General features: G+C 65.7%; 91 protein-coding genes and 1 other RNA gene (1 of these 92 cut by a window edge). 52 read left to right on the forward strand and 40 right to left on the reverse strand.

Features of this window, described 5'->3' with window-relative positions:
* Nucleotides 1–84: the 5' end (the start) of a CAF17-like 4Fe-4S cluster assembly/insertion protein YgfZ gene (gene ygfZ / locus AC5P99_RS07910; protein ID WP_495213018.1), read on the reverse strand. The gene continues 792 nt to the left of window position 1, outside the view; the window shows 84 of its 876 coding nt (coding positions 1–84); it begins with the start codon at nt 82–84; its stop codon lies off the left edge, out of view.
* A 39-nt stretch (nt 85–123) separates the two neighbouring features.
* Between ygfZ and AC5P99_RS07915 the strand changes: the two genes are divergently transcribed.
* The 10 genes from AC5P99_RS07915 to AC5P99_RS07960 all read left to right on the forward strand — a co-directional run bounded on the left by AC5P99_RS07915 (nt 124) and on the right by AC5P99_RS07960 (nt 7,189).
* Nucleotides 124–294, forward strand: coding sequence for a DUF1674 domain-containing protein (locus AC5P99_RS07915; protein ID WP_005409075.1), 171 nt, complete (start codon nt 124–126; stop codon nt 292–294).
* A 56-nt stretch (nt 295–350) separates the two neighbouring features.
* The gene (sdhC, locus tag AC5P99_RS07920; RefSeq protein ID WP_005409076.1) at nt 351–743 is read left to right on the forward strand and encodes a succinate dehydrogenase, cytochrome b556 subunit; all 393 of its coding nucleotides are present in this window, start codon (nt 351–353) and stop codon (nt 741–743) included.
* A complete protein-coding gene (gene sdhD / locus AC5P99_RS07925; protein ID WP_005409077.1) occupies nt 740–1,126 on the forward strand; it encodes a succinate dehydrogenase, hydrophobic membrane anchor protein in 387 nt (128 codons plus the stop codon). Before sdhC ends, sdhD begins: the two co-directional genes overlap by 4 nt.
* A gap of 31 nt (nt 1,127–1,157) precedes the next feature.
* Nucleotides 1,158–2,948: a succinate dehydrogenase flavoprotein subunit gene (gene sdhA, locus AC5P99_RS07930; RefSeq protein ID WP_005409078.1), complete on the forward strand. Its 1,791-nt coding sequence runs from the start codon at nt 1,158–1,160 to the stop codon at nt 2,946–2,948.
* A gap of 66 nt (nt 2,949–3,014) precedes the next feature.
* Entirely contained in the window at nt 3,015–3,800 is a 786-nt protein-coding gene (locus AC5P99_RS07935; RefSeq protein WP_005409079.1) for a succinate dehydrogenase iron-sulfur subunit, read from the forward strand.
* A 98-nt stretch (nt 3,801–3,898) separates the two neighbouring features.
* Entirely contained in the window at nt 3,899–4,147 is a 249-nt protein-coding gene (locus AC5P99_RS07940) for an FAD assembly factor SdhE (RefSeq protein WP_019661201.1), read from the forward strand.
* A complete protein-coding gene (locus tag AC5P99_RS07945) occupies nt 4,098–4,547 on the forward strand; it encodes a hypothetical protein (RefSeq protein ID WP_329753819.1) in 450 nt (149 codons plus the stop codon). Before AC5P99_RS07940 ends, AC5P99_RS07945 begins: the two co-directional genes overlap by 50 nt.
* Before the next feature lie 23 nt (nt 4,548–4,570).
* On the forward strand, nt 4,571–5,812 hold the full coding sequence (locus AC5P99_RS07950; protein ID WP_495213019.1) for a lipoprotein-releasing ABC transporter permease subunit: 1,242 nt from the start codon (nt 4,571–4,573) through the stop codon (nt 5,810–5,812).
* Complete coding sequence (gene lolD / locus AC5P99_RS07955) at nt 5,805–6,518, forward strand: lipoprotein-releasing ABC transporter ATP-binding protein LolD (RefSeq protein WP_005409083.1); 714 nt, start codon at nt 5,805–5,807, stop codon at nt 6,516–6,518. Before AC5P99_RS07950 ends, lolD begins: the two co-directional genes overlap by 8 nt.
* A 221-nt stretch (nt 6,519–6,739) precedes the next feature.
* A complete protein-coding gene (locus tag AC5P99_RS07960; RefSeq protein WP_005409084.1) occupies nt 6,740–7,189 on the forward strand; it encodes a DUF6491 family protein in 450 nt (149 codons plus the stop codon).
* A gap of 74 nt (nt 7,190–7,263) precedes the next feature.
* Here AC5P99_RS07960 and AC5P99_RS07965 read toward each other — a convergent pair whose 3' ends face one another.
* The 3 genes from AC5P99_RS07965 to ftsY form a co-directional block, all read right to left on the reverse strand.
* A complete protein-coding gene (locus tag AC5P99_RS07965) occupies nt 7,264–7,533 on the reverse strand; it encodes an oxidative damage protection protein (protein ID WP_005409085.1) in 270 nt (89 codons plus the stop codon).
* A gap of 5 nt (nt 7,534–7,538) precedes the next feature.
* Entirely contained in the window at nt 7,539–8,663 is a 1,125-nt protein-coding gene (gene mutY / locus AC5P99_RS07970) for an A/G-specific adenine glycosylase (protein WP_088437112.1), read from the reverse strand.
* 84 nt (nt 8,664–8,747) lie between these two features.
* A complete protein-coding gene (ftsY, locus tag AC5P99_RS07975; protein WP_012479774.1) occupies nt 8,748–10,064 on the reverse strand; it encodes a signal recognition particle-docking protein FtsY in 1,317 nt (438 codons plus the stop codon).
* Between the two features lie 129 nt (nt 10,065–10,193).
* On the opposite strand from ftsY, the gene AC5P99_RS07980 reads away from it, so the two are divergent.
* Complete coding sequence (locus tag AC5P99_RS07980; protein ID WP_088437111.1) at nt 10,194–10,493, forward strand: hypothetical protein; 300 nt, start codon at nt 10,194–10,196, stop codon at nt 10,491–10,493.
* Nucleotides 10,494–10,689: 196 nt separating this feature from the next.
* On the opposite strand, the gene htpG is transcribed toward AC5P99_RS07980, so the two are convergent.
* Nucleotides 10,690–12,582, reverse strand: a complete 1,893-nt coding sequence (htpG, locus tag AC5P99_RS07985; protein ID WP_088437110.1) for a molecular chaperone HtpG — start codon at nt 12,580–12,582, stop codon at nt 10,690–10,692.
* A 658-nt stretch (nt 12,583–13,240) separates the two neighbouring features.
* Between htpG and rsmD the strand changes: the two genes are divergently transcribed.
* From rsmD to AC5P99_RS08015, 6 genes are all read left to right on the forward strand, one after another.
* Nucleotides 13,241–13,819, forward strand: coding sequence for a 16S rRNA (guanine(966)-N(2))-methyltransferase RsmD (rsmD, locus tag AC5P99_RS07990; RefSeq protein ID WP_005412982.1), 579 nt, complete (start codon nt 13,241–13,243; stop codon nt 13,817–13,819).
* Nucleotides 13,820–13,845: 26 nt separating this feature from the next.
* Nucleotides 13,846–14,355, forward strand: a complete 510-nt coding sequence (gene coaD / locus AC5P99_RS07995; RefSeq protein ID WP_005409091.1) for a pantetheine-phosphate adenylyltransferase — start codon at nt 13,846–13,848, stop codon at nt 14,353–14,355.
* 60 nt (nt 14,356–14,415) lie between these two features.
* Entirely contained in the window at nt 14,416–14,907 is a 492-nt protein-coding gene (locus AC5P99_RS08000; RefSeq protein WP_005409092.1) for a hypothetical protein, read from the forward strand.
* Between the two features lie 132 nt (nt 14,908–15,039).
* On the forward strand, nt 15,040–15,321 hold the full coding sequence (locus tag AC5P99_RS08005; protein ID WP_049404607.1) for a YfhL family 4Fe-4S dicluster ferredoxin: 282 nt from the start codon (nt 15,040–15,042) through the stop codon (nt 15,319–15,321).
* Nucleotides 15,318–17,048 carry a gamma-glutamyltransferase gene (gene ggt / locus AC5P99_RS08010; protein ID WP_024958359.1) on the forward strand — a complete coding sequence of 577 codons (1,731 nt, stop codon included), beginning with the start codon at nt 15,318–15,320 and terminating at the stop codon, nt 17,046–17,048. Before AC5P99_RS08005 ends, ggt begins: the two co-directional genes overlap by 4 nt.
* 120 nt (nt 17,049–17,168) lie before the next feature.
* Entirely contained in the window at nt 17,169–18,056 is an 888-nt protein-coding gene (locus AC5P99_RS08015; RefSeq protein WP_005412984.1) for an MBL fold metallo-hydrolase, read from the forward strand.
* Nucleotides 18,057–18,364: 308 nt separating this feature from the next.
* Here the strand turns inward: AC5P99_RS08015 and AC5P99_RS08020 are convergent, their stop codons facing one another.
* On the reverse strand, nt 18,365–18,658 hold the full coding sequence (locus tag AC5P99_RS08020; protein ID WP_005412985.1) for a PsiF family protein: 294 nt from the start codon (nt 18,656–18,658) through the stop codon (nt 18,365–18,367).
* A gap of 60 nt (nt 18,659–18,718) precedes the next feature.
* On the opposite strand from AC5P99_RS08020, the gene AC5P99_RS08025 reads away from it, so the two are divergent.
* Nucleotides 18,719–19,144 (forward strand): ArsR/SmtB family transcription factor, encoded by a 426-nt coding sequence (locus AC5P99_RS08025; RefSeq protein WP_254919412.1) that lies wholly within the window; start codon nt 18,719–18,721, stop codon nt 19,142–19,144.
* Nucleotides 19,125–19,604 (forward strand): SRPBCC family protein, encoded by a 480-nt coding sequence (locus tag AC5P99_RS08030; RefSeq protein WP_024956419.1) that lies wholly within the window; start codon nt 19,125–19,127, stop codon nt 19,602–19,604. Before AC5P99_RS08025 ends, AC5P99_RS08030 begins: the two co-directional genes overlap by 20 nt.
* Nucleotides 19,605–19,667: 63 nt before the next feature.
* Here the strand turns inward: AC5P99_RS08030 and upp are convergent, their stop codons facing one another.
* On the reverse strand, nt 19,668–20,300 hold the full coding sequence (upp, locus tag AC5P99_RS08035) for a uracil phosphoribosyltransferase (RefSeq protein WP_005416149.1): 633 nt from the start codon (nt 20,298–20,300) through the stop codon (nt 19,668–19,670).
* 216 nt (nt 20,301–20,516) lie between these two features.
* Between upp and AC5P99_RS08040 the strand changes: the two genes are divergently transcribed.
* From AC5P99_RS08040 to AC5P99_RS08055, 4 genes are read left to right on the forward strand one after another with little or no spacing between them, the layout of a single operon-like run.
* Nucleotides 20,517–23,051, forward strand: a complete 2,535-nt coding sequence (locus AC5P99_RS08040) for a TonB-dependent receptor (protein WP_407073042.1) — start codon at nt 20,517–20,519, stop codon at nt 23,049–23,051.
* Between the two features lie 29 nt (nt 23,052–23,080).
* Complete coding sequence (locus tag AC5P99_RS08045) at nt 23,081–24,166, forward strand: phytase (RefSeq protein WP_088435621.1); 1,086 nt, start codon at nt 23,081–23,083, stop codon at nt 24,164–24,166.
* 14 nt (nt 24,167–24,180) lie between these two features.
* Nucleotides 24,181–25,530, forward strand: coding sequence for a purple acid phosphatase family protein (locus tag AC5P99_RS08050; RefSeq protein WP_217482223.1), 1,350 nt, complete (start codon nt 24,181–24,183; stop codon nt 25,528–25,530).
* A 13-nt stretch (nt 25,531–25,543) separates the two neighbouring features.
* A complete protein-coding gene (locus AC5P99_RS08055; protein WP_012479786.1) occupies nt 25,544–26,158 on the forward strand; it encodes an inorganic diphosphatase in 615 nt (204 codons plus the stop codon).
* A gap of 19 nt (nt 26,159–26,177) precedes the next feature.
* On the opposite strand, the gene AC5P99_RS08060 is transcribed toward AC5P99_RS08055, so the two are convergent.
* Nucleotides 26,178–26,762, reverse strand: a complete 585-nt coding sequence (locus AC5P99_RS08060) for a hypothetical protein (RefSeq protein WP_088435618.1) — start codon at nt 26,760–26,762, stop codon at nt 26,178–26,180.
* A gap of 109 nt (nt 26,763–26,871) precedes the next feature.
* Between AC5P99_RS08060 and AC5P99_RS08065 the strand changes: the two genes are divergently transcribed.
* The gene (locus AC5P99_RS08065) at nt 26,872–28,287 is read left to right on the forward strand and encodes a cryptochrome/photolyase family protein (RefSeq protein WP_495213020.1); all 1,416 of its coding nucleotides are present in this window, start codon (nt 26,872–26,874) and stop codon (nt 28,285–28,287) included.
* A 139-nt stretch (nt 28,288–28,426) separates the two neighbouring features.
* Nucleotides 28,427–29,122, forward strand: a complete 696-nt coding sequence (locus tag AC5P99_RS08070) for a YiaD family glycine zipper/OmpA-like lipoprotein (protein ID WP_005409106.1) — start codon at nt 28,427–28,429, stop codon at nt 29,120–29,122.
* A 179-nt stretch (nt 29,123–29,301) separates the two neighbouring features.
* On the opposite strand, the gene AC5P99_RS08075 is transcribed toward AC5P99_RS08070, so the two are convergent.
* On the reverse strand, nt 29,302–30,333 hold the full coding sequence (locus tag AC5P99_RS08075) for a LysR family transcriptional regulator (RefSeq protein ID WP_005409107.1): 1,032 nt from the start codon (nt 30,331–30,333) through the stop codon (nt 29,302–29,304).
* A 147-nt stretch (nt 30,334–30,480) separates the two neighbouring features.
* Here AC5P99_RS08075 and AC5P99_RS08080 point away from each other — a divergent pair, with 147 nt between their 5' ends.
* The 6 genes from AC5P99_RS08080 (at nt 30,481) to AC5P99_RS08105 (ending at nt 38,290) form a co-directional block, all read left to right on the forward strand.
* Nucleotides 30,481–30,708 carry a hypothetical protein gene (locus tag AC5P99_RS08080; RefSeq protein ID WP_088435616.1) on the forward strand — a complete coding sequence of 76 codons (228 nt, stop codon included), beginning with the start codon at nt 30,481–30,483 and terminating at the stop codon, nt 30,706–30,708.
* On the forward strand, nt 30,705–31,475 hold the full coding sequence (locus tag AC5P99_RS08085; protein WP_005409109.1) for an SDR family NAD(P)-dependent oxidoreductase: 771 nt from the start codon (nt 30,705–30,707) through the stop codon (nt 31,473–31,475). Before AC5P99_RS08080 ends, AC5P99_RS08085 begins: the two co-directional genes overlap by 4 nt.
* 91 nt (nt 31,476–31,566) lie before the next feature.
* The gene (locus AC5P99_RS08090; protein ID WP_495213021.1) at nt 31,567–32,790 is read left to right on the forward strand and encodes an efflux RND transporter periplasmic adaptor subunit; all 1,224 of its coding nucleotides are present in this window, start codon (nt 31,567–31,569) and stop codon (nt 32,788–32,790) included.
* Nucleotides 32,791–32,902: 112 nt separating this feature from the next.
* Nucleotides 32,903–36,073 carry an efflux RND transporter permease subunit gene (locus tag AC5P99_RS08095; RefSeq protein WP_495213022.1) on the forward strand — a complete coding sequence of 1,057 codons (3,171 nt, stop codon included), beginning with the start codon at nt 32,903–32,905 and terminating at the stop codon, nt 36,071–36,073.
* Nucleotides 36,074–36,137: 64 nt separating this feature from the next.
* Nucleotides 36,138–36,875 (forward strand): SDR family oxidoreductase, encoded by a 738-nt coding sequence (locus tag AC5P99_RS08100; RefSeq protein ID WP_005409112.1) that lies wholly within the window; start codon nt 36,138–36,140, stop codon nt 36,873–36,875.
* A complete protein-coding gene (locus tag AC5P99_RS08105) occupies nt 36,869–38,290 on the forward strand; it encodes an efflux transporter outer membrane subunit (RefSeq protein WP_088435614.1) in 1,422 nt (473 codons plus the stop codon). The genes AC5P99_RS08100 and AC5P99_RS08105 overlap by 7 nt, the downstream gene beginning before the upstream one ends.
* Before the next feature lie 41 nt (nt 38,291–38,331).
* Here the strand turns inward: AC5P99_RS08105 and AC5P99_RS08110 are convergent, their stop codons facing one another.
* Nucleotides 38,332–38,709 (reverse strand): VOC family protein, encoded by a 378-nt coding sequence (locus AC5P99_RS08110; RefSeq protein WP_005409114.1) that lies wholly within the window; start codon nt 38,707–38,709, stop codon nt 38,332–38,334.
* A gap of 139 nt (nt 38,710–38,848) precedes the next feature.
* Here AC5P99_RS08110 and AC5P99_RS08115 point away from each other — a divergent pair, with 139 nt between their 5' ends.
* The gene (locus tag AC5P99_RS08115; protein ID WP_049395953.1) at nt 38,849–39,112 is read left to right on the forward strand and encodes a hypothetical protein; all 264 of its coding nucleotides are present in this window, start codon (nt 38,849–38,851) and stop codon (nt 39,110–39,112) included.
* Nucleotides 39,113–39,162: 50 nt separating this feature from the next.
* Here the strand turns inward: AC5P99_RS08115 and AC5P99_RS08120 are convergent, their stop codons facing one another.
* The 7 genes from AC5P99_RS08120 to AC5P99_RS08150 form a co-directional block, all read right to left on the reverse strand.
* On the reverse strand, nt 39,163–40,119 hold the full coding sequence (locus AC5P99_RS08120; RefSeq protein ID WP_088435613.1) for a toll/interleukin-1 receptor domain-containing protein: 957 nt from the start codon (nt 40,117–40,119) through the stop codon (nt 39,163–39,165).
* Nucleotides 40,120–40,154: 35 nt separating this feature from the next.
* On the reverse strand, nt 40,155–41,006 hold the full coding sequence (locus AC5P99_RS08125; RefSeq protein ID WP_088435612.1) for an endonuclease/exonuclease/phosphatase family protein: 852 nt from the start codon (nt 41,004–41,006) through the stop codon (nt 40,155–40,157).
* A 155-nt stretch (nt 41,007–41,161) separates the two neighbouring features.
* Entirely contained in the window at nt 41,162–41,404 is a 243-nt protein-coding gene (locus tag AC5P99_RS08130) for a hypothetical protein (RefSeq protein ID WP_005409117.1), read from the reverse strand.
* A 133-nt stretch (nt 41,405–41,537) separates the two neighbouring features.
* Nucleotides 41,538–41,771 carry a hypothetical protein gene (locus AC5P99_RS08135; RefSeq protein ID WP_006433851.1) on the reverse strand — a complete coding sequence of 78 codons (234 nt, stop codon included), beginning with the start codon at nt 41,769–41,771 and terminating at the stop codon, nt 41,538–41,540.
* Nucleotides 41,772–41,858: 87 nt separating this feature from the next.
* Nucleotides 41,859–42,563 carry a PA1136 family autoinducer-binding transcriptional regulator gene (locus tag AC5P99_RS08140; RefSeq protein ID WP_049449221.1) on the reverse strand — a complete coding sequence of 235 codons (705 nt, stop codon included), beginning with the start codon at nt 42,561–42,563 and terminating at the stop codon, nt 41,859–41,861.
* 5 nt (nt 42,564–42,568) lie between these two features.
* Nucleotides 42,569–43,441 carry a glyoxalase III HchA gene (gene hchA / locus AC5P99_RS08145; protein WP_049449252.1) on the reverse strand — a complete coding sequence of 291 codons (873 nt, stop codon included), beginning with the start codon at nt 43,439–43,441 and terminating at the stop codon, nt 42,569–42,571.
* 84 nt (nt 43,442–43,525) lie between these two features.
* Nucleotides 43,526–45,547 carry an esterase/lipase family protein gene (locus AC5P99_RS08150; protein WP_088435611.1) on the reverse strand — a complete coding sequence of 674 codons (2,022 nt, stop codon included), beginning with the start codon at nt 45,545–45,547 and terminating at the stop codon, nt 43,526–43,528.
* Between the two features lie 153 nt (nt 45,548–45,700).
* Here AC5P99_RS08150 and AC5P99_RS08155 point away from each other — a divergent pair, with 153 nt between their 5' ends.
* Nucleotides 45,701–46,162, forward strand: coding sequence for a methyltransferase family protein (locus tag AC5P99_RS08155; RefSeq protein ID WP_043035469.1), 462 nt, complete (start codon nt 45,701–45,703; stop codon nt 46,160–46,162).
* 13 nt (nt 46,163–46,175) lie between these two features.
* On the opposite strand, the gene AC5P99_RS08160 is transcribed toward AC5P99_RS08155, so the two are convergent.
* From AC5P99_RS08160 to ssrA, 11 genes are all read right to left on the reverse strand, one after another.
* On the reverse strand, nt 46,176–46,658 hold the full coding sequence (locus AC5P99_RS08160) for a hypothetical protein (protein ID WP_043035468.1): 483 nt from the start codon (nt 46,656–46,658) through the stop codon (nt 46,176–46,178).
* An 81-nt stretch (nt 46,659–46,739) separates the two neighbouring features.
* A complete protein-coding gene (locus tag AC5P99_RS08165) occupies nt 46,740–48,230 on the reverse strand; it encodes a hypothetical protein (protein WP_133050682.1) in 1,491 nt (496 codons plus the stop codon).
* Between the two features lie 172 nt (nt 48,231–48,402).
* A complete protein-coding gene (locus AC5P99_RS08170) occupies nt 48,403–48,978 on the reverse strand; it encodes an HGGxSTG domain-containing protein (protein ID WP_495213023.1) in 576 nt (191 codons plus the stop codon).
* Nucleotides 48,968–49,522, reverse strand: a complete 555-nt coding sequence (locus tag AC5P99_RS08175; RefSeq protein ID WP_495213024.1) for a hypothetical protein — start codon at nt 49,520–49,522, stop codon at nt 48,968–48,970. Before AC5P99_RS08175 ends, AC5P99_RS08170 begins: the two co-directional genes overlap by 11 nt.
* Entirely contained in the window at nt 49,519–51,447 is a 1,929-nt protein-coding gene (locus AC5P99_RS08180) for a YfjI family protein (protein WP_495213025.1), read from the reverse strand. The genes AC5P99_RS08175 and AC5P99_RS08180 overlap by 4 nt, the downstream gene beginning before the upstream one ends.
* A gap of 173 nt (nt 51,448–51,620) precedes the next feature.
* A complete protein-coding gene (locus tag AC5P99_RS08185) occupies nt 51,621–51,998 on the reverse strand; it encodes a CHC2 zinc finger domain-containing protein (protein WP_350463220.1) in 378 nt (125 codons plus the stop codon).
* Nucleotides 51,995–52,216: a helix-turn-helix transcriptional regulator gene (locus AC5P99_RS08190; protein WP_350463219.1), complete on the reverse strand. Its 222-nt coding sequence runs from the start codon at nt 52,214–52,216 to the stop codon at nt 51,995–51,997. The genes AC5P99_RS08185 and AC5P99_RS08190 overlap by 4 nt, the downstream gene beginning before the upstream one ends.
* Nucleotides 52,217–52,305: 89 nt before the next feature.
* Nucleotides 52,306–52,719 (reverse strand): hypothetical protein, encoded by a 414-nt coding sequence (locus AC5P99_RS08195; protein ID WP_350474635.1) that lies wholly within the window; start codon nt 52,717–52,719, stop codon nt 52,306–52,308.
* A gap of 109 nt (nt 52,720–52,828) precedes the next feature.
* Nucleotides 52,829–57,754 carry a DEAD/DEAH box helicase gene (locus AC5P99_RS08200; protein ID WP_495213026.1) on the reverse strand — a complete coding sequence of 1,642 codons (4,926 nt, stop codon included), beginning with the start codon at nt 57,752–57,754 and terminating at the stop codon, nt 52,829–52,831.
* Nucleotides 57,755–57,790: 36 nt separating this feature from the next.
* Complete coding sequence (locus AC5P99_RS08205; RefSeq protein WP_495213027.1) at nt 57,791–59,026, reverse strand: tyrosine-type recombinase/integrase; 1,236 nt, start codon at nt 59,024–59,026, stop codon at nt 57,791–57,793.
* A gap of 162 nt (nt 59,027–59,188) precedes the next feature.
* Nucleotides 59,189–59,542: a transfer-messenger RNA gene (ssrA, locus tag AC5P99_RS08210) on the reverse strand.
* Between the two features lie 219 nt (nt 59,543–59,761).
* On the opposite strand from ssrA, the gene AC5P99_RS08215 reads away from it, so the two are divergent.
* Complete coding sequence (locus AC5P99_RS08215; RefSeq protein ID WP_005409230.1) at nt 59,762–60,334, forward strand: hypothetical protein; 573 nt, start codon at nt 59,762–59,764, stop codon at nt 60,332–60,334.
* Between the two features lie 125 nt (nt 60,335–60,459).
* Here AC5P99_RS08215 and smpB read toward each other — a convergent pair whose 3' ends face one another.
* Nucleotides 60,460–60,963 (reverse strand): SsrA-binding protein SmpB, encoded by a 504-nt coding sequence (smpB, locus tag AC5P99_RS08220; RefSeq protein ID WP_005409231.1) that lies wholly within the window; start codon nt 60,961–60,963, stop codon nt 60,460–60,462.
* 57 nt (nt 60,964–61,020) lie between these two features.
* Between smpB and AC5P99_RS08225 the strand changes: the two genes are divergently transcribed.
* Together AC5P99_RS08225 and AC5P99_RS08230 are read left to right on the forward strand one after the other, a co-directional pair.
* On the forward strand, nt 61,021–61,446 hold the full coding sequence (locus tag AC5P99_RS08225; protein ID WP_005409232.1) for a type II toxin-antitoxin system RatA family toxin: 426 nt from the start codon (nt 61,021–61,023) through the stop codon (nt 61,444–61,446).
* A 3-nt stretch (nt 61,447–61,449) separates the two neighbouring features.
* Nucleotides 61,450–61,707: an RnfH family protein gene (locus tag AC5P99_RS08230; RefSeq protein ID WP_005409233.1), complete on the forward strand. Its 258-nt coding sequence runs from the start codon at nt 61,450–61,452 to the stop codon at nt 61,705–61,707.
* Between the two features lie 36 nt (nt 61,708–61,743).
* Here AC5P99_RS08230 and AC5P99_RS08235 read toward each other — a convergent pair whose 3' ends face one another.
* Nucleotides 61,744–62,136 (reverse strand): outer membrane protein assembly factor BamE, encoded by a 393-nt coding sequence (locus tag AC5P99_RS08235; protein ID WP_005409234.1) that lies wholly within the window; start codon nt 62,134–62,136, stop codon nt 61,744–61,746.
* 103 nt (nt 62,137–62,239) lie between these two features.
* On the opposite strand from AC5P99_RS08235, the gene fur reads away from it, so the two are divergent.
* Entirely contained in the window at nt 62,240–62,647 is a 408-nt protein-coding gene (fur, locus tag AC5P99_RS08240) for a ferric iron uptake transcriptional regulator (RefSeq protein ID WP_005409235.1), read from the forward strand.
* Nucleotides 62,648–62,710: 63 nt separating this feature from the next.
* Here fur and AC5P99_RS08245 read toward each other — a convergent pair whose 3' ends face one another.
* Nucleotides 62,711–64,027 (reverse strand): SGNH/GDSL hydrolase family protein, encoded by a 1,317-nt coding sequence (locus tag AC5P99_RS08245; RefSeq protein WP_149500933.1) that lies wholly within the window; start codon nt 64,025–64,027, stop codon nt 62,711–62,713.
* Nucleotides 64,028–64,124: 97 nt separating this feature from the next.
* On the opposite strand from AC5P99_RS08245, the gene AC5P99_RS08250 reads away from it, so the two are divergent.
* Entirely contained in the window at nt 64,125–65,042 is a 918-nt protein-coding gene (locus AC5P99_RS08250) for a LysR family transcriptional regulator (protein WP_005409237.1), read from the forward strand.
* A 109-nt stretch (nt 65,043–65,151) separates the two neighbouring features.
* On the opposite strand, the gene recN is transcribed toward AC5P99_RS08250, so the two are convergent.
* Nucleotides 65,152–66,813 carry a DNA repair protein RecN gene (gene recN, locus AC5P99_RS08255; protein WP_169448730.1) on the reverse strand — a complete coding sequence of 554 codons (1,662 nt, stop codon included), beginning with the start codon at nt 66,811–66,813 and terminating at the stop codon, nt 65,152–65,154.
* Between the two features lie 115 nt (nt 66,814–66,928).
* Between recN and hrcA the strand changes: the two genes are divergently transcribed.
* The 4 genes from hrcA (at nt 66,929) to dnaJ (ending at nt 71,956) form a co-directional block, all read left to right on the forward strand.
* Nucleotides 66,929–67,993, forward strand: coding sequence for a heat-inducible transcriptional repressor HrcA (hrcA, locus tag AC5P99_RS08260; protein WP_495213028.1), 1,065 nt, complete (start codon nt 66,929–66,931; stop codon nt 67,991–67,993).
* Nucleotides 67,994–68,056: 63 nt separating this feature from the next.
* Nucleotides 68,057–68,572, forward strand: a complete 516-nt coding sequence (gene grpE / locus AC5P99_RS08265) for a nucleotide exchange factor GrpE (RefSeq protein WP_005409240.1) — start codon at nt 68,057–68,059, stop codon at nt 68,570–68,572.
* 182 nt (nt 68,573–68,754) lie between these two features.
* The gene (gene dnaK / locus AC5P99_RS08270; protein ID WP_005409241.1) at nt 68,755–70,677 is read left to right on the forward strand and encodes a molecular chaperone DnaK; all 1,923 of its coding nucleotides are present in this window, start codon (nt 68,755–68,757) and stop codon (nt 70,675–70,677) included.
* Nucleotides 70,678–70,831: 154 nt separating this feature from the next.
* On the forward strand, nt 70,832–71,956 hold the full coding sequence (gene dnaJ / locus AC5P99_RS08275; protein ID WP_005409242.1) for a molecular chaperone DnaJ: 1,125 nt from the start codon (nt 70,832–70,834) through the stop codon (nt 71,954–71,956).
* A gap of 60 nt (nt 71,957–72,016) precedes the next feature.
* Here dnaJ and AC5P99_RS08280 read toward each other — a convergent pair whose 3' ends face one another.
* A complete protein-coding gene (locus AC5P99_RS08280) occupies nt 72,017–72,814 on the reverse strand; it encodes an AraC family transcriptional regulator (RefSeq protein ID WP_049449244.1) in 798 nt (265 codons plus the stop codon).
* Nucleotides 72,815–72,886: 72 nt separating this feature from the next.
* Here AC5P99_RS08280 and AC5P99_RS08285 point away from each other — a divergent pair, with 72 nt between their 5' ends.
* From AC5P99_RS08285 to AC5P99_RS08295, 3 genes are all read left to right on the forward strand, one after another.
* Nucleotides 72,887–74,086 (forward strand): MFS transporter, encoded by a 1,200-nt coding sequence (locus AC5P99_RS08285; RefSeq protein ID WP_032966631.1) that lies wholly within the window; start codon nt 72,887–72,889, stop codon nt 74,084–74,086.
* A 571-nt stretch (nt 74,087–74,657) separates the two neighbouring features.
* Complete coding sequence (gene pdxY, locus AC5P99_RS08290; protein ID WP_149500935.1) at nt 74,658–75,566, forward strand: pyridoxal kinase; 909 nt, start codon at nt 74,658–74,660, stop codon at nt 75,564–75,566.
* Nucleotides 75,563–76,687 carry a prephenate dehydrogenase gene (locus AC5P99_RS08295; protein ID WP_149500936.1) on the forward strand — a complete coding sequence of 375 codons (1,125 nt, stop codon included), beginning with the start codon at nt 75,563–75,565 and terminating at the stop codon, nt 76,685–76,687. Before pdxY ends, AC5P99_RS08295 begins: the two co-directional genes overlap by 4 nt.
* Before the next feature lie 268 nt (nt 76,688–76,955).
* Here AC5P99_RS08295 and AC5P99_RS08300 read toward each other — a convergent pair whose 3' ends face one another.
* The 5 genes from AC5P99_RS08300 to AC5P99_RS08320 form a co-directional block, all read right to left on the reverse strand.
* Complete coding sequence (locus tag AC5P99_RS08300) at nt 76,956–77,150, reverse strand: hypothetical protein (RefSeq protein ID WP_005409247.1); 195 nt, start codon at nt 77,148–77,150, stop codon at nt 76,956–76,958.
* A gap of 70 nt (nt 77,151–77,220) precedes the next feature.
* The gene (locus AC5P99_RS08305) at nt 77,221–78,993 is read right to left on the reverse strand and encodes an ABC transporter transmembrane domain-containing protein (protein ID WP_005413014.1); all 1,773 of its coding nucleotides are present in this window, start codon (nt 78,991–78,993) and stop codon (nt 77,221–77,223) included.
* On the reverse strand, nt 78,986–79,582 hold the full coding sequence (locus AC5P99_RS08310; RefSeq protein WP_005409249.1) for an IMPACT family protein: 597 nt from the start codon (nt 79,580–79,582) through the stop codon (nt 78,986–78,988). Before AC5P99_RS08310 ends, AC5P99_RS08305 begins: the two co-directional genes overlap by 8 nt.
* 40 nt (nt 79,583–79,622) lie before the next feature.
* Nucleotides 79,623–80,636 carry a hypothetical protein gene (locus tag AC5P99_RS08315; RefSeq protein ID WP_088436993.1) on the reverse strand — a complete coding sequence of 338 codons (1,014 nt, stop codon included), beginning with the start codon at nt 80,634–80,636 and terminating at the stop codon, nt 79,623–79,625.
* The gene (locus AC5P99_RS08320; RefSeq protein WP_495213031.1) at nt 80,633–81,151 is read right to left on the reverse strand and encodes an RNA polymerase sigma factor; all 519 of its coding nucleotides are present in this window, start codon (nt 81,149–81,151) and stop codon (nt 80,633–80,635) included. The genes AC5P99_RS08315 and AC5P99_RS08320 overlap by 4 nt, the downstream gene beginning before the upstream one ends.
* A gap of 292 nt (nt 81,152–81,443) precedes the next feature.
* Here AC5P99_RS08320 and AC5P99_RS08325 point away from each other — a divergent pair, with 292 nt between their 5' ends.
* Nucleotides 81,444–84,242, forward strand: a complete 2,799-nt coding sequence (locus tag AC5P99_RS08325) for a bifunctional diguanylate cyclase/phosphodiesterase (RefSeq protein ID WP_237398856.1) — start codon at nt 81,444–81,446, stop codon at nt 84,240–84,242.
* A gap of 19 nt (nt 84,243–84,261) precedes the next feature.
* Here the strand turns inward: AC5P99_RS08325 and AC5P99_RS08330 are convergent, their stop codons facing one another.
* Both AC5P99_RS08330 and AC5P99_RS08335 read right to left on the reverse strand, forming a co-directional pair.
* On the reverse strand, nt 84,262–84,855 hold the full coding sequence (locus AC5P99_RS08330; protein ID WP_005409253.1) for an LOG family protein: 594 nt from the start codon (nt 84,853–84,855) through the stop codon (nt 84,262–84,264).
* Nucleotides 84,856–85,038: 183 nt separating this feature from the next.
* Nucleotides 85,039–86,535, reverse strand: coding sequence for an aminotransferase class III-fold pyridoxal phosphate-dependent enzyme (locus AC5P99_RS08335; RefSeq protein ID WP_495213029.1), 1,497 nt, complete (start codon nt 86,533–86,535; stop codon nt 85,039–85,041).
* Between the two features lie 211 nt (nt 86,536–86,746).
* On the opposite strand from AC5P99_RS08335, the gene queA reads away from it, so the two are divergent.
* From queA to secF, 6 genes are all read left to right on the forward strand, one after another.
* Nucleotides 86,747–87,814: a tRNA preQ1(34) S-adenosylmethionine ribosyltransferase-isomerase QueA gene (gene queA / locus AC5P99_RS08340; protein WP_012479927.1), complete on the forward strand. Its 1,068-nt coding sequence runs from the start codon at nt 86,747–86,749 to the stop codon at nt 87,812–87,814.
* A 358-nt stretch (nt 87,815–88,172) separates the two neighbouring features.
* Nucleotides 88,173–89,270 carry an alpha/beta hydrolase gene (locus tag AC5P99_RS08345; RefSeq protein ID WP_123958480.1) on the forward strand — a complete coding sequence of 366 codons (1,098 nt, stop codon included), beginning with the start codon at nt 88,173–88,175 and terminating at the stop codon, nt 89,268–89,270.
* Between the two features lie 80 nt (nt 89,271–89,350).
* Nucleotides 89,351–90,481, forward strand: coding sequence for a tRNA guanosine(34) transglycosylase Tgt (gene tgt / locus AC5P99_RS08350; RefSeq protein WP_005409256.1), 1,131 nt, complete (start codon nt 89,351–89,353; stop codon nt 90,479–90,481).
* 133 nt (nt 90,482–90,614) lie between these two features.
* The gene (yajC, locus tag AC5P99_RS08355) at nt 90,615–90,959 is read left to right on the forward strand and encodes a preprotein translocase subunit YajC (RefSeq protein ID WP_005409257.1); all 345 of its coding nucleotides are present in this window, start codon (nt 90,615–90,617) and stop codon (nt 90,957–90,959) included.
* Between the two features lie 61 nt (nt 90,960–91,020).
* Nucleotides 91,021–92,877 (forward strand): protein translocase subunit SecD, encoded by a 1,857-nt coding sequence (gene secD, locus AC5P99_RS08360; RefSeq protein WP_043035689.1) that lies wholly within the window; start codon nt 91,021–91,023, stop codon nt 92,875–92,877.
* Between the two features lie 16 nt (nt 92,878–92,893).
* The gene (secF, locus tag AC5P99_RS08365; RefSeq protein ID WP_005409259.1) at nt 92,894–93,874 is read left to right on the forward strand and encodes a protein translocase subunit SecF; all 981 of its coding nucleotides are present in this window, start codon (nt 92,894–92,896) and stop codon (nt 93,872–93,874) included.
* Nucleotides 93,875–94,422: the final 548 nt, after the last annotated feature.

Genomic DNA, 94,422 nt, shown 5'->3' on the forward strand with positions numbered 1-94,422 from the left:
CGCATCCGGGCCCTGCAGGCTCAGCAGCTGGTGGCCGGGCAGGCGCGGATATCCGACGAAAGCAGGGGGCAGGTTGTCAGGCACGTGAACGAGGTCTAAAATTTGTGCGTTGCGAGACCGAACATGATAGGCCAAACAACCCCCACTCCCGACGACGAATCTGAAGCCCCGCTGGTCCCCGCGGCACCCGTGCCCGTGGAACAGGAAAAAGCAGAAGAATTCGGCGGCCGCGGCGGACTTGATCCGGTGCGGTATGGCGATTGGGAGAAAAACGGACGCTGCATCGATTTCTGATCAGCATTGAGCCAACGCGGCCGCGTGCCGCCCAGCCGAGACAACGAGCCCAGCGAATGGCGACCAGACAACGCCCACTTTCCCCGCACCTTCAGGTGTATCGCTGGCAGATTCAGATGGCCACCTCGATCCTGCATCGAGCCACTGGCGTCTTTCTGTCTGTTGGTGCCCTCATCATCGCTGCCGGCCTGCTGGCCCTGATGATGGGGCCCGAGTCCTGGAACTGCTTCACCGGCCATGCCGGGGCCTGGTATGGCCGCGTGTTCCTGTTCGCGTGGACATGGTCGTTCGCCTATCACCTGTGCAATGGCATCCGCCATGTGGTGCAGGACTTCGCCATCGGCTTCAGCATCCCCGCCTTCATCCGCAGCAGCTGGCTGTCGGTCACCGGCAGCCTGGTGATCACCCTGCTGGTGTGGGCCTATGTGATGTTCGGAGGTGCCGCGTGAGCAAGTTCCGTACCCCGTTGAAGAACGTGCGTGGCCTTGGCTCGGCCAAGACCGGCACCGAGCACTTCGTGCATCAGCGCCTGACCGCCGCCGCGCTGGTGGTGCTGGGTATCTGGTTCCTGGTCTTCGTGCTGGGCCTGCTGGGCTCGGACTACGCGACCGCCGCCGCCGCCGTGGCCAAGCCGTGGAACGCAGTGCCGCTGATCGGCCTGCTGATCGCCATGTTCTGGCACGCGCAGCTCGGCATGCAGGTCGTGCTGGAAGACTACATCCACGAATCGCTGCTGGCCCTGGTGCTGCAGACCGCGGTGAAGTTCGTCGCCGTGCTCGGCATGATCGTCAGTGTGTTTGCGGTGGGCCGCATCGCCCTCGGCGTTGCCTGAGCCCAGGCACCAACACAGGAATCCAGATTAGATGTCCGCTTACAAGATCACCGAACACAAGTACGACATGGTCGTGGTCGGCGCCGGCGGCGCCGGCCTGCGCGCCACGTTCGGCCTGGCCGCCAAGGGCCTGCAGACCGTGTGCCTGACCAAGGTCTTCCCGACCCGTTCGCACACCGTTGCCGCCCAGGGCGGTATCTCGGCCGCACTCGCCAACATGGGCGAAGACGACTGGCGCTACCACTTCTTCGACACCATCAAGGGGTCGGACTGGCTGGGCGACCAGGACGCCATCGAGTACATGTGCCGTGAGGCCATCCCGGCCATCATCGAGCTCGAACACTACGGCGTGCCGTTCTCGCGCACCGCCGAAGGCAAGATCTACCAGCGTCCGTTCGGTGGCATGACCACCAAGTACGGCGAAGGCCCGGCGGCGCAGCGTACCTGCGCGGCGGCCGACCGTACCGGCCACGCGATGCTGCACACCCTGTACCAGCAGTCGCTGAAGCACGATGCGCGCTTCATGATCGAGTACTTCGCGCTCGACCTGATCTTCGACGACGAAGGCGCCTGCCGCGGCGTGCTGGCCCTGGACATGTCCGACGGCACCCTGCACCTGTTCCGCGCCCAGGGCGTGGTACTGGCCACCGGCGGCTACGGCCGTGCCTACTTCAGCGCCACCTCGGCGCACACCTGCACCGGCGACGGTGGCGGCCTGGCCATGCGTGCCGGCATCGCCATGCAGGACATGGAGTTCGTGCAGTTCCACCCGACCGGCATCTACGGCGCCGGCTGCCTGATCACCGAGGGTGTCCGCGGTGAAGGTGGCATCCTGCGCAACAGCAGCGGCGAGCGCTTCATGGAGCGCTACGCGCCGCACTACAAGGACCTGGCCTCGCGCGACGTGGTCAGCCGTTCGATGACCATCGAGATCCGCGAAGGCCGCGGCGTCGGCGAGCACAAGGACCACATCCTGCTCGACCTGACCCACCTCGGCCCGGGCGTGATCGACGACAAGCTGCCGGGCATCGCCGAAAGCGCCCGCATCTTCGCTGGCGTCGACGTGCACAAGCAGCCGATCCCGGTCATCCCGACCGTGCACTACAACATGGGCGGCATCCCGACCAACTACCACGGCGAAGTGGTGCAGAAGGTCGGCGACAACGACAATGCCGTGGTGCCGGGCCTGTACGCCATCGGTGAAGCGGCCTGCGTGTCCGTGCACGGCGCCAACCGACTGGGCTCGAACTCGCTGCTGGACCTGGTGGTGTTCGGTCGTGCGGTGGCCAACCGCTGCGCCGAGACCATCAAGCCGGGCGCATCGCACAAGCCGCTGCCGGCCGATGCCTGCGACAAGGCGCTGGGCCTGCTGGACAAACTGCGCCACGCCAACGGCGATACCCCGACCTCGGTCATCCGCGATCGCATGCAGCGCACCATGCAGGCCGACGCGGCCGTCTTCCGCACCAGCCAGACGCTGAAGGAAGGCTGCGAGAAGATGGACAAGATCTTCGACTCGTTCCAGGACGTGAAGGTCTCCGACCGTTCGCTGGTGTGGAACTCGGACCTGATCGAGACCTACGAGCTGAACAACCTGCTGCTCAACGCGGTGGCGACGATCAACTCGGCCGAACAGCGCAAGGAAAGCCGTGGTGCGCATGCGCACGAGGACTATCCGGACCGCGACGACGTCAACTGGCAGAAGCACACCCTGGTCAGCGTCGACGAGAAGGGCAAGTGCAGCTTCGACTACCGTCCGGTGCACATGTACACGTTGACCGACGACGTGTCCGTGGTGCCGCCGAAGCCGCGCGTGTACTGATTCGACCCCGCCTACCATGCAATCCGCGCCCACGGGCGCGGGCCGCCTGAGCCAACGAGAGCAGCCATGGCCGAGTTTTCACTCCCCAAGAATTCCAAGATCACGAAGGGCAAGCACTTCCCCGTCAAGAACGGCGGCAAGAATGTGCGCACCTTCAAGATCTACCGCTGGAGTCCGGACGACGACAGCAACCCGCGCACCGATACCTATGAGGTCGATCTGGATGCCTGTGGCCCGATGGTCCTGGACGCCCTGATCAAGATCAAGAACGAGATCGACCCGACCCTGACCTTCCGCCGCTCGTGCCGCGAAGGCATCTGTGGTTCGTGCGCGATGAACATCGACGGCACCAACACCCTGGCCTGCACCCGAGCCATCTCGGACTGCGGCAAGAAGGAAGTGCCGATCTACCCGTTGCCGCACATGAACGTGGTCAAGGATCTGGTTCCGGACCTGACCCACTTCTACGCGCAGTACGCCTCGATCAAGCCGTGGATCCGCACCCAGACCCCGGCACCGCCGGACCGCGAGCGCCTGCAGTCGCCGGAAGACCGCAAGAAGCTGGACGGCCTGTACGAGTGCATCCTGTGCGCCTGCTGCTCGACCAGCTGCCCGAGCTACTGGTGGAACGGCGAACGTTACCTGGGCCCGGCAATCCTGCTGCAGGCCTACCGCTGGATCATCGACTCGCGCGATGAGGACACCGGTGCGCGCCTGGACGATCTGGAAGATCCGTTCAAGCTGTACCGCTGCCACACCATCATGAACTGCGCCCGCACCTGCCCGAAGGGCCTGAACCCGGCGCTGGCCATCGCCGAGATCAAGAAGCTGATGATGGAACGCCGCGCCTGATCAGGCCTGGCTGTACCCGGTAGAGCCACGCCATGCGTGGCTGCACCACCTCAGTAGAGCCACGCCATGCGTGGCTTTGCTGTATCTGGAGAAGCACGATGGAAGAAGACGTTCTGCTGAAGAAGCTGCGCTGGCGCTGCCGCCGCGGCATGCGTGAGCTGGATCAGCTGTTCGAGCGCTATCTCGACCACGAATGGCGCACTGCGCCGACCGAAGAGCGCGAGGTTTTCCTGTTCCTGCTCGACTGCGAGGACGATAAGTTGTGGCGCTGGTTCATGGGCTACGAGGCCTGTCCGCATGCGCACGCGATCCCCCTCATGCAGAAGATCCTCACCCTCAAGCCTTGAGTGGCGCCCTTCGAGGCTGCAGGCCGCCGCTCAGTTGGCGGTGCTGCTGGCCGCACCCTGGCTGTTGCGTGCATCGGATCTGCCGCCCAGGCTGCTGACGCCGGCGGTGTTGCTGGCCTGTGGCATCGGGTTGGCCGAACTGGCCTGGCGCCAGCGCAGGCCGCGCGTGCAGGTGCTTCTGCCGGTACCGCCCGAGCCGCTGCAGGTGGCCGGGCAGGACGTCGATGCACCACAACTGATCGTGCGTGGGCCGTGGCTGTTGTTGCTCTGGCGTGAGGATCGGTGCCGCCGGCGCCTGCTGTTCTGGCCCGATGTGCTCGATTCCAGGCAGCGACGTGAACTGCGACTGGCCGTGGCCGCACGCGGCGTTTCCCGTAGGCCCCGGTCGATGGCACCATAAGCTGAATTGACCGGCGTGCCTGCATGTTCAAACCCATTCCCGTGGCCATTGGCCTGCGCTACCTGCGTGCCAAGCGCCGCAACGGCTTCATCTCCTTCATCTCGATGGCATCGATCCTGGGCATCGCGCTCGGCGTTACGGTGCTGATCACCACCTTGGCCGTCATGAGCGGTTTCCAGAAGGAAATCCGCAGCCGTCTGCTGCAGATGACCGCGCACACCACCATCAGCCGCGACGGCGAACCGATGCCGGACTGGATGCGGGTGGTCGACGTGGCCAGGAAGGACCCGCGTGTGGCCGGCGCCGCACCGTACATCGAGATCCAGTCGATGATCAGCGGCCCGCGCGTGCAGGGCGCGATCATCCAGGGCATCGATCCGGCGCTGGAGCCGAACGTCTCGGTGATCGACAAGAAGATCACCAAGGGCAGCTATGACAGCCTCAAGCCGGGCAGCTTCAACGTGCTGCTGGGCAAAGAGCTGGCGGTCTGGCTGGGCGTGGACGTTGGCGACCAGGTGCTGGTGACCTTTGCAGAAGTGCAGGGCACGCCTGCTGGCGCAGTGCCGCGGATGAAACGCTTCACCGTCAGCGGCATCTTCGAGGCCGGCTACAACGACGTCGACCGCGGCGTCGGCTTCGCCAACATGCAGGACCTGGAGCGCGTGCTGCGTTCCGATGGCGCTACCGGCGTGCGGCTGAAACTGCACGACATGGACCGCTCGCTGGAAGTGGGCGTGGACCTGGCGCAGAGCCTCGGCGGCGCGTACCGGGTCAGTGACTGGACCCAGCAGAACGCCAACCTCTACCACTCGCTGCGCATGGAGAAGGTAGTGATGGGCATCCTGCTGTCGCTGATCATCGCCATGGGCGCTTTCAACCTGGTGTCGTCGCAGGTGATGCTGGTCACCGACAAGCAGGCCGACATCGCCATCCTGCGCACCCTTGGCCTGACTCCGGGCGGGGTGATGCAGGTGTTCATGGTGCAGGGTTCGCTGATCGGCATCTTCGGCACGCTGGCCGGCCTGATCGGCGGCATCACCCTGACCCTCAATCTGGAACGCATCCTCGGCGCCATCGAGAGCGTGTTCAACGTCAAGCTGCTGCCGGAGGATGTGTACTACATCACCGGCCTGCCGACCGACATGCAGACCGGCGACGTGGTGGCGATCACCGTGGTCGCGCTGCTGATGAGCTTCCTGGCCACCCTGTATCCCGCCTGGCGGGCAGCACGCACCCAGCCGGCGGAGGCCCTGCGCTATGAATAAGGTCTTCAACCGCGGCGACGAAGTGATCCGCGCCGAAGCACTGGGCAAGACCTACGCTGAAGGGCGCATGCAGACCCCGGTGTTCGATGGCCTGGACCTGACCGTGACCGCCGGCGAGACGGTGGCGATCATCGGTGCCTCCGGCGCCGGCAAGAGCACGCTGCTGCACCTGCTGGGCGGCCTGGACATTCCAACCGCCGGCGAGGTCTACGTGACCGGGCAGCGCATGTCGGCGCTGTCGGATACCGCGCGCGGTCTGCTGCGCAACCAGGCGCTGGGCTTCGTCTACCAGTTCCATCACCTGCTGCCGGAGTTCACCGCGCTGGAAAACGTGATGATGCCGGTACTGCTGGCTGGCACTGCGGTAGCAGAAGCGAGCAGCCGGGCCACCACGCTGCTGGAAGCGGTCGGCCTCGGCCACCGCCTGGATCACAAGCCGGGCGAGCTGTCTGGTGGTGAGCGGCAGCGTGCTGCGGTGGCGCGGGCACTGGTCAATCACCCGGCCTGCGTGCTGGGTGACGAGCCGACCGGCAACCTGGATGACCGCACGGCCGCCACGGTGTTCGAGCTGATGCTGGAACTGAATCGTGCGCGTCACACCAGCCTGGTGCTGGTCACCCACGACCGCAGCCTGGCGCGCCGCCTCGACCGGGTGCTGGAGCTGCGCGAAGGGCGCTTGCACGCACTGGCCCACGCCGACGTCTGAGGCGCCGGGGCCGCTTTGGTGGAAGCCGACCCTGGTCGGCTGCTCCTGCAGGGCAGGCGCCAACCAAGGTTGGTGACTTCCGGAATCCGGGGCCTTGGGTCTGCTTGGGTAGAGGTCGGCCTTGGTCCACCGCCGACCAGCGCCTGAATGGGGCTGTCGGTCGTCGCGCCGCCGTTGCCGGCCCGGGCGCATGATGGCGACAGTTCCCCGAGGAGATCGCCATGAAGACCCCGTTCCTGGTGGCCGGACTCTGCCTGGCGCTGGCCGCGTGTGCGACCACTGGCCGGCTCAGCAGCGCCGAGAAGCTTGACCTGTACCGTGCCCACGCCGGCGCGCCGCAGAACGACATGCAGTTCTTCGGCACCCTCAATGGCTGGACTGAGCTGGGTGACAGCGCGCTTGCGGTATGGACGCGTCCCAGCGAGGCCTACCTGCTGGAGTTGAGGGGGCCCTGCCAGGACCTGCCATATGCCACCGCCATCGGCCTGACCAGCCAGATGAATCGTGTTTCGGCGCGTTTCGACAAGGTGCTGGTGCGCGACCCTACCGGCGGCCCGCGCCTGCCGTGTTTCATCGACAGCATCCGCAAGCTGGATGTGAAGGCACTACGCGCTTCCGAGCAGGAGCTGCGCCAGGCGCAGGTGCAGGAGCGCGAGGAAAACACGAAATAGCGCGGTAGTGCCGGCCGCTGGCCGGCATCGCGCAGATGCCAGGTTGCCGGCCAGCGCCCGGCACTACCTGTGCGTCAGGCTTCCGGAGTGAAGCCGGCCGGCTTTTGCGCGTCCTTCTCGAACAGGAACTTGACCAGTTCGCCTTCAAGGAACGCGCGATGTTCCGGCGTACGCGGCGACAGGCGGTTCTCGTTGATCAGCATGGTCTGGTGCGCCAGCCACGCAGCCCAGGCCTGCTTGCCGATGTTGTTGAAGATGCGCTGGCCCAGCTCGCCGGGATAGGGCACGAAGTCCAGGCCCTCGGCATCGCGTTGTTCGTACTGGCAGAAAACGGTTCGGGGCATGGCACTCACTCGTGGTTGCGGGGTTTCTTGGAAGTTCGTTCTGGCGTCTTGATCGTCGCGCCGTCGAGCAGTTTGCGGATCGGCGCGGGCAGGCCCAGCGCGCGCAGTTCATCGTAGGCGACCCAGCGCAACGTGGGTTCTTTCACGCGCAGGCCGTTCACTTGGCGCGACAGTACCTGCAGGTGCAGCCTGTAGTGACTGAAGGTGTGCTGCAGCACTGGCAGCTCCTCGGCGTCTTCCAGCGAACCTTCAACATGCGCATCGAACCAGTCCTGCAGGTCGCTGCCGGCCTCGGCCTGCGGCAGCGTCCACAGCTGCGCCCAGATGCCGGTGTCCGGCCGCTTCTGCAGCAGCACGCGCTGCTGGGGGTCGCGCAGCAGCAGGGCCACTGCTTCGCGCTCGGGCAGGGTCTTGCTGGGCTTGGGCGTGGGTAGTTCAGCGGTGCGGCCTTCGCGGCGCGCCACGCACGCGTCCTGCAGCGGGCAGATCACGCAGGCGGGTCTGGCGCGGCTGCACACGGTCGCGCCCAGGTCCATCTGCGCCTGGGTGTAATCGGCCACGCGTCCGGCCGGCACCTGCGCCACGTGCGCCTCGGCGATCGCCCACAACTGCTTCTCGATGGCCGGAAGGCCCGGGAAGCCGTCGATGCCGTGGTAGCGGCTGAGCACCCGCTTGACGTTGCCATCGAGGATCGCGAACGGGTCGTTCCAGGCCTGGCTGAGGATCGCACCGGCGGTGCTGCGGCCGATGCCGGGCAGGGCATGCAGCGCGTCGAAGTCACGTGGCAGGTCGCCGTCGTGCAGTTCCACGCAGCGCTTGGCTGCCGCGTGCAGGTTGCGTGCGCGGGCGTAGTAGCCGAGCCCGGCCCACTGCGCCATCACCGCGTCATTGCTGGCGGCGGCGAGGTCGGGCAGGGTCGGGAAGTGCTGCAGGAACCGCTGGAAGTACGGGATGACCGTACTCACCTGGGTCTGCTGCAGCATGATTTCCGACAACCAGACCCGATAGGGGCTGCGCGGATGCTGCCAGGGCAGGTCGTGGCGACCGTGGTCGTCGAACCAATGCAGCAGGTGGGTGACGAAGTCGTCGGTCTGCGTGGTTCCGGCGCTGGCGTGCGGCTGGCGGGGCATCGGTATTCCGGAGGTGGGCAGCCACCCATGGGGTGGCTCTACCGGGCTGCAGTAGAGCCACGCCAAGCGTGGCTGCACGGTCTATCAGGCACCCAGCGCTTCGGGCAGCAGGGCGTCAACGAAGGCTTCCGGATCGAATACGCGCAGGTCTTCCGGGCGCTCGCCGATGCCGGCGAAACGGATCGGAATGCCGAACTCGCGGGCCAGCGCGAACACCACGCCGCCCTTGGCAGTGCCGTCCAGCTTGGTCACCACCAGGCCGGTCACGTTCACCGCTGCATTGAACTGGCGCAGCTGCGACAGCGCGTTCTGGCCGGTGGTGCCGTCGATCACCATCAGTACTTCGTGCGGTGCAGTGGCGTCGATCTTGCCGAGCACGCGGCGGATCTTGCCCAGCTCGTTCATCAGGCCGGACTGGGTGTGCAGGCGGCCGGCGGTATCGGCGATCAGCACCGAGGTGCCGCGGGCCTTGCCGGCCTGCAGCGCATCGAATGCCACCGAAGCGGCATCGGCGTTCTGCCCTTGGGCGACCACGGCCACGCCGTTGCGCTCGCCCCAGGCCTGGAGCTGTGCGACGGCGGCGGCGCGGAAGGTGTCGCCGGCGGCCAGCATCAGGCTGTGGCCTTCATCCTTGAAACGCTTGGCCAGCTTGCCGATGGTGGTGGTCTTGCCAACGCCGTTGACGCCGACGGTAAGCACCACGAAGGGCTTGGCATTGCGGTCGATCACCAGCGGCTTGGCCACCGGCTGCAGGATCGCGATCAGCTCGGCGCGCAGCGCGGCCAGCAGCGCATTTGCATCTGCGAACTCACGCGACTTCATGCGCTTGCGCAGGCCCTCGACCAGGTCGGTGGTGGCACCCACGCCGACGTCGGCGGTGATCAGGGCGGTTTCCAGCTCGTCCAGCAGGTCGTCGTCGAGTTTTGGGTTGCGCGAGAACAGGCCACCGAAGCTGCGCGCGATGACGCTGTTGCGCAGGCGTTCGCGCCAGCCGGGCTTGCCGGCAGGTGCCGGAGCAGCGTCGACCGAGGCGGCAGCAGGCAGGTCGTCGGTGACCGGTGCCGGGGTGGGCTCGGGCAGCGGTGCGGGTGCCGGTTCGATGGCCGGGGTCGCGATGGGGGCGACGTCGATCTGCGCCGTCGGCGCAGGAGCTGCCGGAACCGCTGCGGCTGGGGCCGGAATCGCCGGGGTGGGCTCGACAGCGACCGGAACGGCGGTTGCCGGGGGCGGCTCGACCGGTGCAGGCTCGGCCGGTACGGCTACCGGTGCCGGCTCCTTGTCCTCGACCGGCGCGGCCGACGGAAACGCCGCCGCCAGCTCTTCAGCCGAGTAGTGCTGGGTCTTGGGTGCCTCCGTTGCGGGGGCATCCTGGGGCTTCTTGCGGCGGAAAAAACTGAGCATTGGCAAAAGGCGCTGAAATCAGAGGGATATGCTACCACTCAGGCCTGTCGGGCCGATGTGGACTCAAGGTCGCGGCCGGCCGGCCGTTAACCGGTGCGGAGGGCTGCGCAGGGCGGTCCGGAGACCGCCATGAACAACGTGATGGGAATCGCCCTCGGCGGGATGCGTGCGGCCCAGCAGGGCGTGCAGGTGGCCGCGCACAACGTGGCCAACCTGGCGACTCCTGATGCCCAACCCCTGCAGCTGCAACGCAGTACGGTGGAGCAGGGCGGGGTGCAGGCCGCGGTGACCCCTACCGGCACCGATGGCAATGCACCACTGGGTGATCTGCTGGCAGCGAAAGCCGAGGTGGTGGCTTTCGCTTCCAACGCCGCGGTGATCCGACGCCAGGACCAGATGCTCGGCTCGCTGCTGGATCGCGAGGCCTGAGCCTCCCGGCTTTCGCGGGTGTCAACCTTGGTTGACAGGCTCGACCCGCCTGGTAGATGCCAATCCTGGTTGGCACTCACCACCCGCCCCGGTAGGTGCCAACCTTGTTGGCACGCTTTTTGGGCGCCAACCGAGGTTGGCCTCTACCAGAGCATCGCCGGGTAAGCCGGGCCATGCCCGGCGACCACCTTGTCGATCAGGCTGACAGCTCCAGCAGCAGCTTGTTCAGGCGCGCCACATAGGCGCCCGGATCCTTCAGGCTGTCGCCGGCGGCCAATGCAGCCTGGTCGAACAGCACCCGGCCCAGATCGTCGAAACGCGCGCCATCGGCTTCAGCATCCAGCTTGGCGATCAGCGGATGGCCCGGGTTGATCTCCAGCACCGGCTTGCTGTCCGGCACCTTCTGCCCGCTGGCCTCCAGGATCTGGCGCATCTGCAGGCCCAGGTCCTGTTCGCCGATGGCCAGCACCGCCGGCGAATCGGTCAGGCGGTGCGAGACGCGCACGTCGGCCACGTCATCGCCCAGCACCGTCTTCAGGCGCTCGACCAGGCCCTGCTTGTCCTTGGCCGCTGCTTCCTGTTCCTGCTTGTCCGCTTCGGTTTCCAGCGCGCCCAGGTCGAGGTCGCCGCGGGCGATGTCGACGAAGCCCTTGCCGTCGAAATCGGTCAGGTAGCCCATCAGCCACTCGTCGATGCGGTCGGTCAGCAGCAGCACTTCCACGCCCTTCTTGCGGAACACTTCCAGGTGCGGGCTGTTGCGCACCTGGCTGTAGCTCTCGCCGGTCAGGTAGTAGATCTTGTCCTGGCCTTCGGCCATGCGGCCGAGGTAGTCAGCCAGCGACACGTTCTGCGCATCGCCGTCGCCACGGGTGGAGGCGAAGCGCAGCAGGCCGGCCACCTTCTCGCGGTTGTTGTAGTCCTCGGCCGGGCCTTCCTTCAGCACCTGGCCGAATTCCTTCCAGAACGTGGCGTACTGCTCCGGCTTGTCTGTGGCCAGCTTTTCCAGCATGTCCAGCGAGCGCTTGGTCAGCGCGGCCTTCATCGAATCGATGACCGGACCGGACTGCAGGATCTCGCGCGAGACGTTCAGCGACAGGTCGTTGGAATCGACCACGCCCTTGATGAAGCGCAGGTACAGCGGCAGGAACTGCTCGGCCTGGTCCATCACGAACACGCGCTGCACGTACAGCTTCAGGCCCTTGGGCGCATCGCGGTGATACAGGTCGAACGGCGCGCGGCCGGGCACGTACAGCAGCGAGGTGTACTCCAGCTTGCCTTCGACCTTGTTGTGGCTCCACGCCAGCGGATCGCTGTGGTCGTGTGCCACGTGCTTGTAGAACTCGGTGTACTCGGCGTCGCTGATCTCGGTGCGCGGGCGGGTCCACAGCGCGCTGGCGCGATTGACGGTTTCCCATTCGACCGCGCCGCCTTCTTCGCCACCTTCCTTCGGCATCTGGATCGGCAGGCCGATATGGTCCGAATACTTCTTGAGGATGCCGCGCAGGCGCCAGCCATCGGCGAAATCGTGCTCGCCGTCCTTCAGGTGCAGCACGATGCGGGTGCCGCGCTCGGCCTTGTCGATGGTGGCCACTTCGAAATCGCCTTCGCCGCGCGAGGTCCAGCGCACGCCTTCGCCTGCACCCAGGCCGGCGCGGCGCGAGGTCACTTCCACTTGGTCTGCAACGATGAAGGCACTGTAGAAGCCGACGCCGAACTGGCCGATCAGCTGCGAATCCTTTTTCTGGTCGCCGGACAGCTGGCGGAGGAAATCGCCGGTGCCGGACTTGGCGATCGTGCCGAGATGGGCAATTGCCTCGGCGCGGCTCATGCCGATGCCGTTGTCTTCGATGGTGATGGTGTGGGCGGCGGGGTCGAAGCTGACGCGCACGCGCAGCTCGCTGTCACCTTCAAGCAGGGCCGGCTGGGTCAGGGCTTCGAAGCGCAGCTTGTCGGCAGCGTCAGCGGCGTTGGAGACCAGCTCGCGCAGGAAGATCTCCTTGTTGGAGTACAGCGAGTGGATCATCAGCTGCAGCAGCTGCTTGACTTCGGTCTGGAAGCCAAGGGTTTCGGTCTGGGTGGTCTCGGTCATCGATAGGGCTCCATGTGCAATGCCGCGCCAGCGCGTGCGGCCTCGCCAAGGGGTAGGGGTGATTGTCCCGAAATCAAGGGGTTGTTCGGCAGGGCTTGCAGCCCTGCACCTGCAGAGGCCGATGCAACAGCAACAGCAACATCAACAGCAGCAGCGGGCTATCCGTGGGATGGCGGGGCGGTGTGGGTTGGCAGGACACGCCGTGAACCCATCCATGGGGGCTCGATGGCGCCATCCATGGCGCCAACGGTCCTGCCAACCCACACCGCCCCGCCTCTGACAGGTTCACGCGGCTGTTGGCAGGTGTCGACCTTGGTCGACACCTCTGTCAGATATCGAAATAAAACTGGGGTCAGATCCGTTTTCCGCAGGAAAACGGATCTGACCCCAAGAGACCTTCCGGCAGATCGCAGGAAACTGTCGAAGGCGGGGTGGGTCCGGTTGAGGGGGCGTGAGCCGCATGGATGCGGCGACCGAGCTTACATGGACGTACTTGCAGCGTCCCCCTCGACCGGACCCACCCCGCCAACCCACGGATATCCGGCTTTTGCCGTTGCTTCGGCCGTTGCCGTGGCTTCGACGGGTGCCGGGCAAAGCCCGGCCGAACTACAATCCCGCTCATGCTGAAATTCTCGAATGAACCCCGCCGGGGGCGCCTGTGAGCGGCCGTGGGGGCAACGACGGCCAGGTCCGCATCATCGGCGGTCGCTGGCGCAATACCCGCCTGCCGGTGCCGACCCTGCCGGGGCTGCGGCCCAGCAGTGACCGCGTGCGCGAGACCCTTTTCAACTGGTTGATGCCCAGACTGGGCGGCGCGCGGGTGCTGGACCTGTTCGCCGGCAGTGGCGCGCTGGGCCTGGAGGCGGTTTCGCGCGGTGCTGCCCACGCCACCCTGGTCGAGCGCGACGCGCAGCTGGGACGCAATCTGAGCGCGGCCGTGGCGAAGCTCCAGGCCGCCGATCAGATCACCGTGGTGCAGGCCGATGCCCTGCGCTGGCTGCAGGGCGCGCCCGCGCAGCAGGCCGATCTGGTCTTCATCGACCCGCCGTTCGCCGATGGCCTGTGGCAGGACGTGCTGGCGCAGCTGCCTCGGCACCTGGCCGCCGATGCCTGGCTGTACCTGGAATCGCCGGCCGGCCACGTGCCGGTGCTGCCGCCGGACTGGCTGCTGCACCGCGAGGGCGGCACCCGCGAGGTGCGCTTTGCCCTGTACCGCCGCGCCACTGCTACACTTTGACCTCATCTGAACATCTGCATCCGCCCATGACCGTGGCCAACCGCCGCATTGCCGTCTATCCCGGCACGTTCGACCCGATCACCAACGGTCATATCGACCTGGTCAGCCGGGCCGCGCCGCTGTTTGAAAAGGTCGTGGTGGGCGTGGCGCAGAGCCCGTCCAAGGGCCCGGCGCTACCGCTGGAGCAGCGCGTGCAGCTGGCGCGTGGCGCACTGGGGCACCATGGCAACGTCGAGGTCATCGGCTTCGACACCCTGCTGGCCCATTTCGTCCGTTCGGTCCAGGGCGGGGTGCTGCTGCGTGGCCTGCGCGCGGTGTCCGATTTCGAGTACGAGTTCCAGATGGCCAGCATGAACCGTCACCTGATCCCCGAGGTCGAGACCCTGTTCCTGACCCCGGCCGAGCAGCACAGCTTCATTTCGTCCTCGCTGGTCCGCGAGATCGCGCGCCTGGGCGGCGACGTGTCCGGTTTCGTGCCGGCCGCGGTGCTCGAAGCCCTGCGCAAGGTCCGCGAAGCGAAGGCGGCACAGTCGTAAGTCCTGCTGTACCCGCACCCCATTACGCACAACACCACGCACCATTCCGGGAGGAAACCCATGAACACCACCATGCGCGCGATGCTGATCGCTTCGTTGGCCCTGGCCTTCACCGCCTGCAAGAAGGAAGAGGCCGCTCCGGTCGACGAGGCCAAGCAGGCCCTGGTCGCCCCGGCCAAGGACGACGATGCGGGCTGGAAGAAGTACCTGCAGGAAGTGGCCATCCAGAACATGGGCAACATCACCAACAGCCCGTTCCTGTACTACCTCTCCCCGGAATCGGACCCGGACTTCCAGGCCAAGTACGAGCGCCAGACCGAGAGCGCGACCCAGGCTGTGGCCCGTGGCGTGCAGCCGGGCAACATGCTGGCCTTCGGTTCGTCGGCCTCGGGCAAAATGGCTGACATGATCCAAGCCGTGTTCAAGGACGTGTCGCCGGATTCGATGAAGGGCGTGCGCGTCGTCTTCATCGGCCAGTCGGCCGACAACGCCCGCGTTCAGGCTGCGATCCAGCCGACCGGTGCCGAGTACATTTTCGTCGAAGCTAAGTAAGACCGAGCCATGGCGGCCATGCTCCGGCATGGCCCGGGCGGCGTCCTGCAAGGGCGCCGCTGATGACCTGACCGGCCCGCGCGCCCGCGCTGGCCGGTCCTTTGTCCCAAGGCGCGGGCGAGGAGTATCGCCGTGTCGCTGAAAATCAACGAGCTCTGCGTCAACTGCGACGTATGCGAGCCGGCCTGCCCGAACCAGGCCATTGCGATGGGTGAAACCATCTACGTGATCGACCCTGCGCGCTGCACCGAATGCGTGGGTCATTTCGACGAGCCACAGTGCGTGGTCGTCTGCCCGGTCGAGTGCATCGATCCGGACCCGGAGATCGTGGAAACGGAAGACCAGCTGCTGGCCAAGCTGCGCCAGCTGCAGCACGATCACCCCGAACTCTACGCGGAGTCCCCATCCGAATGAAGACGCTGATCGTCCGCCCTCTATTGCTGCTCGGCCTGCTGCTGAGCCCGATTGCCTGGGCCGACAGCCCGGCCCGTGCCGAGCGCCCCGACGGCGCGGCCATTGCCAGCGGCCACGCGCTGGCCACCCAGGCCGGCATCGACATCCTGGCGCAGGGCGGCAACGCCTTCGACGCCGCGGTGGCGGTATCGTCCACGCTGGCGGTGGTCGAGCCGATCAGTTCCGGGTTGGGTGGCGGTGGCTTCTTCCTGCTGCACGACGCGGCCACCGGCAAGGACGTGATGCTGGACGCGCGCGAGACCGCGCCGGCCGCGGCAACGCCGCAGGCCTTCCTCGACAAGCAGGGCAACCTCGACCGTGACCGCTCGGTCAACGGTGCGTGGTCGGCCGGTATTCCGGGCCTGCCTGCGGCGCTGGTCGAGCTGTCGGCCAAGCACGGCAAGCTGCCGCTGTCTGCATCGCTGCAGCCGGCGATCCGCATCGCGCGCGAAGGCTTCCCGGTCTACGACCGCATGGCCAAGGGCTATGCCTCTCGCCGTGAGGTGATGGAGCGCTATCCCGGCACCCGTGAGGTCTACCTGCGCAACGGCAAGCCGATCGCCAGCGGTGACCTGTTCAAGCAGCCGGAGCTGGCACAGACGCTGGAGCGCTTGGCCGCAGGTGGCTTCGATGGCTTCTACAAGGGCCAGACCGGAAAGCTGTTGCTGGCCGGCGTGAAGCAGGCCGGCGGCAAGTGGACCGCTGAAGAGCTGGCCGGCTATCGCGTGAAGCAGCGCGAACCGATCGTGTTCAACTACAACGGCTGGAAGATCACCACCGCGCCGCCGCCGTCGTCCGGTGGCATCGCGCTGGCCAGCATGCTGCAGATCCTGGAAGGCTGGGACATCAACAAGATGGACCCGGCGCACCGCACCCACCTGGTGGTGGAGTCGATGCGCCGTGCCTACCGCGACCGCACCTTCTTCCTCGGCGATCCGGACTTCGTGCAGATCCCGCAGAAGGTGCTGACCAGCAAGGACTACGCACAGGGCCTGCGGGCGACCATCCATCCGGAAAAGGCCACGCCCAGCGACCTGCTGTCGGGCAACCCGACGCCGCTGGAAGACGACGAGACCACGCACTTCTCGATCATCGATCGCGACGGCAACCGCGTCGGCGCGACCCAGACCGTCAACCTGCTGTACGGCTCGGGGCTGATTCCGAAGGGCACCGGCGTGCTGCTGAACAACGAGATGGACGACTTCGCGCTGAAGCCGGGCACGCCCAACGCGTTCGGCGTGATGGGCTACGAGGCCAATGCGCCGAAGGCGGGCAAGCGCATGCTCAGCTCGATGACCCCGACCTTCATGGAGAACGCCGACAAGGTGGTGGTGCTGGGCACCCCGGGTGGCAGCCGCATCATCACCATGGTGCTGCTGGGCATCCTCGGCTACGACGCCGGCCTGGACGCGCAGCAGGTTGCCGCGCTGCCGCGCTACCACCACCAGTGGCTGCCGGACCTGATCGAAGCAGAGGACGATGCATTCGACGCGGCCACGGTGAAGCAGCTGCAGGCGATGGGTCACAAGATCGACCTGCCGGGCAATGTGGCCGCCGGGGGCCGCGGGTCCAGCCACGTGTGGGGCAACCTGCAGACCGTGGAATGGGACCGGAAGGCCAACAAGCTGTTTGGCGGCAGCGACCCGCGCAACCCGGTGGGCAGCGCCCTGGTCGTGCCGGCACGCTGATCCAGTCGTGCCGGCCGCTGGCCGCCAATCTGGCTGTTTACCGAAACCCCGCCCTTGACGGCGGGGTTTTCTGTTTCCTTTCTAGCGATTATTTAACGAGCCGGCGCCGATAATCGACACATGAAACTCTGGTCTATTCGTGGAAACTCGCAGCGCCTCGACGGCGGCGCGATGTTCGGCAACGCGCCGCGCGCGTTGTGGGAAAAATGGGCGGCACCGGACGAGCTCAATCGCATCGAGCTGGCCTGCCGTGCGCTGCTTGCCAGCCCGCTGGAAGGCAAGACCGTGCTGTTTGAAACCGGTATCGGGGCGTTCTTCGATCCGCGCATGCGTGAGCGCTATGGCGTGCAGGAAAGCCAGCACGTACTGATCGATTCGCTGCGCGAAGCAGGTTTCGAGCACGAGGACATTGATGTCGTCGTGCTCAGCCACCTGCATTTCGATCATGCCGGTGGCCTGCTGGCGGCATGGAGCGAAGGGCGTGAGCCGGAACTGCTGTTCCCCAATGCGACTTATGTGGTCGGTGCGCAGCATTGGCAGCGCGCCATGCAGCCGCATCCGCGCGACCGTGCCAGCTTCATTCCGGAGCTGCCTGGCCTGCTGCAGGCCAGCGGTCGCCTGGAAGTAGTGGACGGCGAGTATTCGAAGGTTCTGGGTCGCAGCGTTCGCTTCAGCTACAGCGATGGCCACACGCCGGGGTTGATGCTGGCCGAGATTGTCGGCCACGCGCACGCCGGCGAAGATGCGCACGGCGGGGTGGTGTTCTGTGCCGACCTGATTCCGGGGCGCTCATGGGTACACGTGCCGATCACCATGGGCTACGACCGCAATGCCGAGCTCCTGATCGACGAGAAGCGGCAGTTCCTTGAGGACAAGCTGGCGCGCAACGTGCATCTGTTTTTCACCCACGACCCGCAGGTGGCGCTGGCGCAGCTGGGTCGCGATGACAAGGGGCGTTTCGTGACCCTGCACGAGCAGGGTGAACTGAAGGCGCGCGCGCTGGGGTGACGGGTGTTCGGCAGGGCTGCTCCCTGCACCTGGACAAGCCGAAGCAAGATCAAGAACGGCATTCCGTGGGATGGCGGGGCGGTGCGGGTGGTCAGGACACGCCGTAAACCCATCCATGGGGGCTCGATGGCGCCATCCACGGCGCCTGCCCACCCACACCGCCCCCACCTCTGACAGGTGGCCGGTGGCTATTGGTGGGTGCCGACCGTTGGTCGGCACATCTGTCAGATATCGATATTCAAATGGGGTCGAATGCCATTGCTGTGCAACGGGCTCTGCCCCCATTCGATTGAACTGGACGAGCGATGCTACGACGCCTTCAGGCAGCTGCTCATGAAGGTCTTGCGCGCGTCACCGGCCAGCTTCTTGGCACCCGCGTCAGCATTGCACTTGCGCATGCGTTCCTGTTGCGCGTTGGCCGGCTTGGCTTCGGCAGCGTGGCCACTGAGGCAGGAACTCTGCGCGGTCTTGTAGGCGTCACCCTTCAAGCCCTTGTTCTTGGCCGAGCAGTCGGCCATGCGCTGCTGCTGCGGCGTGGTGGCATTGGCAGCCAGGGGCAGGCCGACCAGCAGGACAGCGGCCAGCAGGAAAGAAGCTTTCATCGAGAGCACTCCAAGCGGTGGCGGGTGCGCGGAGCATTGGCCTGCAGGCAGCAAGGCCACGTGAAGAATCGTGCCTCGGCAGCGAGCGCTTGCAGGGGCATTCAGATCGGCGTATTACTTAGCCATATGGGTAAGTATGATCCCGCCATTCAAGACGTGTTCCAGGCACTGGCCGACCCCACCCGATGCGCGATCGTGGCGGCGCTGGGGCAGGGGCCGCGCACGGTGTCGACCTTGGCCGAGCCTTTTGAGATGGCCTTGCCCTCGCTGATGAAGCATCTGGCCGTGCTGGAGCGCAGTGGCGTGGTGCGCAGCCGCAAGCAGGGGCGTGTACGCACCTGCGAACTGGTGCCGGAACGGTTGGGCCAGGCCGAGCAATGGCTGGCCGCGCAGCGCGTCGTGTGGGAGGCGCGCGCCGACCGCATGGTCGAGTTTGTCGAAACCCTTCACCGACAGGAGCAGGCCCATGGCCGTAGACGCAGGTAACAACCCCGAGACCGATCTGGTCATCAGTCGCGTACTGAACGCACCGCGCGCCGCCCTGTGGCGGGCGTGGACCGACCCGGAGCTGCTGCGCCAGTGGTGGTGCCCGAAGCCGTGGTCCACCGAAGTGCGTGCCTTCGACCTGCGCCCGGGCGGCGCCTTCCACACCTTCATGCAGGGCCCCGACGGCGGCAGCAGTGACAACCCGGGCAGCTTCCTGGAGATCGTGCCGCAGCAGCGTCTGGTGTTCACCTCGATGCTGGGCCCGGGCTGGCGGCCGCAGTCACCGTGGCTGGGCTTCACCGCCATCATCTCGATGGAGGATGAGGGCCAGGGCTGTCGTTACACCGCGCAGGTGATGCACCCGGACAAGGCCCTGCGCGACCAGCATGAGCAGATGGGCTTCTTCGACGGCTGGAACACCGTCATCGGTCAGCTGGAAGCGTTCGCGGCCGGCCTGTAGGCCGGCATCCGGGGTGGGGTCAGAGCCCTTTCTGCGAAAGGGATCCGACCCCGGTTCACCGGATCAACCGACGCGGGTACCGAAGATGCGGTCACCGGCATCGCCCAGGCCGGGCAGGATGTAGCCCTTGTCGTTGAGCTGGGCATCGATGGCCGCGGTGTAGATTTCCACGTCCGGATGCACGGCCTTGACTGCTTCGATGCCTTCCGGCGCGGCCACCAGGAAGATGCCCTTGATGCGGCGGGCGCCGGCACGCTTGAGCATGTCGATGGTGGCGATCAGGGTGCCGCCGGTGGCCAGCATCGGGTCCAGGATCAGCGCGTCGCGCTCTTCCAGGCGGCCGGTCAGGCGCTCGAAGTAGGGCACCGGCTGCAGGGTTTCCTCATCGCGCTGCAGGCCGACCACGCTGACGCGTGCCGCCGGGATCAGCGACAGCACGCCGCTGAGCATGCCCAGGCCGGCGCGCAGGATCGGCACCACGGTGATCTTGGCGCCGGCGATGCGCTGCACGGTGACCGGGCCGGCCCAGCCGGCCAGGGTGTGCGGCTCGGTGTCCAGGTCGGCGGTGGCCTCGTAGGCCAGCAGCGTGCCGAGCTCGTTGGCCAGTTCGCGGAAATCCTTGGTGCTGAGCGCAGCGTTGCGCATCAGGCCGATCTTGTGCTGCACCAGCGGGTGGCGCACTTCGACGATCTTCATGGTCGGGAAGGGGGATAAGGAGAGAGGACGCCATTTTGCCGGATTGGGCGCCCAACCCCAAACCGGGGCCGGAGACGGCCTGCATGAAATGTGCAGATGCATGTCATTGCCATGCAACCTTGCGGACATACCGTGCAGACCCATTCTTAACAGGAATGGGGATTCCCAGTGCATATCAAGACTCCGTTGGCCGTTGCCATCACCCTGACCCTGGCGATGGGGGCTGCTGCACCACTGCAGGCCGCCGGGCAGCAGGCGGTCGCCGCCACCGGTGCAGTGGCCGCCGATGCGGTCGACCTGGACCGCATTGAAGTGCGCGCCCAGCTTGAATCGCAGATCCGCGCGGTGGACCTCAAGCGCAGCAGCAACGCCATCGAGGATGCGGTGTCGTCCGACGCGCTGGGCCAGTACCCGGACAAGAACGTGGCCGAGTCGCTGCAACGCCTGCCGGGCATCAGCGTGACGCGCGACCAGGGCGAGGGCCGCTACGTGGTCGTGCGCGGACTGGATGCCAACCTCAACAGCGTCAGCGTCGACGGCATCGCCATCGGCACACCGGACAACTCCAGCCGCGCCGCACCGATGGACGTGATCCCGTCCGATTCGACCGAGCGCCTGCGCGTGATCAAATCACCGACCCCGGACATGCCGGGCGACGCCATTGGCGGCGCGATCCTGGTCGAGACCGCCTCGGCGTTCGACCGCGAGGGCCGCAGCCTGCGTGGCAAGATCGAAGGCAGCCACCAGCAGCTTTCGGGCGAGACCAGCCCGAAGGCCGCGTTCAACTACAGCGAAGTGTTCAACGACACCTTCGGCATTGCCGCCGGCGTGAACTACCAGAAGCGGACGTTCGAATCGGACAACAGCGAAGTGGAGTACGGTGATGTCAGCGGGAACAAGGATCCGACCACCACCCGCCCGGGCGAAATCACCGCGCTGAACCTGCAGAACCGCAAGTACGAGATCGAGCGCAAGCGCATCGGCGCCAACCTCAATTTCGACTGGCGCCCGAACGAGGACAGCCGTTACTACCTGCGCACGCTGTACAGCCAGTTCGACGATGCCGAAACCCGCCAGCGCGTGATCTTCAACTTCAACAGCGCCGACATGATCGCCACCGGCACCGACCAGTATCGACTTGCCGGCATGCCGAAGGATTCGATCGACAAGCGCATGCGCTACCGGACCAAGGAAGAGAACACCTTCGCCGCCAGCCTGGGTGGCGAGAACAAGCTGACCGACGCGGTACTGGACTACAAGATCGGCTATACCCGTACCGAAGAACGCGTGGACGACGAGATCGAGTCGCGCTTCAAGCTCAACGGCAAGGCCTTCAATGGCACGTTGGACCAGCGTAGCCGCCTGCCCACCTACACCTTCGACAACGATCAGTGGCTGGACAACGCCAACTACAAGTTCGACCGTGTGGTGGCCAAGCCGAAGAAGGTGGACGACGAGGAGCGCAGCGCGCAGGTCAACATCCGCTTCGACGGCGACAACAGCAGCTACAAGTTCGGCCTGCTCGGGCGCTGGCGCGACCGTGACGTGAATGTCGATGAGGCGTCGCTGCGCGTGGGTCCGGCGATCAAGCTCAGTGACTGGACCACCGGCTCGCCGGAACATCGCCACGGCCCGATGGGGCAGGGCATGGACTCGTCGGCGATGCGCAGCTACTGGTCGCAGCACGGTGGCGAATACAGCGCGCGTCCGCAGGATGTCGGTGGCAACGCCGCGACGTCTCTGGAAGGCGACTACACCGCGCGCGAAGACGTGTTCGCCAGCTATGCGATGGGCACCTGGGACATCGGTGCGCTGCGCGTGATCGGCGGCGTGCGTGTGGAGAACACCCGCTTCAGCGCCACCGGCAATCGCGTGGACGTGGCCAAGGACGGGCGCTCCTACACCGCGACCCGGGTCACCGCCAGCAAGAGCTACAACAACGTACTGCCGGGCCTGCACCTGCGTTACGACGCCAGCGACGACTGGGTATTCCGCTTCGCCGCCAACAAGACGGTGGCGCGCCCGGGCTTCGGCGATGCCTCGCCGCGCATCGGCCTGGCCCGCAACGACAATGAAGTGCGCCTGGGCAATCCGGAGCTGGATCCGTACGAGTCGACCAACATCGACCTGTCGGTGGAGAAGTACATCGGCGACAGCGGCATCCTCTCGCTGGGCGTGTTCCACAAGTCGATCGACGGCTACATCGTGCAGGTCCGCCAGGCCGGCGCCGACGGCATCTACGACGGCCTGCCGGTGGTGACCTCGGTCAATGGCGACAAGGCCAAGGTGCGTGGCGCCGAGTTCAACTGGCAGCAGCAGCTGTCGTTCCTCCCGGCTGGCTGGGATGGCCTGCTGGTGGGTGCCAGCGGCACCTGGCTGGACACTGATTTCGACCCGGGCCTGGCCAAGCGCGCCGGTGAGGACTTCACCCTGCCGCGCGCCTCGAAGAACGTGTACAGCGCGCACATCGGTTACGAGAAGTACGGCCTGAGCACCCGCGTGGCAGCCGTGCACCGCAGCGAGTACCTGGATACCCTTGGTGCCGGCCGTGCCTTCGACATCTACGTAGCGCCGAACACCCAGCTCGACTTCTCGCTTGACTACAGGTTCACTCCGCGCGTGAGCATGTATTTCGAGGCACAGAACCTGCTGGACAAGCCGCTGGAGCTGTACCAGGGCACGCGCTCGCGCACCCTGCAGATGGAAGAATATGGCCGCACCTACGCACTGGGCCTGAAGGTGGCACTGTGAGCGGGCCTCGCATCACCCTGCTGGCCACCATGCTGGCCGTGACGTTGGTGGCCGGCTGTACGCCGGCCAACGGCAATGATCCAGCCGTGGCCAAGCCCGGAGCGAAGACCACGAACGAGCGTGCGGTGACCACCATCGCCGAGGCATTCCTTTCACCGATGACGCCGGCTGACAACATCGATTCGCCTGCCGCCTGGCGTGCACCTGACGGAAAGCTGTGGCTGATCGCCACTGCCAAGGCCACCGACAAGCTGGTGGTCTACGACGGCAGCAGCGGCCAGCACCTGCGCGACGTAGGCAGCAGCGGCACCGCGCCAGGGCAGTTCGATCGCCCAAACGGCATCGCGGTGACCGACGATCTGCTGTGGATCGTGGAGCGCGACAATCACCGCGTGCAGGTACTGAGCCTGCCGGACTTCACTCCACTGGCGACCTTCGCTGCGGACGACCTGCGCAAGCCGTACGGACTGTGGGTCGACCGCCGTGCCGATGGCTACAGCGTCTACGTGACCGACTCCTGGGACAACGGCGAGGATGCACAGGGCCGTGACATCCTGCCGCCGCTGACCGAGCTGGACAAGCGCGTGCGCCAGTACCAGGTGACCCGCGATGGCGCGAAGGTCGAAGCGAAGCTTGTGGCCAGCATCGGTGATACCACTGAGGCGGGTGCCCTGCGCGTGGTCGAGTCGATCTGGGGCGACCCCGAGAACGATCGCCTGCTGATCGCCGAAGAGGACGAGGGCTACGCCAGCGAGTTCAAGGTCTACACGCTGGCCGGGCGTTTCACCGGCACCACCTTCGGCCGCGACGTGTTCAAGGCGCAGGCCGAAGGCGTAACCCTGCGCACCTGCGGCAAGGATGGTTGGTGGATCACCACCGAACAGGGCAAGCAGCGCAGCGTGTTCCACCTGTTCGACCGCCACACCCTGAAGCCGGTCGGCGCGTTCCAGGGCAATACCGTGGCCAACACCGATGGCATCTGGATGATGCCGCAGCCCAGCGCGCGCTTCCCGCACGGCGCGTTGTATGCGGTGCATGACGACCAGGGCGTGGTGGCGTTCGACTGGGAGAGCATTGCCAAGCAGTTGGCATTGCCGCTGGAGTGTGGTTCGTGAGCGGTCGTTGCCTGATGCGTACGTTGGCGCTGGGCCTGCTGCTGGCGGTGCCGTCGTTGTGCTTCGCGGCGGCTGAAGCGAACACCCAGGTGCCGGCGGGCAGCCGCCACTACGCAGCGACGACGGTGCCGGACCGCATTGTCGCTTCGCCGGCAGTCGATCCCGGCCATGGGTTCGCCGTGGCCTGGCGCACCGACGGCAGCGTGCAGGCGCCGCTGCTGGAGATTGCCCTTGCCGGTGATTCACCGGCCATCGAGGGCATCCGCCAGGTGCGCGCCACGACCCGCGCGCTGCAGACCGAGAACGGGCTGTCGCACCACCACCGCGCTGATGTCAGCGGCCTGCGGCCCGATACCCTGTACGTCTACCGCGTGCAGGGCAACGGCAGCTGGAGCGCCTGGAACCAGCTGCGCACGCTGGCTGCGCCCGACCAGCCGCTGACCCTGCTGTACTTTGGAGATACCCAGAACAAGAACGTGAGCCATGTCAGCCGCGTGGTGCGCGCCGCGCAGAAGGCCGCACCCGAGGCGCGCCTGAGCCTGTTCGCTGGCGATCTGGTCAGTGGGGGCGATGGTGCCGATGACAGCGAGTGGGGCGAATGGTTTGCCGCCACCGGTTGGCTGGCGCAGGAAACCCTGGTCGCGCCGGCGATCGGCAACCACGAGTATGTCGAGGAGTTCGAGGACACTCCGCAGGAACGCCGCGTGCTGGGCAGGCACTGGCCGGTGACGTTCGCGCTGCCGGGCAATGGGGCATCCGCCGCACAGCAGACCAGCTACTGGTTCGATGCGCAGGGCGTGCGCGTCGCCGTGGTCGATGGCACGTCGGCACTCGACCTTGGCACGGCCAAGGCGCAGGCGCAGTGGCTGGACAAGGTACTGACCGGCAATCCGCAGCCGTGGACGCTCGTGCTGCTGCACCAGCCGTTCTATTCGCCGCGCGAAGGGCGCGAGAACGCCGCATTGCGTGACGTGCTGCTGCCGGTGGTTCGTCGCCACAACGTCGATCTGGTGCTGCAGGGCCACGATCACACCTATGGCCGCCGTGGTGAAGGACAGGCCGCGACGCCGCAGTATGTGGTGACCGTGGCGGGGCCGAAGCAGTACCGTCTCTCCGACGAGGCACGTAGGACGATGGATCCGGTGGCCGAGGACACCCAGCTGTTCCAGGTGTTGCACATCGATCCGCAGCACTTGCGCTATGAAGCCCGCACGGTGACCGGGCGACTCTACGATGCCTTCGAGCTGCGTCGCGACGCCAAGGGCGGCAAGCAGCGCACGGAGCTGACCGAAGGCCGCATCACGCCGCGTGACTGCCCGCGCGCGCAGACTGCCAAGGGCCGCGCCGATCGCTGCTGGGAATGAGGAGGAGATCCAGATGAAAACCGTGCACCGTCTTGTCCCCATGGCTGCCATCGGCGGGGCCCTGCTCCTGCTCGCGACCGCGGTGGCCGCCGCCGATGGCGTGCTGCACCCGTTCCTGGTGGCGCAGCCGAAGCAGGCGCCGCAGGAAGTGAACCTGGCGGTGGAGATTCCGGCCGGCAGCTTCACCAAGTACGAGATCAAGGAGGACGGCCTGGTGCACGTGGATCGCTTCCAGTCGATGCCGGTCGCCTATCCGGCCAACTACGGTTCGATGCCGCGCACGTTGGCTGGCGACAACGATCCGCTGGACGCGCTGGTGCTGACCCGTGAACCCCTGCATCCGGGCGTGATCGTGCGCTTCCGGCCGATCGGCTACCTGAAGATGGTCGACGGCGGCGAGCACGACGAGAAGATCATCGGCGTGCCGACCGACAAGGTTGACCCGACCTACGCCAACATCCGCGACCTGGCCGATCTGCCGGAGATCGAACGACAGCGCATCGAAGCGTTCTTCCGGGTCTACAAGGACCTGCCGGCCGGGCGCAACCCGGTGCAGCTCAACGGTTGGGGCAACGCTGCCGAGGCGCGGACGCTGATCAGCGAAGCGATGAAGCGCTTCGAAAAATAGATCCACGCCATGGCTGGATTCAGTCCAGCAACGTCTCGATGAACGACTCGGCCCGCAGGCGGTCGCCCAGTACCCGGGCCACCGCCTGTACGGCTGCGTCCTGGTGTTCAGGACGGATGCCGCCATCGTCATCGTCGTTGTAGAGGTCATCGCCGGCATCGAGGTACACCGTGCCTGCAGCAGCCAGAGCCGCCATCAAGGTTGGCACATCGGCAGTGATCTCGCCGGCATCCAGCAGGCCGGCACCGTGGTGGCTGAACAGCACACGGCCGTCGTCCAGGTCGAGGATGAACGGATCAGCGCCGCGATCGGCAATCACCAGCCAGTTCGATGGCCAGTCGTTGATCCGTTCGCCGCTGACGCCATGCCATCGATAGCCGGCCTGCTGGCTCCACAGGCGCTGCAGTGGCGGTATCCAGACATCAAGGCCGGGAACGGTGATGCCGGCGCGGCCAACCCTGGCATTGATCTCTTCGCCCAGCGGCCCGACCTGCGCGTAGAACGACGCCAGTGCCGTGGGCAGCGGGAACGGGCCCTGCCAGTCACGCTCGTGCTGCGCATGCAGCGGCCCGAAGCGGGCGAATGAGGCGTGCAGATCATCCATGTCAGAGTCCAACGGGTAGCGGCCGTGCAGCCTAGCAGACGGCGTCTGCGCGCATCTCCTTCACCACCGCTGGCTATCATGTGCGCCTTCCACAACGAAGGCAGTGCCTGTGTCGGTAGCGTTGGTATGGTTCCGCCGTGATCTGCGGCTGCAGGACAATCCGGCCCTGCAGGCCGCGCTGGATGCCGGTCACGACGTGGTGCCGGTCTACATCCATGCGCCGCACGAAGAAGGTGAGTGGGCGCCGGGTGCTGCCTCCGATGCGTGGCGCCACCCTTCACTGGCCGCGCTGGATGCGGACCTGCGCACGCGCGGTTCCTCGCTGGTGCTGCGCAGTGGTGACAGCCTGCCGGCCCTGCAGTTGCTGATCGCGCAGACCGGCGCCGAGGCGGTGTACTGGAACCGCAAGTACGAACCGGCCACCCAGCCACGCGACGCCACCATCAAGCGCATGCTGCGCGAGCAGGGCATCGACGCGCAGAGCTGCAATGGCAGCCTGTTGTTCGAGCCTTGGGACATCGCCACCCAGCAGGGCCAGCCGTACAAGGTATTTACGCCGTACTGGCGCAATGTACTCAGTCATTGGCGCCTGCCGGCACTGCAGGCCGCACCGGAAGCACTGGCGCCGCACGCGGCCGACAGCCTGGCATTGGATGATCTCCAGCTGGCGCCGACGCTGGACTGGGATACCGGCTTCTGGGAGCACTGGCAGCCGGGTGAAGCCGGTGCGCTGGAAGCACTGTCCGTCTTTGAAGACGGTGCCCTGCGCGGATATCGCGAGCAGCGTGACCTGCCGGACCGTGTCGGGACCTCGCGGCTGTCGCCGCACCTGCATTTCGGCGAAATCGCACCCTGGCGGATTGCCCATGCGCTGGAAGGGCTGCGTAGCGCCGGCACCGACGCCGACATCGACGGCTACCTGCGCCAGCTGGGCTGGCGTGACTTCGCCTACCACCTGCTGCATCACTTCCCGAAGACGCCCACCGACAACCTCAACCCGCGTTTCGATCGCTTCCCATGGGCAACGCCCAGTGAGGCGCAGCTGTACGACTGGCAGCGCGGCAACACCGGCGTGCCGATCGTCGATGCCGGCCTTCGCGAGCTGTGGCACACCGGCTACATGCACAACCGGGTGCGGATGATCGTGGCCAGTCACCTGTGCAAGCACCTGCGCGCGCACTGGCTGCATGGCGCACGCTGGTTCTGGGACACCCTGGTCGATGCCGACCTGGCCAACAACACCATGGGTTGGCAGTGGGTGGCCGGGACCGGTGCCGACGCGGCACCGTACTTCCGTGTGTTCAACCCCGTGACCCAGGCCGAGAAGTTCGATCCGCAGGCACGGTACATCAGCCGCTGGGTGCCCGAACTCGCCGCGCTGCCGGTGAAGGCCCGGTTTGCGCCCTGGCAGCATCCGCTGCTGCTGGCGGCACATGCCCCGGGGTATCCGCCTACGCCGCTGGTGGACCTGGCCGCGGGCCGCGACGCCGCATTGGCGGCTTACCGGCAGTCGGGGGCGGGGTAAAGGGCGACCTGAGCGATCTGGTCAGTTAGCTGAACGCGGCCCTGTCGGTGTGCCCGATCATCATTCCGGCATCGCATCGGGCTGTTTATTCTCTTTGCGCCCGCAGGCCGCCGGCCGACCGGAAACCAAGGAGAACCTCATGATCCGCAACACCACCCGCAACGTCGCACTGGCCCTGATGAGCGCGGCCGTCCTGTCGGCCTGCGCCACCGGCGGCTCCTACGTACAGAGTGACCAGTACGGCAACCCCACCGAGCAGCAGAACCGCACCGGGCGCAACGCCCTGATCGGTACCGCCATCGGCGTGGCAGCCGGCCTGCTGACCGGCGACAGCGCCACCGAGCGCCGCCAGCATGCCCTGATCGGCGCCGGTATCGGTGCGCTCAGCGGCGCCGCCGTCGGCCAGTACCAGGATCGCCAGGAACGCGCACTGCGCGAGCGCACTGCCAACACCGGCATCGATGTGCAGCGCCAGGGCGACAACATCATGCTGAACCTGCCGGACGGCATCACTTTCGACTTCGGCAAGTCGACCCTGAAGCCGCAGTTCTACGGCGCGCTCAATGGCGTGGCAGGCACCCTGCGTGACTACAACCAGACCATGATCGAAGTGGTCGGCCACACCGACAGCATCGGCAGCGATGCGGTCAACAACCGCCTGTCGAAGGAACGTGCCGACTCGGTCGCGCAGTACCTGATCGGCCAGGGCGTGCAGAGCGTGCGCATCGAAACGCTGGGCGCCGGCAAGTCGTACCCGATTGCCGACAACAGCACCGACGCCGGCCGCGCCAAGAACCGCCGCGTCGAGATCCGGGTGATTCCGCTCAAGCAATAACGCGTAGCGTTACTGCTTGAGCCGGTCCGGCCATCGGCCGGAACGAAAATGCCGCCCTTGCAGGCGGCATTTTTGTGGGTGCCGAGCGTTGCTCGGCACGCCGATAGCGCATCCCTCTGTAAGCCATGCCGACCAAGGTCGGCAACTACCAGGAGATGGGTAGGCGCTCTTGTTGCAGGCTACGCCGCAGAAGCGGCCACCTTCTCCAGGATCCGCTTGCCGCTGCTTTCCAGAGCGGCGTCTTCCTTTTCCTTCTGCTGCTGCGCCAGCTTAGCGCCCGGGCACTGCGCCAGCATGTAATTGGCGTCAAAGTTGAGCTTTTCGACCAGGAAGTCGACGAACGCACGCACCTTCGGCGAGACCAGGCGGCCGCCGGCGAACACGGCGTTGAAGTCCACTTCCGGGCCGGTCCAGCCGGCCAGCACGCGGCGCACCATGCCCGATTCAACGAACGGCTTGGCCATCACGTCGCCGGTCAGCAGCAGGCCTTCGCCACAGACCAATGCACCATTCAACGCAGACATGTCGTTGGCGGTCATCAGCGGGGTGACCGGGAAGTCACGCAGCTCGCCGCCGTTCTCGCCCAGCTGCCAGGTGAAGCGCGGCGAATTTCCGGTGTGGTACGGCTTGCGCATCGCCAGGATGCGATGGAACTGCAGCTCCTCCGGATGCAGCGGCTCGCCGTAGCGCTCGATGTAGGCCGGGCTGGCGAATACCTGCGTGCGCAGGCTGCCCAGCTTGCGCGCGACCAGGTTCGAATCGGGCAGGGCACCCACGCGCAGCGCAAGGTCCGCTTCGCCGGCAATCAGGTCCAGCTTTTCGTTGCCCATGTGCATGTCCAGGCGGATCTCCGGATACTGCGCATGGAACTGGCCCAGCAGCGGGGCGATCCAGGTGATGCCGATCGAATAGGGCACGGTGAAGCGCAGCCAGCCGCGCGGGCCGGACTGCAGCTGGCTTACCGCGCTCTCGGCCTCTTCCAGTTCGCGCGCGATGCGCTGGCAATGTTCGTGGTAGATCGAACCGGCTTCGGTCAGGCCGAGGCGGCGCGTGGTCCGGTGCAGCAGGCGCGCGCCCAGGCGCGTTTCCAGCTCCTGCACTTTGCGGCTGACCGTGGTCTTGGGCAGGCCGAGCGATTTGGCAGCGGCAATGAAGCTGCCTTGCTCGACCACTTTGACGAAGATCAGCGTCTCGTTGAGATCGTGGGACATGGTCGGGGATCCTGGACGTCGGGGATGGGACAATCGTGACAGAACGATTGGACCGGGAGCGGGATGATTATTCCCCTTAATCAGGACTAATCAAGTAAAGGTTTGAGGTCTATCGTGGCGCCATTCGTTAATTGGAGCCCGTCCGCCATGAGCCTGCGCAACATTCTTGCCCGACTCCGGAATGCCGGCCAGAACACCCTGGACCTGGCGATGACCGTCGAAGCCCGTCCGAGTTCCTTGGTACACAAGGACTTTCGTGAGTTTACCGCGCCCATGCGTCAGCAGCGTGGCGGTGCCATCCGCCTGGCCGCTCACAAGGGTGACCGCCTGCGCCGAATCGGGACTATCCCGGATTTGGGAGGAAATGTCCCGTGAATGGGATGCTGACGCCTGAAGTCCTGGTCCTGGGCGGCACCGGTGCCGTCGGCCAGGGTGTGGTTGGCGCGCTGCTGGAGGCCGGCAGCCCGGTGCTGGTTGTCGGCCGCGATCCGGGCCGGCTGGCGGCGCTGCACGAGCAGTTCGCTGACGAGCCGGGCCTGGAGACGCTGCTGGGGTCGCTCAGCGACGACGGATCGGCGCGCGCGCTGGCCGAACGCATCGCGCAGCGCCCGCGCCCGTTGGCGGCGGTGATCGCCGCAATGGGTGGACCGTACCGCCGCGGTCGCGTGGTCGACCGCAACGGTGACGAACTGATGGGCGCGATGCAGGCCGATCTGATGCCGCACGTGCACGCGGTGCGTCACCTGCTGCCGCTGCTGCAGGACAACGTGCATGCGCGCCGCTACGTGATGATCGGCAGCCCGGCCAACGCCAAGCCATGGGCGGGCTACGGCGAGACCTCGATCACCACCGCCGCGCTGCGCATGTACGCGCAGGTCGTGCACCAGGAAGCGCAGGCGCTGGGCGTGCGCGCGCAGATGCTGGAAGTCTGCAGCCCGGTGTGCACCCCGGCCAATGCGGCCAATGCCTGCATCGAGTGGCCCAGCTCGCTGCTGGTGGGTCGCCGCGTTGTGTCGCTGCTGGATGGTTGCCGCGACAACCGTGCCATCGTCCGCTGTGACAGCAGCGATGCCGAACTGCCGCGCGGCCTGCTGCACCTGGAAGTTCCCCCTTTGTGGCGCGATACCGCAGGCGTCGCTTGACCTCGACCATGGTTGAGGTCGCAGGATACGCCGCCGATTTTTGCAACACGTTCTCATATAGCTGTACCACCCCTCCGTACGGATGCATGCCATGACTTCCCCCAATACCACCCCACATCGTTTCGGCCATCGCATTGCGATGGTCGGCGTGTCGATCCTCGCCGCAGCCGTGCTTGCGGCCTGCAGCGGCGGCCACGCCGAAGAAGCCGGTGCACCGCCGCCGCCGCAGGTCAGCGCCGCGCCGGTACTGGTCAAGCAGGTCAGCCAGTGGGACGAGTTCAGCGGCCGCGTCGAAGCGGTGCAGAGCGTTGAACTGCGCCCGCGCGTGTCCGGCTACATCGACAAGGTCAACTACGTCGAAGGCCAGGAAGTGAAGAAGGGCGAAGTGCTCTTCACCATCGACGCGCGCAGCTACCAGGCCGAGTACGATCGAGCGGCTGCCGAGCTGGCCCGCGCCCGCACCCAGGCCACGCTGGCCCGCAGCGAGTCCGAGCGCGCCAAGCGACTGTCCGAGCAGCAGGCGATCTCCACCGAGACCGCCGAACAGCGTCGCGCGGCCGCCGACCAGTCCGGTGCCGCCGTGCAGGCCGCGCAGGCTGCGCTGGACGCGGCCCGGCTCAACCTGGAGTTCACCAAGGTGCGTGCACCGATCGACGGCCGTGCCGGTCGCGCGATGGTCACCGCCGGCAACCTGGTCACCGCCGGCGACAGTGCCAGCGTACTGACCACGCTGGTCTCGCTGGATACCGTCTTTGTCTACTTCGATGCCGACGAAAGCACCTTCCTGCGCTACGCCCAGATGGCACGCAAGGGCGAGCGCCCGAGCGAGCGTGACAGCGAACTGCCGGTGAAGGTTGGCCTGTCCGGCGAAGAGGGCTACCCGCACTCGGGCAAGGTCGACTTCCTCGACAACCAGGTCGCCCGCAGCACCGGCACCATCCGCGTCCGCGCACTGCTGGACAACGCCGACCGCCAGTTCACGCCGGGCCTGTTCGCCCGCGTGCAGCTGCTCGGCAGCGGCCAGTTCCAGGCGCTGCTGATCGATGACAGGGCCGTGCTGACCGACCAGGACCGCAAGTACGTCTACGTGGTCGACAAGGATGGCAAGGCCCAGCGCCGCGACATCCAGCTCGGTCGCACCGCTGATGGCCTGCGCATTGTCGAACACGGCCTGGCCGCGGGCGACAAGGTGATCATCGACGGCGTGCAGAAGGTCTTCATGCCGGGCATGCCGGTGCAGGCCAAGGCGGTGGCGATGCAGGCACAGCCGGCGCCGGCACCGGGCCGCGATGCCACCGCCGCCCTGAAGCACTGATCCGCGTCCCCGCTTAGCTGCCGGCGCCAGCGGCAGCCTTCCCTGCCTTCGTCATTTCGGCGAGGGGCAGGGTGGCTGTTGCCCGCCGAATGCCTTTCCCAGGAATTCCTCCATGGACTTTTCCCGTTTCTTCATCGACAGGCCGATCTTCGCGGCGGTGCTGTCGATCGTGATCTTCGCCGCAGGCCTGATCACGATTCCAATCCTGCCGATCAGCGAGTACCCGGAAGTGGTGCCGCCGTCGGTGGTCGTGCGCACGGTCTATCCGGGCGCCAACCCCAAGGTCATTGCCGAGACCGTCGCCACGCCGCTTGAAGAAGCCATCAACGGCGTCGAAGGCATGATGTACCTGAAGTCGGTCGCCGGTTCCGACGGCGTGCTGCAGATGACCGTCACCTTCCGCCCGGGCACCGACCCGGACGCAGCGGCGGTGAAGGTGCAGAACCGCGTGGCGCAGGCGCAGGCGCGCCTGCCCGAGGACGTGCGCCGGCAGGGCGTGACCACGCAGAAGCAGTCGCCGACCTTCCTGATGGTGGTGCACCTGACCTCCCCGCAAGGCAAGTACGACACCCTGTACCTGCGCAACTACGCCCGCCTGCACGTCAAGGATGCGCTGGCGCGCATTCCGGGCGTCGGTGATGCGCAGATCTTCGGTGGTGGCGACTACGCCATGCGCGCCTGGCTGGATCCGGACAAGGTGGCTTCGCGCGGCCTGACCGCCAGCGACGTGGTGCGCGCCATGCGCGAGCAGAACGTGCAGGTGTCGGCCGGCCAGCTCGGCGCCGAACCGCTGCCGGACAGCAAGTTCCTGACCCTGATCAATGCCCAGGGCCGGCTGAAGACCGAAAAGGAATTCGGCGACATCGTGCTCAAGAGCGGCACCGATGGCGAGATCGTGCGCCTGTCCGACGTGGCCCGCCTGGAACTGGGTGCGGGCGACTACACCCTGCGCTCGCAGCTGGACGGCAAGAACGCGGTCGGTATCGGCATCTTCCAGTCGCCGGGTGCGAACGCGCTGGAAATCCGTGACCAGGTCATCTCGACGATGGACGAGATGCAGAAGACCATGCCGGCCGACGTGAAGTACGAAGCGGTGTATGACACCACCATCTTCGTGCGCGACTCGATCAAGGCCGTGGTCTCCACGCTGCTGGAAGCGATCGCGCTGGTGGTGCTGGTGGTGATCCTGTTCCTGCAGACCTGGCGTGCCTCGATCATCCCGTTGATCGCGGTGCCGGTGTCGGTGGTGGGTACCTTCGCCGCGCTGTACCTGCTGGGCTTCTCGATCAATACGCTGAGCCTGTTCGGCCTGGTGCTGGCGATCGGCATCGTGGTCGACGACGCGATCGTGGTGGTGGAGAACGTCGAGCGCAACATCGAGGAAGGTCTGTCGCCCACCGCCGCGGCCCACCAGGCCATGCGCGAAGTGTCCGGCCCGATCGTGGCGATCGCGCTGGTGCTGTGTGCCGTGTTCGTGCCGATGGCGTTCCTGTCCGGTGTCACCGGCCAGTTCTACAAGCAGTTCGCGGTCACCATCGCCATCTCCACGGTGATCTCGGCGATCAACTCGCTGACCCTGTCGCCGGCCCTGGCCGCGCGCCTGCTGAAGGCCCACGGCGCACCGAAGGATGGCCCGAGCCGCCTGATCGACCGCGTGTTCGGCTGGGTGTTCCGCCCGTTCAACCGCTTCTTCAAGTCCAGCTCGGAGAAGTACGAGCGTGGCGTGGCCCGCATCCTCGGCCGACGTGGCGCGGTGTTCGTGGTCTACGCGATCCTGCTGGTCGGTACCGGCGTGATCTTCAAGCTGGTGCCGCCGGGCTTCATCCCGACCCAGGACAAGCTGTACCTGATCGCCGGCGTGAAGCTGCCGGAAGGTTCGTCGATCGCGCGTACCGATGAAATGCTGCGCAAGGTGGCCAAGATCGCCCAGGAAACCGATGGCGTGGCCCACACCATCTCGTTCCCGGGTTTGAACGCGCTGCAGTTCACCAATACGCCCAATACCGGTGTGGCGTTCATTCCGCTCAAGCCCTTCGCCGAGCGTCATGGCCGTACCGCTGCGCAGATCAATGCCGAGATCAACCAGAAGATCGCCGGCCTGCAGGAAGGCTTCGCCTTCGCGATGATGCCGCCGCCGATCCTCGGCCTGGGCAACGGCAACGGCTACCAGATGTTCATCGAGGACCGCGGCAACCTGGGCTACGGCGCGCTGCAGAATGCGGTGCAGGCGATGCAGGGCACCGTGGCGCAGACGCCGGGCATGGCCTTCCCGATTTCCAGCTACCAGGCCAACGTGCCGCAGCTGGATGCCGAGGTCGACCGCGTCAAGGCCAAGGCACAGGGCGTGCAGCTCACCGAACTGTTCGACACCCTGCAGACCTACCTGGGTTCGGCCTACGTCAACGACTTCAACCAGTTCGGCCGTACCTGGCAGGTGATCGCCCAGGCAGACGGTCCGTTCCGCGAGACGGTCGAGGACATCGGCAAGCTGCGTACCCGCAACGACCGCGGCGAGATGGTGCCGATCGGTTCGATGGTCACCATCAAGCAGACCTTCGGCCCGGACCCGGTGCTGCGCTTCAATGGTTACCCGGCAGCGGACCTGGCCGGTGAAGCCGACCCGCGTTTGCTGTCCTCGGCCGAGGCGATGACCAAGCTGACCGAGATCGCCGGCAAGGTGCTGCCGGTGGGCATGACCACCGAATGGACCGACCTGAGCTACCAGCAGGCGACCCAGGGCAAAGCCGCCTTCATCGTGTTCCCGGTGGCGATCATGCTGGCCTTCCTGGTGCTGGCCGCGCTGTACGAGAGCTGGTCGCTGCCGCTGGCGGTGATCCTGATCGTGCCGATGACCCTGCTGTCCGCGCTGTTCGGCGTCTGGCTGACCGGCGGTGACAACAACGTGTTCGTGCAGGTCGGCCTGGTGGTGCTGATGGGCCTGGCGTGCAAGAACGCGATCCTGATCGTCGAGTTCGCCAGAGAACTGGAGATGGGCGGCAAGGGAATCGTTGAAGCTGCGCTGGAAGCCTGCCGCCTGCGCCTGCGCCCGATCGTGATGACCTCCATCGCATTCATCGCCGGCACCGTGCCGCTGGTGCTGTCGCACGGTGCAGGTGCCGAGGTGCGCTCGGTGACCGGTATCACCGTGTTCGCCGGCATGCTGGGCGTGACCCTGTTCGGCCTGTTCCTCACCCCGGTGTTCTACGTGGCCCTGCGCAAGTTCGTCACCCGCAACGGTGGTGGCCAGCTGGTGCAGCACGGCGAGCCGACCATCCACCACTGACATGGAACCCCGTCGCCGCCGGTCAATGGCCGGCGGCGGCTTCCCCCTCACAAGGCATGCATCCATGAATACCCATCAGAACAAGATCGCGCTGGTCACCGGCGCCACCCGTGGCATCGGCCTGGAAACCGTGCGCCAGCTGGCCCAGGCGGGCGTGCACACGCTGCTGGCCGGTCGCAAGCGTGAGACCGCCGTTGAGCTGGCGCTGAAGCTGCAGGCTGAAGGCCTGCCGGTCGAAGCCCTGCAACTGGACGTGACCGACGCGGCCAGCATCGCCGAAGCGGTCGAGCAGGTACGCCAGCGCCATGGCCGCCTCGACATCCTGGTCAACAATGCCGGCATCATGATCGAGAATCCCGCGCAGGCGCCGTCGGAGCAATCGCTCGAGACCTGGAAGCGCACCTTCGACACCAACGTGTATGCGCTGGTGGCGGTCACCCAGGCATTCCTGCCGCTGGTCAAGCAGGCCAAGTCCGGCCGCATCGTCAATGTGTCCAGCATGCTCGGATCGCAGACCCTGCACGCGGATCCCTCCTCGGGCATCTATGACTTCAAGATTCCGGCGTACAACGCCTCCAAGGCCGCGGTGAACAGCTGGACCCTGAGCCTGGCCTACGAACTGCGCAACACGCCGATCAAGGTCAATACCGTGCATCCGGGCTACGTCAAGACCGACATGAACGGTGGCAACGGCGAGATCGAAATCAGCGAAGGTGCACGCTCCAGCGTGGAAATGGCACTCATCGGTGAATCCGGTGCCAGCGGCAGCTTCACCTACCTGGGTGAGGTGCTGCCATGGTGATCCGCACGTTGGCGATGGCCGTCTCCAGCCTGGTGCTGGCGGGCTGTGTCAGCGTCGGCCCGAACTACAAGGCGCCGGTGCAGGAACCGGTGGTGCTGCAGGGGGCGCAGCAGCCGGTGTTCAGCACTACCTCGCCGGTGGCCAGCTGGTGGGCGCAGTTCGATGATCCGGTGCTGGAAGAACTGGTGCACGGCGCACTGTCGGACAACCTGGACCTGCGCGTGGCCGTGGCCCGCGTCAGCCAGGCCCGCGCGGTGTTCGTCGAAAGCCGCTTCGACCAGGCCCCGCACATCACCGCGGGCGGCGGCTACGACCGCCGCAAGCAACCCGATCCGCAGCTGGGTGGGCAGCGGGTGTTCAGTGAAAGCTACCAGCTCGGCTTCGATGCCGGCTGGGAGCTGGATCTGTTCGGCCGCAAGCGCCGTGCAGCAGAAGCCGCGCGCGCCGACCTGGACGCCGAGCAGGCCAACCTGGCCGATGCGCAGGTACTGGTCGCCGCCGAAGTGGCACGCAACTACTTCGAGCTGCGCGGTACGCAGAAGCGCATCGCGGTGGCCCAGCACACCCTGGTCAACCTGCGCGATACGCAGAAGCTGACCGAGGCGCGCTGGGAGCTGGGCGCCGGCAGCGAGCTGGACGTGCAGAGCAGTCGCGCCCGGCTGAAGGCGATCGAGGCCGATATTCCGCTGCTGGAAGTGGCCGAAACGCAGTCGCGCAATCGCCTGGCGGTTCTGCTGGGCCAGCGTCCGGAAACGCTGACCGCCATGCTTGCGCCGCACGACGTGCCGGCATTTGCCAAGGCGCTGCCGCTGGGCGATACCCGCGAGCTGCTGCGCCAACGCGCCGACGTGCGCGTGGCCGAGCGTCGCCTGGCCGCTGCCACCGCGCGGGTGGGCGTGGCCACTGCGGACCTGTTCCCGCGGCTGTCACTGTCCGGTTTCGTCGGCTTCCTTGGCGGCGACGCCAGTGGCCTGGTCAATGGCAACAACAAGGCCTGGTCGCTGACGCCGTCGCTGAGCTGGGCCGCGTTCGACTTCGGCACCGTGCGTGCACGCCTGCGTGCCAGCAAGGCTGAAGCCGAGGGCGTGGCGGCGCAGTATGAGCAGGCCGTGCTGCTGGCGCTGGAAGACACCGAGAACGCGCTGACCCGCTATTCCAAGCAGCAGGCGCGGCTGGCGATCGTGGTCGAGCAGGCGCAGGCGGCACGCCGGGCTGAGTCGCTGGCGCAGATCCGCTACCGCGAGGGCTCGGAAGACTTCCTGACCCTGCTGGATGCGCAGCGCACGCAGCTGGCGGCCGACGATGCGTTGGCGGCGGCTGAGTCCGAGGTCAATGTCAGCGTGGTGGGCGTGTACAAGGCGCTGGGTGGCTGGGGGCAATCACCGCAGCCGCCGAGCGTGGCGAAGGTGCAGTAACCGCAGGGGACGGAAGCAGTGGCTTCCGTCCCTTTCTTCTGTCAGGGCCAGTGATTGGCCGGTGTGTCGCGCTCGCGCATGCGCACGATGCAGAAGCGATGGCCGGTGGGTGCTTCCATCACCCACCAGCGTTTGACGAAGCCGATCCGGCGCGCGCCGAGTTTTTCCAGTCGATCTGCCTCGGCATCGATGTCGTCGCTCTCGATGTCCAGGTGCACCCGTGAGGGGTGAGCGACACGTTGCACTTCCACGTTCAGGCCCGCGGGTGCGCCCTGCAGGTCGGCGTACTCGGCGCCATCTTCGCCATACGATGGCTGCGCCTGCAGGCCGAGGGCGGCCGCCCAGAAGCGTGCGCCTTCGTCAGCGGGCGTGTCCTGGCAGTCGATGATGAATCCGGCCAGACGGCTCTGGTGCGCCATGACGTCCTCCGCAGATCGGGAATGGAGGGAGGGTAGCGCGTCGCTTGCTGTGGACGTTGTCACAGTCATGACGTTTCTGACTCTGCCAGAACCGGGGCCTGCGGTGTAACTAGTGGGGCAGATTCCGGGAGGGATGGCGATGAGCGACGACAAACGTGATACCCAGCGCATGCTGTTTGGTGATCCGGGACCGCCTGGCGCAGGGCTGTCGGTAGCGGTCGTAGTGCTGATGGTGTTGGCTACCATGGCGGCTGCGATCGGCTTCATGCGCCTGCCGGACCAGATGCTGGGGCTGGGCCTGATCGGCATCTCCGTGTTTCTGGCGGTCGGTGCCCGCATCTGCCAGGCACGCAACCAGCATCAGGCGCTGTACCGGCTGATGTCGCGACAGCCGCGGCATTGAGATTGCACCGCATTGAGATCCTGAACGAAGCAATGGCCACACTTCCAGAATTACACTTGGCCTGCAGGTGGGAATAGACGCGACATCACGCGGTAGCCATCGGAACTATTCAGTAACGTTCTAATGATCTCTTCTCCATCAACATGAAATGATTCATGGGACTTGATGTAGCAGAAAAATTCTTCAGCAAGAACGGAGCCGGCTGAATTGAATGCTCCATGCAGCTCCGGCCTTGAACGGTCAAGGAACAGCACCGAAGCAACAGCAGTTCCCAGGGCCCGCATCGCGAGAGAAGGACCGCTATGGTCCCAGAGCCAGCGACCCTTTGCCGGACAGAAGTCCTCGTTGTCATCGTGAATCATGTAGTTCCAGTCGGGGCTCTCGTACATCCAGTCTGGTGGCGTAAGGAGCCTGCCGTTGTAGAGAACTTCATGGGTTCTCGCTGAGCCGGTAAATCTCACTCCGTGGTGCTGAAGCCAGCAAAGTGCACGTTTGCTCAGTGCGTGATACTCGAGACGCTGCTGTACCCCCTGTGTAATCTGGGCTTGCGTGGATCCATCGGTTGCCGCGAGCAGAAATTCACCCAATGGAATGCTTTCCGAATGCAGTTCGGTGAGATCCAGGTATGCTCGTCCTTGTAGAACAGGAGGGAGTGCTGTGCGGGCTTCAGCATCGAGGATGACTGGGACGATTCGCACGTCGGACTGATCCACGTGCTTCTCCAGCATAGCCAGTTCGCGATTCAATCCTGAGCCGGGTCTCGACATGGCCGAGAGAAAGTCGCTGTCACAAAGGCAGAAAACGATCAGTGGGCGTTCCGCAAACGCGCGTTCAATCAGCTTGTCGATGTTTTGACCAAAACCGACGCTGTCCCTGTCCCAAAAGACTCGATACTTCCAATCCAAGTTGCGGACAATGTCGCTACGGATCCATTCCTTTGCATGAAATTGCCCGCCCCAAGCGTAAGAAATGAAGACAGATGCATCTTCGCGCCAAGGTGTGTCCATTCAGTCAGTATGATTGTTTTGGATTCGACCGGATTCTACTCAGGCCAGTCCAGCTCGACCACCAGCGGGAAATGATCCGACGGCAGCACGCCGTCGATGCGACGGTCATCGGTCAGGAAGCTGCGTGCATGGAAGCCACGCACCAGCACCCAGTCCAGCTGCACGGTGGCCTTGCCGGTGAAATCGTGGAAGGTCAGGCGTGGCCCCTGCGGAACCTTCACCTGAGTACGGGTGTCCTGCAGCAGGCGGGTGAATGCCTTGTAGGTGTCACCACCGGGCTCGCTGTTGAAGTCACCCGTCAGGACCACCGGCAGATCGGCCGGCAGGGCTTGCACGCGCTTGCCGATCAGCTCGGCACCCTTCACCCGGCGCGGTTCATCCTCGTCGCGGTAGGGCAGGTGGGTATTCATGAAATAGAAACGACGGCCATCGTCCAGGCGGCGGAACAGGGCCCAGGTGACCATGCGCGGGTACAGGTTGCCCCAGGTGATGCTGCCGGGTACGTCGGGCGTATCGGACAACCAGAAGTTGCCGGACTCCTCGATGGCCAGCACCTTGCTGTCGTAGAACACGCCCATGTGTTCGTCACCGCTGCCACCACGGCGGCCTTCGCCGAACCAGCGGTAGCCGGGCAGGTGTCCGGACAGGTAGTCGGCCTGCTCCTTCACCAGTTCCTGGGTGCCAATCACAGCCGGGTGCGCATCGAGGATGACCTTGACCATGGCATCGCGGCGGTCGGGCCAGCGCTTGCCCGGTTCGGTATCGGCCGGGGTGCGTACGTTGAACGACATCACTTTGAGTGGCGCCGGTGCAGCAGCCCAGGCGACGGCAGGCAGCGCAAGCGCCAGCAGCGCACACAGCGCGGGGCGACGGAAACGCGACAACATCGTGGAATCCCTCCATTCCATGAAAACGGTTTCATGGAGCATGCCATGGAAGGTGGGGGCAGCGGTATGCCGGGATGGGCGGATGCAGGTGCCGGGCGGGCGGTGAAAGCGCCGCCCGGCGGATCGCGCGGGCGCGATCAGGAGGTCATGGGTGCTCAGTCGGCAGGCAGGTACCACTGGCCATTCTGGTCAATCCAGTACACCCGGATGTAGGGAGTGCCGTCCTCGTCGAAGTACGTCACTTCGCAACGTTGATGGTAATAGGGCCCCATCTTGACCCGGACGCAGTTCGTGTTCTCCGGACCACCGCCACCACCGCCGGCGGTGGCCTGGGACGGCGTGGAGAGAGCTCCCACGGCAAACATCAGTGCGGCCATCGAGGCCAGGTGCAGTTTCATGGGCATCATCCTTGTGTCTGCAATCGCGCATCTGCGCGGTGTCGTGCAACTACCCCCGATAGCGCATGCGATCAAGCGGCAGCTGCTGCATGCGCGCCGGCCTGGCGGGCGGTCCGGCGCAGTCCCCCCTGGCTCAGTCGCGCAGGTAAGGGTTGCCGTACTCGTCAATCCAGTATTCGGCGGTGTAGACGTTGCCGAATTCATCGGTGTAGGTTTCCGTGCAGTGGTGGTGGACGCGGTTGCGGTCCACATTCACTGGCACACAGGAAACATTCTCTCTCGGGACCCCTGTGTTGGCGTCCGCCACCGGAGCCAGGGTTGCAGTTGCCACCACCAACGCGGCCATCGCGGCCAGTTGCAGTTTCATAAGCATCATCCTTGCTTTCTGCAATCGCGCACATGCGCATGGCGTGTGTAACACGCGAGCCAAACCGCCGGAAGTGCCTCGCCGCGATCAGTCCTCGATCTCGCCGCGTCGATTGGCAGCACGTACCGCCTGCGCGGTGGTTGCCACCCCCAGGCGTTGGCGCGCGTGGCGCAGATGGTTCTCCACCGTGCGCGTGGAAAGCCCAAGCGTGGCCGCGATCTCAGCCTGACGGCGCCCGGCGGCAACCCAGCGCAGCACTTCGCGCTCGCGCGTGCTCAACGCGCTTCCTGAAAGCTCGGCAGGCGATTCGACCAGATGGCGTGCGGCTCGGAATGCTGCGGTTGCAGCAGCCGCCAGCTGCAGGCGCGCGCTGGCCGACGCGTCGATCGACGTACCGGCAACGCTGATCGCGCCCTCCAGGCCGGTGGTGCCGAACACCGGCACCTGCAGACCATGCAGGCCTTCGCCGCGTGGCTGCTTCACTATCTGGTAGCGTTCGCCGCGAACGCCCTGGCGCTTGCTCCAGAAGAACGGCGCGTCGCTGTCCAGCACGTGGCGATTGACCGGGCAGGCGTGGAGGTAGCCCGCAAGGTCGGTATCGCTGCCATCGCCGAACCAGTCGCCCTCGATCCAGTACACGCGTTGTGTACCGCGCTCCAGCCCGGTGCCGGTGGCGAACACCAGCACGCGGTCGTAGCCGAGTGGTGCCGCGATGCCTCGCAGGACCGCACCCACCGCGCTCAGCGAACGGGCGCGTTCCATTTCCAGCAATGCCTGCACCAGCGCGGTCATCCGGTTCAGCGCCCGGCCAGGGCGTCGAGCAGCGTGCGCGCGGCCAGCTTGCCCAGCGCATTACCGGCCAGCGGGCTGTCGCCGGTCAGCAGCAGGCGGTCCTGCAGCACGCTGCCATCGATGCCGTCATTGACGATCTGCACGCCCTGCTGCGCCAGGCGCTCACCGAAGAACCACGGCAGCTGCCCGGGCATGTAGCCGATCTCCGGCGTCTGCCGGTCCATCGCATCGGGGAAGGCACAGATGCGGTAGCCGCGGAACAGCGAACCACCATCGGCCTCGTCCACGCCTGCGGCCAGCAATGCGGCCGGGCCGTGGCAAAGGGTGATGATGTGACGTTGCTCGGCCATCGCCCAGTGCAGGGCTGCCTTTACCGCGCGACTCTGCGGCAGTCCGATCAGGGCGCCATGGCCGCCGGGGATGAACACTGCGGCATAGTCCGAATCCGCAGCAAGCCCGGCGACCACCTCATCCAACGGCAGTGGCTGGCGGAAACGCGACGCGTAACGTTCGTACAGTTCGCCGATCTCCGTGTCCTCACGCGGGAACGCCCACCACTCGAACTTGGCGGCGTTGCCGGACAGCGTGGCCACATCGATGTCGAAGCCGGCCTTGTCCAGGTGGTACATCGGCAGCAGGGTTTCCACCGGATGGTTGCCGGTGGAGAACAGGTGGCCGTTGGCAGTGGGCAGATAGCGTTCGTCCGCAGCGATCATCAGCACCTTCCAGCGGCCATCGCGGCGTGCGTCCGGATAGTCGGCACCTGACAGGTTGCTCTTGGGCGATGTGAACTGCGACAGCGAGTAGGGCGACGGGAAGAAGGCATCGCGCTCGGCCGGGTCGGGGCTGGGCTGGCGGCTGGGCTCTTGCGTGTTCATGCGGACCTCCAGTGGGGTGGTGGGATCCAGCATAGAAGGGCTGATGCGTACGTGCGATGAGGGTTTTCCCTCAGCCGCGCGCAGCTACTTCACCGTGGCCGAATGCTGCTGCATGTCTTCATGCAGGATCCGCCGCAGTTCGACGATGGCCGGCGTGGCTTCCTGCACGCTGTGCCCGGATACGATTACCTTCTCCGAATCCGCGTGCGGCAGGTGCGAGCTCCAGTAGGGCACCAGCCCGTCGTCGGTTTTTTCCAGCGGCCCATCGGCCTTGGCGCGCGCGATGATCGAGTGGTAGTGCACCTTCGGCGACATCGGCAGGTCGGCCACCGCGCGGACGAAGGGATCGTCCTTGTCCAGATTCTGGATGCTGTTCATCTGGTAACCGTGCTTGCCGTCATTGCGGTCGATCTGACCATCGTTGGCAATGGTGGCCACGTCTTCCAGCACGGTCAGCGGCAATCGCACCAGGCGACCGATCCAGCGGCCCAGGCGGGTGCCCGCCACGTCGGTGCCGCGGTGTGGCGTGGCGATGAATACCACGCGCGATACTTCCGGTTCCGGCAGGAAAGACAGCACCGGTGCGCCCTTGGTACGCAGCAGTTCACGCTGTGCCGGCGTCATCTGCGCAGTCTCCAGCAGGGTGTCGACCAGATGATCGCCGGAAGAGGAGATCATCAGCCGCGCGATCACGCCACCCATGCTGTGCCCGACCAGCACCATGTCATGCGAAGCCTGCGCCTTGCCGCTGGGGTCGAAATGCTTGAGCACTTCGGACAGTGTATGACGCATCGCATCGTGGCTCATCGCGATGGGCATGTTGGTCGGGTAGTAGAACTGCCAGACCTGGAAGTCCTGGCGGATCTCGTCGTCGCGCATCAGTTCGTTGGCGACGTTCACCCATGCTTCCGGGCTGCTGGCCAGGCCATGGATCATCAGCAGCACGCGACGGTTCGGATCGTAGGGCTGCATCATGTACAGGTGCGGCGTGTCGATGCCGCCCTTGCCACCGAACAGCGAGCGCAGCGACTGGTGGCTGAAGTTGGAACGGGCCAGCCACAACGCATAGCCGGCGGTGAAGTTCGCGGCCAGCGGAACCTGTTGGCCATGCAGGGTGACTTCCGTGACCTGGTAGGGATCGTGGATCTCCAGCTCCGGCTCGTCGTCGTGCAGCACTTCCCACAGGTTCTTTCCCGAGAAGCGCAGCAGCACCGTCATTGAAGGGGAGGGCATCTCGCTCCAGCTCTGCGCGGCCGAGGTGCTTGCCTGCGCGGCGGGCGTCGCTGCCGAAGGCGGGGTGGCCGTGCTGCCAGCCGGATCGTTCATCACCGCCACCAGCTCGGCACCGAAGCCATCGCGGCGATGCACGCTGCGCAGCGTGCCAGTGAACGACAGCGAGGCCGCCGGTACCAGTTCGGTAGGGGTACGCGTATCCAGCGGTGATGCTTCGCCTGAAGGGGCCAGCACGAAGGTCCAGCGGCCCAGCTGGAAGTGGCTGGCCTGGCCGTGCACGCGGCCCGTGGCATAGGCGTCGTACAGCTGTACCGAGGCTTCCTGCACGGCCAGGTTGTAGTAGTCGCGCACCTGGGTCTGGCGATCTTCGAAGCCGCGCTGGTTGGCGGTGCGCTCGGTGAAGAAAAGATAGGCATAGGCCTGGCGCGCGACCTGCATCCACGCATCCAGGCGCGGTTGGAAATCGGCATCCAGTTCGGTGATCGCGCTCTTGGCGCGGCCGGATGCCGAGTACTCACGCTTCGGCGCCGGCAGGGTCATCGCATACTGCAGCCACAACTCGGCCAGGCTGGAGCGCTTGTCCTCCTCGCGCACCACGATGCTGCCTTCCATGGCCTCGATGCAGGGCAGGCCCGGTTTGGCGCAGACGCCTTCGTCGAGGCCGGCCACCCGCAAGGTCTCCGTGGTCGCCGCGCTGAGCTTGCCGGAAGTGAGGATGTCACCGCGCTTGAGCGCGATGTACTGGCCGGGCGTGACCGAGGCCACCTGCACCGACGGCCCGAACTGGCGCAACGTGGCGCAGCCGCCCAGGGTGAGCAGCACAGTGATGATGAGGGTCGTGCGGCCGATGAAGCCCAAGCCCGTGGTTGCCATACGATCCTCCTGCGCGGTGGCGCCACTCTAGCGGTCGGCATGTCAAAGCGGAAGATACCGGGCGGTCGGTTTGGGGGGCTAAGGCGCTGCCATCCAAGCGATTCAGCCGGTTCCGTGTGACACTGGGGTGAATGGAGCGATGCAGGGACTGCGATGACGTGGCTTGAGACCCGGATCCCGCCGCCGCTGGTGATGCTGCTGTGCGCGGGGATCGGCTGGCTGGGGAGCCGACTGTGGCCGGAGGCGGTGTTGCCCCTGCCGATGCGGGCGCTGATGTCAGGCGGGGTGATGGCGATCGGTGTGGCGCTGAACCTGCTGCCGAAGCTTGCGTTCCAGCGGGCGCGCACCACGGTCAATCCGCTGCGCCCTTCGGCATCAAGCGCGCTGGTCACGCGCGGCATGTACCGTTACACGCGCAATCCGATGTATCTGGGCCAGGCAACGATCCTCACTGGCGCAATGTTGTACCTGCAGAACACGATCGCGTTGCTGGCTGTGCCGTTGTTCGTGCTCTACATCACCTGGTTGCAGATCATGCCGGAAGAGCGGGCGTTGCTGGCCCGCTTCCCCGACGTGTATCCGATGTTCCGCCAACGAGTGCGGCGTTGGCTGTAGCGGGCATCACCCATTATCGAGAGATCTGGCACTTCACGGCAGCGGAATAGCCTTCGTAGTCATCGCCTGCGATCACGTGCAGGGTGTGGCGCTTGTCAGTGGTCTTCACGTATGAAGGTTCCTGCGTGTTGGCGTGTTCGTTGACCGTGTTCACTGACCACGCTTTGGCCAGATGCGTGGCGTCAACGCCGTTCAAGTAGACGAAGAGGCTCTTCTCGCCCTCGGCCACGTTCACATCGGCACTGGTGACGGTGCCGCCGAACAGGGCGACCGGCTTGTCTTCCGGCTCGAAGGTGCCACCCGGTTTCCTGGCCAGGCCAGCGGCCTGCAGTGCATCGATGGCGTCGGCCTCGCTGAAGTCCGAGCCGGCCTTGCAGGCCAGCAGGGCTTCCAGCGTGGCGGTGCCGGGGGGCGCGATGGCCGGTGCCGCGGCGTGCGTGGCTGGGGTTGCGGCGAGGGTGACGAGGAACAGGGTGAGAGCGACGGGAGCTTTCATGGCAGATCCTTTAATGTGTCGCGGGATAGCCGGTGGCGGGGCGAACAGATCCCGGCCACCGGCCACATTCGGCGTGATGGGTCAGTCGAACCAGACCAGCGGCATGTCGGCATTGAGCGACATGTGGCGGAAATCTCCTAGCACCTGGGCCACGGCCTGCACGGTGTGGCAGCCCGTTCCCAGCGCGGACGATCCCGCGCTCAGGTAGCTGGCGGAGATGGTACGGGTGCTGACCGAGTCCGGTCTGGAGCCCAACTGCTGGGTGCCGAGGCTGCCCACCTGCTGGCCATCGATCTTCAGGAACAGGAACACGCTTCCGCCACCGTCGTTCGGGTCACCCTGCACGCGGGACTTTGTCGAGAAAAGCACCACGCCGTTGTGCCCCTGCGGAATGCAGACCTGGCCCTCGCCAATGACCACCTGCGAGCCCGCTGACGGACAGCCCGGCGCGAAGCCATTGGTCCCGACGCAGACATAGGCGAAGCGGCGGTAGGGGCCTGCGGCGGCGTAGTTGAATCCAGGATTCAACCCCTTTCCGACCACGCCAAAGCCGTTGGACAGCGTCACCAGTCGGGAGTTGGCGCCGAACTTGTACTTTACGTTGTTGGTGTTGGCGTCCTGCGGCTGGTAGTACGGCGATTCGGACGCGACGAAGCTGACAGTGCTGTAAGCCGGCGGATTGACGAACAGGCCTTGCGAATAGAAGGGAGCCTGCGTTTCTGCGCCACTGAAGATGTCATTGATCGACCAGGTCATCGATTCGATGCCGGGCTCCTGCTCGTTCAGGAAAATTCCCATCATGCCATCGCCGTAGTTGCCCCATGCGAACGCGCGGCCGGAAGCCATGGCCACGATGGGGCCACCGGGATTGCCGGCCTGGGCAGTCATCAGCAGCTTGCGGTCCTTGGCCTGCAACGCCATTCCTTCAGGACTGCCGACGGTATTGAAGTCCAGCTGCGCGGTGTCACTCGGAAGGCTGCTGTTGGTTACCGAGCCTGCAGATGTGATGAGCACGGAAAGGTTGCTGGCGGAGCCGAAATTGACGGCCGAACCGATGGCCTGTCCGGCCAGGTTGACCGTATGGTGTCCGGCGGGCAGGTACTTGGCACCGATGACATTGAAGGAGTGCTGTTGGGCCGATGTCGACTGCCGCCAGTCGATGTAGCTGTCGTTGGAGACCACCTCACCGTTGATGGTGATGTAGGCGTTGGCGGCAGAGCGGCCGCCAGGGAAGTACCGTCCATCCGACTGCACGTATACCCATCCAGGGGCGTTCAGATCGATGGTGCTCGAAAGCAGGGTTGCCGTGCCGGGTTGTACGCGCTGGTCAGCGGCCAGCTGCAGATAGCGGGAGCCTGGCGTGGCAGCGGAAGCCTGCCCCAGTGCCAACGCCACGGCCAAGCCCACAAACAGTGTGATGCGCTTCATCTGATGTCCTTTCAGGTTTCGGGTCACGTCGTGTGACGCAGGGACTCTACTGGATCCGGATCTCAGCTTCTGTGACTGGCTCCCGATGCGGGTGGCATCGGGGAATGTCGGGACAGCAGAGGAAGCGCCATCCTCGGAAAACAAAAAAGCCGGAACTCCATTGACGGGAGATCCGGCTTCTTGCGGCCTCGACAGGCCATACAGATGGTGGTGGGCTCTATCAAACTAAGCTCTGAAACGTAGTTTTTGCGCGGGGTTGTTTGACCTGTGCTTAATTTGTACCGCCAAAAATACCGCCATATGGTGTCTGCTTGAGCTAGTCGGTCCGGTGATTCTGCCGCAAGTTCGCCAACGCCTTGGCCTTGCCCGCCTCGGTCCTAGGGCCTGTGGATCGTCCCCCGTGAAAGCGACAACGTCGTTTGCCAGGCTCTGGCTTACCTTGGCATGGTTGGCCATCACGGTGGCGAGTCGCCCCGCACCTGTTGGCGCGCTGGTCCGTCCTTGCGGTGATCTTGCGGTCCGCTACATGTCCGGAATCATACGCGCGCACGTACGCGCGCGATGGGGGCAATAATTCCGGCAACGGCCCCGAAGTCATACGCGCCCGCGCGTCGGTGGCACGAAACTCCGGTTTTGGTGCCGAAGTCTTGGGCTGTTCTAATTGGCCATACTTTATTCCGGTCAGCTCGGCCCACTCGACCAGGATCGCATCCAGCACCGCACTGTTGGTCGCCTCTGTGCTACCTTGCCGCTCCCGCGCCTGCCGCGCCTTAAAAACTGCCAGCGCCTCCTGGCCGGGCATGTAGTCGATGCGGTGCAGGCTTTTCCGTCTCGCGCGCTGCAGGGCAGCCAAATGCCCGTTGTCACGACTCAGGTAGCCGTCACCGCTCATGGCTTACACCCCTAGAGGGGTAGCATGGCGTCCCGCTCGTAGTCTCGGCATCCTCCCGCACCCAGCGTGCGGCCAGTGGCTGCCTTGGCCGGGCAATGGGCTTGCCGGCCTTGCGACGGAAGCACCACGGGCAGGCTGTCACCGTTCGCGCGCACTCGGGCCACAGCAAGACCGGGCCACAGCCTTCGCAGGTCACCGCCACAGGTTCGCCCCAAACAGGCGGCGCGAGGCCGCGATCCAAAAAAGTCCCGGCTTCCAGCGCGCCGAGGTAAGCACGCAGGGCGATGTCGTCATGCTCACCACATCCGGCCACCTCCTCGTCAGGCAGGGCGTGGACCAAACCGGTGTCCACGCCTTCATCCTGGGCCAGGGCCAGCAGGTGGGCGCGCATGCTTTCCACCCCTGCAGTTTTTCTGGAAGGCCCGTCCTGCTCACCGCCAAAACTGACAAAAGGGGCTTTTGGCAGTTCTGTCAGTTGGAAGGATGACGCCTTCAGGATTTTTTTGCCCGTAAGCTCAGACAGTCGTTCGCGCCACGTGGTCATTCCGCCCACCGGTAGGACATGGACGGGCGCCCTCCTGTCATCTCGGGCACCTCGATCACTTGGCGGTGGTCAGTCAGCAGAGCCAGCGCCTCGGCCACGGTGTCCGGATCATCCAAACCTGCCCAGCATTTGCGGTACACGTCACGGGCAGTGAATCCATCGGGCAGGCTGTCGCGTTTGCGCAGCAGCAGGTGGGCAGCGGTCAGGCCGTTGTCGGTAGCCGGGGCGTAGATGCGGCGCGCATGGCATTCCAGATGCTCGCACCAACCCAAAGCCCTGAGCATGGCGTCAGCGGATACCGGTCCGGTGCCGTTGTCGGCTAGGTGCAGCACCAACGCCAGCCGGCCCGCCAGAGCGGGGTACTTGGCCAGGTGCGACTCCATGAAAGCCGGTTCGCCTCCGCCGCGCAGCCGCTGCATCAGCTCAGTTTGCCATTCGATGAATAGGTCCTGTGCGTCCTCGGATAGACGCAGGAATGGCACATCGCAGCCTTCGGCGCTCTCTGCCCCAACCTCCGCCGGGTTCAGCGCCCGAAGCCGCATGAATGCAGTGCGCGCGCACTCTTCAGCTCCCCGGTCCATCGGTCGGTCGGTGTAGCGCCACGATGCGGGCAGGTCGGGATAGACGGCCATCTGGAAGCGCTGCATCAAGCCATCGTCGGAGAATCCACCACGCACCGCGCCGCGTACGTATTCGGCCAGCTTGCCGGGCTGCATACCGCCTAGGATCGACACGGCGCACGCCTCGATGCGAACAGTTCCCCTGCCAATGCGGTCGGACGTATACGGCCCAGTGCCGTTCCAGCATTCCAGCCAGAACGCCCGGTCCTGCTCTCTGCCTTCCCGGTCAAGGGATGCCAGCCACCCGGCCAGCTCATCACGGAACTGAATCAGCCCGCGCGGGTTCTCGTTCAACAGCTCGCCCAGCTTCTCCACCGTGGCGTCGTTAACCACCAGGCGGGGTTCGGACGGTGCCTCATTATCAAAGCGTGCCGACTCGCCCAAGGCCCCGGGATCAATGGCCATACCTTTCTTGATCGCTTTGCGGGCTTCATCTTTGGCGTGCGCCCTACGTGCATCGGCCAATATCGCCTTACCCTCGTGTACTTGTCGGGCATGCTCGAACCCGGCCCGCTCGGGGCCAGTCACGCTCTCCAGCAGGCGCCGTGCAGGCGACAGGGCAGGACTCTTGCCGCTACTCGGGCGACCGACCACGCAGCCCCACAGGATGGGCCTTTCGTACCAATGCCCATGCGTTTTGAGCCGCACGGCAATGTGCCGTCCTCCCAGCGCAGCAGCCAACCCAACCATTGCTGGCACGGCCGTGAAGTCCAGCGGCACTTGCAAGCTGTCGGCTTGGTCCGTGCACCAGGTGCGTACGCAGTCGGGCAGTAGCGCAGGATTGAATGCCGGCACTGCTGGCAGCGGGCAGGGTAGGGGCTCTGGGGCGATAGGCTGTGCAGGGCAGCCCGCGCGCGCTGTCTTCGGATGTGCCTCCACCAGCGGCAAGGCGTTCACCGCGACCGCATCGGCCACAGGGTTGGCGGCGAGCCAGTCCACGCAGTCGCCTTTCTCTGGCAGGCCCAGTGCATCCACGTCGATGTATTCCACCGTGCAGCCAAGTGCGTGCAGTCGGGCGGCTATCTCGTCGGCGTACTTCCTGCCAGCATCATCGTTGTCTGGCCACAGGCGGACACGTCGCCCCATCAGCGGCGACCAGTCGGCACCTTCGGCACTCGATACGCTGCCACTGGTAGTGGCCAGCAGGCCCAGCCCGGCCAAGGCGTCGGCGCAGGCTTCGCCCTCGACGACGTACACAAGCACGCCATCGGGAGCTCCCGCCAGCTCATGCAGGCGATACAAGAGTTTCCCGGCGGGCGGTGCAGCTGGCTCCCCGATGACATACCCAGCACCATTCCAGTGCATCGGTCGAATCCATTTTTCGCCCGTGTCCGGATGTTTGCAGCGGATGCGCCAGAACGATGGCTCACCACAGCCTCTAGAGTATGTGTGCAAGCCCACGGGGCGCATGCCCAGGCGGATAGGGTCAGCCGCCAGTCGCCGTGCTGCATCTTTGGGCGTTTCCATGGGAACCACACTCATGCTCGCAACCCCAGCAGCTCGCGCGCTGCAGCCTTGAACGGCAGACCGGTGTAGCGCATGTGGAAGCTAACCAAGTCACCCGAGTCGCAGCCGGCAAAGCACGTCCAGCCGCCATGGGACAGGTTTACACTCAATGAAGCATTGCGGTCTTCGTGGAAGGGGCAGTGTCCTTGCAACCATCCATCGTGTGGCGTCTTTCCTAACTTGGCGACACGCTTCCGGTAATAGCTTTTGGGATCGGGCAGCCGACTCCGCCAATCATCCGGCAGTCGCGCGCCATTTTGTGAAATCTTGCCGTAAACTTGCCGTGAACCCAGCCTGTCAGCGCGTGCATGGCCCCGGTTCCCGCCGGGGCCGCGTCGTTTCTGGATCAAACGGTCGCCTCCGCACCTGCCGCGTTTTCAATCAACGCGCGAATATCCTCAACGCGCCAAGCGGTGCAACGTGCACCCAGCTTGACAGGCTTCGGGTAGAGGCCAGTGCGGCACCCAGCCCACCAAGTGGACCGGGAAACCGGATACAGGCGTAGGACATCGGGAAGACGCAGATAGCCGGTGGTGGGTACGGAAATATACGTTGAGGCATTGATCATAGTATCGGCCCCCTTTGCAATGGGCTGGATGCCCTGGGCCGATGGATAAGTTATGCACTTCTTCCCTTGTCCACAAAAACCAATAAATTTTATCGGTTTCCTGGGTCTGTCTCTCCAATCATGGCAAAGGCTGCCGAACGATAGGGCCTTATAGCCTTCCCTATCGCAACGCTTGAAACACCATAACTATCGGCCATCCTCTCCAATGTTTCACCATGACTATGGCCCTCCCAGCGCTCCATGGCGTATTCCAACGCGGCGCTGCCGTGACAGAAAAGACGTGGATTCCCCTGCTTCCCCAACTTTCTTGTTGGCAACTCATCTGCCCAAGATCTAAGAATCGCAGCAATGCATCGCCGATCACTGGGAGAAAGATCCAATGGACTGTCATTCACCACCTTGTCTGCAATCGCTCTGGCACGCGCCTTTTGCTTTTTAGCGACTTCCTCGTATTTCTCGGGCGTCACGTCGAAATCGATCTTGAGTGCGCCTACGTCATCCATTCTTCCTTTCATAATTATTCCTTAAAAGAATCCAACTCCTCTCACGTCATGAAATATCATATTCCGTCACCATGGCATTGGAATGTGCGGTGAAGCGCCTGTGCTTTAGTCATCCCTCCGGATGGATATCCAACGCAGGAAGTGCATTGATGATCTTCTGAGTTTCCAAGCTGACGAAGACCACACGCTGGAACAGCTCCAACGGGTACTTGGGGTCATCCATTGTTTCGATGGCCCAGTCGTTGGCGTCATTGACGATGCCGCTGGCCTTGTCCACGCGCACGGCCTGACGTTCCATCACCCAATCCAGTGCGGCCTTGCCGTTGACCACGTAGTCCCACGCCGCCTCGGGAATACCGCTCATGGTGATCTTGTTGTTGTAGATCACGATGCTGCGGTCGTTGATCGACTTGCCGGTGTCCGGGTCTTTCTTCTTGGCGAACTTCATCTTTTCGACGCGGTAGTCGGCATCGGTCAATGGTCCCTTGGCTTCGATGGTCAGCGGGTACTTGTCCACTGTTTCGTAGTCCAGATGCAACGCGGCCAGATCGCGGCCCGCCTTGCTGAAATGCCAGAAGTCGGCAGCGGTGCACACACGCGGGATGCGCGGCAGCTCCTTGCTCAGGTTGTCGGCATAGCGTTCGCGATAGTCGGGCGAATGCAGGATGCCGTAGATGTAGTAGAAGAGGTCTTGCTTGCTGATCGCCTCACCCGGATAGGCGCTGGTGAAGTGCGCCAGGCCAGTATCGGTGATGGCGTCGCGGCGACGCGGGCCATCGTTAGGCTGACCGACGAACAGACTATCGCTGACGGACTGGGCGGTTTCGTCATACAAGTAGAGAGGAAAGTTCTGACCTTTTTCGATGCTGTCGAGGCATGGCAGCGTATTAGTGATAAGAACCGAATAGGAGCGTGCCCCAACACCCGATATGCCAATTGCCAAGTTTTCCGCTTGTGCGTTCGGAAAGATGCGCGGCATTTGCAGCACCATCTCGTTGAAATTTCGATTGAAATAAAGCCATTGTTTGGTAAAAGGGCGATACATGCTGGGAACAAGGCTTTCGGCTTGGAAGGCATAGGTGCGGCCCTTGACAACATCTTGCTTCAGTGCTCGTGTCCAACTGATGCGCGTCGGATCACTGTCGATGAAGCCATCCAAGCGGTCCTGCCGCGCCTTTGTGTCCATCCCCGGATGTGCCGCATCGAAACGTGCGACCTCGGCGTTGTAGAAGCCGATCATGTTCGACAAGTTGGCCGAGAGCTTGGTCTTGCTTTGGTTGTACACCCAAGCATCGCGATTTGTGGCCACGCCGAGTGAAAAGTTGTCGAACAACTTGGATGCATCGCCTTTCTTGTCCCCAAGGACAATGAACTTGCTGAAGCTATCGTCACGCTGTTTGAGCCAGTCGCCGTGCTCATCCGGGATAATGGCCTGCCAGCCCTCGGCAGGAATTCCGGCTACGCTGGCGTAGTCGGCAATCTTTTCCAGCTTTTCCTCGCGACTTAGGTAGTCGCCGATATCGTGTAAATGAATCCGGCCATACTGCGCGGCCTGCGGATTCTTGACCAGCAGAGAGATGGCAATTGGCGCGCGGCTGCCACTGCCAAAAATCTTACCGCCTTCCTTACGTGAGTTTTCGCCCCTGGTGCGCTGGTTGCCACGTAGATGGAATACGTGCAGGCTCGAAAACTCCTCGGCCAGGCACTCGCGCAGGCCATCGGCGGTATTGGCTTCAATGAAGCCGGCATTGGTGACAAACCCGATGACGCCGGCATTGCCAATCCGGTCACTGGCCCAGCGAATCGAGCGGACGTAGCTGTCGTACAGCCCCTTAGACAGCGCGGCATCAGAGCGTGCCGCATACGTTTCTTCGATTCGTCGGTCCAGCGCCGGATAACTGACGTTCTGGTTGTTATCGTTCTGGCTACCTTGTCCGATGGAATACGGCGGGTTCCCTACAATCACCCGGATGTCCAACTTCTTCTGCCGCTTGCGCCGCGCGCTGTTGTCCACCAGCAGTGCATCCACCAGATCGTCCTTCTCGTACATCTGGAAGGTATCAGTCAGCAGGATGCCCTCGAAGGGCACGTAATCGCCGCCGGCCAGCTCGTGGTAGGTGGCTTCGATATTGATGGCGGCAATGTAGTACGCCAGCAGCACTAGCTCGTTGGCGTGGATTTCATGTTTGTACTTGTGGGCCAGTTCCTCTGGCTTGATCAGGCCTGACTGCAGCAGGCGGGTGATAAAGGTGCCGGTGCCGGTGAATGGGTCCAGGATATGCACGCCCTTGCTGCCCAGCGTCTGGCCGAACTCTTTTTGCAGCAGGTGGTTGACGCTGTGCAGGATGAAATCCACCACCTCCACCGGGGTGTAGACGATGCCCAACCTCTCGGTCATTTTCGGGAAGGCGTTGCGGAAGAACTTGTCGTACAGCTCGACGATGATCTTCTGCTTGCCTTGGGAACTGTCGATGCCCTCGGCTCGCAGCTTCACGCTGTCGTAGAACGCCTGCAGGGTATCCGCCTCCTTGCCAAGATTCTGCTCGTGCAACACGTCCAGCACCGCCTGCATGGCCTTGGACATAGGGTTGTGGCTGGCGAAGCTGTAGTCGGCGAACAGCGCATCGAACACCGGTTTGGTGATGAGGTGCTGGGCCAGCATCTCGACGATGTCGGCATCGCTGACCTTATCGTTGAGATCGTCGCGCAACTCATGGGCAAAGGCATTGAAGGCTTCGCGTGCCCTGGGCTGACTGTCGTCTTCCAGCACGGCCTTGATGCGGTCAATATGAGTCTGGGCGATCTTGGCGATATCGTTGGCCCAGTCCTCCCAGTGGTGGCGGTTGCCGCATTTGTCCACCACTTTGGCGTACAGCGCGCGCTCGATCTGGCCCACCTCAAATTCGAAGCCGATCTGGTCCGGGGCCGGTCCATAACGTTCGGCTTTCTCGCCGATGGCGTACTGGCCTTTAGCCTTGCCGGCCTGTCTGGCGCTGTTGTCCACCAGCCGCGCGGTCTTGCGCTGCACTGTGTCGGCAATGGCCACCACTTCCATCTTGCTGTGGTCCGGGCCAACCAAGTCCAGTTTGTTGACCATCGCATCGAAGCGGTCGTCGTGGGAGCGCAGCGCCTGCAATACCTGCCAGACCACCGCGTAGGTCTTATTGTCGGCAAGTGCTTCGTGCGGTTCCACACCGGCCGGAATCACCACCGGCAGCACCACGTAGCCGCGTTGCTTGCCCGGTGCATTGCGCATCACCCGACCGACGGACTGCACCACGTCCACCTGCGAGTTGCGCGGGGTGAGGAAGAGCACCGCATCCAGTGCCGGAACGTCCACGCCTTCGGACAGGCAGCGCACGTTGGACAGGATGCGGCAGGTGTCCGGCGGGGTAGAGGCCTTGAGCCAATCCAGCCGTGCTTCCTTCTTGCCGGCATTCATGCCGCCGTCCACATGCTTGGCTTGGCAGGTCAGGCGCGCACCTTCTTCAATGTCTTCTGCATCCTGGTAGGCCTCGACCACGGCCTGGAACATGCCGGCGATTTCCCTGGAGCTGACCTTGTGGGTTTTGCCCCCCTTGCCCGGCTCGATGACCTGGCAGAACGCCACGGCCCGCTTCATCGGCTCGGGGGTGTCACTGCCATCTTCGTGAAGGCCCAGCTTGGCCAGTGCCTTCCAGCAGCCGACGATCTTGGCTGCGTCGTCCACCTTCAGGGTGTTGTTCTCGTCCTTCAGCAGTGCCTGCAGGCGGCGGTTGACGTGCGCTTCCTCCACGGCAAGCACGATCACCTTGTAGTCCACCAGTAGGCCGCGTTTGACCGCCTCGGAGAAGGTAATGACAAACAATTGCTTGCCGTACCAGTCTTCGTTGTCCATCGAGTACAGGGTGGCATTGTCGCGCTCGGCAATCGCTTTTGCTTCGTTACCGTAGATGCGCGGGGTTGCGGTCATATACAGGCGCTTGGCCGCGCGCAGGTAATGGGCGTCATGCACGCGCACAAAGGCGCTTTCATCATCCCCTTCGAAGGTGGCGCCGGTGGTGCGGTGAGCCTCGTCGCAGACGATCAGGTCGAAATCGGCCAGCCCGTGCGCCTGCTGGGCATCATGCAGCACTTCGATGGAGTGGTAGGTGCTGAACACCACCGTCATGTGTTCGCCGTCATGACGGGCCGCTACCCCTTGCGCCAACCGCTTGGCATCGGTGGTGGCGGGGTAGCGCAGCTCGTGTGCGAAGGTCTGGACGGCATCATCGTCCTTGCGGCCTTTTTTCTTGCCCACGTCGCTGTCCGAACACACCGCGAAGCTGTGCAGCGGGATGGCGCTTTCCTGCGTCCATTCGGTCAGGGTTTGCGATAGCAGGGACAGGCTGGGCACCAGGAACAGTACGCGTTTGCCCTTGCCGGCCATCGCTTCGGCGATTTTGAGGCTGGTGAAGGTCTTGCCGGTGCCACAGGCCATGATCAGCTTGCCGCGATCAGCTTCGGCCAGACCGACCATCGTGGCCTTGAGCGCATTTTCCTGATGGGAGCGCAACGCCTTCTTCTGCTTCAGCACCACGGGGGCGCTGGGCTGAAAGCGGCTCCAGTCAATCTGGCTGGCTTCCAGGTCGTGCAGGGTGATCTTGCTGACCGGCGGTTGCTGGTCCACCAGCGCATTTTCGGCGTTGTCGCTCCAGTGGTCGGTGGTGGCCACGATGATGCGGCGGGCGAACGGCTTGCGCCCGGACGCGGTGAAAAAGCTGTCGATGTCCTTCTTCTGCAGCTTGTAGTCCGGCGCGTAGAACTTGCACTGGATGGCGTGGATTTCGCCTGTGCCTGCCACTTCGGCCACCAGGTCGATGCCATCGTCCTTGCCGGTGAAGCCATTGGCCAAAGCCCACTGCGCCCACGGCCAGACATTGCTGTACAGGTCGCGGTAGCTGGCTTCATGGCGCAGGTAGGCCACGATCAGCTCTTCGAAGTAGGTTCCTTTTTCGCGCTCGGTCTGGGAAGACTGGCGCAGTGATTCCAGCAGTCCCTGCAGTGGCGTGGTCATCGTGTTCTTTCCCCGGTAGTGCTTGGTGGTGATTTTTCAGCCTGCGCGCGCTTTGAACGGCAGCACATTGGTATTGTCTCGCAGGGCATCGAGATAGTCTGCCCATGCCTGCATCATCTTTCGACGCTCAGCAAGATGGGCGGTGCGGTTGTAGGCCCGGCCATTCGGGTCGCGCACCGCGTGGGCCAATTGGTGTTCGATGTAATCGGGTCGAAAGCCCAAGCCTTCATCCAGTAACGTGCGCGCGCTGGCGCGGAAGCCGTGGGCGGTCATCGTGTTGCCGTCATAGCCCATGCGGCGCAGGGCCGCCGTCAGGGCGTTGTTACTCATCGGGCGGCGAGGGGAGCGGCCACCAGGGAATACATACTGGCCTCGGCCGGTCAGTGCATGCAGCTCGCCCAGGATCGCCACCGCTTGATCGCATAGCGGCACCAGGTGCGGCTGGCGCATCTTCATCTTCTCGGCCGGGATGTTCCATTCGGCCTTGTCCAGGTCGATTTCGGACCATTCGGCATGACGTAGCTCGCCGGGGCGCACGAACACCAGCGGTGCTAGCTTCAAAGCAGCGCGCGTGGTGGGGTCGCCGTTGTATCCGTCGATGGCCCGCAGCAGGCCGCCCAAGGCGGCCGGCTCGGTGATAGCGGCATGGTGACGCTCTTTAGGCGAGGCGAGGGCGCCGCGCAGGTCGGTGACCGGGTTGCGGTCGGCACGGCCGGTGGCGATGGCGTAGCGCATCACCTGGCCGCAGTTCTGCAGGATGCGGTGGGCGGACTCGATGGCCCCGCGCTCCTCGATGCGCCTAGCCATTTTGAGGAATTCAGGGGCGGTCAGTTCGGCGATGGGACGCATGCCAATCCACGGGAAGACATTGTTATCCATCCAGGCAAGTACCTTCACCCGGTAGCTGTCCACCCATGTCCGCTTGGCCAGCCACTCTCGGGCAACCACCTCGAAACTGTTGGATGCGCGCTCGACGCCGGCTGCCTTGCTCGCCTTGCGTGCCTCGCCAGGGTCGATGCCTGATTCCAGAAGCGTGCGTGAATCGCTGCGCAACTTACGCGCGTCTTCCAAGCCTATTTTGGGATAGCGGCCCAAGCTCAGGGTGTTGCGTTTGCCTGTAATGGGGCGCCGATAGTCCCAGCGCCACTGGCGCGCGCCGTCCGGTGTTACCAGTACGTAAAGGCCTTTACCGTCCCGTAGCTTGATTGCCACCGGGCCGGGCTTGGCTTTGCGGATAGCAGTGTCGGTCAGGGGTGTGATGACTTTAGGCATGGCGGTACGCGTCTTCGCGGAAGCTAACTTACCGCCATAAGTACCGCCATATGCCGCCGGATTTCAATACCCCTCCCCGTACCACGTTGGACACAAAAAAGGCCGGGACCTTTGATTTCTCTAGGGTTTCCGGCCTTTTCTGCACCGTCTTGGACGGTTGTTTGGTGGAGGTGGGCGGAATTGAACCGCCGTCCGAAGGCACTCCATCCCCAGCACTACATGCTTAGCTCACCGTTGGATCTCGTCCCCGAACAGCACGGCGTGCAAAGCGCATCCGGGAACCAGCCTGTTGTGTTCTAGTGCCGGACTGACAGGCAGCCACCCAGCGCGATTCCATGATAGTGACTCTACACCGCGAGCATGGACACAAGCGGTTTCGAGGCTTAGGCCTTAAGCGGCCAGAGCGTAGTTGTCGTCGTTGGCAACTAGAGTTTTGCAGCTGGATTTACGAGGAAAGCTACCCCCTCGGCATGCGCCAGGCGACTTCACAACCCCCGTCGAAACCAATGCACCCCCGGTTTCTACAGTGCTGCAAGGTACAGGGCCGATCCCGCGTTGCCACGGTCAGGGCCTGCCCAACGGTTGCAATGCTACGGCAAAACAGCTGAACAGTCACCTTTGCAATCCACAACACGTTGTAGAGCCACCGTCATAGCGGATTGGTAACGTCATTGGCACGAATTTGCGACACACTGGCGACGACCATCCGAGCCAGGACAGACACGGAGACTGTGGGTGACCGATGCAAGCCAACAACGCAGCCTGCGACAGCTGATCGGGCCGGTCGGTGCCGACTATCAGCGGCGCGCGTTGCCGCCCGGCTGGGTCTGGGCCGTGCTGGCGGTGCTGCTGGCGGCCACCTGGGTGACGGAGTTGCCGGCCACGGCCGCGGCGGCACTGGTCGCCAGCGCGGTGGTGGTGCACTGGTCGCAGCGCGGTCGCATCCATTGGCTCGGCTGGCGCCTACCGGGCCTGGCCGTACTGGCGGCCCTGCTGTGGGGGCCGGAAGTGCTGTCGCAGTGGTTCGAGCACGGGCTGGCCGTGGTCCTGATGTCGCTGGCCAGTCTCAGTATTGGCGTGCACGTGTGGCAGTCGCGGCAGTTGGCGCGCCAGCTGCAGGGCGCCGCCGATGCGCTGGATGATGCCCAGTTGCTGTCGTTGCTGCCCGATGATGCCGCGCAGCTGGCCCAGCAGTGGCGGGAAGGCGATGACCGCTACGCGCCGGAACTGGCGGTGGTGATGCACCTGGCGGTGATGCACGCGGCGCTGGCGCCGCGCATGCGCGGGCAGGGCATGCTGGCGGGGTGACCCGCCTTTTGTAGCGCCGAGCCATGCTCGACTGCTTTTCTTACCGAAGCCGAGCATGGCTCGGCTCTACAGAAAACCAAGGCAGCCGAGCATGGCCCGGCTTTACAGGGTGATGCGCAGCGGCCTTACGCGTCGCGGTTGCCGCGACGCATCACGCGCTGCTTCTCGATCGCCCAGTCGCGGTCCTTGGCGGCATCGCGCTTGTCGTGGGTCTGCTTGCCCTTGGCCAGCGCGACTTCGAGCTTGATCTTGTTCTTGCTCCAGTACATCGCGGTGGGCACGATGGTGTAGCCATCGCGCTCGACCTTGCCGACCAGCTTGTCGATCTCGCTCCGGTGCAGCAGCAGCTTGCGCTCGCGCCGGTCGTTGGCCACCACGTGGGTGGAGGCCTGGATCAACGGGGTGATCTGGGCGCCGATCAGGAAGATCTCGCCGTGCTTGACGTAGGCGTAGGCATCGATGATGTTGCCGCGGCCAGCGCGGATCGACTTCACCTCCCAGCCCTGCAGTGCCAGGCCGGCCTCGAAGCGTTCTTCGATGTGGTACTCGTGGCGGGCACGCTTGTTCAACGCGATGGTCTTGTTGGCCGTCGCGCTCTTTGCTTTATCCTTGCCGCTGTTCTTGCTCATTTCCGTATTGTCTCCGATTCGGGCCCGCCCGGTCGATTGCCGAAACGTCCTGTATTCATGCCTACTATCCGCCGCAGCGCCCTGGTCGAACATTCGTCCGCGCGCATGTTCGACCTGGTCAACGATGTCCAGGCCTATCCGCGCCGCTTCCGCTGGTGCTCGGCTGCCCAGATCCTGGAGCAGGGCGAGGACCGGCTGGTGGCGCGCCTGGACCTGGGCCTGGGTTCGTTCAGCACCTGGTTCCAGACCGAAAACACCCTGCAGCGCCCGCACAGCATCGACATGCAGCTGCGCGATGGCCCGTTCAAGCAGTTGCACGGCCGCTGGGAATTCCATGCGCTGGCCGAGGACGCCTGCAAGGTCACCCTGACCCTGGAATTCGAGCCCAGCTCGCGCCTGCTGGGGCCGGCCCTGGCGATCGGCTTCCAGGGTCTGGCCGATCGGATGGTCAATGATTTCGTCCGCGTCGCCGACGAGGCCTGAGCGATGATCGAGGTCGAGGTGGTGCTGGCCTGGCCGCAGCAGGTGCTGTCGCGCCGGCTGCAGCTGGACGAGGGCGCGACCGTGGCCGATGCCATTGCCGCCGCCGCGCTGGAAGGCAGTGACCGATGCCCGGCCGTGGCCGTGCATGGCGTACTGGCGCGCCCGCAGCAGGTGTTGCTGGAGGGTGACCGCATTGAGCTGCTACGCCCGTTGCTGGCCGACCCCAAGGACAACCGCCGGCGCCGCGCGCTCGGCGGTTGATGCCCGCAACCCGTCCGTGGGGACGGGCAGGGGGCCTCAGCGGCCCTTCTTCTTCTTGTCCTTCGGCAGGTTGCGGCCGAACTGGCGCACGGTCTGCTGGGCCAGTGCCTTGTCGTTGCCCGGGAAGTAATCGCCTTCCCAACGGGTCACGGTGTCATTCTCGAAGAACACCACGAAGTTCTTCACTTCAGTACGTCCCAGGCGGTTCACCCGCTGGCTGGAGGTGTAGTCCCAGCGCTGGGCGTGGAACGGATCGGGAATGGACGGGGTGCCCAGCAGCGCGGTGACCTGCTGCTTGCTCTGCCCGACCTGCAGCTTGGCCACGGCATCTTCCCGGATCAGGTTGCCCTGATAGATGGGTTGCTTGTAGATGATGCCGCACCCGGTGGTGGACAGGGCGACGGCGGCGACCAACAGGAGATTGCGCATCGGGACTGGCGGTTGGGGAAATCAAACCGATGATACACTCCCGGCGTGCCACCGCGACCCAATCCGAGGCAGCTGGCGCTAAATCGCCAATGAACGGAGACCTATGGAAACCCACGACCTGCGTAAAGTCGGCCTGAAGGTGACCCATCCGCGGATGCGGATCCTGGCGCTGCTCGAGCAGCGCAATGCCCAGCACCACATGACCGCCGAAGACATCTACCGCCAGCTGCTGGAGCATGGCGACGAGATCGGCCTGGCGACGGTGTACCGGGTGCTGACCCAGTTCGAGGCCGCCGGCCTCGTGCTCAAGCACAATTTCGAGGGCGGGCAGGCGGTCTACGAGCTTGACCGTGGCGGCCATCACGACCACATGGTCGACGTGGACAGCGGCAAGATCATCGAGTTCGAGAGCCATGAGATCGAGGAGCTGCAGCGCAAGATCGCAGCCGACCACGGCTACGAACTGGAAGAGCACTCGCTGGTGCTGTACGTGCGCAAGAAGCGCAAGTAAGCCGATCCGGCCAGCCAGATGCGACGAAACCCCGGGCCTGCCCGGGGTTTTTCGTTGCTGGGGTCAGGGCCTGTTCCCTTCAGGAAAGGGCTCTGAGCCCGGGCGCCCCGCGGAGTCGGATCCCTTTGCACGAGCAAAGGGCTCTGACCCCTTGCGACCCAGCAGGATCTTCAGATCCACCGCCTCGGCCATCGCCCGGTTCCCCGCATCACCCGGATGCAGGTGGTCGCCGGAGTCGTAGGCAGCGGCCATCCGTGACGGATCGGCCGGATCGCGCAGGGCCGCGTCCAGGTCGATCACCGCGTCGAACGGCCCGTCGGTGCGCAGCCAGGCATTGAGCTGGCGGCGCAGGGCGTCCTTGTCCGGGTGGTAGTAGTCGTCCAGCGGCGTGCCGGGCAGGGCGCCGGCGAACGGCATCAGGGTGGCGCCGAGGATGCGTAGACCCCGCCGATGGGCCTGTTCGGCCAGGGCGCGGTAGCCTGCCTGCAGCTCGGCAAGCGTGGGCCGCGCCTGCTTGCGCGCGAAGCCGGTGCCGGGCCAGCTGATGTCGTTGATGCCGATCAGCACGATCACGCTGGACACGCCAGGCTGATCCAGCACATCGCGTTGGAAGCGCGCCGGCGCGGATTCCCCCATGCCGTCGCGCAAGAGGCGGCCACCGGAGATGCCGGCATTGACCACGGCGATGCCCCGCGGTGCCAAACGCGCGGCCAGATGGTCGGTCCAGCGCTGGTCCTGGTCGAGGCTGGCGGTGGCGCCGTCGGTGATCGAATCGCCGATCACCACCACGCTGCGTGCGCTGGTCGGCGCCTCGACCTCGATGCCGGCCAGGAACAGGCGGGCCGTGGTGCTGCTGGCCCCGCTCAGTGCCTGGGCCTGGCTCTGGTCGCCAGGCGCAATCCAACTGGTCTGCCTGCCCTCCCAATGGAACGTCTGTACCGGCATCGGCCCCGGCACGAAGACACTGACCTGCAGCGCCTGCCGGTCAGCCGTGGCCAGTGGCAGCGGATCGCTCAGCCGTTCCTGCCCGGGGCCGATCAGTACCCCGGGCTGGCCTTCGAAACTGAGCGGCTGCGGGGTGTCCCCCGCCCGGGCGGCCACGCTCGCCGCCCCGATCCGCAGTGGTTGAGTGCCGTAGGCATTGCTCAGCCGCACTCGCAGCCGGGGCCCGCCCAGGCTGATACGTGCCGTCTGGCGGAAGGTCTGGTCCTGCAGAGCGGCTGGGACCAGGGTCGGAAACAGGAATTCCGCGCCCCAGACCGGTTGCGGGCTGGCCTGCCAGCTGGCGACCCAGTGTGGCGCAGGGGCGTCGCTGGCGGCGCTGGCGGCACTGGACAGGCCGATCAATGCGGTTGTGACGAACTGGCTGAAACGATTCATCGGGCAATCCCGGGTGGAGGGAAGGCCATGGTGATTCCGTACTCATCTGTGAACTAGACTGCGCATGGACAATCATCTGTGAACTGGATTCATTGCCATGGCGCGTTCCGACATCAACCGATCCGGCGAACTGGAAGTGTTCGTGCGGGTGATCGAGACCGGGGGCTTTTCCGCAGCCGCCCGAACGTTGGAGATGACCCCGTCGGCGGTCAGCAAGCTGGTGGCGAGGCTGGAACAACGGCTGGGGACGCGCCTGCTGCAGCGTTCCACCCGCCAGCTGCAGCTGACTCCCGAGGGCTGCGCGTTCTACGAGCGCGGCCTGCGCGTGCTGGCCGACCTGGACGAGGCCGAGCGCTGCGCCAGTGCTCACGCCGAGCCGCGTGGACGCCTGCGGGTCAATTCCAACGTGCCGTTCGGCCAGCATTTCCTGTTGCCGTTGCTGCCGGCGTTCCTGCAGCGCAATCCGCAGGTAGGCGTGGACCTGACCCTCAACGACGAGGTGATCGACCTGCTGGAGCAGCGCACCGACGTGGCGGTGCGGGCCGGTCCGCTGAAGAGCTCGAGCCTGGTGGCGCGGCGGCTGGGCGCGACGCGGATGATGATCGTGGCTGCACCGGCCTACGCGCAGCGGCACGGGCTGCCACGCACTGCCGAGGAGCTGCAGTCGCACAACCGGCTGGATATCGGCCATGCGCGCGCGATGCAGGGCTGGCCGTTGCTGCAGGACGGGCGCGAACGCATGCTGCTGCCCAGTGGCAACGCCCGCGCCAGCAACGGCGATGCGCTGCGCCAGCTGGTGCTGGGTGGGTTGGGCATGGCGCGGCTGGCAGCATTCCAGGTGCAGCAGGATATTGCCGCCGGGCGCCTGCTGCCGGTGCTGGAAGAGGCCAACCCCGGTGACCTGGAAGAGGTGCACGCGGTGTTCCTGGGGCAGGGCGGCTACCTGCCGCTGCGGGTGCGCGCGTTTCTTGATTTCCTGGTGGAGAACGTCGACCTGACGCAGCCACGGGGGTAGTGCCGGCCGCTGGCCGGCAACCTCATGATCTTCGACCCCTCGCATCGGTTGCCGGCCAGCGCCCGGCACTACCGTGCGGAAGCCGGGCCCACGCTCTGCTCTGCCGGCCTCAGGCCCGCAGCAGCTTGCGCGCGGCGGCGCGCGCTTCCTTGCTCACTTCCACGCCGCCGAGCATGCGCGCCAGCTCTTCCTCGCGCGCCTTGCTGTCCAGCTTTTCCACGGCGCTCTGGGTCATGCCTTCCACCGGGGCCTTGCTGACCCGGTAATGGGCATGGCCCTTGGAGGCAACCTGCGGCAGGTGGGTCACGCACAGCACCTGGCGCTTCTCGCCGAGCGCGCGCAGCTTCTGGCCGACGATGTCGGCTACCGCGCCGCCGATGCCGGAGTCGACTTCGTCGAACACCATGGTCGGTACTGCATCCAGGTCCAGCGCGGCCACTTCGATGGCCAGCGAGATGCGTGACAGTTCGCCGCCGGAGGCCACCTTGCGCAGGGCGCGCGGCGGCTGGCCGGCATTGGCTGCGACCAGGAATTCCACGCGCTCGGCACCCTGCGGGTCCGGCTTGCCGGCGTCCTGCGGTTCCAGCTCGATCAGGAACTGGCCGCCGCCCATGCCCAGCTCGGCGATGATGCCGGTGGTGGTGGCCGACAGCTCGGCAGCAGCGCTGCGACGGCTGGCGGTCAGCACTTCGGCCTGTGCGCGCCAGGCGGCGGCGGCCTTGTCGATCTCGCCGGCCAGGCGCTGCAGGCGTTCGTCGGCGCCGCGCAGCTGTTCCACTTCGGCGTGCATGCGCTCGCGCTGCGCACCCAGCTCGTCCATCGGCACGCGGTGCTTGCGGGCCAGGTCGTGCAGGCGGCCGAGGCGGCGCTCGTTCTCCTCGAACTGTTCCGGGTCGGCGTCGAGGTCGTCATGCACCCGGTCCAGCAGCGACAGGGCTTCGTGCAGCTGGATCGAAGCGTTCTCGATCAGGCCATCCACCTCGCCCAGGCGCGGGTCGTGCTCAATCAGGCGCGACAGCTCGTGGCGCACCTGCTGCAGCAGGTCCAGCGCGGAGCTGCCGTCGTCGCCGTTGAGCTGGTTGCTGGCGGCCTGGCAGGCGCTCAGCAGGGCGCTGGCATGGGCCTGGCGGCGGTGGCTGGCGCCGAGTGCGGCAATCGACTCCGGCTCAAGGTCTTCACGGTCCAGCTCGCGCAGCTGGTGCTCCAGGAAGCCGATCCGGTCACTGACGTCGCCCTGTTGCGACAGCGCCAGCGATTCATCGACCAATGCCTGCCAGGCCGCGGCGGCGCGTCGCACCTGGCGGCGTTCGTTCTCATTGCGCGCATAGGCGTCGAGCAGGGCCAGCTGCGACGGGCGCGTCAGCAGGGCCTGCTGTTCGTGCTGTCCGTGGATCTCCACCAGCAGCGAGGCCAGGTCGCCCAGCTGCGCCAGGGTCACCGGGCGGCCGTTGATCCAGGCCCGCGAACCGCCATCGGCGCGGATGACCCGGCGCAGCTGGCACTGCTCCTCGTCGTCCAGCTCGTTGTCGGCCAGCCACTGGCGTGCAGCCTGCAGCTGCTCCAGCGCAAACTCGGCCGAAAGCTCGGCGCGCGCGGCGCCGTGGCGGACCACGCCGCTGTCGGCGCGCAGGCCGGACAGGAAGCCCAGCGCGTCGACCATCAGCGACTTGCCGGCGCCGGTCTCGCCTGAAACCACGGTCATGCCTGGCCCGAACTCCAGTTCGGTGGCGCGGACGACGGCGAAATCCTTGATCGAAAGATGTCTGAGCATGGGTAAGGGGGTATCAGCAGCCGCGCAACGCTAGCACGCGGGCGAGGGAGGTCCAATGACTTGCCAAGGTGATGCGCCGCCATTATCTAGTGTCCGTGTCTCACAGGTTGATTCCATGCACGGTTCTCCCGACCAGCTTGCCCCGCGTGCGCGCCATCTGCTGCGCACGCTGATCGCGCGTTACATCCAGGACGGCGAGCCGGTCGGCTCGCAGACGCTGGCGCGCGTGGCCGGGCTGGAGGTCAGTCCGGCCACCATCCGCAACATCCTGGGTGACCTGGAAGACCTGGGGCTGCTGGCCTCGCCGCACACCTCAGCCGGGCGTGTCCCGACCGCGCATGGCTACCGCGTGTTCGTCGACAGCCTGCTGCAGATGCAGCCGCCGGGCGAAGGCGAGCTGGCCCGGTTGCGGCAGGAACTGGCTGGCGGCGGCAGCACCCAGGCCCTGCTCGGCAGCGCCTCGGAGCTGCTGTCGGCGATGAGCCACTTCGTCGGCGTGGTCAGCGCACCACGACGCGAGCAGTTCGCCTTCCGCCAGATCGATTTTGTGGCGCTGGACGGGCGCCGGGTGCTGGCGATCCTGGTGTTTGCCGACAACGAGGTGCAGAACCGCGTCATCGAGACCCGGCAGGAGTTCGCGCCGGGCCAGCTGGAGCAGGTCGCGAACTACCTCAATGCCCATTTCGCCGGCCTGCCGATGGCCGAGATCCGCACCCGACTGCTGCTGGAACTGCGCGATGCCCGCTCCGAGCTGGAACAGCTGCTGGCGCACAGCATCGAGCTGGCCGAGCAGGCCCTGCAGCCGGCGGCCGACGACATGCTGGTGGCCGGCCAGACCCGCCTGATAGGGGTGCAGGACCTGTCCGACCTGGAGCGCCTGCGCGAGCTGTTCGAGCTGTTCTCCAGCAAGCGCGAGATCCTGCAGCTGCTGGAGCGGACCATCCAGGCGCCCGGCGTGCGCATCTTCATCGGCGAGGAGACCGGGATGATGCCGCTGCAGGGCGTCTCGCTGGTCACTGCCCCTTACACGGCCAATGGCCAGGTGCTGGGCGTGCTGGGGGTGATCGGCCCCAAGCGGATGGCCTACGACCGCGTGATCCCGCTGGTCCAGGCTACCGCCGATGTACTGGGCGCGGCGTTTTCGCCAGCCGGCCGCCCGCCGGGAACATCCGACGCTTGAAACGCAGCATCCCGCCCACACTAGGGTGGGTGGAGGCGGAGATTGACCGCCAGGGACCCAGACATGAACCACGAACAGCCAGATATCGAATCCCAGCAGAGTGCCGCCGATGCGGCCGCCACCGCCGGCGTCAACGACGAAGTCGAGCGCCTGCGCGCCGAAATCGAACAGGTCAAGGCCGATGCCCTGCGTGAGCGCGCCGACCTGGAGAACCAGCGCAAGCGCGTTGCCCGTGACATCGAACAGGCCCGCAAGTTCGCCAACGAGAAGCTGCTGGGCGATCTGCTCCCCGTGTTCGACAGCCTGGATGCCGGCCTGAAGGCCGCCGGCGACGACCCGCACCCGCTGCGCGAAGGCCTGGAGCTGACCTACAAGCAGCTGCTGAAGGTGGCCGCCGACAACGGACTGGTCCTGCTGGACCCCATCGGCCAGCCGTTCAACCCGGAACACCACCAGGCCATCAGCCAGGTGCCGACGCCGGGCGCCGCCCCGGGCAGCGTGGTGACCGTGTTCCAGAAGGGCTACCTGCTCAACGAGCGCCTGCTGCGGCCGGCGCTGGTGGTGGTGGCCGCCGATTGATGGACCAGGCCGGGCTTTGCCCGGTCCCGGTTGTGCCAGGCCATGCCTGGCAAGGTTTTCCAGGCGCTGAACACAGCGTTCGGGAGACGGCTTGAATGTTCCACGAGCCTCCCCCACATCGTATTCATCCACCGGCCGAACGGCCGGACTGACACCAACAAGCATCCTCAGGAGTCTCCCCCATGGGCAAGATCATTGGTATCGACCTCGGCACCACCAACTCGTGCGTGGCGATCATGGACGGCGGCAAGGCCCGCGTCATCGAGAATTCGGAAGGCGATCGCACCACCCCGTCGATCGTCGCCTACACCAAGGACGGCGAAGTCCTGGTCGGCGCCTCGGCCAAGCGCCAGGCCGTGACCAACCCGAAGAACACCTTCTACGCGGTGAAGCGCCTGATCGGCCGCAAGTTCACCGACGCCGAAGTGCAGAAGGACATCGCGCACGTCCCGTACAGCATCCTGGCCCATGACAATGGCGACGCCTGGGTGGCCACCAGCGACGGCAAGAAGATGGCTCCGCAGGAAATCTCGGCCAAGGTGCTGGAAAAGATGAAGAAGACCGCCGAGGACTTCCTCGGTGAGAAGGTCACCGAAGCGGTCATCACCGTGCCGGCCTACTTCAACGACAGCCAGCGCCAGGCAACCAAGGACGCCGGCCGCATCGCCGGCCTGGACGTCAAGCGCATCATCAACGAGCCGACCGCGGCCGCGCTGGCCTATGGCCTGGACAAGGGCGACAACAAGGATCGCAAGATCGTGGTGTACGACCTGGGCGGCGGCACCTTCGACGTCTCGGTGATCGAGATCGCCAACGTCGACGGTGAAAAGCAGTTCGAAGTGCTGGCCACCAACGGCGACACCTTCCTGGGTGGCGAAGACTTCGACAACCGCGTCATCGAGTACCTGGTTGAAGAGTTCAACAAGGACCAGGGCATCGACCTGCGCAAGGATCCGCTGGCCCTGCAGCGCCTGAAGGATGCTGCCGAGCGCGCCAAGATCGAGCTGTCCAGCGCCCAGCAGACCGAAGTGAACCTGCCGTACGTCACCGCTGACGCGTCGGGTCCGAAGCACCTGAACATCAAGCTGACCCGCGCCAAGCTGGAAGCACTGGTGGACGACCTGATCAAGAAGTCGATCGAGCCGTGCCGCGTCGCCCTGAACGATGCCGGCCTGCGTTCGAGCGACATCAGCGAAGTGATCCTGGTCGGCGGCCAGACCCGCATGCCGAAGGTGCAGCAGGCGGTGACCGAGTTCTTCGGCAAGGAACCGCGCAAGGACGTCAACCCGGACGAAGCCGTGGCACTGGGTGCTGCGATCCAGGGCGGCGTGCTGGGCGGCGACGTCAAGGACGTGCTGCTGCTGGACGTGACCCCGCTGTCGCTGGGCATCGAGACCATGGGCGGCGTGTTCACCAAGATCATCGAGAAGAACACCACCATCCCGACCAAGGCCTCGCAGGTGTTCTCCACCGCCGAGGACAACCAGTCGGCCGTGACCGTGCACGTGCTGCAGGGTGAGCGCGAACAGGCCCGCTTCAACAAGTCGCTGGCCAAGTTCGACCTGTCCGGCATCGAGCCGGCCCCGCGTGGCCTGCCGCAGGTGGAAGTGTCCTTCGACATCGACGCCAACGGCATCCTGCACGTGTCGGCCAAGGACAAGAAGACCAACAAGGAACAGAAGGTCGAGATCAAGGCCGGTTCGGGCCTGTCCGAGGAAGAGATCGCGCGCATGGTCGCCGACGCGGAAGCCAACCGCGAAGAAGACAAGAAGTTCCAGGAACTGGTGCAGGCCCGCAACCAGGCCGACGCCCTGATCCACGGCACCCGCAGCGCCATCACCGAGCACGGCAGCAAGGTCGGCGGCGATGTCATCGGCAAGGTCGAGGCGGCCCTGGCCGACCTGGAAACCGCGATGAAGGGTGACGACAAGGCACAGATCGAAGCCAAGTCGAAGGCGCTGGAAGAAGCTGGCCAGTCGCTGTTCGCCGCTGCTTCGGCCGACCAGGGCGGTGCCCCGGGTGCCGACGCCGGCAATGCCGGCAAGGCGCAGGACGACGTGGTCGACGCCGAGTTCACCGAAGTCAAGGACGACAAGAAGTCCTGATCCGGACCGACACGGGACGCTGGCCACCAGCGTCCCGTTGTCGCATCAGGGTCCTGACCGCCCACCGGCGTGTCGGGGCGCCCGACGCAAGAGCGGACCTGGTTCCGCTCTTCCGCTTTGACGAATCCCGACTTTCCGGAACCAGATCCACGATATGAGCAAGCGCGACTATTACGAAGTGCTGGGCGTTGCCCGCACCGCCACCGACGACGAGCTGAAGAAGGCGTACCGTCGCTGCGCGATGAAGTTCCACCCGGACCGCAACCCGGGTGATGCGGCGGCCGAAGCCTCCTTCAAGGAGTGCAAGGAAGCCTACGAAGTACTGTCCGACGGCAACAAGCGCCGCATGTACGACAGCCATGGCCACGCGGCGTTCGAGCACGGCATGGGCGGCGGCGGGCCGGGCGGCCCGGACATGAACGATATCTTCGGCGATATCTTCGGCAACATCTTTGGCGGCGGTGGCGGTGGTCCGCGCCAGGCGCGTCGCGGCGCCGATATCGGCTACGTGATGGAGCTGGACCTGGAAGAAGCCGTGCGCGGCGTCGAGCGCCGCATCGAGATTCCGACCCTGGCCGAGTGCGGCGACTGCGATGGCAGTGGCTCGGAAGACGGCAAGGTCGAAACCTGCAATGTGTGCCATGGCCGCGGCCAGGTGCGCATCCAGCGCGGCATCTTCGCCATGCAGCAGGCCTGCCACAACTGCGGCGGCCGTGGCCAGATCATCGCCAAGCCCTGCAAGACCTGCCACGGCAACGGCCGTGTCGAGGAAGACAAGGTGCTGTCGGTGAAGGTGCCGGCCGGCGTCGATACCGGCGACCGCATCCGCCTGCAGGGCGAGGGCGAAGCCGGTCCGGCCGGTACGCCACCGGGCGACCTGTACGTGGAAGTGCGCGTGCGCGAGCATGCGATCTTCCAGCGCGATGGCGACGACCTGCACTGCGAAGTGCCGATCCGCATCTCGCAGGCGGCACTGGGTGACACCGTGCGCGTGGCCACCCTCGGCGGCGAAGCGGAGATCCGCATTCCGGCCGAGACCCAGACCGGCAAGCTGTTCCGCCTGCGCGGCAAGGGCGTGCGTTCGGTGCGCAGCCGCAGCGAGGGCGACCTGTACTGCCGCGTGGTGGTGGAGACTCCGGTCAACCTCACCCCTGAGCAGCGCAAGCTGCTGGAACAGTTCGAAGCCACCTTCGTCGGCGAGGAAGCACGCAAGCATTCGCCGAAGTCGGCCACCTTCATGGATGGCGTGAAGGGCTTCTGGGACCGGATGACGTCCTGAGTTTTTCAACCGAAGCGTTGAGCGGCAGCGCCGGGCCATGCCCGGCGTTTTCGTTTGCGATCAGCGGAAAAACGCCGCCGGCGTCTGCCCCAGCTGGCGCTTGAACATGCTGGTGAACGCACTGGGGCTGTCGTAGCCCATCGCCAGCGCGACATCGATGACCTTGTCGCCGACCGCCAGCCGCTCCAATGCGGCCAGCAGTCGCGCCTGCTGTCGCCACTGGCCGAAGGTCATGCCCAGCTCGTGGGCGAAGTGGCGCTGGATGGTTTTCACGTCCACTTCCAGCGCCTGTGCCCAGTCCTGCAGCGTGGCGTCGTCGCCGGGGCGCTTCTGGATGTGCTGGCAGATCCGCTGCAGGCGCGGGTCGGTGGGCGAGGGCAGGTGCAGCGGCAGTACGTCCATGCGATGCAGTTCGTCCAGCAGCAGGCGCACCACGCGGCCATCGCGGCTGTCTTCGATGTGCTCGCCCTTGATCAGGGTGGCTGCCTGCAGCAGTTCGCGCAGCAGCGGTGCCACCTGTACCGCGAACGGTTCGGCCGGCAACTGCGGGGCGAACGACGGATCGATGTACAGGCTGCGCATGTGCACGGCGGCAATGCAGTCCACCGCGTGCACCATGCCCGCCGGCATCCAGATCGCACGGGTGGAGGGCACGACCCAGCGACCGACTTCCGAGCGCACCACCATCAGCCCCGAGATGGCATAGACCAGCTGGTGGCGCTGGTGCTTGTGGCCTGCGATATGGGTGCCTGCCGGGTACTGGGTAACCCGGTAGGTGACCGGACGATGCAGTGGCACATCACGCCACGGCGCAGCCGGGTCGACATCGCCGGCAATGTCCTTTTTGCGATAGGCCATGACCCGAACGCGGCAGAAGGGAGGGGAGGGCAACCGTAGCATGCGTGGCTCGCCCCCAACCTGACTGCGTCCATGTCCGCCTTGGCTTCTCCCGCAACGACCTCACGTCCGGTGGCTCCCGGTGTGCTGGCAGCTATTTCCACCTCGCATGTCGTCAACGACATGATGCAGTCGCTGATCCTGGCCATCTATCCAGTGATCAAGGGCGGCTTCAACCTGAGCTTCACCCAGATCGGCCTGATCACGCTGACCTACCAGCTGACCGCTTCGATCTTCCAGCCACTGGTTGGCGCCGCCACCGACCGTCGCCCGGCGCCGTACTCGCTGCCGATCGGCATGGCCTCGACCCTGTGCGGCATGCTGCTGCTCGGCTTCGCGCCGAACTATGCGGTGGTGCTGATGGCTGCGGCGATGGTCGGCATTGGTTCGGCCATTTTCCATCCGGAAGCATCGCGCATTGCGCGGCTGGCCTCGGGTGGCCGCCATGGCTTCGCGCAGTCGGTGTTCCAGGTGGGTGGCAATTTCGGTACCGCGCTCGGTCCACTGATTGCTGCAGCCGTGATCGTGCCCCATGGCCAGCATGCCGCGTCGTGGTTTGCCGGCGCCGCGCTGATCGGCATTGCACTGCTGACCTATGTCGGCCGCTGGTATGCGCTGCACCTGGGCACCCCGCGCCCGGCCAGCACCGCCTCGATGGCGCCGCGCCATCCCCCGCGCACCGTGGCCAAGGTGCTGGCGATCCTGCTGGTGCTGATCTTCAGCAAATACTTCTACATGGCCAGCATCGGCAGCTACTTCACCTTCTACCTGATCCACCATTTCGGCATTCCCGTGGCGCAGGCGCAGCTGCACCTGTTCGCATTCCTGGTGGCGTCCGCGGCCGGCGGCTTCCTGGGTGGCCCGCTGGGCGATCGCATCGGCCGCAAGCCGATCATCTGGACCTCGATCCTGGGCGTTGCGCCGTTCGCACTGATGCTGCCGCATGCCGATCTGTTCTGGACCACGGTGCTGGCGGTGCTGATCGGTTTCGTGTTGTCGTCGGCGTTCTCGGCGATCGTGGTGTACGCACAGGAAATGATGCCGCACCGCATCGGCATGGTGTCCGGCCTGTTCTTCGGCTTTGCGTTCGGCATGGGTGGACTGGGTGCTGCCGTGCTCGGCCTGCTGGCGGACAAGACCAGCATCGAGTACGTCTACCAGTTGACTGCGTTCCTGCCGCTGCTCGGCATCGTGGCGGCGTGGCTGCCGCCGTCGCGGCCTGCTGTTCACTGAGGGGTGCTTCTTTTTGCAGGGCTGCGCCCTGCACCCGCAGAGGCAACGGCAAAAGCCAAAGCGCGCTATCCGTGGATTGGCGGGGTGGGTCCGGTTGAGGGGGACACTGCAAGTACGTCCATGTAGCTCGGTCGCGCCGTTTTCCGCGATCTGTCGGAACAGCGTTCTGCTTTGGTGGGTGCCGACCGTTGGTCGGCACGGGGTCGGATATCGATATTTGACAGACGTGTCGATCAACGGACGACACCTACCAACAGCCGCAGTTGCCAGTAGAGCCACGCCATGCGTGGACGAATTCATTCGGTATCCGACAGATGTGCCGACCAACGGTCGGCACCCACCAGAAGCTGTCGGCCAACTGTCGAAGGTGGGGCGGTGTGGGTGGGCAGGACCGTTGGCGCCATGGATGGCGCCATCGAGCCCCCATGGATGGGTTTACGGCGTGTCCTGACCACCCACACCGCCCCGCCATCCCACGGATAGCCCGCTCTGGCTTTTGATGTTGACGTTGATTCTGCAGGCGCAGGGCTGCAAGCCCTGCCGAACCCCCCACCGGGCGTAGAATGCGGCCATGAGCGAATCCCTCGATAACCACCTGGTCCACGGCCGCCGCCAGCGGCCCGACGGCCCGTCGCCGATCGATGTCATCTCGGTCCAGTCGCAACTTGTCTACGGCCACGCCGGCAACAGCGCCGCCGTGCCGCCGATGCGCGCTCTCGGCGTGCGCGTAGCCGAAATTCCGACCGTGTTGCTCAGCAACGCGCCGTTCTACGACACCACGCGCGGTCGCGTGCTGCCCGCCGACTGGTTCGCCGACCTGCTGCTGGGCACCCACGAGCGCGGCCTGCCGCAGCGGGCGAAGATGCTGGTGTCCGGCTACTTCGGCAGTACCGCCAACGGTGCGGCCTTCGCCGACTGGCTGGACGACATCCTGCCGGCCTGCCCGCAGCTGCGTTACTGCCTGGATCCGGTGATTGGTGATACGCACACCGGCCCCTACGTGGAACCGGGCCTGGAAGCGATCTTCGCAGGGCGCCTGCTGCCGCATGCCTGGCTGGTGACCCCGAACGCCTTTGAACTCAATCGCCTCACCGGCATGCCGGCGCTCGCCGAGGCCGATGCCATCGCCGCCGCACGCACCCTGCTGGACCGTGGCCCGCACTGGGTGATCGCGCACAGCGTGGGCGGCACCCCGGGTGAACTGGTGACCCTGGCTGTCGGCCGCGAGGAGGCCTGGCGCTGGACCTCGCCCCTGCTGCCGGTGGACGTGGCTGGTACGGGTGATGTGCTGATGTCGCTGGTGGTGTCGTTCCTGCTGCGCGACGAATCGATGCAGCAGGCGATCTCGCGTGCGATTGCCGGCACCCACGCGGCCCTGGAGGCGACCTTGGACAACAGCTTTGAAGAATTCGACGTGATCGCTGCAGCGCCTGCCGCGCTGGCCGAGGGGACGCGCTTCCGCGCCGAACGCGTGGCATGAGCGGCCTGCTCGAACGCACGCCGCGCACGGTCGGCATCGTCGGCAGTGCCGGCGCCTACGGACGCTGGCTGACCCGCTTCTTCCAGCAGCACATGCAGCTGCGGGTAATCGGCCATGATCCGGCTGATCCGGGCTCGCATACGCCGGAACAGCTGCTCGCGCAGGCCGATGTGCTGGTGTTCTCGGCGCCGATCCGGCATACGCCGGCGTTGATCGCCGAGTACGTGCGGCAGTCGGCCGGCCGCGAGCAGGACCGCCTGTGGCTGGATGTGACCTCGGTGAAGGAGGCGCCGGTGCAGGCGATGCTGGCCTCGCAGGCCGAGGTGGTCGGGCTGCACCCGATGACCGCGCCACCGAAAGCGCCGACACTGAAGGGTCGGGTGATGGTGGTCTGCGAAGCGCGGCTGCGGCACTGGCAGCCATGGGTCGATTCGCTGTGCACGGCGCTGCAGGCTGAGTGCGTGCGGGCCACGCCGCAGCATCACGACCAGATGATGGCGCTGGTACAGGCGATGGTGCATGCCACCCACCTGGCCCAGGCCGGCGTGCTGCGCCAGTACCAGCCGCAGCTGGGCGACCTGGCCGCGATGATGCCGTACCGGTCGGCATCGTTCGAACTGGATACGGCGATCATCTCGCGCATCCTGTCGCTGAACCCCGCGATCTACGAGGACATCCAGTTCGGCAATCCGTACGTGGCGCCGATGCTGGAGCGCTTGATCGGCCAGCTGCAGGCCCTGCAGGCCCAGGTCGGGCAGGGCGACGACACTGCACGCAGTGCATTCCGTGAGCAGCTGCTGTCGGCCAACCACAGTGCCTTCGGCGAGCAGGCACTGGCCGAGGGCAACTACACCTTTGAACGCGTGGGCTATCTGCTGGCTGACCTGACCGAGCGCAATGCGTTGTCGGTGCACCTGCCGGAAGATCGGCCGGGCTCACTGCGTGAACTGCTGAACGTGTTCGAGCAGCACCGCATCAGCCTGGCCTCGATCCATTCCTCGCGCACGCCTGGCGGCGAAGTGCATTTCCGGATCGGGTTCGTGGCCGGCAGCGATCCGGGGGCGATCAGTCGCGCGGCCGCCGAAGTGGACGCTAGCGGCATCGGGCGGGTGCTGGGCTGAGCACATTCATCCACAGGCGGTGTGGATGGTTTCTGAGCAAAGGTGTGGATAACCTCGCTCAGCCCTTGGTAGTAAAGGCTGTCAAGATGGTTGGTCAAAAATTGATCACGCTTTTTGTAGGGTCGAGCCAGGCTCGACCGCCTTTGGCAAAAAGCGTGTCGACCAAGGTCGACACCTACCAGAGGCAAAAGGCGTGTCGACAAAGGTCGATACCCACCAGAGCGGAGCGGTACGAAATCCCGTGGCGCCGGGCCATGCCCGGCGAACCTCAGATCGTCAGCCTCAGCTCACCGCCACTGGTGGTGAACTCGCGGCCGTCGCGTACCAGCGGCCGTCCATCATCCAGCTCGTAGCGTGGCGTGGCTTCGGAATGGTGCCCGCTGCCATTCGCCTCGGGCTTGAACTCGATGATGATGTGGCTTTCGCCGTTGCTGTCGACGGCGGGGAACTGACGGAACGACATCGTGCACCTCCTTCAGCGGATGCTGCTGTTGCGCGGCCAGCTTGGCCGCGCCGATGTTAGGCGGACGTCATCAATCGATGAACTGCAGGCGTGCAAGTTCAGCGTACAGTCCGCCTTCCGCCAGCAGCTGCGCGTGCGTGCCCTCGGCGACGATGCGGCCCTGGTCCATCACCACGATGCGGTCGGCCTTGAGCACGGTGGCCAGGCGGTGGGCAATGACCAGCGTGGTGCGGCCCGCCATCAGGCGTTCCAGCGCTTGCTGCACGCTGTGCTCGCTCTGCGCGTCCAACGCGCTGGTGGCTTCGTCCAGCAGCAGGATCGGCGCATCCTTCAGCAGTGCGCGGGCAATCGCCACACGCTGCTGCTGGCCACCGGACAGGCGGGCGCCGCGCTCGCCCAGCTCACTGTCATAGCCCTGCGGCAACGCGCGCAGGAATCCGTCCGCCTCGGCGGCGCGTGCGGCATCTTCCACCTCGCTGTCGCTGGCCTGCAGGCGGCCATAGCGGATGTTGTCGCGCGCGCTGGCGGCAAACAGCGTCGGCTGCTGCGGAACCAGCGCCAGCTGTCCGCGCAGCTCGGCCGGGTCGACCTGGCGCACGTCGATGCCATCCACGCAGATGCGGCCACTGGCCGGATCGTGGAAGCGCAGCAGCATCGACAGCACCGTGCTCTTGCCTGCGCCTGACGGGCCGACCAGGGCCACGGTCTCGCCCGGGCGCACGTGCAGGTTGAAATGGTCCAGCGCCGCCTGGTCTGGCCGCTGCGGGTAATGGAACACCACGTCGTCGAACCGGATCTCGCCACGCAGCGGCTGCGGCAGCACGTGCGGCTGCGCCGGCGCGCGGATCTCGATGTCTTCCTGCAGCAGTTCGCCGATGCGGCCCATGCCGCCGGCCGCGCGCTGCAGTTCGTTCCAGACTTCGGCCAGCGCACCGACCGAGCCACCACCGATCAGCGCGTACAGCACGAACTGGCCAAGGGTGCCTGCGCTGAGGCGGCCGTCGATGACATCGTGCGCGCCCAGCCACAGCACGCCGACGATGGCGCCGAACACCAGCAGGATGGCGCTGGCGGTGACCAGCGACTGCGCACCGATGCGGCGGCGGGCGGCCTTGATGGCATCGCCCAGTGCATGGTCGAAGCGGCCGCGCTCGTAGGGTTCGCGTGCATGCGCCTGCACCGTCCTTACGGCGCCCAGGGTCTCGCTGGCCAGGCTGTTCGCATCGGCGATGCGGTCCTGGCTGCTGCGCGCGACGGTGCGCAGCTTGCGCGCACCGATGATGATCGGCAGTACCGCAAGCGGAATGCCCAGCAGCGACCACGCCGCCAGCCGCGGGCTGGTGACGAACAGCATCGCCAGGCTGCCGACCACCGTGACGCTGCTGCGCAATGCCACCGACATGGTCGAGCCGACCACGCTGCGCAGCAGTTCACTGTCGGCGGTCAGGCGCGAGACCAGCTCACCGCTGCGGCTGCGGTCATGGAAGCCGGCACCGAGCTGGATGAGGTGTGCGTAGAGGCGGCTGCGCAGGTCAGCCACGACCTTTTCGCCCAGCAGCGACACGAAGTAGAAGCGCGCGGCAGTGGCCAGGGCCAGCACCACGGCCACCAGCATCAGCAGGGCGAAGGCACGGTTGATCTGGCCGCCGCTGCTGAAGCCATGGTCGATCATCTGCTTGACCGCCGGCGGCAGGCTCAGCGTGGCCGCCGAAGACACCGCCAGGGCCATCAGCCATGCGGTGAACAGGCCACTGTGGCGGCGAACGAACGGCCACAGCGTGCGCAGGCTGCCAAGGCGGCGCAGTGGCGGGGGCGAAGCGGGGGCGCCGTCCTTGTCAGTCATCCTGGTGGTCGTCTTCTATGCGGATACGATCACGAGTGGCGTCGCGCAGGCGGATTTTCAATGCGTCGACCTGATCGGCCGGCAATTCGACCCGCAGGCACACCCCGTTCGCGTCGAACTGTTCATCGCGCTTCTCCGCGCCGAACCCCGGAAGGGCCGCATGCAGGGTGCCCAGGTCTTCGAAGCCGGCCTGCAGCTGCAGCCGTGCCATGGCGACCAGCGCCAGCCGCGGCGCGGTGCGCAGGCATTCTGCGGCGGCGCCACCGTACGCCCGGACCAGGCCGCCGGCGCCGAGCTTGATGCCACCGAACCAGCGCGTCACCACCACCATCACCCGATCGAAGCCTTGCCCGTCGATCGCGGCCAGGATCGGCCGCCCGGCGGTGCCTGCCGGCTCGCCATCATCGCTGGAGCGGTAGTCCTGGCCATGCCGGTAGGCCCAGCAGTTGTGTGTGGCGTCGGCCACGGCAACCTGTTGCAGGAACGCCAGCGCTGCGGGGGCGCCGTCGATCGGCGCGGCATGGGCGATGAAGCGGCTGTGTTTGACTTCCAGCGTGTGGCTGACGGGCTGGGCGAGGGTATCGAGCATTCCCGCCATTCTACGGTGTTGCCGGGTACCCCCGCCCGTTTCAGTCGTCCAGCAGCGGGCGCAGGTCGCGCGGCAGGCGCGCTTCCGGATATTGCTGGATGTAGCGCTCCAGGCTGGCGCGGGCGAGGTCGCGCTGGTCCTGGTCACGGCGCTCGCGGATTTTCTGCAGCCACTGCCTGCGTGGCAGGCGCGCGTCGGCGTCCACCTCGGCCTGCACGGTATCCGCGCTCAGGCCCGCATCGCTGCCGCGGCGCATGATGCCCGGAGCCGAACGGCTGGGAGCCTCACGCTTCATCGAGGTGATCTCCACCCGATCCAGCGCCTCCGCCCGCTCGACCTCGGCGGCATTGGCTGCCGGTGCAGGTGCCGCGGCCGTGCGTGCTTTCAGTGCCCCGGACGCTGCCGGCGCGAATGCCGGTGCAGGTGCCGGTGCCGAGTAGGCGGCGGGTGCCGGTGGCGCAGGCGGCGCTGCGGCCGGTGCTGCCGTCGGCGCCGGCGGGAGGGCCGCAAAGGCGGTATCGGCGGCGGCATCCGCAGCCATCGATCGTGCAGCCTGGGCCGGCGCTTCAGCGGTCTCGGCCGGCGCCGGCTCGGGCGCGCGTGCGATGGCCGGTGCCGGGGCAGCGGCAACAGGGGCGGCCTCGGGTGCTGCGGGCGCAGCGCTTGGTTCGGCGGTCGCCACAGCGCTGTCGGCTGCACTGCGGTCAGCGGCCTGATCGGCAGCCGCAACGTCTTCTGCCGCTGCCGGTGCCGCAGCAACAGCGGCCTCACCGGCCGGAACCGGCGGCGGTTCCGGACGCAGCTGCCAGGCGATGCCGATGGCAAACACCATCGAGGCGGCGATGCCGAACACCGCCGGCCAACGCGGGCGTGTGCGCTGCGTGCGCGGCGCCTCGGGAGAGGCGACCGCATCGGCGGCCGGCGCGTCCACGGCAGCGCGGGCCGCGGCCAGGATGGCAGCGTCCAGTGCGGCGGGCGGAGCCTGCTCGGCGCGACGGCCGAGCAGCCGGGCCAGCTCGCGTTCTTCCGGCGTCAGCGGTTCGTCTCGGTTCATGCGTTCAATCCCGCACGCAGCTTGTCCATCGCATAGCGCAGCCGCGATTTCACGGTTTCCCGGCGTACGCCGGTGATCTGGCCGATCTCCTCCAGGCTCAGTTCCTGATCCAGCCGCAGTTGCAGCACTTCGCGCTGCTCAGGCGGCAGTAGTTCCATCGCCAGCTGGATGCGGCGACGTTGTTCGAATTCGGAAAGCTCGCCTTCCGGGGTCTGCCCATCCTCGATCGCGGCCAGGCGCAGATCGGCATCGGCCGGGGCAGCCGGGCGGTGGCGGGCGGCGCGCCAATGGTCGTTCAGGCGGTTGTGGGCGATGCGGAACAGCCAGGTGCTGAACGCCGCGTCCGGTTGCCACCCGGCACGGGCGCTGATCACCCGCTGCCAGACGTCCTGGAAGATCTCCTCGGCCAGCGCGGTGTCGCGCAGTTGCCGCAGCAGGAAGCCGAACAGGCGCTTGCGGTGGCGCCCATACAGGCTTTCGAACGCGCGCAGGTCGCCACCGGCCCAGGCCAGCATCAAGGCTTCATCGGTTGGCAGTGCGCTGGCTTCCACGGCGTACAGGGTAAGGCCTGCAGGCGGTGGCGCATAGCCGGTGGCAGGGGCGGGCAGGGCGAGGTTCATGGCATGGAAGCAGCTACGGACAGCACGAAAAACGTACGGGCGCACGATTCGGGGTTTACGGGCTTCCATTGCCCCCCGGGTGGCGCGCTATGCTCGGCGGCTCAGGGGAGGCGACGCACAGACGGCGCCAAGAGATTGTCATTTGTCCACGCATGCTGAATCGGCGGAAGAGCCACTACACGAGGCCGTGTTGAGCACGGCGCTGGTGCGCGCGTTGCATGCGCTTTTGCCGGAAACGGCCGTGGTCCGCGTTGGCTGGGACGACCCGCAGCTGGGGAGTGGCCGAGGGGGCTGGCCCTTGCTTGCGATTGACAGCGCTGCGTCCGTGGAGCCCGCCACCGGCGATGGCCAGCACGGCTGGGAGTATGACGGTGCGCGGCTGCTGCTGTCGGTTGCGGGCGCGGTGCCTTCACCCGCGTGGTGGGGGCTGGCCCGGCAGGCGATGGAGCTGGCGCTGCAGCGCGGCCGCCAGGCCGGCCAGATCAAGGCACTGGAAGAGGCCGAACGGCTGCAGCAGGCCCTGTTCCAGATTGCAGATCTGGCCGGTGCCGACCTGGAAATGCCCGAGATGCTGCGCCATGTGCATGGTGTGCTGGGCACGCTGATGTATGCCGAGAACTGCTACATCGTGGAATACGACGATGTGCGCGACCAGATCCGCTTCCTGTACTTCGCCGATCAGGTCGATGACTTCGTCGCCGATCCCACGCAGAGCCATGACGCCAGCGAGATGCCGCGCAGCCTGACCGTGGCGCTGTTGCGCCATGGCAAGCCGCTCAGTGGTCCCTCGCGCAGACTGCTGGCGCAGGTGATGGAACAGGAGCATGACCCGCAGCGTGGGCCCGAAAGCCTGGACTGGCTGGGCGTGCCGATGCTGCGCGACGGCCGCGTCTGCGGCGCCATCGTGGTTCAGAGCTATGAACAGGCAGCCCGCTATGGCGAGGCCGAGCGCGCATTGCTGGGCTTCGTTGCGCAGCACGTACAGACCGCGATGGACCGGCGCCAGGCGCAGGTGCGGCTGGAGCAGCAGGTGGCGCGGCGCACCCAGGAACTGCAGCGCGCCAACCGCAGCCTGCAGGATGAGGTGGCCGAGCGTCGCCGTGCCGAACAGTTGCAGATCGCGCTGTACAACATCGCCGAGATGGCGATGTCGGCCGACAGCCTGGACCAGTTCTATGGTCAGGTGCATGGGGTGGTCGGGCGCTTGCTCGACGCACGCAATTTCTACATCGCTCTGGTCAACCCGGCCGGCAACGGCCTGGACTTCGTGTATTCGGTGGACGAGCACAATGCCAGCCGCGCGCCACGGCCGTTCAGCCGGGGCCTGACCGAATACGTGGTGCGCAACCGGCGCCCGCTGCTGGCGTCACGCGCGCAGATCGATGCGCTGCTGGCCAGTGGTGAAGTGCGCGAGTCCGGCGCGCGCTCGCATTGCTGGCTGGGCGTGCCGTTGCTGCGCGACGATGAGGTGGTGGGTGCGATCGTGGTGCAGAGCTACAGCGAGAACAGCACGTTCAGCGTGCACGATCAGCGGCTGCTGACCTTCGTTGCGCAGAACATCGGAACCGGGCTTGCGCGCCAGCGCGACCAGCAGCGGCTGCGTTCGGCACATGCCGAGCTGGAAAAGCGCGTTGAGGAACGCACCCGCGAACTGGCCGAGGTCAACGAAAAGCTGCTTGGGCAGATCGGTGAGCGCCTGCGTGCCGAGCAGCGCCTGACCCACCAGGCCATGCACGATGCGCTGACCGGCCTGCCCAACCGCCTGCACCTGCTGGATCGCCTGCAGGATTCACTGGCGCTGGCCAAGCGTGAGGGCGGACCGGTGTTCGCCGTGCTGTTCCTCGATCTGGATCGCTTCAAACTGGTCAACGACAGCATCGGCCATGCCGCCGGCGACCGCATGCTGGTGGAAGTGGCCAAGCGCATCGTGTCGATGGCAGGTACCGAAGATGTGGTGGCACGGCTCGGCGGTGATGAGTTCGCTGTGCTGCTGCAGTGCCCGCAGGGCCTGGCGCAGGCACTGGATTTCGGCCAGCGGCTGCTGCTGGCGTTGCAGGAATCGATGTGGATCGCCGGGCGCGAACTGTTCCCGTCCGGCAGCCTGGGCATTGCCCTGTGGAATCCGCGCTACCGCACCGGAGAAGAGCTGCTGCGCGATGCGGATGCGGCCATGTACCGGGCCAAGGCGCAGGGCCATGACCGCTGTGCGATCTTCGACGAGGACATGCGCGAAGAAGCCATGCGCAGCCTGGACCTGGAAGCCGATCTGCGCCGTGCGATCAACAACCGCGATTTCGTGCCGTTCTACCAGCCGATCGTGCGCTTGTCCGACGGTGAAGTGGTCGGCCACGAGGCGCTGCTGCGCTGGCAGCATGAGCGCCGTGGCCTGCTGCTGCCCGGCGCGTTCCTGGAGCTGGGTGAAGAGAGCGGCCTGATCGAACAGGTGGACTGGCTGATCTACGAGCAGGTCATCGCGGGGCTGGCACGGGGAGGCGAAGGCTACGTCTCGGTGAACGTATCGCCCCGGCATTTCCGCTCGGCAGAGTTCAGTGATCGCCTGTTCGGCCTGCTCGACAGCTGTGGTGCCGATCCGCGCCGGCTGCGCCTGGAAATCACCGAGGTGGCGTTGCTGGACGACGGCCCGCACACGCTGCGCATTCTGCAGGGCCTGCGCGAGCGCGGCATCCAGGTGCAGCTGGACGATTTCGGTACCGGGTTCTCCGCGCTGTCCTACCTCCACCGTTTCCCGATCAGCACGCTGAAGATCGACCAGAGCTTCATCGCCGGCCTGCACGGTCCGGAAGTGCAGAGTACGCGGGCGCTGGTGGAAGGCGTGCTGTCGCTGGCGCGCACGCTGGGCATTGAGACCATTGGCGAAGGCATCGAGACCGACGCGCAGCGGCAGACCCTGCGTGAACTGGGCTGCGACTACGGCCAGGGCTACCTGCTGGGGCGGCCCGCGCCGTGGGCGCACGCGGCGGCCTGAGCCACCGCGTGCAGCTGCATCATCGCAGGGCGGCGCGGCGCTTCTCGTCGATCCACTTCGAGGCCTGGGCCGGCTGGTAGTTCTTCATCCACTCCAGCATCTCTTCGATGTCCGAGCCGTACCACAGGTCCTGGCGCTGGTCCGGATGCAGGAAGCGTTCTTCCACCATGCGATCGATCATGCCGATCAGCGGGGCGTAGAAGCCGTCCACATCGAGGAATGCGCATGGCTTGTTGCCGATGCCCAGCTGGCGCCAGGTCAGCATCTCGAAGATCTCTTCCATGGTGCCGAAGCCGCCGGGCAGGGCGACGAAACCGTCGGCAAGATCGAACATGCGCGACTTGCGCTCATGCATCGAACCGACGATCTCCAGTTCGGTCAGGCCACGGTGGGCCACTTCCCAGTCGGCCAGCTGGCGCGGGATCACGCCGGTCACCTCGCCGCCAGCGGCGAGCACGGCATTGGCCACGGTTCCCATCAGGCCGACGTTGCCGCCGCCATACACCAGGCGCAGGCCGTCGCGGGCGATGCGGTCACCCAGGGCAATGGCGCGTTCGGTGTAGGCCGGCTTGCTGCCAGCGTTGGAACCACAGTACACACAGATCGATTTCATGGATCTTCCTGTCTCTTGGCCGGAAACGAAAACGCCCCGTCGCCAACCGCAGGGCGGTCGGGGACGGGGTGTCCTTGGATTATGAGCCCTTCTGTAGAGCCGAGCCATGCTCGGCTGCTCTTCGTTCAGATCGCGGCAAAGGCCGAGTCGAGCACGGCTCGACTCTACAAACGCCAAGCAGGCTTACGCGGCAGCGGCCTGCTCGCGGCGCGGGCCTTCACGCAGGGCGCGGCCGACCATGCCCACCAGCAGGTCCAGCTCCTCGCTGTCCATGCCGAAGTGCGGGGTGAAGCGCAGCGAGTTCTCGCCGCCGTGGATCACGTTGATGCCGTGCTGGCGCAGCCATTCCTCGGTCGAGTTGGCGCCGTAGCACTTGAACTGCGGGGCCAGCTCGCAGGAGAACAGCAGGCCGGTACCCTGCACCTTGGTGATCAGCCCGCCCAGCTCGTTCTTCAGCTGTTCCAGCTTGCGCACGGCCTCGGCACCACGCTCGGCGATGTTGGCGCGAACCTGCGGGGTCAGCTGGGCCAGGGTGGCGCAGGCCACGTCCAGCGCACGCGGGTTGCTGGTCATGGTGTTGCCATAGATGCCCTTGCGGTACAGCTGCGCGGCATGCTCGGTCACCGCCAGCACCGACAGCGGGTACTGCGCGGCGTTGAGGGCCTTGGAATAGGTCTCCATGTCCGGCGGGTCGAGGCCTTCGAAGCCCGGGTAATCGACCACCGACAGCACGCCATGCGCGCGCAGGCCGGCCTGGATGGAGTCGAGCAGCAGCAGGCTGCCGTGGGCACGGGTCAGTTCGCGGGCAACGGCATAGAACGACGGCGGCACCGAACGCCCCGGGTCGCCTTCGCCCATCACCGGTTCCAGGAACACCGCCTCGATGAACCACTGGTTGCGTGCGGCGTCCTCGAACACCTTGCGCAGGCCGGCTTCGTCGTACGGCGCCACGGTGATCACCGAGTCCTCACCGCGGTAGCTGGCCAGGTGCTGCATGTAGCTCTTGCGGCTGGAATCGGAATACAGGGCAGGGCGGTCGGTACGGCCATGGAAGCTGCCCTTGACCACCACGCGCTTGATCGCAGCGCCAGCGTGGCGCGCACCCGGGTCGGTCTGCAGCTTGGCGTTGACATCGGCGATGCGGGCGGCCAGGCCGACCGCTTCGGAACCGGAATTCAGGCACATGAAACGGGCGAACGGGCAGCCGCCACGGCGGTGGCCGATCTCGGCGCGCAGGGCGGTGATGAAGCGCTGCTGCGACAGGCTGGGGGTCATGATGTTGGCCATCACCTGCGGGCGGGCCATCGCCTCCAGCACGGCGTCAGGGGTGTGCCCGAAGCCGAGCATGCCGTAGCCGCCGGCGTCGTACAGCACGGCGCCCTTCAGGGTGACCACCCATGGGCCGCGCGCAGCCAGTGCCACGTACGGGGTCACCGCGTCATCGGCATAGAAATTGACGAAACCGTCCTGCATCGCGTCGATCTGCGCCTGTTCGTCCTGCGCCAGCAGCGGCCCCAGGTCGGCCTGCACGCGCGCGAATTCCTCGGCAGCGGCGCCCACCGCGGCGATCAGCTGCGGGTGGTTGGCGGACAGGGCGGTCAGGGTGGCATCGTCCAGCCCGGTGGTGAGACGGGTGCCGGGCTGGCTGCGCAGGGGGGCGAGGCGTTCGATGAAGCTCATTGCAGATCTCCTGAAACAATGGGTCGCACGGGTCTTCAAAAGCAAAACGCGCGTCATCACGCGCGCTTGGGGGCAGGCTCGTGCAGCGGACTTCCGGCTCGATGCTAGCACTTGTTTTTTTGCGCGATAACCCCGCAGAAACCTGCTGCATAGCAGCATTTTCCGCGACGTTCGCCGCGAAGCACGCCGGCTCGCAGACGCTGGACGTACAATGCGCGCCATTGTCGACCTGTTGCCGCCCACTGCCTTGAAGAAGTCCGATTTCCATTACGACCTGCCGGCTGAACTGATCGCGCAGGCCCCGCTGGCCGAACGTTCCGCAAGCCGCCTGCTGCTGGTACCGCCGGCGCCCGATGCCTTCACCGACCTGCAGGTGCGCGACCTGCCGTCGCTGCTGCAGCCGGGCGACCTGCTGGTGTTCAACGACACCCGGGTGATCCCGGCGCGCCTGTTCGGGCAGAAGGCCAGCGGTGGCCGCGTGGAGATACTGATCGAGCGCCTGCTGGGCGGCCAGCAGGCACGTGCCCAGGTGGGCGCCAGCAAGTCACCGAAGGCCGGCAGCCGCATCGCGCTGGATGCCGGCGGTGAAGCAGAAGTGCTGGGCCGCGATGGCGAGTTCTACGTACTGCAGTTCCATGTGCCGGAATCGCTGGAACAGTGGCTGCTGCACGCCGGCCGCCTGCCGCTGCCGCCGTACATCCAGCGCGAGCCGGGCGTGGACGACCGCGAGCGCTATCAGACTGTGTTCGCGCGCGAAGTGGGGGCGGTGGCGGCGCCGACCGCCGGCCTGCATTTCGACGAACCGCTGCTGGCCGCACTGAAGGACAAGGGCGTGGAGTTCGGGCACGTCACCCTGCACGTGGGTGCAGGCACCTTCCAGCCGGTGCGTGCCGATGACCTGAAGGACCACGTGATGCACCGCGAGTGGCTGAACGTGGGTGCCGAGCTGGTGCAGCAGGTGCGGCGCACGCGTGCCGCCGGCGGCCGCGTGATCGGCGTCGGCACCACCGTGGTGCGCGCGCTGGAAAGCGCGATGCGCGACGGCGAGCTGCTGCCGTTTGCCGGCGAAACGCAGATCTTCATCACCCCGGGTTACCGCATCCGCAGCGTCGACGCGATGGTGACCAACTTCCACCTGCCGGAAAGCACGCTGCTGATGATGATCTCCGCGTTCGCCGGCAAGGAGCGCGTGTTCGAGGCCTACCGGCACGCGATCGAGCAGCGCTACCGCTTCTTCAGCTACGGCGACGCGATGCTGCTGTTCCCGCAGGCGGGGTAGGGCCACAGCCTCTGCTTGTGGTGGGTGCGCACCGTTGGTGCGCACTTGCAGGTGCCTGGAGCCCCGGAAAGCCACGCTTGGCGTGGCTCTACTGCCGCTGGAATCAGTAGATCCACGCCATGCGTGGATGGCATCCCAACGTTCTTCCCGGCAGAAGGTGCACTGCGAGTGATGTGGTGACCACCCGCCAAGGCCAGTGGCGACGAAGGTGAAACCGCGCCCCGCGAGGTTTGTCGCTTTTTTCAGGATTAAGCGGGCAGCCCGCCGACAGGCGGTCGTCCAAGGCCTGCGACAGCGGGCTAGGATCGCATCGCGCAGACCCCGGGGAGGGGCCGGTGCCCCACCAAGGAGAACGTTCATGCGCCGGATTGCCGGGTTGTGCCTGATCGTGTGTGGCCTTTCGTCCTGTTCCAGCGTGCCCGATGTCGCCTACTGGCCCGAGCATGAGGCCCGTCCCCTCGCATTGCCTGCGCGCAGCGAGCGAATGGTGATCGAGATCAATGATGCCGGGGGCTTCCATTGGCCGGGCCAGTTCAACCGCCTGCAACGCTGGCTGGCGGCGGAACCTGTCGATCTCCCGGTGGTGGTCTTCATCAACGGCTGGCACCACAACGCATCGCCCAATGACAGCAACTTCACTGATTTTGAAGAATTCCTTGGCAAGGTCGAGGCCAAGGCGGGAACCCCGGTGAGGGGGCTCTATGTGGGGTGGCGTGGTGACTCCTACGATACCCCGCTGGCCTGGGAGCCGAGCGACTTTCTGACGGTTTGGGATCGAAAGAACGCCTCGGTGACAGTAGGGGAGAACGGGCTGGCGCAGGTGGTGGCCCTGTTGCGCGAGCAGCATCCGGAGAGGGCGGTCTACATGATCGGCCACAGTTTCGGCGGCTCAGCCCTGTTCCATGCCATCAAGGATGGCCTGGTGCAGGAGCAGTTGGATGGCTTCGAGTACTTCATGCTCAACCCGGCAGTGGCCGAGCGTGAGTTCGACGAGGTCGAGCAGGCGCTGGTATCCGCGTGGGCAGCGTCACCGGCATTTGCCGGAACAGTATCGATCACGGCTGCTGACGCTTTGCGCCAGCATCGAAAGGTGACGGTGCTGCAGGCGCAGGGCGACAAGGCCGTCGGTATGGGCTACCGGATTGCGTTCAGGGGCACGCCCATTGGATTTGACCGTCAGCGCCAGACCCATCGAGCCTGGGTCTGCGCCACGGCCGATGCCTGTCCGCCACCGCCGCTGGACGCCTGTACCGCAACGCTTGCCGATGGCCGTTTCGTTCTGCGCGCCCGGACCATACCGGGCCAGGGCTGTGCGCCAATGCAGCAACGTCCGGTCTGGGTGATCGCAGGCGCAGACAGTGTCTCGGCCGACCACAACGACATCCTGAACTCGATCCAGGCGGACGCCCTGGCCGACCTGGTGACGCAGCGCTGGCGGCTGCGGGCAGGGCGCTGAACGGCGTAGACAGGTCGTGGGGTTCGTCGGCGCCGGGTTTTGGGGGACAATAGACAACTATTTGCCTGAATGACCGCTCCATGTCCCGACTGCAGTTCCAGCTCCAGACCCGCGACGGCCGTGCCCGCCGTGGCCGCCTGACCTTCCCGCGTGGCACGGTGGAAACGCCGGCCTTCATGCCGGTGGGGACCTATGGCTCGGTCAAGGGCATCCTGCCGGACCAGGTGCGTGCGCTGGGCGCCGAGATCATCCTCGGCAACACCTTCCACCTGTACCTGCGCCCGGGCCTGGACATCATCGCCGACCACGGCGGCCTGCACGGCTTCTGCCGCTGGGACGGCCCGATCCTGACCGACTCCGGTGGCTTCCAGGTGTTCTCGCTGGCCCACCGCCGCAAGATCACCGAGCAGGGCGTGACCTTTGCCTCGCCCACCGACGGCGCCCGTGTGTTCCTGGGCCCGGAAGAGAGCATGAAGATCCAGAAGGTGCTCGATTCGGACGTGGTGATGATCTTCGACGAGTGCACCCCGTACCCGGCCACCGAGGATGTGGCGCGCCGGTCGATGGAGCTGAGCCTGCGCTGGGCCCAGCGCAGCCGCAACGCGCATGACGAGCTGGGCAATGACGCGGCCCTGTTCGGCATCGTCCAGGGCGGCGTGCACACCGACCTGCGCAGCCGCTCGGCCGAGGCCCTGCAGGCGATCGGCTTCGACGGCTATGCCATCGGCGGCCTGGCTGTGGGCGAGCCGGAGCACGAGCGCAACGCCATGCTCGACCACCTGGACCCGGAGCTGCCAAGCGACCGTCCGCGCTACCTGATGGGTGTGGGCCGGCCGGAGGACCTGGTCGAGGGTGTCGCACGTGGCGTGGACATGTTCGACTGCGTGATGCCGACGCGCAACGCCCGCAACGGCCACTATTTCACCTCGTTCGGCACCGTTCGCATCCGAAATTCCCAGTACGCGCGGGACATGGACCCGATCGAGCCGGGCTGCGGCTGCGTGGCCTGCACCGGCGGTTACACGCGTTCCTACCTGCGCCACCTGGACCGCTGCAACGAGATGCTGGCGCCGATGCTCGGTACCCTGCACAACCTGTTCTATTACGAAAAGCTGATGGCCGACATCCGCGCGGCCATCGAGGCGGGAACCTTCCTGGCCTTCCGCGAGTCCTTCTACGCGGCACGCGGGGCGGTGGCCCCGCCCCTGTAACCCGAACGCCCCTGCCAAACGGCCCAAGGACGAACGCCCGGGGCCGTGGCATACTTCAAGGCTGACCCAGATCCGCGGTCGACACCTCGTGCCCGTGAAAGGGCCGAAGCGCCGCCCAACCAAAGGACCAACGATGAACCTGCTTGCTTTCCTGATTCCCGCCGCCCACGCCCAGGCCGCCGGCGGCCAACCGCAGGGCATGGGCCTGACCACGCTGCTGTTCCCGGTCATCCTGATCGCCATCATGTACTTCCTGATGATCCGCCCGCAGATGAAGCGGCAGAAGGAGCACAAGGCCATGCTGGAGAAGATCAAGCGTGGCGATGAAGTGCTGACCAACGGCGGCATCGCCGGCATCGTCACCGACATCGGCGACAACTTCATCACCATTGAAGTGGCTGACAACGTGCGCATCCGCGTGCAGAAGGGCGCTGTCGGCAACGTGCTGCCGGCCGGTACCCTGAAGTCGGCCCAGTAAGCCACTCCCTTTCCGATGCACAACCGCGGCGCCGGGGATGGCGCCGCGCGGGACCCAAGCAATGCTCGAATTTCCACGCTGGAAGTACGTCGTCATCCTGATCGTACTGGCGCTCAGCGCGCTGTACGCGCTGCCCAACATCTACCAGAAGGACCCGGCCCTCCAGATCACCGCCAACCGTGGCGGGCAGATCGACGATGCGCTGCGCGACCGTGTGCTGGCCGACCTGAAGACGGCCGGTGTCACCCCCGTCGGTGTCGAGAAGGAAGGGGAAAGCCTGATTGTCCGCCTGCCGGACCTGAAGGCGCAGTCCGCTGCCAGCGACGCCCTGCGCGACACCGTCGGCGAAAAGTACACCGTGGCCCTGAACCTGGCCTCGACCGTGCCGGACTGGCTGGCCAACCTCGGCGGTCGCCCGATGGTGCTGGGCCTGGACCTGCAGGGTGGTGTGCACTTCGTGCTGCAGGTCGACCAGAAGGCCGCCCTCGACAAGCGCCTGGACGCCTACACCGAAGACGTGCGCAGCACCCTGCGTGACGCGCGCATCGCGTACCAGTCGGTGGAGCGTCGCGCGGACAACAGCATCGTGGCCAACCTGAGCCCGTCCGCCGGTGATGACGCCGCACAGCGTGCCCGTGCGGCGCTGGTGAAGGCGCAGCCGACGCTCGGCTACGACGTCAGCGGCAACCGAATCACGGTGACCGTGCCGGAGACCGAGATCGCGCAGATCGCCAATGGCGCCATCGAGCAGAACATCAACACCCTGCGCAACCGCGTGAACCAGCTCGGCGTGGCCGAGCCGATCATCCAGCGCCAGGGTGCCGACCGCGTGGTCGTGCAGCTGCCCGGCGTGCAGGACACTGCCGAAGCCAAGCGCATGATCGGCGCCACCGCCACCCTGGAATACCGCGCGGTGGTCGAGGGCAATGCCCAGGACGCCATCGACTCCGGCCGCATCCCGCCGGAAGCGAAGGTCTATCAGCGCCGTGACGGCGGCGGTCCGATCCTGCTGAACAAGCGCGTGATCGTCACCGGCGACCAGATGGTCGGCGCGCAGGCGGTGACCGACTCCACCAGTGGTGCCCCGGCGGTCAGCGTGACGCTGAACAACGTCGGCGGCCAGCGCATGTTCGACTTCACCAGCGCCAACGTGAACAAGCCGATGGCGGTGGTGTATACCGAACGCGTGCCGACCGTGACCCTGGTTGACGGCCAGGAAGTGCGTGGCTTCAAGGTCAACGAGGAAGTGATCTCGGTGGCCAACATCAACGGCGTGTTCGGCAAGAACTTCCAGACCACCGGCCTGCAGAAGAAGGAAGCCGACGACCTGGCCAAGCTGCTGAAGTCCGGCTCGCTGGCCGCGCCGATGGACTTCGTCGAAGAGCGTGTGGTCGGCCCGAGCCTCGGCGCCGAGAACGTCAAGAACGGCATGCGCGCAGTGGTGTTCGCGTTCCTGTTCACCCTGGTGTTCTTCAGCGTCTACTACCGCATGTTCGGTGTGATCACCTCGATCGCGATGCTGTTCAACCTGCTGATCGTGGTGGCGGTGATGTCGCTGTTCGGCGCCACCATGACCCTGCCGGGCTTCGCCGGCCTGGCGTTGTCGGTGGGCCTGTCGGTGGACGCCAACGTGCTGATCAACGAGCGTATCCGTGAAGAGCTGCGTGCCGGCGTGCCGGGCAAGACCGCGATCGTGACCGGTTACGAGCGTGCCTCGGGCACCATTCTCGACGCCAACCTGACCGGCCTGATCGTTGGTGTGGCGCTGTTCGCATTCGGTACCGGTCCGCTGAAGGGCTTCGCACTGACCATGATCATCGGTATTTTCGCCTCCATGTTCACCGCGATCACCGTGTCGCGTGCGCTGGCGACGCTGATCTACGGCCGTCGCAAGAAGCTCCAGAACGTGGCCATCTGACGGGACGACACGCACAATGAAACTGTTTCCGCTGCACATCCTCCCGAACGACACCAAGATCGACTTCATGCGCTGGCGCCATGTCGCCATGGCAGTCACCATCGTGGTGTTCCTGGCCTCGGTCGCCATCATCGGCATCAAGGGCTTCAACTACGCGCTGGACTTCACCGGCGGCACCCTGATCGAAGCCCGCTTCGACAAGCCGGTGGACGTCGAGCAGGTCCGCAACAAGCTCGAGCAGAGTGGCTTCGAAGGCGCCCAGGTCCAGAGCGTCGGTGGCAACACCGACCTGCTGATCCGCCTGGCCCCGCACGGTGAGCATGCGCCGGGTACCGGTGACGCCGCCGCCGAGGACAAGGCCACCGCTGCCGCCGTGGTGAAGGCGCTGTCTTCTGCCGACAACCAGGCCACCGTGCTGCGCAACGAGTTCGTCGGCCCGCAGATCGGCAAGGACCTGGCGATGAATGGCCTGTACGCGACCATCTTCATGCTGGCCGGCTTCCTGATCTACATCGCGGTGCGCTTCGAGTGGAAGTTCGCGGTCACCGCCAGCATCGTGGCGATGTTCGACCTGATCGTGACGGTCGCTTACGTGTCCCTGCTGGGTCGTGAGTTCGACCTGACCGTGCTGGCCGGCCTGCTGTCGGTGATGGGCTTTGCGATCAACGACATCATCGTGGTCTTCGACCGCGTCCGCGAGAACTTCCGCAGCCTGCGCGTGGACTCGATGGAAGTGCTGAACCGTTCGATCAACCAGACGCTGTCGCGTACGGTGATCACCGCGGTGATGTTCTTCCTGTCGGCGCTGGCGCTGTACATGTACGGCGGCAGCTCGATGGAAGGCCTGGCCGAGACGCACATGATCGGCGCGGTGATTGTGGTGCTGTCCTCGATCCTGGTGGCGGTGCCGATGCTGACGATCGGCTTCCTGCGCGTCAGCAAGCAGGACCTGCTGCCGAAGGCGAAGGACGTCGAGGCCCTGGCCCGTCGCCCGTAATTGCCTGCTGCCCGCAGCACACAGAGAACCCCGCGCAAGCGGGGTTTTTTGTGTGCAGGGCTTGCAGCCCTGCACCCGCGGTAGTGCCGGCCGCTGGCCGGCAACAGCAACAGCGTGCATTCCGTGGTTGGGCGGGGCGGTGTCGGAGTGCGGGGACGCCGCAAGTACGTCCGTGTAGGCTTGGCAGCCGCATCCATGCGGCTGACACCCCGCACTCCGACACCGCCCCACCTCTGACAGATTCCGGCGGCTGTTGGTAGGTGTCGACCTTGGTCGACACATCTGTCAGATATCGATAATCAAACTGGAATCAGATCTACCGTGTCGACCAAGGTCGACACCCATCAGAGAAGAATGCTGTCCCGACAGGTCGCGGAAACCTGTCGAAGCGGGGTGGGTCCGGTTGCGGGGGCGTGAGCCGCATGGATGCGGCGACCGAGCTTACATGGGTGAGGGCGCTTTGCTTGCGAAGCACTGCTTCGCAAGCGCCCGAACGCACAGCCGCCAGCGGCTGGGCCGGGCCCCGGAGGGGGACTTGCAGCGTCCCC

Source organism: Stenotrophomonas sp. YJH_SMC_80 (assembly GCF_059372495.1).

Coding starts and splice junctions, on each gene's coding strand:
- AC5P99_RS07915 (WP_005409075.1), top strand. CDS start 124: ATGATAGGCCAAACAACCCCCACTCCCGACGACGAATCTGAAGCCCCG.
- sdhC (WP_005409076.1), top strand. CDS start 351: ATGGCGACCAGACAACGCCCACTTTCCCCGCACCTTCAGGTGTATCGC.
- sdhA (WP_005409078.1), top strand. CDS start 1,158: ATGTCCGCTTACAAGATCACCGAACACAAGTACGACATGGTCGTGGTC.
- AC5P99_RS07935 (WP_005409079.1), top strand. CDS start 3,015: ATGGCCGAGTTTTCACTCCCCAAGAATTCCAAGATCACGAAGGGCAAG.
- AC5P99_RS07940 (WP_019661201.1), top strand. CDS start 3,899: ATGGAAGAAGACGTTCTGCTGAAGAAGCTGCGCTGGCGCTGCCGCCGC.
- AC5P99_RS07945 (WP_329753819.1), top strand. CDS start 4,098: ATGCGCACGCGATCCCCCTCATGCAGAAGATCCTCACCCTCAAGCCTT.
- AC5P99_RS07950 (WP_495213019.1), top strand. CDS start 4,571: ATGTTCAAACCCATTCCCGTGGCCATTGGCCTGCGCTACCTGCGTGCC.
- lolD (WP_005409083.1), top strand. CDS start 5,805: ATGAATAAGGTCTTCAACCGCGGCGACGAAGTGATCCGCGCCGAAGCA.
- AC5P99_RS07960 (WP_005409084.1), top strand. CDS start 6,740: ATGAAGACCCCGTTCCTGGTGGCCGGACTCTGCCTGGCGCTGGCCGCG.
- AC5P99_RS07965 (WP_005409085.1), bottom strand. CDS start 7,533: ATGCCCCGAACCGTTTTCTGCCAGTACGAACAACGCGATGCCGAGGGC.
- mutY (WP_088437112.1), bottom strand. CDS start 8,663: ATGCCCCGCCAGCCGCACGCCAGCGCCGGAACCACGCAGACCGACGAC.
- ftsY (WP_012479774.1), bottom strand. CDS start 10,064: ATGCTCAGTTTTTTCCGCCGCAAGAAGCCCCAGGATGCCCCCGCAACG.
- AC5P99_RS07980 (WP_088437111.1), top strand. CDS start 10,194: ATGAACAACGTGATGGGAATCGCCCTCGGCGGGATGCGTGCGGCCCAG.
- htpG (WP_088437110.1), bottom strand. CDS start 12,582: ATGACCGAGACCACCCAGACCGAAACCCTTGGCTTCCAGACCGAAGTC.
- coaD (WP_005409091.1), top strand. CDS start 13,846: ATGACCGTGGCCAACCGCCGCATTGCCGTCTATCCCGGCACGTTCGAC.
- AC5P99_RS08000 (WP_005409092.1), top strand. CDS start 14,416: ATGAACACCACCATGCGCGCGATGCTGATCGCTTCGTTGGCCCTGGCC.
- ggt (WP_024958359.1), top strand. CDS start 15,318: ATGAAGACGCTGATCGTCCGCCCTCTATTGCTGCTCGGCCTGCTGCTG.
- AC5P99_RS08015 (WP_005412984.1), top strand. CDS start 17,169: ATGAAACTCTGGTCTATTCGTGGAAACTCGCAGCGCCTCGACGGCGGC.
- AC5P99_RS08020 (WP_005412985.1), bottom strand. CDS start 18,658: ATGAAAGCTTCTTTCCTGCTGGCCGCTGTCCTGCTGGTCGGCCTGCCC.
- AC5P99_RS08030 (WP_024956419.1), top strand. CDS start 19,125: ATGGCCGTAGACGCAGGTAACAACCCCGAGACCGATCTGGTCATCAGT.
- upp (WP_005416149.1), bottom strand. CDS start 20,300: ATGAAGATCGTCGAAGTGCGCCACCCGCTGGTGCAGCACAAGATCGGC.
- AC5P99_RS08040 (WP_407073042.1), top strand. CDS start 20,517: ATGGGGGCTGCTGCACCACTGCAGGCCGCCGGGCAGCAGGCGGTCGCC.
- AC5P99_RS08045 (WP_088435621.1), top strand. CDS start 23,081: ATGCTGGCCGTGACGTTGGTGGCCGGCTGTACGCCGGCCAACGGCAAT.
- AC5P99_RS08050 (WP_217482223.1), top strand. CDS start 24,181: ATGCGTACGTTGGCGCTGGGCCTGCTGCTGGCGGTGCCGTCGTTGTGC.
- AC5P99_RS08055 (WP_012479786.1), top strand. CDS start 25,544: ATGAAAACCGTGCACCGTCTTGTCCCCATGGCTGCCATCGGCGGGGCC.
- AC5P99_RS08060 (WP_088435618.1), bottom strand. CDS start 26,762: ATGGATGATCTGCACGCCTCATTCGCCCGCTTCGGGCCGCTGCATGCG.
- AC5P99_RS08070 (WP_005409106.1), top strand. CDS start 28,427: ATGATCCGCAACACCACCCGCAACGTCGCACTGGCCCTGATGAGCGCG.
- AC5P99_RS08075 (WP_005409107.1), bottom strand. CDS start 30,333: ATGTCCCACGATCTCAACGAGACGCTGATCTTCGTCAAAGTGGTCGAG.
- AC5P99_RS08080 (WP_088435616.1), top strand. CDS start 30,481: ATGAGCCTGCGCAACATTCTTGCCCGACTCCGGAATGCCGGCCAGAAC.
- AC5P99_RS08090 (WP_495213021.1), top strand. CDS start 31,567: ATGACTTCCCCCAATACCACCCCACATCGTTTCGGCCATCGCATTGCG.
- AC5P99_RS08095 (WP_495213022.1), top strand. CDS start 32,903: ATGGACTTTTCCCGTTTCTTCATCGACAGGCCGATCTTCGCGGCGGTG.
- AC5P99_RS08100 (WP_005409112.1), top strand. CDS start 36,138: ATGAATACCCATCAGAACAAGATCGCGCTGGTCACCGGCGCCACCCGT.
- AC5P99_RS08105 (WP_088435614.1), top strand. CDS start 36,869: ATGGTGATCCGCACGTTGGCGATGGCCGTCTCCAGCCTGGTGCTGGCG.
- AC5P99_RS08110 (WP_005409114.1), bottom strand. CDS start 38,709: ATGGCGCACCAGAGCCGTCTGGCCGGATTCATCATCGACTGCCAGGAC.
- AC5P99_RS08115 (WP_049395953.1), top strand. CDS start 38,849: ATGAGCGACGACAAACGTGATACCCAGCGCATGCTGTTTGGTGATCCG.
- AC5P99_RS08120 (WP_088435613.1), bottom strand. CDS start 40,119: ATGGACACACCTTGGCGCGAAGATGCATCTGTCTTCATTTCTTACGCT.
- AC5P99_RS08125 (WP_088435612.1), bottom strand. CDS start 41,006: ATGTTGTCGCGTTTCCGTCGCCCCGCGCTGTGTGCGCTGCTGGCGCTT.
- AC5P99_RS08130 (WP_005409117.1), bottom strand. CDS start 41,404: ATGAAACTGCACCTGGCCTCGATGGCCGCACTGATGTTTGCCGTGGGA.
- AC5P99_RS08135 (WP_006433851.1), bottom strand. CDS start 41,771: ATGAAACTGCAACTGGCCGCGATGGCCGCGTTGGTGGTGGCAACTGCA.
- AC5P99_RS08140 (WP_049449221.1), bottom strand. CDS start 42,563: ATGACCGCGCTGGTGCAGGCATTGCTGGAAATGGAACGCGCCCGTTCG.
- hchA (WP_049449252.1), bottom strand. CDS start 43,441: ATGAACACGCAAGAGCCCAGCCGCCAGCCCAGCCCCGACCCGGCCGAG.
- AC5P99_RS08150 (WP_088435611.1), bottom strand. CDS start 45,547: ATGGCAACCACGGGCTTGGGCTTCATCGGCCGCACGACCCTCATCATC.
- AC5P99_RS08155 (WP_043035469.1), top strand. CDS start 45,701: ATGACGTGGCTTGAGACCCGGATCCCGCCGCCGCTGGTGATGCTGCTG.
- AC5P99_RS08160 (WP_043035468.1), bottom strand. CDS start 46,658: ATGAAAGCTCCCGTCGCTCTCACCCTGTTCCTCGTCACCCTCGCCGCA.
- AC5P99_RS08170 (WP_495213023.1), bottom strand. CDS start 48,978: ATGAGCGGTGACGGCTACCTGAGTCGTGACAACGGGCATTTGGCTGCC.
- AC5P99_RS08175 (WP_495213024.1), bottom strand. CDS start 49,522: ATGACCACGTGGCGCGAACGACTGTCTGAGCTTACGGGCAAAAAAATC.
- AC5P99_RS08180 (WP_495213025.1), bottom strand. CDS start 51,447: ATGCACTGGAATGGTGCTGGGTATGTCATCGGGGAGCCAGCTGCACCG.
- AC5P99_RS08190 (WP_350463219.1), bottom strand. CDS start 52,216: ATGATCAATGCCTCAACGTATATTTCCGTACCCACCACCGGCTATCTG.
- AC5P99_RS08195 (WP_350474635.1), bottom strand. CDS start 52,719: ATGGATGACGTAGGCGCACTCAAGATCGATTTCGACGTGACGCCCGAG.
- AC5P99_RS08200 (WP_495213026.1), bottom strand. CDS start 57,754: ATGACCACGCCACTGCAGGGACTGCTGGAATCACTGCGCCAGTCTTCC.
- AC5P99_RS08205 (WP_495213027.1), bottom strand. CDS start 59,026: ATGCCTAAAGTCATCACACCCCTGACCGACACTGCTATCCGCAAAGCC.
- smpB (WP_005409231.1), bottom strand. CDS start 60,963: ATGAGCAAGAACAGCGGCAAGGATAAAGCAAAGAGCGCGACGGCCAAC.
- AC5P99_RS08225 (WP_005409232.1), top strand. CDS start 61,021: ATGCCTACTATCCGCCGCAGCGCCCTGGTCGAACATTCGTCCGCGCGC.
- AC5P99_RS08230 (WP_005409233.1), top strand. CDS start 61,450: ATGATCGAGGTCGAGGTGGTGCTGGCCTGGCCGCAGCAGGTGCTGTCG.
- AC5P99_RS08235 (WP_005409234.1), bottom strand. CDS start 62,136: ATGCGCAATCTCCTGTTGGTCGCCGCCGTCGCCCTGTCCACCACCGGG.
- fur (WP_005409235.1), top strand. CDS start 62,240: ATGGAAACCCACGACCTGCGTAAAGTCGGCCTGAAGGTGACCCATCCG.
- AC5P99_RS08245 (WP_149500933.1), bottom strand. CDS start 64,027: ATGAATCGTTTCAGCCAGTTCGTCACAACCGCATTGATCGGCCTGTCC.
- AC5P99_RS08250 (WP_005409237.1), top strand. CDS start 64,125: ATGGCGCGTTCCGACATCAACCGATCCGGCGAACTGGAAGTGTTCGTG.
- recN (WP_169448730.1), bottom strand. CDS start 66,813: ATGCTCAGACATCTTTCGATCAAGGATTTCGCCGTCGTCCGCGCCACC.
- hrcA (WP_495213028.1), top strand. CDS start 66,929: ATGCACGGTTCTCCCGACCAGCTTGCCCCGCGTGCGCGCCATCTGCTG.
- grpE (WP_005409240.1), top strand. CDS start 68,057: ATGAACCACGAACAGCCAGATATCGAATCCCAGCAGAGTGCCGCCGAT.
- dnaK (WP_005409241.1), top strand. CDS start 68,755: ATGGGCAAGATCATTGGTATCGACCTCGGCACCACCAACTCGTGCGTG.
- dnaJ (WP_005409242.1), top strand. CDS start 70,832: ATGAGCAAGCGCGACTATTACGAAGTGCTGGGCGTTGCCCGCACCGCC.
- AC5P99_RS08280 (WP_049449244.1), bottom strand. CDS start 72,814: ATGGCCTATCGCAAAAAGGACATTGCCGGCGATGTCGACCCGGCTGCG.
- AC5P99_RS08285 (WP_032966631.1), top strand. CDS start 72,887: ATGTCCGCCTTGGCTTCTCCCGCAACGACCTCACGTCCGGTGGCTCCC.
- pdxY (WP_149500935.1), top strand. CDS start 74,658: ATGAGCGAATCCCTCGATAACCACCTGGTCCACGGCCGCCGCCAGCGG.
- AC5P99_RS08295 (WP_149500936.1), top strand. CDS start 75,563: ATGAGCGGCCTGCTCGAACGCACGCCGCGCACGGTCGGCATCGTCGGC.
- AC5P99_RS08300 (WP_005409247.1), bottom strand. CDS start 77,150: ATGTCGTTCCGTCAGTTCCCCGCCGTCGACAGCAACGGCGAAAGCCAC.
- AC5P99_RS08305 (WP_005413014.1), bottom strand. CDS start 78,993: ATGACTGACAAGGACGGCGCCCCCGCTTCGCCCCCGCCACTGCGCCGC.
- AC5P99_RS08310 (WP_005409249.1), bottom strand. CDS start 79,582: ATGCTCGATACCCTCGCCCAGCCCGTCAGCCACACGCTGGAAGTCAAA.
- AC5P99_RS08315 (WP_088436993.1), bottom strand. CDS start 80,636: ATGAACCGAGACGAACCGCTGACGCCGGAAGAACGCGAGCTGGCCCGG.
- AC5P99_RS08320 (WP_495213031.1), bottom strand. CDS start 81,151: ATGCTGGCCTGGGCCGGTGGCGACCTGCGCGCGTTCGAAAGCCTGTAT.
- AC5P99_RS08330 (WP_005409253.1), bottom strand. CDS start 84,855: ATGAAATCGATCTGTGTGTACTGTGGTTCCAACGCTGGCAGCAAGCCG.
- AC5P99_RS08335 (WP_495213029.1), bottom strand. CDS start 86,535: ATGAGCTTCATCGAACGCCTCGCCCCCCTGCGCAGCCAGCCCGGCACC.
- queA (WP_012479927.1), top strand. CDS start 86,747: ATGCGCGCCATTGTCGACCTGTTGCCGCCCACTGCCTTGAAGAAGTCC.
- AC5P99_RS08345 (WP_123958480.1), top strand. CDS start 88,173: ATGCGCCGGATTGCCGGGTTGTGCCTGATCGTGTGTGGCCTTTCGTCC.
- tgt (WP_005409256.1), top strand. CDS start 89,351: ATGTCCCGACTGCAGTTCCAGCTCCAGACCCGCGACGGCCGTGCCCGC.
- yajC (WP_005409257.1), top strand. CDS start 90,615: ATGAACCTGCTTGCTTTCCTGATTCCCGCCGCCCACGCCCAGGCCGCC.
- secD (WP_043035689.1), top strand. CDS start 91,021: ATGCTCGAATTTCCACGCTGGAAGTACGTCGTCATCCTGATCGTACTG.
- secF (WP_005409259.1), top strand. CDS start 92,894: ATGAAACTGTTTCCGCTGCACATCCTCCCGAACGACACCAAGATCGAC.